Origin of the sequence: Pelagibius sp. 7325, from assembly GCF_037652055.1 — a bacterium.
In the GTDB taxonomy this organism is placed as follows: Bacteria; Pseudomonadota; Alphaproteobacteria; order Kiloniellales; family Kiloniellaceae; genus Pelagibius.
On the sequence record NZ_JBBKAH010000011.1, the window covers coordinates 1 to 115,087 of the forward strand.

Annotated in this window: 102 protein-coding genes (1 of these 102 cut by a window edge); 51 read left to right on the forward strand and 51 right to left on the reverse strand. The window is 66.6% G+C overall.

From position 1 onward, the window contains the following. Positions 1-332 precede the first annotated feature (332 nt). Positions 333-1,313 carry an NAD-dependent epimerase/dehydratase family protein gene (locus WDC82_RS20025; protein WP_340119168.1) on the reverse strand — a complete coding sequence of 327 codons (981 nt, stop codon included), beginning with the start codon at positions 1,311-1,313 and terminating at the stop codon, positions 333-335. Positions 1,314-1,894: 581 nt separating this feature from the next. Between WDC82_RS20025 and WDC82_RS20030 the strand changes: the two genes are divergently transcribed. The 6 genes from WDC82_RS20030 to WDC82_RS20055 all read left to right on the forward strand — a co-directional run bounded on the left by WDC82_RS20030 (position 1,895) and on the right by WDC82_RS20055 (position 6,816). Beyond that, positions 1,895-2,248 carry a transcription termination/antitermination NusG family protein gene (locus WDC82_RS20030; RefSeq protein WP_340119169.1) on the forward strand — a complete coding sequence of 118 codons (354 nt, stop codon included), beginning with the start codon at positions 1,895-1,897 and terminating at the stop codon, positions 2,246-2,248. A gap of 144 nt (positions 2,249-2,392) precedes the next feature. After that, entirely contained in the window at positions 2,393-3,433 is a 1,041-nt protein-coding gene (gene pseB, locus WDC82_RS20035) for a UDP-N-acetylglucosamine 4,6-dehydratase (inverting) (RefSeq protein WP_340119170.1), read from the forward strand. Then, complete coding sequence (gene pseC, locus WDC82_RS20040) at positions 3,421-4,659, forward strand: UDP-4-amino-4,6-dideoxy-N-acetyl-beta-L-altrosamine transaminase (protein WP_340119171.1); 1,239 nt, start codon at positions 3,421-3,423, stop codon at positions 4,657-4,659. Before pseB ends, pseC begins: the two co-directional genes overlap by 13 nt. A gap of 23 nt (positions 4,660-4,682) precedes the next feature. Further along, positions 4,683-4,895: a hypothetical protein gene (locus WDC82_RS20045; protein WP_340119172.1), complete on the forward strand. Its 213-nt coding sequence runs from the start codon at positions 4,683-4,685 to the stop codon at positions 4,893-4,895. Between the two features lie 42 nt (positions 4,896-4,937). After that, entirely contained in the window at positions 4,938-5,477 is a 540-nt protein-coding gene (locus WDC82_RS20050; protein WP_340119474.1) for a methyltransferase domain-containing protein, read from the forward strand. A 28-nt stretch (positions 5,478-5,505) separates the two neighbouring features. Continuing rightward, the gene (locus WDC82_RS20055) at positions 5,506-6,816 is read left to right on the forward strand and encodes a 3-deoxy-D-manno-octulosonic acid transferase (protein ID WP_340119173.1); all 1,311 of its coding nucleotides are present in this window, start codon (positions 5,506-5,508) and stop codon (positions 6,814-6,816) included. A 94-nt stretch (positions 6,817-6,910) separates the two neighbouring features. Here WDC82_RS20055 and WDC82_RS20060 read toward each other — a convergent pair whose 3' ends face one another. Further along, complete coding sequence (locus WDC82_RS20060; RefSeq protein WP_340119174.1) at positions 6,911-7,591, reverse strand: FCD domain-containing protein; 681 nt, start codon at positions 7,589-7,591, stop codon at positions 6,911-6,913. Positions 7,592-7,837: 246 nt separating this feature from the next. Between WDC82_RS20060 and WDC82_RS20065 the strand changes: the two genes are divergently transcribed. The 5 genes from WDC82_RS20065 (at position 7,838) to WDC82_RS20085 (ending at position 12,045) form a co-directional block, all read left to right on the forward strand. Further along, complete coding sequence (locus WDC82_RS20065) at positions 7,838-8,842, forward strand: ABC transporter substrate-binding protein (protein WP_340119175.1); 1,005 nt, start codon at positions 7,838-7,840, stop codon at positions 8,840-8,842. A gap of 149 nt (positions 8,843-8,991) precedes the next feature. Continuing rightward, entirely contained in the window at positions 8,992-9,753 is a 762-nt protein-coding gene (locus WDC82_RS20070) for an ABC transporter permease (RefSeq protein WP_340119176.1), read from the forward strand. A 5-nt stretch (positions 9,754-9,758) separates the two neighbouring features. Then, positions 9,759-10,553 carry an ABC transporter ATP-binding protein gene (locus WDC82_RS20075; RefSeq protein WP_340119177.1) on the forward strand — a complete coding sequence of 265 codons (795 nt, stop codon included), beginning with the start codon at positions 9,759-9,761 and terminating at the stop codon, positions 10,551-10,553. 3 nt (positions 10,554-10,556) lie between these two features. Further along, positions 10,557-11,324: an ABC transporter permease subunit gene (locus WDC82_RS20080; protein ID WP_340119178.1), complete on the forward strand. Its 768-nt coding sequence runs from the start codon at positions 10,557-10,559 to the stop codon at positions 11,322-11,324. A gap of 34 nt (positions 11,325-11,358) precedes the next feature. Then, complete coding sequence (locus WDC82_RS20085) at positions 11,359-12,045, forward strand: fumarylacetoacetate hydrolase family protein (protein WP_340119179.1); 687 nt, start codon at positions 11,359-11,361, stop codon at positions 12,043-12,045. A gap of 71 nt (positions 12,046-12,116) precedes the next feature. On the opposite strand, the gene WDC82_RS20090 is transcribed toward WDC82_RS20085, so the two are convergent. After that, a complete protein-coding gene (locus tag WDC82_RS20090) occupies positions 12,117-12,623 on the reverse strand; it encodes a hypothetical protein (RefSeq protein WP_340119180.1) in 507 nt (168 codons plus the stop codon). Positions 12,624-12,892: 269 nt separating this feature from the next. Here WDC82_RS20090 and WDC82_RS20095 point away from each other — a divergent pair, with 269 nt between their 5' ends. Further along, a complete protein-coding gene (locus WDC82_RS20095; protein ID WP_340119181.1) occupies positions 12,893-14,773 on the forward strand; it encodes an adenylate/guanylate cyclase domain-containing protein in 1,881 nt (626 codons plus the stop codon). A 7-nt stretch (positions 14,774-14,780) separates the two neighbouring features. On the opposite strand, the gene WDC82_RS20100 is transcribed toward WDC82_RS20095, so the two are convergent. From WDC82_RS20100 to WDC82_RS20180, 17 genes are all read right to left on the reverse strand, one after another. Continuing rightward, complete coding sequence (locus tag WDC82_RS20100; RefSeq protein WP_340119182.1) at positions 14,781-16,496, reverse strand: dihydroxy-acid dehydratase; 1,716 nt, start codon at positions 16,494-16,496, stop codon at positions 14,781-14,783. A 34-nt stretch (positions 16,497-16,530) separates the two neighbouring features. Further along, positions 16,531-17,526: a tRNA dihydrouridine(20/20a) synthase DusA gene (dusA, locus tag WDC82_RS20105; RefSeq protein ID WP_340119183.1), complete on the reverse strand. Its 996-nt coding sequence runs from the start codon at positions 17,524-17,526 to the stop codon at positions 16,531-16,533. Between the two features lie 189 nt (positions 17,527-17,715). Further along, entirely contained in the window at positions 17,716-18,702 is a 987-nt protein-coding gene (locus WDC82_RS20110) for a peptidase C39 family protein (protein ID WP_340119184.1), read from the reverse strand. Next, a complete protein-coding gene (locus tag WDC82_RS20115; RefSeq protein WP_340119185.1) occupies positions 18,699-19,706 on the reverse strand; it encodes a succinylglutamate desuccinylase/aspartoacylase family protein in 1,008 nt (335 codons plus the stop codon). Before WDC82_RS20115 ends, WDC82_RS20110 begins: the two co-directional genes overlap by 4 nt. 12 nt (positions 19,707-19,718) lie before the next feature. Continuing rightward, positions 19,719-20,777, reverse strand: a complete 1,059-nt coding sequence (locus WDC82_RS20120; RefSeq protein WP_340119186.1) for an ABC transporter ATP-binding protein — start codon at positions 20,775-20,777, stop codon at positions 19,719-19,721. After that, positions 20,774-21,838 (reverse strand): ABC transporter ATP-binding protein, encoded by a 1,065-nt coding sequence (locus tag WDC82_RS20125; RefSeq protein ID WP_340119187.1) that lies wholly within the window; start codon positions 21,836-21,838, stop codon positions 20,774-20,776. Before WDC82_RS20125 ends, WDC82_RS20120 begins: the two co-directional genes overlap by 4 nt. Continuing rightward, positions 21,835-22,701 (reverse strand): ABC transporter permease, encoded by an 867-nt coding sequence (locus WDC82_RS20130; protein ID WP_340119188.1) that lies wholly within the window; start codon positions 22,699-22,701, stop codon positions 21,835-21,837. Before WDC82_RS20130 ends, WDC82_RS20125 begins: the two co-directional genes overlap by 4 nt. Continuing rightward, a complete protein-coding gene (locus tag WDC82_RS20135; protein WP_340119189.1) occupies positions 22,698-23,639 on the reverse strand; it encodes an ABC transporter permease in 942 nt (313 codons plus the stop codon). Before WDC82_RS20135 ends, WDC82_RS20130 begins: the two co-directional genes overlap by 4 nt. A gap of 58 nt (positions 23,640-23,697) precedes the next feature. Beyond that, a complete protein-coding gene (locus tag WDC82_RS20140; protein ID WP_340119190.1) occupies positions 23,698-25,302 on the reverse strand; it encodes an ABC transporter substrate-binding protein in 1,605 nt (534 codons plus the stop codon). A 154-nt stretch (positions 25,303-25,456) separates the two neighbouring features. Next, a complete protein-coding gene (locus WDC82_RS20145; RefSeq protein ID WP_340119191.1) occupies positions 25,457-26,359 on the reverse strand; it encodes a LysR substrate-binding domain-containing protein in 903 nt (300 codons plus the stop codon). Between the two features lie 62 nt (positions 26,360-26,421). Next, the gene (locus WDC82_RS20150; RefSeq protein ID WP_340119192.1) at positions 26,422-27,276 is read right to left on the reverse strand and encodes an alpha/beta hydrolase; all 855 of its coding nucleotides are present in this window, start codon (positions 27,274-27,276) and stop codon (positions 26,422-26,424) included. Next, a complete protein-coding gene (locus WDC82_RS20155; RefSeq protein WP_340119193.1) occupies positions 27,276-28,118 on the reverse strand; it encodes a TauD/TfdA family dioxygenase in 843 nt (280 codons plus the stop codon). Before WDC82_RS20155 ends, WDC82_RS20150 begins: the two co-directional genes overlap by 1 nt. A gap of 35 nt (positions 28,119-28,153) precedes the next feature. Next, positions 28,154-28,927: a class II aldolase/adducin family protein gene (locus WDC82_RS20160; RefSeq protein WP_340119194.1), complete on the reverse strand. Its 774-nt coding sequence runs from the start codon at positions 28,925-28,927 to the stop codon at positions 28,154-28,156. Then, complete coding sequence (locus WDC82_RS20165; RefSeq protein ID WP_340119195.1) at positions 28,927-29,682, reverse strand: ABC transporter permease; 756 nt, start codon at positions 29,680-29,682, stop codon at positions 28,927-28,929. The genes WDC82_RS20160 and WDC82_RS20165 overlap by 1 nt, the downstream gene beginning before the upstream one ends. Further along, entirely contained in the window at positions 29,679-30,446 is a 768-nt protein-coding gene (locus WDC82_RS20170) for an ABC transporter permease (RefSeq protein ID WP_340119196.1), read from the reverse strand. Before WDC82_RS20170 ends, WDC82_RS20165 begins: the two co-directional genes overlap by 4 nt. Then, positions 30,443-31,282 (reverse strand): ABC transporter ATP-binding protein, encoded by an 840-nt coding sequence (locus WDC82_RS20175; protein ID WP_340119197.1) that lies wholly within the window; start codon positions 31,280-31,282, stop codon positions 30,443-30,445. The genes WDC82_RS20170 and WDC82_RS20175 overlap by 4 nt, the downstream gene beginning before the upstream one ends. A 60-nt stretch (positions 31,283-31,342) precedes the next feature. Next, positions 31,343-32,383, reverse strand: a complete 1,041-nt coding sequence (locus WDC82_RS20180) for an ABC transporter substrate-binding protein (RefSeq protein ID WP_340119198.1) — start codon at positions 32,381-32,383, stop codon at positions 31,343-31,345. 410 nt (positions 32,384-32,793) lie between these two features. Here WDC82_RS20180 and WDC82_RS20185 point away from each other — a divergent pair, with 410 nt between their 5' ends. The 6 genes from WDC82_RS20185 to WDC82_RS20210 all read left to right on the forward strand — a co-directional run bounded on the left by WDC82_RS20185 (position 32,794) and on the right by WDC82_RS20210 (position 38,460). Beyond that, entirely contained in the window at positions 32,794-33,381 is a 588-nt protein-coding gene (locus tag WDC82_RS20185; RefSeq protein WP_340119199.1) for an HD domain-containing protein, read from the forward strand. A 108-nt stretch (positions 33,382-33,489) separates the two neighbouring features. Next, the gene (locus WDC82_RS20190; RefSeq protein WP_340119200.1) at positions 33,490-34,179 is read left to right on the forward strand and encodes a GntR family transcriptional regulator; all 690 of its coding nucleotides are present in this window, start codon (positions 33,490-33,492) and stop codon (positions 34,177-34,179) included. A gap of 131 nt (positions 34,180-34,310) precedes the next feature. Then, positions 34,311-35,111 (forward strand): SDR family oxidoreductase, encoded by an 801-nt coding sequence (locus tag WDC82_RS20195; RefSeq protein WP_340119201.1) that lies wholly within the window; start codon positions 34,311-34,313, stop codon positions 35,109-35,111. Continuing rightward, complete coding sequence (locus tag WDC82_RS20200) at positions 35,108-36,283, forward strand: pyridoxal phosphate-dependent aminotransferase (protein ID WP_340119202.1); 1,176 nt, start codon at positions 35,108-35,110, stop codon at positions 36,281-36,283. Before WDC82_RS20195 ends, WDC82_RS20200 begins: the two co-directional genes overlap by 4 nt. A 12-nt stretch (positions 36,284-36,295) precedes the next feature. Further along, entirely contained in the window at positions 36,296-37,177 is an 882-nt protein-coding gene (locus WDC82_RS20205; protein WP_340119203.1) for an alpha/beta hydrolase, read from the forward strand. A gap of 8 nt (positions 37,178-37,185) precedes the next feature. After that, positions 37,186-38,460, forward strand: a complete 1,275-nt coding sequence (locus WDC82_RS20210; RefSeq protein ID WP_340119204.1) for a M20 family metallo-hydrolase — start codon at positions 37,186-37,188, stop codon at positions 38,458-38,460. Between the two features lie 30 nt (positions 38,461-38,490). On the opposite strand, the gene WDC82_RS20215 is transcribed toward WDC82_RS20210, so the two are convergent. From WDC82_RS20215 to urtA, 7 genes are all read right to left on the reverse strand, one after another. After that, entirely contained in the window at positions 38,491-38,832 is a 342-nt protein-coding gene (locus WDC82_RS20215; RefSeq protein ID WP_340119205.1) for a zinc ribbon domain-containing protein, read from the reverse strand. 19 nt (positions 38,833-38,851) lie between these two features. Further along, a complete protein-coding gene (gene fmdA, locus WDC82_RS20220) occupies positions 38,852-40,120 on the reverse strand; it encodes a formamidase (RefSeq protein ID WP_340119206.1) in 1,269 nt (422 codons plus the stop codon). 43 nt (positions 40,121-40,163) lie between these two features. Next, positions 40,164-40,853: an urea ABC transporter ATP-binding subunit UrtE gene (urtE, locus tag WDC82_RS20225; RefSeq protein ID WP_340119207.1), complete on the reverse strand. Its 690-nt coding sequence runs from the start codon at positions 40,851-40,853 to the stop codon at positions 40,164-40,166. A gap of 20 nt (positions 40,854-40,873) precedes the next feature. Beyond that, a complete protein-coding gene (gene urtD / locus WDC82_RS20230; protein WP_340119208.1) occupies positions 40,874-41,632 on the reverse strand; it encodes an urea ABC transporter ATP-binding protein UrtD in 759 nt (252 codons plus the stop codon). Positions 41,633-41,654: 22 nt separating this feature from the next. After that, positions 41,655-42,779: an urea ABC transporter permease subunit UrtC gene (gene urtC / locus WDC82_RS20235; RefSeq protein WP_340119209.1), complete on the reverse strand. Its 1,125-nt coding sequence runs from the start codon at positions 42,777-42,779 to the stop codon at positions 41,655-41,657. Positions 42,780-42,791: 12 nt separating this feature from the next. Further along, positions 42,792-43,718: an urea ABC transporter permease subunit UrtB gene (gene urtB, locus WDC82_RS20240; protein WP_340119210.1), complete on the reverse strand. Its 927-nt coding sequence runs from the start codon at positions 43,716-43,718 to the stop codon at positions 42,792-42,794. 140 nt (positions 43,719-43,858) lie between these two features. Further along, positions 43,859-45,142 carry an urea ABC transporter substrate-binding protein gene (gene urtA / locus WDC82_RS20245; RefSeq protein ID WP_340119211.1) on the reverse strand — a complete coding sequence of 428 codons (1,284 nt, stop codon included), beginning with the start codon at positions 45,140-45,142 and terminating at the stop codon, positions 43,859-43,861. A 392-nt stretch (positions 45,143-45,534) separates the two neighbouring features. Here urtA and WDC82_RS20250 point away from each other — a divergent pair, with 392 nt between their 5' ends. Both WDC82_RS20250 and WDC82_RS20255 read left to right on the forward strand, forming a co-directional pair. Further along, positions 45,535-48,924 carry an ATP-binding protein gene (locus tag WDC82_RS20250; protein ID WP_340119212.1) on the forward strand — a complete coding sequence of 1,130 codons (3,390 nt, stop codon included), beginning with the start codon at positions 45,535-45,537 and terminating at the stop codon, positions 48,922-48,924. Further along, positions 48,911-49,846, forward strand: coding sequence for a DNA-binding response regulator (locus tag WDC82_RS20255; RefSeq protein ID WP_340119213.1), 936 nt, complete (start codon positions 48,911-48,913; stop codon positions 49,844-49,846). The genes WDC82_RS20250 and WDC82_RS20255 overlap by 14 nt, the downstream gene beginning before the upstream one ends. 27 nt (positions 49,847-49,873) lie before the next feature. Here the strand turns inward: WDC82_RS20255 and WDC82_RS20260 are convergent, their stop codons facing one another. Beyond that, positions 49,874-50,782, reverse strand: coding sequence for a LysR family transcriptional regulator (locus WDC82_RS20260; RefSeq protein WP_340119214.1), 909 nt, complete (start codon positions 50,780-50,782; stop codon positions 49,874-49,876). Positions 50,783-50,918: 136 nt separating this feature from the next. On the opposite strand from WDC82_RS20260, the gene atzF reads away from it, so the two are divergent. The 5 genes from atzF to WDC82_RS20285 are packed head-to-tail and all read left to right on the forward strand — an operon-like array spanning position 50,919 to position 57,994. Then, positions 50,919-52,757 (forward strand): allophanate hydrolase, encoded by a 1,839-nt coding sequence (gene atzF, locus WDC82_RS20265; RefSeq protein ID WP_340119215.1) that lies wholly within the window; start codon positions 50,919-50,921, stop codon positions 52,755-52,757. Beyond that, positions 52,744-54,360: an ABC transporter substrate-binding protein gene (locus WDC82_RS20270; RefSeq protein WP_340119216.1), complete on the forward strand. Its 1,617-nt coding sequence runs from the start codon at positions 52,744-52,746 to the stop codon at positions 54,358-54,360. The genes atzF and WDC82_RS20270 overlap by 14 nt, the downstream gene beginning before the upstream one ends. A 12-nt stretch (positions 54,361-54,372) precedes the next feature. Further along, a complete protein-coding gene (locus WDC82_RS20275) occupies positions 54,373-55,395 on the forward strand; it encodes an ABC transporter permease (RefSeq protein WP_340119218.1) in 1,023 nt (340 codons plus the stop codon). A 4-nt stretch (positions 55,396-55,399) separates the two neighbouring features. Further along, positions 55,400-56,254, forward strand: coding sequence for an ABC transporter permease (locus WDC82_RS20280; RefSeq protein ID WP_340119219.1), 855 nt, complete (start codon positions 55,400-55,402; stop codon positions 56,252-56,254). Positions 56,255-56,263: 9 nt separating this feature from the next. Next, complete coding sequence (locus tag WDC82_RS20285; protein WP_340119220.1) at positions 56,264-57,994, forward strand: ABC transporter ATP-binding protein; 1,731 nt, start codon at positions 56,264-56,266, stop codon at positions 57,992-57,994. 1 nt (position 57,995) lies between these two features. Here WDC82_RS20285 and WDC82_RS20290 read toward each other — a convergent pair whose 3' ends face one another. Both WDC82_RS20290 and WDC82_RS20295 read right to left on the reverse strand, forming a co-directional pair. Next, complete coding sequence (locus WDC82_RS20290) at positions 57,996-59,588, reverse strand: gamma-glutamyltransferase family protein (RefSeq protein WP_340119221.1); 1,593 nt, start codon at positions 59,586-59,588, stop codon at positions 57,996-57,998. A 55-nt stretch (positions 59,589-59,643) separates the two neighbouring features. Further along, entirely contained in the window at positions 59,644-60,903 is a 1,260-nt protein-coding gene (locus WDC82_RS20295) for an amidohydrolase/deacetylase family metallohydrolase (protein ID WP_340119222.1), read from the reverse strand. A gap of 264 nt (positions 60,904-61,167) precedes the next feature. Here WDC82_RS20295 and WDC82_RS20300 point away from each other — a divergent pair, with 264 nt between their 5' ends. Genes WDC82_RS20300 through WDC82_RS20320 form a run of 5 tightly spaced genes read left to right on the forward strand, consistent with a single transcriptional unit; the run spans position 61,168 to position 67,241 of the window. Then, positions 61,168-63,537: a xanthine dehydrogenase family protein molybdopterin-binding subunit gene (locus WDC82_RS20300; protein WP_340119224.1), complete on the forward strand. Its 2,370-nt coding sequence runs from the start codon at positions 61,168-61,170 to the stop codon at positions 63,535-63,537. After that, a complete protein-coding gene (locus WDC82_RS20305) occupies positions 63,534-64,358 on the forward strand; it encodes an FAD binding domain-containing protein (RefSeq protein WP_340119226.1) in 825 nt (274 codons plus the stop codon). The genes WDC82_RS20300 and WDC82_RS20305 overlap by 4 nt, the downstream gene beginning before the upstream one ends. Further along, positions 64,355-65,530 (forward strand): 2Fe-2S iron-sulfur cluster-binding protein, encoded by a 1,176-nt coding sequence (locus WDC82_RS20310; protein WP_340119227.1) that lies wholly within the window; start codon positions 64,355-64,357, stop codon positions 65,528-65,530. The genes WDC82_RS20305 and WDC82_RS20310 overlap by 4 nt, the downstream gene beginning before the upstream one ends. A 48-nt stretch (positions 65,531-65,578) precedes the next feature. Next, complete coding sequence (locus WDC82_RS20315; protein WP_340119228.1) at positions 65,579-66,082, forward strand: MarR family transcriptional regulator; 504 nt, start codon at positions 65,579-65,581, stop codon at positions 66,080-66,082. Positions 66,083-66,092: 10 nt separating this feature from the next. Then, a complete protein-coding gene (locus WDC82_RS20320; RefSeq protein ID WP_340119229.1) occupies positions 66,093-67,241 on the forward strand; it encodes a DUF1116 domain-containing protein in 1,149 nt (382 codons plus the stop codon). Positions 67,242-67,247: 6 nt separating this feature from the next. Here the strand turns inward: WDC82_RS20320 and WDC82_RS20325 are convergent, their stop codons facing one another. Continuing rightward, positions 67,248-67,586 (reverse strand): Rieske (2Fe-2S) protein, encoded by a 339-nt coding sequence (locus WDC82_RS20325; protein WP_340119230.1) that lies wholly within the window; start codon positions 67,584-67,586, stop codon positions 67,248-67,250. Between the two features lie 32 nt (positions 67,587-67,618). Here WDC82_RS20325 and WDC82_RS20330 point away from each other — a divergent pair, with 32 nt between their 5' ends. Continuing rightward, a complete protein-coding gene (locus tag WDC82_RS20330) occupies positions 67,619-68,389 on the forward strand; it encodes a phosphoribosyltransferase (protein ID WP_340119231.1) in 771 nt (256 codons plus the stop codon). Here WDC82_RS20330 and WDC82_RS20335 read toward each other — a convergent pair. The 11 genes from WDC82_RS20335 to WDC82_RS20385 all read right to left on the reverse strand — a co-directional run bounded on the left by WDC82_RS20335 (position 68,374) and on the right by WDC82_RS20385 (position 82,163). Further along, complete coding sequence (locus WDC82_RS20335) at positions 68,374-69,090, reverse strand: ABC transporter ATP-binding protein (RefSeq protein WP_340119232.1); 717 nt, start codon at positions 69,088-69,090, stop codon at positions 68,374-68,376. The two genes, WDC82_RS20330 and WDC82_RS20335, sit on opposite strands and share 16 nt — an antisense overlap. Further along, positions 69,083-69,841, reverse strand: a complete 759-nt coding sequence (locus WDC82_RS20340) for an ABC transporter ATP-binding protein (RefSeq protein WP_340119233.1) — start codon at positions 69,839-69,841, stop codon at positions 69,083-69,085. The genes WDC82_RS20335 and WDC82_RS20340 overlap by 8 nt, the downstream gene beginning before the upstream one ends. Then, positions 69,838-70,812 (reverse strand): branched-chain amino acid ABC transporter permease, encoded by a 975-nt coding sequence (locus WDC82_RS20345; protein WP_340119234.1) that lies wholly within the window; start codon positions 70,810-70,812, stop codon positions 69,838-69,840. Before WDC82_RS20345 ends, WDC82_RS20340 begins: the two co-directional genes overlap by 4 nt. Further along, positions 70,812-71,672 (reverse strand): branched-chain amino acid ABC transporter permease, encoded by an 861-nt coding sequence (locus WDC82_RS20350; protein WP_340119235.1) that lies wholly within the window; start codon positions 71,670-71,672, stop codon positions 70,812-70,814. The genes WDC82_RS20345 and WDC82_RS20350 overlap by 1 nt, the downstream gene beginning before the upstream one ends. Before the next feature lie 102 nt (positions 71,673-71,774). Continuing rightward, a complete protein-coding gene (locus tag WDC82_RS20355; protein ID WP_340119236.1) occupies positions 71,775-72,989 on the reverse strand; it encodes an amino acid ABC transporter substrate-binding protein in 1,215 nt (404 codons plus the stop codon). A gap of 267 nt (positions 72,990-73,256) precedes the next feature. Then, on the reverse strand, positions 73,257-74,501 hold the full coding sequence (locus WDC82_RS20360; protein WP_340119237.1) for an amidase: 1,245 nt from the start codon (positions 74,499-74,501) through the stop codon (positions 73,257-73,259). Further along, the gene (gene hpxZ, locus WDC82_RS20365) at positions 74,498-74,881 is read right to left on the reverse strand and encodes an oxalurate catabolism protein HpxZ (RefSeq protein ID WP_340119238.1); all 384 of its coding nucleotides are present in this window, start codon (positions 74,879-74,881) and stop codon (positions 74,498-74,500) included. Before hpxZ ends, WDC82_RS20360 begins: the two co-directional genes overlap by 4 nt. A gap of 410 nt (positions 74,882-75,291) precedes the next feature. Further along, a complete protein-coding gene (locus WDC82_RS20370; RefSeq protein ID WP_340119239.1) occupies positions 75,292-77,631 on the reverse strand; it encodes a Tex family protein in 2,340 nt (779 codons plus the stop codon). Positions 77,632-77,777: 146 nt separating this feature from the next. After that, a complete protein-coding gene (locus WDC82_RS20375) occupies positions 77,778-78,146 on the reverse strand; it encodes an MmcQ/YjbR family DNA-binding protein (RefSeq protein ID WP_340119240.1) in 369 nt (122 codons plus the stop codon). A 25-nt stretch (positions 78,147-78,171) separates the two neighbouring features. Further along, positions 78,172-79,725: a trimethylamine methyltransferase family protein gene (locus WDC82_RS20380; protein WP_340119241.1), complete on the reverse strand. Its 1,554-nt coding sequence runs from the start codon at positions 79,723-79,725 to the stop codon at positions 78,172-78,174. Next, positions 79,722-82,163 (reverse strand): FAD-dependent oxidoreductase, encoded by a 2,442-nt coding sequence (locus tag WDC82_RS20385; protein ID WP_340119242.1) that lies wholly within the window; start codon positions 82,161-82,163, stop codon positions 79,722-79,724. Before WDC82_RS20385 ends, WDC82_RS20380 begins: the two co-directional genes overlap by 4 nt. A 139-nt stretch (positions 82,164-82,302) precedes the next feature. Between WDC82_RS20385 and WDC82_RS20390 the strand changes: the two genes are divergently transcribed. The 6 genes from WDC82_RS20390 (at position 82,303) to WDC82_RS20415 (ending at position 88,956) form a co-directional block, all read left to right on the forward strand. Next, positions 82,303-83,157, forward strand: coding sequence for a LysR family transcriptional regulator (locus WDC82_RS20390; RefSeq protein WP_340119243.1), 855 nt, complete (start codon positions 82,303-82,305; stop codon positions 83,155-83,157). Between the two features lie 187 nt (positions 83,158-83,344). Continuing rightward, positions 83,345-83,863, forward strand: coding sequence for a sigma-70 family RNA polymerase sigma factor (locus WDC82_RS20395; RefSeq protein WP_340119244.1), 519 nt, complete (start codon positions 83,345-83,347; stop codon positions 83,861-83,863). Positions 83,864-83,952: 89 nt separating this feature from the next. Next, the gene (locus WDC82_RS20400; RefSeq protein ID WP_340119245.1) at positions 83,953-84,948 is read left to right on the forward strand and encodes a FecR domain-containing protein; all 996 of its coding nucleotides are present in this window, start codon (positions 83,953-83,955) and stop codon (positions 84,946-84,948) included. Positions 84,949-85,080: 132 nt separating this feature from the next. Then, positions 85,081-87,630: a TonB-dependent receptor gene (locus tag WDC82_RS20405; RefSeq protein ID WP_340119246.1), complete on the forward strand. Its 2,550-nt coding sequence runs from the start codon at positions 85,081-85,083 to the stop codon at positions 87,628-87,630. 10 nt (positions 87,631-87,640) lie between these two features. Continuing rightward, positions 87,641-88,774, forward strand: coding sequence for a PepSY domain-containing protein (locus WDC82_RS20410; RefSeq protein WP_340119247.1), 1,134 nt, complete (start codon positions 87,641-87,643; stop codon positions 88,772-88,774). After that, entirely contained in the window at positions 88,771-88,956 is a 186-nt protein-coding gene (locus WDC82_RS20415) for a hypothetical protein (RefSeq protein ID WP_340119248.1), read from the forward strand. The genes WDC82_RS20410 and WDC82_RS20415 overlap by 4 nt, the downstream gene beginning before the upstream one ends. A 28-nt stretch (positions 88,957-88,984) precedes the next feature. Here WDC82_RS20415 and WDC82_RS20420 read toward each other — a convergent pair whose 3' ends face one another. Further along, a complete protein-coding gene (locus WDC82_RS20420) occupies positions 88,985-89,962 on the reverse strand; it encodes a LysR family transcriptional regulator (protein ID WP_340119249.1) in 978 nt (325 codons plus the stop codon). A gap of 265 nt (positions 89,963-90,227) precedes the next feature. Between WDC82_RS20420 and chvE the strand changes: the two genes are divergently transcribed. The 3 genes from chvE to mmsB all read left to right on the forward strand — a co-directional run bounded on the left by chvE (position 90,228) and on the right by mmsB (position 94,184). Beyond that, positions 90,228-91,310, forward strand: a complete 1,083-nt coding sequence (gene chvE / locus WDC82_RS20425) for a multiple monosaccharide ABC transporter substrate-binding protein (RefSeq protein WP_340119250.1) — start codon at positions 90,228-90,230, stop codon at positions 91,308-91,310. 91 nt (positions 91,311-91,401) lie between these two features. Continuing rightward, positions 91,402-92,982 (forward strand): multiple monosaccharide ABC transporter ATP-binding protein, encoded by a 1,581-nt coding sequence (gene mmsA, locus WDC82_RS20430; protein ID WP_340119251.1) that lies wholly within the window; start codon positions 91,402-91,404, stop codon positions 92,980-92,982. Then, positions 92,979-94,184, forward strand: coding sequence for a multiple monosaccharide ABC transporter permease (gene mmsB, locus WDC82_RS20435; protein ID WP_340119252.1), 1,206 nt, complete (start codon positions 92,979-92,981; stop codon positions 94,182-94,184). Before mmsA ends, mmsB begins: the two co-directional genes overlap by 4 nt. A 56-nt stretch (positions 94,185-94,240) precedes the next feature. Here mmsB and WDC82_RS20440 read toward each other — a convergent pair whose 3' ends face one another. Then, positions 94,241-94,459 (reverse strand): hypothetical protein, encoded by a 219-nt coding sequence (locus WDC82_RS20440; protein ID WP_340119253.1) that lies wholly within the window; start codon positions 94,457-94,459, stop codon positions 94,241-94,243. A 158-nt stretch (positions 94,460-94,617) separates the two neighbouring features. Next, a complete protein-coding gene (locus WDC82_RS20445) occupies positions 94,618-96,600 on the reverse strand; it encodes a methyl-accepting chemotaxis protein (RefSeq protein ID WP_340119254.1) in 1,983 nt (660 codons plus the stop codon). A 281-nt stretch (positions 96,601-96,881) separates the two neighbouring features. On the opposite strand from WDC82_RS20445, the gene WDC82_RS20450 reads away from it, so the two are divergent. The 5 genes from WDC82_RS20450 (at position 96,882) to WDC82_RS20470 (ending at position 102,290) form a co-directional block, all read left to right on the forward strand. Then, positions 96,882-97,916, forward strand: coding sequence for an ABC transporter substrate-binding protein (locus WDC82_RS20450; protein ID WP_340119255.1), 1,035 nt, complete (start codon positions 96,882-96,884; stop codon positions 97,914-97,916). 40 nt (positions 97,917-97,956) lie between these two features. Beyond that, a complete protein-coding gene (locus WDC82_RS20455; protein WP_340119256.1) occupies positions 97,957-98,745 on the forward strand; it encodes an ABC transporter ATP-binding protein in 789 nt (262 codons plus the stop codon). Next, on the forward strand, positions 98,742-99,503 hold the full coding sequence (locus WDC82_RS20460) for an ABC transporter permease (RefSeq protein WP_340119257.1): 762 nt from the start codon (positions 98,742-98,744) through the stop codon (positions 99,501-99,503). The genes WDC82_RS20455 and WDC82_RS20460 overlap by 4 nt, the downstream gene beginning before the upstream one ends. A 140-nt stretch (positions 99,504-99,643) precedes the next feature. Beyond that, the gene (gene panC / locus WDC82_RS20465; protein ID WP_340119258.1) at positions 99,644-100,531 is read left to right on the forward strand and encodes a pantoate--beta-alanine ligase; all 888 of its coding nucleotides are present in this window, start codon (positions 99,644-99,646) and stop codon (positions 100,529-100,531) included. Positions 100,532-100,592: 61 nt separating this feature from the next. Continuing rightward, positions 100,593-102,290, forward strand: a complete 1,698-nt coding sequence (locus WDC82_RS20470; protein WP_340119259.1) for a Na/Pi cotransporter family protein — start codon at positions 100,593-100,595, stop codon at positions 102,288-102,290. Positions 102,291-102,296: 6 nt separating this feature from the next. On the opposite strand, the gene WDC82_RS20475 is transcribed toward WDC82_RS20470, so the two are convergent. After that, entirely contained in the window at positions 102,297-103,901 is a 1,605-nt protein-coding gene (locus tag WDC82_RS20475; protein WP_340119260.1) for an MBL fold metallo-hydrolase, read from the reverse strand. Between the two features lie 79 nt (positions 103,902-103,980). Next, entirely contained in the window at positions 103,981-106,185 is a 2,205-nt protein-coding gene (locus tag WDC82_RS20480; RefSeq protein ID WP_340119261.1) for a C45 family autoproteolytic acyltransferase/hydolase, read from the reverse strand. A gap of 201 nt (positions 106,186-106,386) precedes the next feature. Between WDC82_RS20480 and WDC82_RS20485 the strand changes: the two genes are divergently transcribed. Next, entirely contained in the window at positions 106,387-106,629 is a 243-nt protein-coding gene (locus WDC82_RS20485; RefSeq protein WP_340119262.1) for a DUF465 domain-containing protein, read from the forward strand. A gap of 12 nt (positions 106,630-106,641) precedes the next feature. Here WDC82_RS20485 and WDC82_RS20490 read toward each other — a convergent pair whose 3' ends face one another. The 3 genes from WDC82_RS20490 to WDC82_RS20500 all read right to left on the reverse strand — a co-directional run bounded on the left by WDC82_RS20490 (position 106,642) and on the right by WDC82_RS20500 (position 109,624). Then, positions 106,642-107,262, reverse strand: coding sequence for a PAS domain-containing protein (locus WDC82_RS20490; protein WP_340119475.1), 621 nt, complete (start codon positions 107,260-107,262; stop codon positions 106,642-106,644). Positions 107,263-107,358: 96 nt separating this feature from the next. Beyond that, on the reverse strand, positions 107,359-108,405 hold the full coding sequence (locus tag WDC82_RS20495) for a zinc-dependent alcohol dehydrogenase family protein (protein ID WP_340119263.1): 1,047 nt from the start codon (positions 108,403-108,405) through the stop codon (positions 107,359-107,361). A gap of 34 nt (positions 108,406-108,439) precedes the next feature. Beyond that, positions 108,440-109,624 carry a mandelate racemase/muconate lactonizing enzyme family protein gene (locus WDC82_RS20500; protein ID WP_340119264.1) on the reverse strand — a complete coding sequence of 395 codons (1,185 nt, stop codon included), beginning with the start codon at positions 109,622-109,624 and terminating at the stop codon, positions 108,440-108,442. A 189-nt stretch (positions 109,625-109,813) separates the two neighbouring features. Here WDC82_RS20500 and WDC82_RS20505 point away from each other — a divergent pair, with 189 nt between their 5' ends. Beyond that, positions 109,814-110,737: an NAD(P)-dependent oxidoreductase gene (locus WDC82_RS20505; RefSeq protein WP_340119265.1), complete on the forward strand. Its 924-nt coding sequence runs from the start codon at positions 109,814-109,816 to the stop codon at positions 110,735-110,737. A 26-nt stretch (positions 110,738-110,763) separates the two neighbouring features. Here the strand turns inward: WDC82_RS20505 and WDC82_RS20510 are convergent, their stop codons facing one another. After that, positions 110,764-112,326: an alkaline phosphatase family protein gene (locus WDC82_RS20510; protein WP_340119266.1), complete on the reverse strand. Its 1,563-nt coding sequence runs from the start codon at positions 112,324-112,326 to the stop codon at positions 110,764-110,766. Positions 112,327-112,536: 210 nt separating this feature from the next. Here WDC82_RS20510 and WDC82_RS20515 point away from each other — a divergent pair, with 210 nt between their 5' ends. From WDC82_RS20515 to WDC82_RS20530, 4 genes are all read left to right on the forward strand, one after another. Next, positions 112,537-113,124, forward strand: coding sequence for a hydrolase (locus WDC82_RS20515; protein WP_340119267.1), 588 nt, complete (start codon positions 112,537-112,539; stop codon positions 113,122-113,124). Positions 113,125-113,255: 131 nt separating this feature from the next. Beyond that, positions 113,256-113,783: a PAS domain-containing protein gene (locus WDC82_RS20520; protein ID WP_340119268.1), complete on the forward strand. Its 528-nt coding sequence runs from the start codon at positions 113,256-113,258 to the stop codon at positions 113,781-113,783. Between the two features lie 260 nt (positions 113,784-114,043). Further along, on the forward strand, positions 114,044-114,478 hold the full coding sequence (locus WDC82_RS20525; RefSeq protein WP_340119269.1) for a PAS domain-containing protein: 435 nt from the start codon (positions 114,044-114,046) through the stop codon (positions 114,476-114,478). 91 nt (positions 114,479-114,569) lie between these two features. Continuing rightward, a protein-coding gene (locus WDC82_RS20530; protein ID WP_340119476.1) for a glycosyltransferase crosses the window boundary here: on the forward strand, positions 114,570-115,087 show its 5' end (the start). 652 nt of this gene lie beyond the right edge of the window; 518 of the gene's 1,170 nt are visible here — the first part of the coding sequence; it begins with the start codon at positions 114,570-114,572; the stop codon falls past the right edge of the window.

The following is a 115,087-nucleotide window of genomic DNA, read 5'->3' on the forward strand; positions in this document are numbered from 1 at the left end:
GGGCTCGATCCGCGCGTAGGCCTCGCGCAGAATGTAAACCGATTGCGCTTCCAGTGCGTCCAGGTGGTCCATAACGGCGACGGTCCTATGCTTGGAAAAAAGAAAAGCAGCCAAAATGCTGCACGTGCGAAATGAACTAAGGGCATTCCCGGGGTCAATCAAGGAACATACCTGTGACAGACCAAATCGCGCCAGGGACGGCGGTTCCCAGGCCCAGGCGGCGGGTGGCCATAAAACATTTCACTTCTGGTTAATGCAAATTATTTTTATTATACAAGAAGCATTTGTGAATTATAGGCCAGGACACCGACTCTGACGCCGGCAGAGGCCGGCTACGCCCCGTGATAGTCGCGGTACCACTCCACGAAGCGCGGGATCCCCTCCTCGATGGAGACCCTCGGCTCAAAGCCGAAATCGCGCTGGGCCGGTCCGATATCGGCGTAGGTTTCCTTCACGTCACCCGGCTGCATCTCGGCATACTCGCGGATCGCCTGCTTGCCGCAGGCCTGCTCGATCAACTCGACAAAGCGCAGCAGCGGCTCGGAGCGGTGGTTGCCGATGTTGTAAACCTTGTGGGGCGGGGTCTCGCCGTCGCGCCGCGGCGGACGTTCGACCACTGCCAGCACCCCGGCGACGATGTCGTCGATGTAGGTAAAGTCACGCCGCATGTCGCCGTGATTGAAGATCTGGATCGGCTGGCCTTCGAAGATCGCCTTGGTAAAGATGTAGGCCGACATGTCCGGCCGTCCCCACGGCCCGTAGACGGTAAAGAAGCGCAGGCCCGTACTCGGCAGATCGTAGAGGTGGGCATAGCAGTAAGTCATCAGCTCGTCGGTCCGCTTGGTGGCGGCATAGAGCGAGACCGGGCTGTCGACCCGCTGGTCGACGGAGAACGGCAGCTCCTTGTTGCCGCCGTAGACCGAGGATGAGGAAGCATAGACGAAGTGGCGCAGTTTGGGCAGCCGGCGCGCCAGCTCCATCATGCAGAGGTGCCCCATCACATTGCTCTCGACGTAGGCAAAGGGGTTCTCGAGGGAATAGCGCACGCCGGCCTGGGCCGCCAGATGGACGATCTCGGTCACGTCGGGGAACTCGCCCGCCAGCGCCAGGATCGACTCGCGGTCCTGCACGTCGAGACGGCGGAAGGAAAAGCCGTTGTGAACCTGGAGCGAATCCAGCCGGGCCTGCTTCAGGCGCGGATCGTAGTAGTCATTCAGATTGTCGACGCCGACCACCGGGACACCGCGCTCGATAAGCCGGGCGGCAACGGTTGAGCCGATGAACCCGGCAGCGCCGGTAACCAGAACGCTCATCGTCTGTTTCTCCTCAAACCCTGTTCCGTCTCAAAGGCAAAAACGGTGAACGGCGGCACCCGTGACAGCATCGGACGCGCGGCCCTGACCGGCGCGGCGCAAGCCGCCGCGGCTGGCCGAGGGAACCGCGTCCAGTGACAATGCTCTTCGGCAGATTGCGGCAAGGCCACGCCCGCGAGACTCCTCCCCTGCGCGGCCCTCGCGCCGCGTCGCTTCCCCTTATAGCCTCGCCGCGCCGACGGCAAGAGCGGACGGCGGCAAGGCGCCGCATTGAGCCACTATAAACCATCCAAATCAATGAATTATCGCCACGCTCGCCGCCCTCGACTGCGGCATTGAGGTGGTGGCGGTGTACGACGCGGGAAGCAACCGGCAGCGGATCGCCGGGGTACGCGTCGTCCGCGACGCCGCGGAGATCGCCGCCGCCGAAGCAGTGATCATCACCGACGTAAAGGACCCCCAGGCCAGCTACGACCGCATGGTCGGGCTGCACGGCGAGGACAAGATTCTGTTCCCCAGCCTGCTGCGTCTGTCGACCCGGCGGCCGCAGGCCGCGGCGGGCCGGCATCGGGGACGGCGCAATGAAACGCTGGTACGTCGCTCAGACCCAGACGCAGGCCGAGGACCGTGCCCGCTTCAACCTGGAGCGCCAGGGCTTCACCACCTATCTGCCGCGCTACCGCCGCGAGCGCAGCCATGCCAGGCGTCGCGAGACGGTGCGGGCGCTGCTGTTTCCAGGCTACATCTTCGTGGAATTCGCCCTCGAAAGCGCGCCCTGGCGCTCGATCAACGGCACCTTCGGCATCAGCCACCTGGTCTGCCAGGGGCTGTTCGAGCGCATGGCCGACTGCGACCGGGTGGTCGTGCTGCTCGACCTGCTGGGCCGCGCGGTGCGCGTCCAGGCGCCGCTGAAGGCCGTTTCCACAACCGGTTGATCGGTTGGATTCTGACGGGCAGCCGCAATTTGATCGGTTTTGGTCTGGGGGCCGGATTCACCGGACTTCGGTAGCGTGGTAAATTTCACCCTCAAGGCGCGCCGTTAATACTATTTGTTAAGGATTTCCTCAGATAACTGGGGAATGGCAGACGCACCCGTGACTTCCTTTTCAAATGGCAAAGACGTCGATCTGAACGGCAAGTCCGTTCTGGTGACCGGCGGCACCGGCTCGTTCGGCAAGAAGTTCGTCCAGACAGTCCTGGAACGCTACAAGCCGCGCCGGCTCATCATCTTCTCGCGCGACGAGCTGAAGCAGTACGAGATGGCGATCGACCTCTCGCCGGATCGCTTTCCGGTACTGCGCTACTTCATCGGCGACGTGCGCGACGCCGAGCGCCTGGACATGGCGCTGCGCGACGTCGACGTGGTGGTCCACGCCGCCGCCCTGAAGCAGGTGCCGGCGGCCGAATACAATCCCTTCGAGTGCATCCAGACCAACGTCATCGGGGCGGAAAACGTGGTGCGCGCGTCGCTGCGCAACCGCGTGAAGACGGTCATTGCGCTGTCGACCGACAAGGCGGCCAATCCGATCAATCTCTACGGCGCCAGCAAGCTGGCATCCGACAAGATCTTCGTAGCCGCAAACAACCTCAGCGGCCATGGCGGAACCTCGTTCTCGGTGGTGCGCTACGGCAACGTCATGGGATCGCGCGGCAGCGTGATCCCGTTCTTCCGCAAGCTGATCGACGAGGGCGCCGACAGCCTGCCGATTACCGACACGGAGATGACCCGCTTCTGGATCACCCTTCAGCAGGGCGTGGACTTCGTGCTGTCCAGCCTGGCGCTGACGCAGGGCGGCGAGCTCTTCGTGCCGAAGATTCCCAGCATGAAGATGACCGAGCTGGCATTCCACATGGCGCCGGACCTGCCGCATCGCGTCGTCGGCATCCGGCCAGGCGAAAAGATCCACGAGGTGCTGATCACCGAGGACGATGCGCGCAACACGCTGGATATCGGCGACCGCTACATCGTCTATCCCGAATTCAGCCAGCACGGAAAGCTCTCCCGGCAGCGCAGCAATGCCAAGCCGGTGCCCGCCGGCTTCCGCTTTGCCAGCAACATCAACGATGACTGGTTGAGCGGCGACCGCCTGGCCACCATGATCGCAGAATGCGCAAAATAGCGCCCTCCGAAGCGCCGTTCCTGCCTTATGGGCGGCAGCATATCGAGGAAGACGACATCGCCGCCGTGGCGGCGGTACTGCGGGGAGAGTGGCTGACCACCGGTCCAGCCGTCGCGGCCTTCGAGCAAGCGCTCTCAGCCGTCACGGAAGCCAAACACGCCGTCGCCTGCGCCAACGGCACCGCGGCGCTGCACCTCGCGGCGCTCGCCCTCGAACTCGAGCCCGGCGACCGCGTCGTCGTGCCGAGCGTCACCTTTCTGGCCACCGCCAACGCCGTGCGCCTGGCCGGCGGCGAGGTGGTCTTCGCCGACTGCGACCCGGATAGCGGGCTGATGGAAGCCGCCCAGCTGGCCGAGGCGCTGGAACGCGCCGCCGCCGGGTCCAGCGGTCCGGTGAAGGCGGTGTTTCCGGTCCACCTGACCGGCCAGTGCGCCGACCTGCCGGCGCTCCACGCGCTCGCCGCGCAGCACGGCCTCGCCCTGGTCGACGACGCCGCCCACGCCATCGCCAGCCGCTACCGTACCGCCGACGGCAACAGCCGGCCCATCGGCGACGGGCGACTGATGGCCATGACCACCTTCTCGTTCCATCCGGTGAAGACCATCGCCATGGGCGAAGGCGGTGCTATCACCACCAACGATGACGGCCTCGCGGTGAAGCTGCAGCGCCTGCGCGCGCACGGCATGGTGCGCGACGCCGGTGAGATGCAGAACAGGGCGCTCGCCTTCGACACCGACGGCAGCGTCAATCCCTGGTACTACGAGATGCCAGAGATCGGCCTCAACTACCGCATCACCGACATCCAGTGCGCCCTCGGCCTCAGCCAGATGAAGAAGCTCGACCGCTTCGTGGCGCGCCGACGCGCCCTGGCCGACCGCTACGACCGCCAACTGGCATCCCTGGCGCCGCTGGCGCGCCCGATCGCCCGCTCCGGCGCCTGCGAGGCGGCCTGGCACATCTATCCGGTGCTGGTGGACTTCGCCGCCGCGGACATCAGCCGTGCCCGCGTCATGGCGGCCCTCAGAGCCGCCGGCATCGGCAGCCAGGTGCACTACATTCCGGTCCATCTGCAACCCTACTACCGCCGCCGCTACGGCGACCTCCATCTGCCGGGGGCGGAGCGCTACTACGCGCGCACGCTCTCTCTGCCGCTCTTCGCCGGCATGGCGGAAGACGACGTGGACCGGGCCGTCGATGCGCTGGCCGACGCGCTCGGCCGGGGCTGACGGCGCGACGATGCGCAGCAGCCATGACGAGCAGCCTCACCTTCCGCACTGACGCGGCCTGCGGCATCGGATTCGGTCATCTGCGGCGCTGCATTACCCTGGCGAAGATCGCCGCGGACCGCGGCCACAAGGTAACCTTCTTCCTCTCTGAGGCCAGCGACAGCACCGCAACGCCCCTGGTGGCAAGCATCGCCCGAGTCGCGCGGATCGCCGGCGGCGGCCATCCGGCGGCATAGGCCGCAGCCCTCGCCCGCACGGCAGCGGCGCCCTGCGACGTGATGATCGCCGACGTCGCCCATGGCCAGGTGGCAATCGACTTCGCCAGCGAAGACGAGATCGCGCTTGCCCGTCCCTTCGTGCTGCACGACGAGGGCCGCTACAAAATGTGGTTCGCCCACAAGGGTTCGGCCTATACTCTGGGTCACGCGGAGTCGGAAGACGGCGTCCACTGGCAGCGCGACGACAGCTTCGCGGGCCTGGCGCTCTCGCCCGGCACCTGGGACGGCGACATGGTGGAATACGCCGCCGTCGCCAGTCACGACGGCCGCTATTTCATGTTCGCCGATCGCGGCGCACAGCTCTACGGCGTCGAGATCAACGACGAGATGGTGGCGGTGGCCAGCGAGCGCGCAAAGGAACTGGGCATGGCGGTGGAGATCGCAGCCGGGCACAACCGCGCGCTGCCGTTCCCCGACGGCAGCGATCACTTCCGCGGCTGCCTGGCAGACGTCTTCGGCACCGTCGAGATCGCCGAGATCAGCGAGAACTACCCCCGCCTCAATCTTGGATTCTACGTCGCAAAATGCTGCAAGGCTTAGGCAGAAGCCAGCATGCCGAGGCGGCGCGATGAGCGGACCGGGCCGGCTCTGCGCCGTCACGGCCTTCGGCGGCTACGCGCTGCTCGGCCGGCTGGGCGCCCCCCTGGTGCGGCGCTATCTGCGCAGGCGCCTGGCACGCGGCAAGGAAGATCCCCTGCGCTTCGGCGAGCGTCTGGGCGAGACGAGCGTTGCGCGCCCGCCCGGCCCGCTGATCTGGATCCACGGCGCCAGCGTCGGCGAGACGCAATCCGCCCTGCCGCTTATCGAGCGGCTGCGGCGCGACCGGCCTGGCTTCGCCATCCTGGTGACCAGCGGCACCGTGACCTCTGCCGAGCTGCTGGCCGAGCGGCTGCCAGCGGGCGTCATCCATCAGTACGTGCCGGTCGACCTGCCCGGTGCCGTCGCCGCCTTCCTCGATCACTGGCGGCCGGAGATCGGTCTCTTCGTCGATTCCGAGTTCTGGCCGAACCTGCTGCGCGGCGCCGCCGCACACGGCACGCGGCTGGTGCTGGTGAACGGCCGTGTCTCCGCCGGCTCCTACGACGGCTGGCGCCGGATCCGGCCCATAATCAGGGACCTGCTGGGATGCTTCGCCCTTGTCCTCGCGCGCACCCCGGAAGACCGCGAGCGCCTGCTCGGACTCGGTGCGCGCGAGGTCGCCTGCCCGGGCGATCTGAAGGCGGCGGCACCGCCGCTGCGTGCCGATGCCGGCGAGCTGGCACGGCTCGAAGCCCTGCTTGGCAATCGCCAGCGCTGGCTGGCAGCCTCGACCCACGCCGGCGAGGAGAAAATGATCGGCGCCACGCATCGCGCCCTGAAGCCGCGCATGCCGGGCCTCGTCACGCTGCTGGTGCCACGCCATCCGAACCGCGGCGCGGCGATCCGCGGCGACCTGGAAGCCCTCGGTCTCGCCGTCGCGCAGCGCAGCCGCGGTGAACCCATCGCGGCGGAAACCGACGTCTACCTGGCCGACACCCTCGGCGAGCTGGGGCTGTGGTACCGCTTGGTGGAGATCGCTTTCGTCGGCAACTCTCTGATCGCCGGCGGCGGTCATAACCTGTTGGAGCCGGCCAAGCTGGACTGTGCCGTCCTGGCGGGACCGCACACCGCCAACTTCGAGCGCCTGACGGCGGAGATGACCGCCGCCGGCGCCCTGCGCACGGTCGGCGGGCCGGCCGCCCTGACCGACGCCGTGGCGGAGCTCCTGAGCGACCCGGCGGAGCGCCATGCGATGGTTGAGGCCGCGCGCCGCTATGCCCAGGGGCAGGCCGGCTCAATGGAACGCACCATGGCGGCGCTGGCGCCGCTGTTGCGGGAGGCCGCCGGCGCCAGTTCCTGAATCGACACGCCAAACGCCCGCTGCGGCGGCCCGGCCTCGCGAAGGTCCGGCCGCTTTTTTCATGTCTGCTGCCGGGAGAAGCCGGCGGCCGCCTCTATTCCGCGGCCGCCCTCGGCGCCAGCAGGTTGCCCTCTACGTGGGAGAGATGGCGCAGCATGGCCTGGCTAGCGCCGTCCATGTCGCGCTCCTCGATGGCGCGCACCAGGGCCTCGTGTTCGACGAAACTGTGGTGGTCTGCCGGAGGCCTGTCGACCTTGTCGCGCAAACGGCCCCAGACCACCGCGCGGCGCACCGCGTTCAGGGTGTCGAAGAGAGCCAGCAGCACGGTATTATGCGCCGCTTCCGCGACCGCGCGGTGCAGACGGTTGTCGCTGTTCTCATACTGGCGCCAGGTCTGAGCCTGGCGCGAGGCGATCATACACTGCTTCAGCTCGGCGATGTCGCCGGCGGTGGCGTTCAGCGCCGCCTCGCGGGCGATCTGCGGCTCGATCAGCAGACGCGCCTGCATCACCTCGCGCGGATTGGTCAGCGCGGCGATGGCGGCGACGTCGGAGTATTCCTTGGTCGGCCGCGCGCCGATGAAGGTACCCTTGCCGACGTGGCGCCACAGCTCGCCGTTGCTCTCCATGACAGCCAACGCCTTGCGCAGCTCGCCGCGCGAAACGCCGAGGATGTCGCAGAGCTCGCGCTCCGGCGGAAGACGGGAATTGCTGGGCAGATCGTGCTGCGCCAGATAGGCGCGCAGTTGCGTTAGAGCACCCTGTCCCTGATCCATACCGACTCCGTCATTCGAATGCGGGCCTTGTCCCCCCCTGGGCCGCCTGACGCGTCCCATTGAATGGGACCGGGCAGCGCCGGGGCACACTAAGATGAGCCTATATCGCAGTCAATTACGCCTGACCAATATAAATCAATTGCGCAACCAATCAAGAATTGGTTAGGGTTTGGTCATCAGCAATAAGGCCTGCCTCCCGCCGCCGAACGCGGCGCGGCTCAACGTGCAGGCCAGGGAGGAATGAACATGCAGCGAATCAAGTCCGTATTCAGGCGTTCCGTTGCGGCCGCCGCCGTGGCCGCCCTGATGGCCGGCGCGGCCTTCGTGGCCCCCCCGGCCCAGGCGGCGGAGAAAGTGCGCGTCGCACTCGGCGATGTGGTTTCCGTCGAGACCCTGGCCTTCCTCATTGCCCTCGAACGCGCCAAGGACCGAGGCGTCGACTACGAAATGACCTCCTTCGCCAAGGAGGAACTGGCCATCCAGTCGATCGTCAACGGCCAGGCCGACCTCGGCGTCGGCACTCCCTATTCGGTCATCCAGAAAGCCAAGGTGCCGCTGAAGGTCGTCTTCCAGATGTCCCGCCTGGTGTTCTTCCCGGTGGCGTCCAACGAGTACAAAAACTGGGATGACCTCAACGGTGAGCCCTTCACCTTCCACGCCCGCGGCACCGGCACCGAGGCCATCGGCAACATCATCGCCAAGCGGGAAGGCATCGAGTTCGGCCAGCGCAGCTACGTGCCGGGCTCGGAGAACCGCATCATCGCGATGATGAAGGGCCAGATCAACGCGACCATCGTCGACCTCTCCAACAAGAACAAGCTGATGGAGATGGCCGGCGACAAGTTCCACGTCCTGCCGGGCGTCTCCGAAGTGCCCAGCGACGAGCTGGTCTTCGCCAACCAGAACTGGATCGACGAGCGCCCTGAGGCGGTCAACGTGGTCGTCGAGGAGATGCTGAAGCTGTGGAATGAGATGAGCCAGAATCCGGGGATCATCGAGGAGGAGCGCGCCAAGCGTAACCTGCTTGCCGACCAGCCGAAGGAGATCCTGGCCGAGGTGGTGCCCTTCTACACCGAAGGCGTGAAGGAAGGGCTGTTCAGCCCGACCGGTGGCGGCATGGCCGCGGCCAAGGCCGATTTCGAGTTCTATACCGAGGCCGGCCAGATGGAAGGCCCGGCGGACAGCCTGAGCGTCGAAGAATACTGGAACCTTGAGCCGCTGAACGCGGCCAAGAAAAAGCTCGGCCTGTAAAAGGGCGGAGAACTTCCTTGCAAACGTCAAACTCATCCCCGGCCCTGAGGGCGGGCCGCCAGGCAACGCCTGGTCCCGCCCGCCCTGTCCCGCAGGCAGGGCCGGCGCTTTCTTCTCGCCGGCCGGCCGAAGACCGCCCGCCCTTCCTGTTGCAGCTGCTCAGCCATCCGCTGTTCCTGCGCCTCGCCTCGGTCGTCATCGTGGTCGGCGGCTGGGAGTATGCCGGCCGCGTGCCGATCAGCCCCGCCTTCCCGACCTTCCTGGAGACCATGGACGCCCTGTTCGGCATGCTGGCCGACGGCACCCTGCCGCTGGCCTTCTGGATCACCCTGCAGCCGCTCGCCATCGGCCTGGTCGCCTCGGTCTTCATCGGCGTCGCCTTCGGCGTCACCATGGGGCTCAACCGTCTCGCCGAATGGCTGGGCGCGCCGCTCTTCATCATCGCGCAGTCGGCGCCCCTGGCCGCCCTCATCCCCATTCTCACCTTCGCCTACGGCATCGGCCTCACCTCCAAGGTGATGACCGTCTGCATCATGGCGATGCCGGTGATCGTGCTGAATTCGCTGAACGCCGTGCGCCACACCCCGGCCTCGCTGGTGGAAATGGGCCGCTGCTTCCAGGGCACGCGCTGGCAAGTCGTCTGGAAGATCGTGCTGCCCGCCGCCGCGCCGGTGATCTTCGCCGGCCTGCGCCTGGGCTGCGCCGCCGGCTTCATCGGCGTCATCCTGGCCGAGCTGCTGATCACCCCGACCGGCATCGGCGACATCATCACCTACAACCAGTCGATCGCCGAGTACGCCAAGATGTACGCCGCGATCTTCTCCATCATCGTCTTCTCCGTGCTGTTCATCGAAGTGCTGGAACGCCTGGAGGTGACCCTGTTCCGTCCCGAGAAGCGAGCCGCCCGATGAACGCCATGTCAGCATCCGCTATCGATACCGAACCGCGCGCCATCGTCGAGGTGGAGGGCGTCAGCAAGATCTACCCCGGCGGCACCGAGGCGCTGAACAACATCAGCCTCGATTTTCCGGAAGGCCAGCTGACCACGCTGCTCGGCCCCTCCGGCTGCGGCAAGACCACGCTGCTGAAGATCATCGCCGGCCTCATTCCGGCGACCACCGGCGCGGTCAAGGTCGACGGCCGCACCGTCACCGGGCCGGGCCCGGAGCGCGCTTTCGTGTTCCAGGACTTCGCGCTGATGCCCTGGGCCACGGTGCTGCGCAACGTCGCCTTCGGCCTGGAGCTGCGCGGCGTCGCCCGCTCCGAGCGCGAGGCGGTCGCCGAGCAGTACATCGGCCAGGTCGGCCTCAAGGGATTCGAGAAGGCCTATCCGCACGAGCTTTCCGGCGGCATGCGACAGCGCGTCGGCCTCGCCCGCGCGCTGACCGTCAACGCCAAGGTGCTGCTGATGGATGAGCCCTTCTCGGCGGTCGATGAGCAGACCCGGCGCAAGTTTCAGGAGGACCTGCTGGAGCTGGTGGCGCGGGAGCGCAAGACCTTCATCTTCGTCACCCACTCGATCGAGGAGGCGGTCTACGTCTCCGACCGCATCGTCCTGCTGTCGCGCCGGCCCAGCCGCGTCTCGCAGATCGTCGAGCCCAATATCCCGCGTCACGCCGATCCGGAGGACATCCGCCGCGACCCCGTCTACCTCGACACCGTCGAGGAGATCTGGCAGGGCCTGAAGAAGTACCTGGACGAGGGTGTCTGAGCCATGACCCTCAACGTCTTCGGCGGCAAGATCCGCGTTCCGATGTTCTGCTCGCTCATCATCTGGGCGGTGCTGTGGGAGATCGTCGGGCGCACCGGCGCCAGCTTCATCATCCCGCCTCTGTCGGCGATCTTCGAGCGGATCGTGGAGATCGTGCCGACGGCGAGCTTCGCCGACGCGCTGCTGATCACCGGCAAGGCCTTCCTGCTGGGCAACCTCATCGCCGTCGCTTTCGGCGTGCCGCTGGGCGTGCTGATGGGCCGCTCGATCATCGCCGACCGCATTTTTCTGCCCTGGGTGAACCTCTTTCTCTCGGCGCCGCTGACCGCCCTGGTGCCGGTCATCATGGTGATCTTCGGCCTGGGCGAGACCACCATCGTGATGACCGTGGTCCTGTTTGCCGTGTGGATCATCGTGCTGGACGCGCGCGCCGGCGTGCGCGGCATCTCCCCCTCGCTGGTCGAGATGGCCCAGGTCTTCGGCGCCAGCCGCTGGCAGGCGTTCAGCAGGATCTATATCTTCGCGGCGCTGCCGGAGATCCTCTCCGGCGTGCGCCTGGGCATGATCCGCGCGGTCAAGGGCGTCGTCATTGGCCAGCTGCTGGTTTCCATCATCGGCTTCGGGCGGCTGTTCGAACTCTACTCCTCGCGCTTCCTGATGGAGCACTTCTGGGCGTTGCTGTTCGTGCTTTTCGCCTTCGCCTTCACCCTCAACGAAGTGCTTGCCTGGCTTGAACGAAAGGTCGACTACTATGCCGCCGCCCGACACTAGTACACTGCAGTCCCCTTCTGGAGATAGGAAGACGATGAGTTTCGTTATTACACCGCCAAAACCCGCCGTCATTCCGGTGCGCGGAAGCGATAGTCTGTTCCCGGTCCACCGCATCTACTGCGTCGGGCGCAACTATGCCGCCCACACCATCGAGATGGGCGGCGACCCCGACCGCGAGGAGCCCTTCTTCTTCCAGAAGAACCCGGACAACCTGGTGACCGGCGGCGGCGACTTCCCCTATCCGGCACGCTCGAACGACGTGCACCACGAGATCGAGATGGCGGTGGCGCTGTCGAAGGGCGGCAAGGACATTCCACTGGACAAGGCGATGGATCATGTCTGGGGCTACGGTGTCGCGCTCGACATGACACGCCGCGACCTGCAGGGCGAGGCCAAGAAGGCCGGACGGCCGTGGGAAGTCGGCAAGGCCTTCGAGCATTCCGCCCCCTGCAGCGACCTGGTCCCGGCCAGCGAGATCGGCCACCCGTCGAAGGGTGCCGTGTGGCTGAAGGTGAACGGCGAGACCCGCCAGGAAGGCGACCTCGGCCAGATGATCTGGAAGGTGCCGGAGATGATCTCCTACCTCTCCGGCCTGTTCGAACTGGCGCCCGGCGACGTCATCCTCTCCGGCACCCCCTCGGGCGTCGCCGCGGTGAAGAAGGGCGACGTGCTGCACGGCCACATCGAGGGCGTCGGCGAGCTGCATACCAAGGTCGTCTGAGCGCCCTGCGCCATTCTCACACGCCCCCGGGATCGCGACGATAGACGTGGCGGTTCCGGGGGCTTTGCGTTTCAGCGCGGCGCCGGTACCGGTGAGATGTCACCGGTTAGGACGTAACGCCGCTCGGTCTTGCTCGGAAATCCAATGGTCAGGGAGCCCGTCCCGCGCTGGGCCGCGAACCGGCCGGTGCCGCCGGCCAGCTCCCAGAGGCCGCTGTTAGCGACTCTCGACGTGCCCTCGTTCCCCTCGACAAAGAACGCGCGCAGGTGCCAGCGGAAATAGGCGATGTCGCCTGCTACCGTCGTGGCGACGATATAACCGCTGGCCTCGCCGCCGACGCCGACGGTGATGTCGTGCATGCCGTACTCGGCAACCTCTGCGCCTTCAAACACGTCATCCCCTGCCGCCGTACCTTCGCGCAGCAGCAATGTGAGGAAATGTTGCCTGTCGTTCTGAAAATTGAGGGAGATGTCCTCCGTTGTGGTCAGCACAACGTCCAGGGTCACCGGCTCTGCGCCCGCTCCGGTGGCACCGGAAGACAGAACCAAGCCCAGCATGATCGATCGTAGCAGCCGCACCAACCTGCTCCTTTCCCTCTCCGGAGGGCTCACGGACTCGGGGCCGACAGGAAGGCTAACCATCCTCTTTGCCTTCCGTCAATGCAACGCCGCACCACCGGGCAAGTCCGCCGCTCCTGCTTTGAATCCCGGCTCGCCTCGTCACCCGGACGCCGCAGCTGCGACCGCCGGGCTTCAGGTCCGGCAGCGCCTGGGCCGGCCGATAGCCCTCTTCCTTCATGGATTTCTCCGCCGATGACCTATAGTCTGTGCGGCGAGGGGGACAAGCATTGGAGCGGCGTCTTACCACCATCCTCTCTATCGATGTCGTCGGCTACAGCCGGCTGATGGGGGAAGACGAGGCCGGCACCCTGGCCGCGCTGAAGATGCTCCGCCGCGATCTCATAAACCCAAAGGCACGGCAGTACCACGGCCGCACCGTGAAGCTGATGGGCGACGGCGCGCTGATGGAGTTCACCAGCGTCATCGACGCGGTTTGCTTCGCCACCGAGCTGCAGATGGCCCGCCGCCAGACGGAGGAGCCACCGCCCCACCCGCAGGTCCAGTTCCGTATCGGCGTCAACATCGGCGACATCATCGTCGAGGACGACGACATCTACGGCGACGGGGTCAACCTGGCGGCGCGCCTGGAGGCGATCTGCGAGGCCGGTGGCGTCTGCCTGTCGGGCAACGTCTACAACCAGGTAAAGGGCAAGCTGAACCTGACTTTCGAGAAACTGGGCGAGCGGCAGCTCAAGAACATCGCCGAGCCGGTCACGGTCTATCAGATCGCGCTGGACGACAAGGCCGCGACCCTGGTCACGCCGCTGGCCGGGTCTGCGACGGCACCTCGGCGCGGCCACCGTGTGGCGCTCACCGCTGCTGCTGCGGCGGCACTTCTCGCAGTCGCGGGCCTGGCCTGGTGGCAGCCCTGGGTCCCGGGAGAGGAGCCGGCATCGATTGACCGGATGGCCCTGCCCCTGCCCGACAAACCGTCGATCGCCGTCCTCCCCTTCGACAACCTTTCCGGGGACCCGGAGCAGGAATACTTCGCCGACGGCATGACCGAGGACCTCATCACAGACCTCTCGAAGATCTCCGGGCTCTTCGTCATCGCCCGCAACTCCTCCTTCGCCTACAAGGGTAAAACCGTCACAGTGCGCGAGGTCGCCGAGGATCTCGGCGTGCGCTACGTGTTGGAGGGCAGCGTGCGACGCGCGGGTGACCAGGTGCGCATCAACACCCAACTCATCGACGCGACGACCAGCGGCCACATCTGGGCGGAGCGCTACGACCGCAAGCTCGAGAACATCTTCGCCGTGCAGGACGCGATCCTGGAAAAGATTGTCCAGGCGCTCGAGCTGCATCTGACCGACAAGGAACAGGCGCAGCGTGCCGGGGGAGCGGAGACGGCCAATCTAGAGGCCTACGACCTGGTGCTGAGAGCGCGCAAACTTCTGACCCGCTTCGACAGAGCCGCGACGCTCGAGGCGCGCGACCTGCTGCAGCGCGCCATCAGGTTGGATCCCACCTACGCCGAGGCTCACAGTCTGCTGGGATTCCACTTCTTCGACGAATGGCGTGTCTGGGGCGAGGCGCCCAGCCAAAACCTGGCCCGCGCCGAGGAACTGGCGGCGGAGGCCGTTCAGCTGAACCCCGGGGACCCGGCCCCGCACGTTCTCCTGGCCATGGTCCACCAGTGGCGGAGCGAGTTCACGGCGGCCGAGACGGAGATCGACAAGGCGCTTTCTCTGGAACCGCGGGAGGCCATCACCCTGAGCAACGTCGGCTCCGTGCTGGTCTACGCGGGCCGCGGCGAGGAGGCCGTGACTGCTATCACGCAGGCGATCCGCCTCGATCCATTCCACCCGCCGACCTACCTGGAATGGCTCGGCAACGCCTACTGGCTGCGCGGCGATGATGAGCTCTGCGTGGAGGTAGCGGAGCGCGGCGTCGCTCTCGATCCCGACTATGTCTCGCTGCACGTGGTCCTGGCTGTGTGTTACAGCGCCCTGAGGAGGCAAGAGGAAGCCGCGGCAGCCGCCGCCGAGATCCAGCGGATCAATCCGCGCTTTACCCTGCAGGCCTACGCCGCCTACGTGCCCTACTCGGACGAAGCCGTGGAGCAGCGCCGCGTCGAACTGCTCCGTGCCGCAGGCGTACCGGAGTGACCGGGCATCAGCCGCGCAGCATATCCAGGTCGCAGCCGTCTTCGGCCTGCAGCACGTGGTCGCGCCACAGCCGGCGCCAGCCGCGCTCGGCGCCGACGCCGGGCGGCGGACTGAAGGCCGCACGGCGTTGCGCCAGTTCTTCCTCGCCGACCAGCAGGTCGAGGCGGCGGTCCTGCACCGAGAGGCGGATGCGGTCGCCGTCACGCACCAGGCCGAGCGGGCTGCCCAGCGCCGCCTCCGGCGAGACATGCAGGACAATGGTACCGAAGGCGGTGCCGCTCATGCGGGCATCGGAGATGCGCACCATGTCCTTCACCCCCGCACGCGCGAGCTTCGCCGGGATCGGCAGGTAGCCGGCCTCCGGCATGCCGCTGGCCAGCGGTCCGGCGTTCTGCAGCACCAGGAAGTCGTCGGGCGTGACGTCGAGATCGGGATCGTCGATGCGCCGCGAGAGGTCCTCCAGGGAGGTGAAGACCACGGCCCGTCCCTCGCGCTCGAAAAGTTCGGGGGTCGCCGCCGCGCGCTTGAGAATGGCGCCCTTGGGGGCGAGGCTGCCGCTCAAGGCCACCAGGCCGCCCTGGGGCGAGATGGGGTCGTCCGGCAAGCGCACCACCCGGGTATCGACCCAGGGATCGGCCGCGTCGATCACCGCGCCCAGGGTCTTGCCCGTCACCGTCGGCACGTCGAGGTTCAAGTGGTCGCGCAAGGCACGCAGCACCGCGGGGGCGCCGCCGGCGGCATGCAGATCCTCCATGTAGTGGGCGCCGGTCGGCTTCAGGTCGACCAGCACCGGCGTCTCGTCGCTCAGCCGGTTCAGCAGGTCCATGTCCAGGCTGTAGCCGAGGCGCCCGAAGATCGCGGCGAGATGCACCACGGCGTTGGTCGAGCCGCTGATCGCCAGCAGCACGCGCAAGGCGTTCTCCACCGCCGCCTCGGTGATGATTTTGTCGAAAGTGAGCGCGCCGGCGTCTTCGCTCGTCGCCAGCGCCGCCGCGCGCAGGCCGCTCGCCTCGGCCTGGCGCAGGCGGTCGGCGTGGACCGCCGGCACCGCGGCGCCGCCCGGCAGCATGAGGCCCAGGGCCTCGCAGAGGATCGCCATGGTGCTGGCGGTGCCCATGACCGCGCAGGTCCCTTGCGTGGTCGCAAGGTTGCCCTCGATCTCGGTGATTTCCTTCTCGTCCAGCTTGCCGGCGCGATACTGTGCCCAGAAGCGCCGGCAGTCGGTGCAGGCGCCCAGCCGCTCGCCGTGGTAGCGCCCGGTCGACATCGGACCGGTCGCCAGCACGATGGCCGGCTTGCCCGCCGAGATGGCACCCATCACCAAGGCCGGCAGGGTCTTGTCGCAGCCGCCGACCAGCACCACCGCGTCCATCGGCTGGGCGCGGATCATCTCCTCCACGTCCATGGCCATGAGGTTGCGGTAGAGCAGGCTGGTCGGATTGAGGAAGACCTCGCCGAGCGAGGTCACCGGAAAGTCGAGCGGCAGGGCGCCGCCCGCCAGCGCGCCGCGCTTCACGGCTTCGACCAGTTGCGGCACGCCGCGGTGGCAGTTGTTGAAGCCGCTGGCGGTCCAGGTGATGCCGACGATGGGGCGGCCCAGCATCGCGTCGGAGTAGCCCATGGAGCGCGCGAAGGAACGGCGCAGGTAGGCGGCGAAGTCGGGATCGCCATAGTGGGTGAGGCCGTTCAGCAGCCCGCGTTTCTTGTCGTTGTTCTCGGCCACTCAGTCCTCCCGCGTCGCTTTCTTGTTCAGCGCGTCACGCCGCGCGCTGCTTTTCCTGCGTCTGCCGCCAGCAGGCAAGCGCCTGCTCGATCACATCCGGCCCGGCGCCGGGCTTGTGCGCCTCCTCGGCGAGGTGGCGGCGCCAGGCGCGCGCGCCGGGCAGGCCGTTGAAGAGGCCCAGCATGTGGCGCGTGATCGACTTCAGCGGCACGCCTTGTATCAGTTGCCGCTCCACGTAGGGCAGGAAGTCGGCGACGATCTGCTCGCGAGTCTTCGGTTGCACGTCCTCGCCGAAGATCAGGCGATCGGCTTCGGCCATGACGTAGGGCGTCTGGTAGGCGGCACGGCCGACCATGACGCCGTCGACCTGCTGCAGGTGCGCCTGCGCGTCGTCCAGGGTCAGCACGCCGCCGTTAAGGATGATCTCAAGGTCCGGGAAGTCACGCTTCAGCGCGTAGACCACGTCGTAGCGCAGCGGCGGCACCTCGCGATTCTCCTTCGGGGAGAGCCCGCTGAGCCAGGCCTTGCGCGCGTGGATGGTGAAGGAGCGGCAGCCGGCGGCGGCGATCTTCTCGACGAAAGCGACGAGCGCCTCGTAGGAGTCCACCTCGTCGACGCCGATACGGGTTTTCACGGTGACGGGAACATCGACCGCGCCGATCATCGCGGCGACGCAGTCAGCCACCAGGGCCGGCTCGGTCATCAGACAGGCGCCGAAGCGGCCGCGCTGCACCCGGTCGCTGGGGCAGCCGAGATTGAGGTTCACTTCGTCGTAGCCGCGCTGTGCACCCTCGCGCGCCGCAAAGGCAAGATCCGCCGGCTCCGAGCCGCCGAGCTGCAGCGCCACCGGATGCTCCAGGGGATCGAAAGCGAGAAAGCGGTCGCGGTCGCCGTGGATAATGGCCCCGGTGGTCACCATCTCGGTGTAGAGCAGCGTGCGCCGCGAGAGGGTCCGCAGGAAGGCCCGCTCGTGGCGGTCGGTCCAGTCCATCATCGGGGCGACGGAGAGTATTCGGCTTAAGCCATTCATTTAATTATAGAATTTTATTCGGGCGCTCACCGCGCCACGTTATCCCGCTTCTCCCGGTGATATCAAGTCCTCGTCTGCGCGGCGCCCCAAACCAACGCTGGAACACAAGACAAGCCAGCCAGCGCCGCGACCGGACGCTCTTCAATCCCACCGTTTGCAGCAGTCTCCGGACGACGATCTGGTGCGGCCCTACATCAGAACAATGGCCGCGCGGTAGGGCGGATTGCCATAACTGCCCATGGTCCAGAGATCCTGCGCCGCGATGGGCAGGCAGTCGCAGTCTGCGGCCACCTCGCCGTCTTCGACCTCCATCCAAGGGTCATTGACCAGGAAGACATCGCCGTCGACCGCGTGCAGCAGCACCCAGTGCGGAGCGGAGTGATCGTGAGTGTGGCACTGGTCGACCAGCAGCATCACCTGCCCGCCGCCGGTCACGGCGTCGCGCAGCTCCTCCATGCGGAAAGCCCGGGGAACCACTTTCAGTGCCTCTCGCGCCGCCGCCTTGAACTCGCCCTGTACGAAGCGCATGAGTTCCTGATTTTCCGGCGTGTTGGCGCGGTCCAGCAGCACCGGATTCTCGGTATCGATGTAAAGCGTGACGTCGTCGATGCGTCGCGCCGCCGACAGCGCCAGGCCGTAGGGATCGCAGCCGCCGGGTCCGGCGAGGCCGATCACCGTGGTCGCTTCTCGCCACAGGGCGATCTCCTGGTGACGGGTGACGTCGCGGTGCAGTGCCATGGCCAGCGAAACCGGCCCGCAGGTGAAGCCCGTGGTCTGCGTGAAGACGCCGACGCGCGGATCGCAGGGAATGGGCGTGCCGAGCCAGCGCTGGGCATAACCGCGCCCGGTCGGCGTCAGGCCGAAGGCGGCATTGGAACCAGCAAGATCGTCGGCAGCGCGGATCGCCAGCACACCCTGGTCCTGCGCCGATTGCACGAAGGCCTCGGCGAGCATCGCCGAAGCGGTGCCGTCGGCCTCCCAGGCGGTCAGACGCATGACACCGGCGCTGCGCCGGCGTCGGCCGGCAACGATGCCAAGCAAACGCCCGCCGGCATCGCGGGCGGCCAGCGCGAGGACCGCGGCGCCGCCGGGCCGCGGGGCGGCGATGGCCGGCGGTCCGGCAAAGGGCAGCGCCAGGGGTTCGATACGGAGCGATGGGGCGGAAAGCGCGCTCATGACGGCACCTCGATCGCCAGATGGGCAAGGCAGTCGCCCTTTTGTACCAGCCCAGGGTGGCGCAGGCACATCACAATACCGTCGCGCGAGAACCGCTGATCGTGAGGCGGATCGGCAATGTCCTCCAGGCCCCAGACGGCGCCGCAGAGGTCGCCTCCCACGACGGAGTCACCCAGGTCGACCGCCGGCTCGAAAATGCCGCTGCGCATCGCATAGACGTAGCAGTCGCGCCCACTGACCTCCACCGTGCGCGCCGGGGATTCGCCAGGCAGCGCGTCTTCCGGCCGGGCCTCGATCATGTTCCACTGTGCCATCAGACGGCGCACGCCCCGCTCGACGAGCGCGACGCCCTCGCGGGAGACCGTGCCGCGCCCGCCGAACTCGCCACCCAGCGAGACCACCTTCTGCCGGTTGGCTTCGGCGGTGCTGAGACGCGGGTCGGGGCTGTATCCCCAAATCTGGATGTTGGGCGCGCCGTAAGCCCGGGCGGCGGCCAGGGCTGCCGCATCGAGGGCGTCATCACCGCTGCGCCGCAGCGAGACGAAAGGCAGGTAGGCCAGCGACGAGCCGCCGGCATGGGCGTCATGATAGAAGTCGGCCATCGGCAGCAGCACCGTGCTGACGTAGTGCGCGATGGCCGCGGTCGGTCCGGCGAAGGGCTCGCCCGGGTAGGCGCGGTTCAGGTTGCCGCCGTCCTCCGGCGAGGTGCGCAGCCCGGCGCGCACGGCCGGCGCGTTCAGTGCCGGCAAAATAATGAGGCGGCCGCGCAGGGCCGCTGGATCGATCCAGCGCAGCAGGCGGCGGAAGGCGACCGGCCCTTCATACTCGTCGCCGTGGGTACCGCCGGTCAGCAGCAGGGTCGGCCCCGGCGCGCCGTTCACCACGGCGAGCGGAATGGTGAGATTCCCGTAGGCCGAGCGGTGGACCGAGTAAGGCAGCCAGAGATCGCCGGTCTGCTTGCCCGGCCGGTCATAGTCGACCGAGGCCCAGATCGAGGTGCTCAAGTTCTCTCCTCTTCAGGTAACAGTTGCTGCGCGCGCGGCGGCGGCACGGCGGTAGAGCCTGAGCACGCTTTCGGTGCGCGCGGCCGTGTCGGCGCGCTGCGGCGGCACCGGCGGCAGCGTTCGGAAATGATGACAGGCTACGGCGTGGTCACCCTCGCCGCCGAGCACCGGCTCCGCCGTGCCGCAGAGCGCGGTGGCATGGGGGCAGCGGGTATGAAAGCGACATCCCGAAGGCGGATCGAGCGGGCTCGGCACCTCACCCTGCAGAACCGCACGGCCCCGCGCGCGCCCACCTTCACGCACGGGGCGTGGCTCCGGCGCGGCGGCCATCAGCGCGCGGGTGTAGGGATGGCGCGGCGCGGCAAAGACCTGATCCACAGGCCCGATCTCGACGATACGCCCCAGGTACATCACCGCGACCCTGTGACTGATATGATGTACCAGGTTGAGATCGTGCGAAATGAACAGATAGCCGATACCCGTGCGCTGCTGAATGTCACGCAGCAGGTTCGTGATCTGCGCCTGCACCGAAACGTCCAGCGCCGAAACCGCTTCATCACAGACGATGAGCTTCGGTTCCGCCGCCAGCGCCCGGGCGATGGCGATTCGCTGGCGCTGTCCGCCGGAGAACTCGTGGGGATAGCGCTCGGCGGCGTCCTCCGGCAAACCGACCAGGGCCAGCAGCGTGCGGGCCCGCGCAGCGGTTTCGCGCCGCGTCACCAGGCAGTGCAGCACCGCCGGTTCGGCGACGATGGCACCCACCGTCATCTGCGGATTCAGCGACCCGAAAGGGTCCTGGAAGACGATCTGCATCTGCCGCGCGCGGGCGCGGCCCGCCGCGACGGGTCGTCCCCCGAAAGCGATACTGCCGCTGCTGGGTTGCAGCAGACCGACGATCATGCGCCCCACCGTCGACTTGCCGCAGCCGCTCTCGCCCACCAGCGACAGCGTCTCGCCCGGCGCGATGGCGAACGATACACCGTCGACGGCGCGCAGGGTCTCCCGGCGCCACGGAAGCCCGCTGCCAATGGGAAAATCGCGGACGAGGTTCTCCACCGTCAGCAGCGTCATGTACTTTTCTCCAGGGTTTCCAGGAGCGGACTGAACCAGCAGGCCGTGTGATGCCCCGGACGCACTTCGGCCACGGGCGGGCGTTCGACGCGGCAGCGCGCTGCCGCGAAAGGACAGCGCGGATGGAAATGGCAGCCGGGCGGCAGCGCGCGCAGGTCGGGGATGCTGCCCTCGATCGGCAACAGCGCCTCGGCGCGTTCGCCTTTCGACGGCATGGAGCCCAGCAAGCCCACGGTATAGGGGTGCTCCGGCCCGTTGAACAGCGCCTCGGCCGTCGCGCTTTCTACTGGGCGCCCGGCATAGAGGACCTGCACCCGGTCAGCCATCTCGGCCACCACGCCCAGATCATGGGTGATGATGAGGATGGCGGTGCCGCTCTCCCGCGCCAGGCCGCGCAGCAGGTCCAGGATCTGCGCCTGTACCGTCACGTCCAGGGCCGTCGTCGGTTCGTCGGCGATCAGCAGGCTGGGACGCAGCACCAGCGACATGGCGATCATCGCGCGCTGGCGCATGCCGCCGGAAAGCTCGTGCGGATAGGCCGCCGCGCGCCGCTCCGGCGCCGGAATGCCGGTCTGGCGCAGCATGTCGACGGCACGCGCCCAGGCCGCCTTGCGCGACACCTTCTCGTGCAGGCGGATTGCCTCCACGATCTGTGCGCCGACGCTGCGCACCGGGTTCAGCGCGGTGGCTGGCTCCTGGAAGATCATCGACATCTCGCGCCCGCGCAGGCGCTGCCAGTCGCGCGGTGCCAGGGAGCGCAGATCGCGCCCGGCGAACTGCATACGCTCCGCCGTCACCGTGGCGATGCTGGGCAGCAGTCCCATGAGGGCCAGCGACAGCACGCTCTTGCCCGAGCCGGACTCGCCGACGATGGCGAGCGTTTCGCCTGGATGCAGGTCAAGGTTCACGCCGTCGACCGCCTGCATTGCCCCCGCATCGGTCTGGAAGCGTACCGAAAGGCCGCGCACCTGCAACAACGCCTGCGCCCTCTCCGTCTGCGGCAGGGTGCCTGCCGTCTGGCGGGGGCTGCGCAGAATCTTTCCGGTTGCCGCCGCGCTCACCCGAACCTCTTGTCGGCAGCATCGCGGAAGGCATCGCCCAAGAGGTTGAAACTCAGCACGATGCAGAAGATCAGCGCCGACGCGGCGGTCGAAACGTGCGGCGCAAAGAACAGGAAGCTGCGCCCCTCCGCCGCGATGCTGCCCAGCTCTGCCGTCGGCGGCTGCAAGCCGAGGCCGAGAAAGCCGAGCGAAGCGGCGAGCAGCACCGCGTCGCCGAAGGCAAGCGTCACGTAGACCAGGATCGGCGCAGCGCAGTTGGCCAGTAGATAGCGCGTCATGAGGATGCGGTCCGGCAGGCCGATGACGCGGCCGCCGTCCATGTATTCCTGCGCCATGACCGAGGCAGCGGCGCCACGCGCGATGCGCGCGATCCCCGGCATCACCGACAGGCCGATGGCGAGAATGAGGCTGTTGAGGCCCGGCCCCAGCACGGCGGCCAGCGAGAGGCCGAAGAGGATCGAGGGAAACGACAGGAAGACGTCGATGAGGCGCATTAGCGGCCCGTCGAGCCGCCGGTAGAAGGCGGCAAGGATGCCGATGCTGCCGCCCAGCGCCGCGCCGACCGCAACCCCGCTGAGGCCGAGCAGGAGGGTGGTCCGGGTGCCGTACAGGAGGCGTGTCAGCAGGTCGCGCCCCTGGGTGTCGGTGCCCAGCAGCCAGTCGCCGCCGGGTGGCCTGAGGCGCAGGCGCAGTGTCGTCTCGTAGGGGTCGAAGGGCGAGAACAGCGGCACCAGGATGGCCGCCAGCGTAATCAGCAGCAGGAAGCCGGCGGCCAGCGCGACCACCGGGTTGGCAAGCAGACGGCGCAGGGTGCGGCTGCGTGCGCGGCGCAGTGGCAGAGCGGTCGGCGCGGCCCCGGTCATGCGCTGCGCCTGACGCGCGGGTCGAGCACGCCGTACAGCAGGTCGACGACGATGTTCACCACGATGAAGGCCGTCGCGAGAAACAGGATCGCGCCCTGCGCCAGCGGATAGTCGCTGGAAACGATGGCGCCCACGGCGAGCCGCCCGACGCCCGGCCACGAAAAGATCGTCTCGGTGACCACCGCCCCGCCCATCAGGGTGCCGACCTGCAGGCCCAGCAAGGTGACGATGGGCAGCCAGGCGGTGCGCATGGCGTGGTCGGCGACGACACGCAGCTCGGAGGCACCCTTGGCCCGCGCGGTGCGCACGTAGTCCGCGCTGAGGGTGTCGGCCAGCGCGGTGCGGGTCATCCGCGCCGTCGGACCGATGAGGATAAGTCCCAGGGCGGTGGCGGGAAGAATGATGTGGCTGAGACCCTCGGCGGTCCACAGCGGCCCGCCGCGGCCCTGGATCGGGAAGAACCGGGTGGCGGCAGCGAACTGAATCATCAGCAGGCCGACCCAGAAAACCGGCACCGACACGCCGGCGACGGAAAGCGCCATAACCGCGCGGTCCATCAGGCCGCCGCGCCGCGTCGCGGCGAAGGCGCCGAGCAGCAGACCGGAAGGCACGGCCCAGGCCATGCTGGCGAGCATCAGTTCCAGCGTCGGCACTGCGGCACGCAGAAGTTCCGCCGCCACCGACGCGTTGTTGATAACCGAGCGCCCGAGATCGCCGACGGCGACGCGCTGCAGATAGAGCCAGAACTGGAAGGCCAGCGGCTGGTCGAGGCCGAGGTGGCGGCGGATCGCTTCGATCTCGGCCTCAGTGCCGGTCGGCCCGGCGATGACCGCCGCCGGGTCGGCCGGCAGCACCTGCAGCATCATAAAGCCGATCCAGAGCACGCCGACGAGCACCAGGAAAGAGGTCATCAGGCGATGCAGCAGACGTCCGATCACCGTTTCGATGTCCTCTGTTTCCTGGCGCCGGCCCTGGGCTCTCTCCGGAGGGAGAGAGTTACTTCAGTTCCAGCGTGAGCCCGTTGTTGAAGCCGGCGCCGCTGATGCCATGCGGCTGGAAGGGCTTCAGGCGCGCTCCAGCCACCACCACAAGGCTCTCGTTCACCAGCGGCTTCCACAGCAGCGCATCGTGCACCACCTTGCCAGCCTCTGCATAGGCGGCATGGCGGGCGTCGCCGTTGGTCGCTTTGTTGCCGTCCTCGATCAGTTTGTCGGTGGTGGGGTCCTCCCACATCATGCGGTTGGGTGACGGCACGTTGGCCGACAGAAAGTAGAGGTTCAGCGCGTCACCGGCGTTCAGGTAGGGATAATCCATCTGGTAGAGATCATATGTCTGCTCGCGCAGCTTGCCCCAGATGGCGGTGTTGTCGTAGAGCTCAAGAGCCAGGTCGACGCCGATCTTGCGCAGGTCGCTCTGCACCGCTTCCGCCGCCTCGCGCGACGACGAGTTGTTGAAGCCGTAGAGGGTAAGCGTCAACTTCTCGCCGCCCTTTTCCAGCACGCCGTCGGCACCCTTCGCCCAGCCGGCTTCCGCCAGCAGCGCGGCGGCCCTTTCGGGGTCATAGCCGAAGGGCGACTGGTCGATCTCCGGGTTGTAGTCCAACGCCTTCTGCGAGTAGTAGGCGGTCGCCGGTTCGGCGGTGCCGAAGAAAATGGCATCGGCGATGGCGCTCTGGTCGATGGCGAGGCTGACTGCCTCGCGCACCTTGCGGTCCTGCATGTTGGGGCGCGTGATCTTCATGCCGAGGTAGTGGGTGCGGAAGCTGGCCTCGGGCCGCAGCAGCGCGGTCGTGGGATCGGCCTCGAACTGCGCCAGGCTCCACGACGGCACCGAGTAGGAGGCATCGACCTCGCCGGCGGTGATGGAGGCGGCCAGCGTCGCCTCCTCCGGCACGATCTTCCAGATCACCGTCTCGGCCTTCGCCGGGCCCTGGTTCGACATGAACTCGGGGCCCCAGGTGTAGCCTTCGTGGCGGCGCAGCACGACGCTCTCGCGCGGCTGCCAGCTTTCGAAGCAGTAGGGGCCGGTGCCGTTGAAGGCCGTCACGCCGAAGTCCTCGCCCAGCGCCTCGGCCTGCTCCGGGTCGATCATGACGAAATTGAACTGCGCCATCTGGTAGAGCAGCGCCGAGTTCGGCTCCTGCAACTTATAGACCACGGTGAAGTCGTCCGCCGCGGTGATGCTGTCGACGTTGCCGGCCTTCCAGGTGCTCACATTCGGCGCATCCGGCTTCAGCCAGCGGTCCATGGTGCCCACCACGTCCTTGGCGGTGAATTTCCTGCCATCGCAATAAGTGACGTCGTCGCGCAGGTGGAAGGTATAGGTGAGGCCGTCGTCGCTGAGCTCCCAGCTCTTGGCGAGGCCCGGGTGCAGGGTCTGCAGGTCATAGCCCAAGGTGACCAGGGTATCGCCAACCATGTAGAGCACCTCGGCGGCGGCAAGCGCGGAGGAGCGGTGCGGGTCGTAGCGGTCGCCGTCGGAGGAGCGGCCGAGGGTGATGGTGCCGCCATCGGCCGCCGAGCCGGCCGCCGGGGCAAGGCCTGCGGCGGCGCCGAGGGCGAGACCCAGGCAGAGGGAAAGAGAAAGCGGGGATTTGCGCATCATGAAGCTCCTGTCTGGACGGGGCCCTCTGGCGGGGACCGGAAGCGCTTCCCATTCCTCCAACTCATGGCGAAGGCGGCTGGGAATTATCCTGTGACGGTAAGACGCGGGGAGCAATGCGACAAAACGATGAATTTCGCTGATATCATTCCATTCAGGAATGACCTGCCTCCGCCCCGCCGGGCTGTGCCTCCTCCAGGATCCAGGCCCGGAACAGTTGCAGCGCCGGCAGACTGCGTTTCCGTTCAGGATAGACGAGGTAGTAGGACTCGGCGCTCTTCATGCCGCGCGGGAATGGCGCCTCCAGCAGGCCCGCAGCCAGTTCCTCGGCGACCATGAAGCGGGGTACGAGGCCGACGCCGGCGCCGGCGATGGCCGCGCGGATGATCATGTCAAACTGCTCGAAGCGGCTGCCGCGGTAGGCGTTGACGCCGCTGGCGCCGCCCGCCTCCAGCCAGTGCTGCCAGGCGCGTGGCCGCGCCCGGTGGTGCAGCAAGGGGACGGCGGAGAGCGCCTCCAGGGTCGGCATGGCCAGGAAACCGGGGGCGCAGACCGGGATCACCTCCTCGCTCAGCAGGCGCTCCGACGGCCCGCCGGGCCAGGGCGACGCCGCGTAGAGGATGGCGGCGTCGATATTTTCCTGGGTCAGGTCGAATGGCCACTGCCGCGCCATAACGTTCAGCGCGACCTGCGGATAGGCCTCGGTGAAGCGACCGATGCGCGGCAGCAGCCAGCGGTTGCCGAAGCTCGGCAGGGTCGCGATGTTCAGGATCGACCCGCCGCTGCGGAAGGCGAGCGTCTCCATTGTCGCCTCCTCCATGATCTCCAGCGCCTCGCGGATGCGCGCCAGGTAGTGCTGGCCCGCCTCGGTCAGCACGATGCGCTGGCGCACGCGCTCGAACAGCGGCGTGCCGAGGAAGTCCTCCAAGCTGGCGACCCGCTTGCTGACGGCGCTCTGGCTGAGGTTCAGTTCCTCGGCGGCGCGGGTGAAGCTGCCGTGGCGGGCCGAGGCCTCGAAGACGGTGAGTGCGGGCAGCGAAGGCAGGACACGGCGCATCGGAAAGTCCCGGGCAGAAGATCAGGCGGCAGCGATTCCACGGCAACGGCCGCAGGCCCAGCCTATCGCAAATTCTTCAGCCAGCGCGTCAGAAGTTCGGCGGTCGCTTGCGGCGCCTCCAGAAAGGGCATGTGGCCGATGCCGGACATGAGCACCAGTTCGGCGCCCTTCACCTGTGCCGCCATGTGGCGGGCCATGGGCGTCAGCACGATGCGATCCGCCGCGCCCTGCAGAATGAGGAACGGCAGATCGAGCGCCTGCAGCAGGGCGTCGCCGTCCAGTGGCCGGGCGTTCATCCAGCGCAGAGCCTCCGGTGCCGCGCCACGCGCTGTCTCCAGCAGGACTTCCAGGGCTTCAGGCTCCGGCGGCACCGCGAAGAACAGGGGCACCAGGGCATTGAGGGTTGCCGCGATGCGCGCCGGATCGCCCGAGGCGATCGCCTCCGCCATGCCCATCACCTGCGGCGCCAGGAAACCGTCGCCGTCCTGCGTCGAGGCGCCAATGAGGCAGATTCCCGCCAGATCGTCCGCCCCGAAGAAGCGCAGATAGTCCACCACCACGCGCCCCGCATAGGACCAGCCGACCAGCACCGTCGGGCGGGGCGGCAACGCATCCACTACCGCGCGCAGGTCTTCCGCCCAGTGGCGGTCGGTCTGGTAGGCGGCCGCCGCTCGCGGCCGGTCGGAATGCCCGTGGCCGCGCAGATCATAGGAATACACCGCGAGACCCGCATTTCGCGCCGCAATCGGCAGGCTGCCCCAGACCCGGTGGTCCTGGCCATAGCCGTGTATGAACACCAGGTTCACCGGCCCGTCGTTATCCGCTGGCCCGCCCCAGGCCTGCGCCGCCAGGGTGACGCCGTCGGCGGAGACAACGGTGAAGTGCCGCCTGGGCGCCAATGTTCCGGTAGCGGACATCAAGCCGGCCGGTCGGTACCCTTGATGGTGGCGCGGTGCATGACGCGGGTGTAGGCCTTGTCGTCGTAGGGCGTCGCCTTATGCATGGTGGAGCGGTTGTCCCAGATCACCACGTCGCCGACCCGCCACTTGTGGCGGTAGACGAAGTCGTCGGAAACGGCGTGCGCGTTCAGCCGATCGAGCAGCGCCTTGCCTTCCGCCACTGGCAGGCCGCAGATCTCCTTCACGATGTCCTCGCCGACGAAGAGCGACTTGCGCCTCGTCTCCGGGTGGGTGCGCACGACAGGGTGCACCACGTCCGGCGTCTTCGCCTTCTGCTCCTCGGACAGCGGCTCGCGGTCACCAAAGGCCTTGGCGTAATAGCCGGAGTAGGAGTGCACGGCCTTGAGATCCGCAATTTTCGCTTTGGTCTCAGGATCCAGCGCGTCGTAGGCGGCGTACATCGAGGCGAACAGCGTGTCGGCGCCTTCCGGCGGCACCTCGCGCGAGTAGAGCACCGACCCGAAGCAGGGAACCTCGTAGTAGGACCAGTCGGAGTGCCAGTTCCAGCCTTCCTTATGGTTGCCGATCGGCTTGCCGTCGACCGCCTTGTTGGACAGCACATAGAGCTCGGGATAGGGCGTCGTCAGGAACTGCTTAAGGACATGAACCTGAAGGTCGCCGAATCGCTTGGCGAAGGCGACATGCTCGCCCTCGGTCAGTTCCTGGCCGCGGATCAGCACCAGACAGTGATCGTTCAGGGCCTGGCGGATGGCGGCGAAGCGTTCGTTGTCCAGCGGCTCGGAGAGGTCCACTCCGGTCACTTCGACGCCCAACACGGGGCCGAGCGGCTGCAGTTCCATAACGCAATGACTCCTTTAAGCGGTGGATCTGAAAATCAATCCCGATAGCTCGGGTCGAGATCATCGAGCAGGCGCAGGAAGCCTGGCCACTCACGGCTGCCCGGCCAGCGTATATCGCCCTGCAACTCGGTGAATTGGCGTGCCGTGTGCTCGCAGACCTCGTGCGGCGGCAGGTGCAGGCTCTCGCCGCGCACCGCCGCGGCTGCCTGCGCGGCGAGCTGGATGCGCGCCGCACGCTCGAAGTAGTAAACCAGCATGAAGGCCTCGGGAATCGTCTGGCCGATGGTCATGACGCCATGATTGCGCAGCAGCAGCACCCGGTGCGGACCGAGGCTCTCCTGCAGACGTGCCTGCTCGTCGAGATCCAGCACTACGCCCTCATAGTCGTGCACGCCGACCCGGTTATAGAAGTGCATGGCGAACTGGCTGAGCGGCAACAAGCCGGACTTGAGCGCCGAAACCGCCGTTGCCGCATCCGAATGGGTGTGCAGCACGCAGCGCGCGTCGGCGCGGGCCTTGTGCACTGCCGCATGGATGACGAAGCCGGCGCGGTTGACCTCGTAGTTGCTGGGCTCCACCTGGTTGCCGTCCAGGTCGATCTTCACCAGCGACGACGCGGTGATCTCGCGGAAGAACAGGCCGAAGGGGTTGATGAGGAAATGCTCCTCGGCGCCCGGCACCCGCGCGGAGATGTGGTTGTAGATCAGGTCGTCCATGCCGAAGTGGGCGACCAGGCGGTAGCAGGCCGCCAGCTGAACGCGCAGCTCGGCCTCGGTCTGGGGATATTCAGGAGCGCGACTTGCGTTCATCACTTCCACCACACGATCTTGCGGTCGACCCACACCAGGACGAGATAGAGGATCATGCTGGCCACAGAGGAAACCGCGATGGCCGCCCAGACCTGCAGAAAGTTCACCTGCTGGGTCGCCTGGAAGATGATCCAGCCGATGCCGCGATAGGCCCCCAGCATCTCGCTCACAATGGCGATGATCATGGCCCGCACGATGCCGACGCGCATGCCGTTGACCAGCGACGGCATGGCCGCCGGCAGGCGCAGAGTCCACATGATACGCAGGGGTCCCGCGCCGAAGCTGCGCAGGAGGTTTATCGCCTCCTCCTCGGGCCGCTTCAACCCCTGCAGGGCATTCAACAGGATGACGAAGGAAACCGCGATCACCACCATGGCGATCTTGGAGGCCGGGCCGATGCCGAGCCAGATAAGAGCCAGCGGCGTGTAAGCCACGACCGGCACGCAATTGATCGCCACCAGCACCGGCATCAGCGCCGCCTCCAGCGGCGGCACCAGCACCAACAGCATGGCAAGAACCAGGCCGATGGCGATGCCGAGGGCAAAGCCGGTCAGCGCCTCGTTGAGAGTTGCCAGCACCGCCTTCTGCAGCACCGGCCAGGTGTCGATCACCCCGGCGGCAATGGCCGAGGGTGACGGCAGCACGAAAACCTGCACATCGAAGTACCAGACCACGGTTTCCCAGAGGCCGAGCAGCAAGACGAGGCTGATCGCCAGCGGCAGGACGTGGTGCCAGATCATCTCGGCATTCTTCATGCGTCGCTCCGCCACCAGACAACCCGCCGCTCGATGACGGCAACCACGGCGTAGAGCGAGGCGCCTAGGAGGCCGCAGGTGATGATGAGGGCCCAGAGACGCGGCACCGATTCGGTGTACATCGCCTGGATCAGCATGACACCCAGGCCAACGGTATCGCCGAACCACTCGCCGACGATGGCACCGATGAGCGAGAGCGAGATGCCGAGGCGCAGCGCCACCGCGATGGTCGGCAGCGCCGCCGGGAAGCGCAGCTTCCAGAAGATCTGCGCCGCACTGGCACCGAAGGCGCGCATCAACTGGATTTTCTGCGGGTCGACCGCCAGCATGCCGCTGTGGGTGTTCACGGTGACCGGGAAGAAGGTGAGATAGAAGGCGATGACGACCTTGGACAGGATGGTGTTGCCGAACCAGATGATGATGAGGGCACCGAAGGCGACCACCGGAATGGTTTGCGACACGACAAACAGAGGGAACAGCGCGCGCTCCAGCGGACGAACTAGGGCGAAGGCGACGCCGCAGAGGATGCCGAAGGAGGCGCCGGTGACGAAGCCGAGAGTGGTCTCGGTGAAGGTTCGCAGTACGCTGCGGGCCAGAAAAGGGCCCACCTTCCACGCCTCCTGCAGCACCACGCTGAGCGGCGGAAAGATGTGGGCGGAGATGTTGGCGCCGCGGGCGACCGCCTCCCACAGCACGGCCATCGCGACGATGGTGCCGAGCGGCAGGGCGACGGCGCGCCAGGGCCCGCGCGCTGCGGCGTTCATCGTGGCGGCTCGGCGGCGGCGAAGGTCTTCATGCTCTCTTCCTCGACCGCATCGAGGAGCCGCCGCTTCACCGCGATGAAAGCCTGCGAGGTCACCACCGACGCTTCGCGCGGGCGCGGCAGCTCGATGGTCTCCTGGCATTTGATGGTTCCGGGGCGCGCGCTCATCACCAGCACCTTGTCGCCTAGGAAGATTGCCTCGTCCAGATCGTGAGTAATAAAGAGGACCGTGCGCTTGTAACGCTGCCAGATGTCGAGCAGCCAGCGCTGCATCATCGCGCGAGTCAGGGCGTCCAGAGCGCCGAAGGGCTCGTCCAGCAGGATGAGGTCGCGCTCGAAAAGGAAGGTGCGCATGAGAGCGACGCGCTGTCGCATGCCGCCGGAAAGCTGGTGCGGATAGTGCTTCTCGAAACCCGAGAGACCGAAGTCCGGCAACATGCCTAGCGCCTTCTCGCGTGCCTCCTTTTTCGGCACGCCTTCGATCTCCAGCGCCAGGATGGCGTTGTCGACGACATTGCGCCACGGGAACAGCAGATCGCGTTGCGGCATGAAGGAGACCTTGCCGAGCAGCTCACCGTCCTGCTGCGGCACCCCGTTCATGACGATGGATCCATTGGCATCGGCGGGCAGGAGCCCGCCGATCATATTGAAGAGAGTCGACTTGCCGCAGCCGGAGGGACCGATGAGGGTGATGAATTCGCCCGGCTCAATCTGGAGGTCGACGTTGGCGACGGCCGTCACCTGGGACGGGCCGTCACCGAAACGCTTCCAGACATTCACCAGCTTGAGAAGAGGAATCGCGTGCGATCCCCGGGGGGCCGGGTCGGACGATGACATTACCGGTCGGTTCTCCGCTGCGGAAAGCTTGCTCACGTCAAATCACTTCAGACTGGCGTACTACGGCATCTTGATGTCGTCAGGAGCGGCCTTGAGGAAGCTGTCGTCGAAGGCCGCCTTGACGTCGACCGGTTTGGAGAACACACCGGCGCTCATCAGGATGTCCTGCTGCTTCTGCAGGGCGTCGTACTGGATTTCGAACAGCATCGAAGTACCGTCAGGCGTCATCACCTCGTCGATCATCTTGATCATCGCTTCCTGGTGACCGCGCTCGAGGGAAGGATCGGCCTCCAGAATGATGTCGACCGCCTCGTCCTGATGCTGCAGGGCATACTGCCAGCCCTTCAGCGTGGCGTTGAGGAAGTTCTGCACCAGCTCCGGCTTCTCCTTGATCATCTGCTCGGTGGTGACCAGGGTGTCGCGCTGGACGGTGATGCCGAAGTCATCAGGCTGGAACAGGCGCAGGTTCGTAATGCCCTTCTCCAACAGCGTCTGGTACTCGTTGTAGAGGGTGGCCACGGCGACATCGACATCCTTCTCGATGAAGGGGTTCATCGAGACCGACTGCGGCACCATCTCGTAGTCGCCTTCCTTGAGGCCGGCGGTTGCCAGCATCGCGCGCAAGGTATGCTGCGAACCCGAGAACCAGGAGGAAATGGTGCGGCCCTTGAAGTCCTCCAGCTTCTCGATGCCGGAGTCGTCGTAGGTGACGAAGGTGTAGGGTGTCTTCAGGTGAGCAACGCCGATGGCGACCAGCGGCAGACCCTTGTCACGCGCCGCCAGGTGGCTCTCCACGCCACCGGTCAGGCCGAAGGTGTCGGCGCCGGAGGCAACCAGAGAGTCGGCATTGAGGTTCGGGCCGCCTGGATTGATGGTGAGGTCGAGGCCGACTTCCTCGTAGAAGCCCTTGGCCTTGGCCACGTAGAACCCGGCGAACTGCGCCTGGGTCAGCCACTTCAGCCGCAGACTGACCGTTTCCAGGGCTTGCGCCTGGTTGCCCATGCCCAGAAGGATGGCAGAGCCCATTACTGCGGCGCAGACCCCGGCGAGGAACCGTCGCCGCCCCGCCGCTTTCCGGCTCTGCTGTCGGAAGGAATCCATATTTTTAGCCTCCTTGTTGTCGCTGCAGGCGCACGTCGCCCCTCGCCTCTTTCAGCAAGGGCCATGCCAGAGCGGCAACAGCAGCAGGGGCGGCGCGGCCGGACATGCTCCGCCCCGCCGGCAAAGCCTCCGAAGGGGCTGAATTCCGCCGTTTGCGGGAAACGCGGCTGGGAGAAGCCGAACGGGCCGGCGAGAGGCGTGCAAAGATACAAGGCGCGGTTCACGTGTACACAAATGCTAGTTTTTGTGCACATTGACTGCACGGCTGCCCAAAATTCGGACGTTCGGCGGTCATGCATCGGCCCACCATGTTCGGCAAGCGGCCTGAGACCGGGTTTTCAGCAATTGGAATGGACTTTGCGAAGGGCTTTGGATACACAAACGCCAAAAGCTGCATCTCAGAGGAAACAATGAGCGACGCGCCGCAGGACGACTTGCCGGAACGGGCTTCCTACCGCTCGATCCTGGAAAGCGGGCCACAGGATTACGTCATTCAGGGCCGCTACCTGAAGCAGCACCATGCCGGCATTGCCGATCTCTACCTCGGCTTCCTGAAATCCTTGGAAAGCCCGCACCTCGGCTTTCCGGTCGACCGCTTCGAGCATTCCCTGCAAACCGCGACGCGCGCGCTGCGCGACGGCCGCGACGACGAATACGTCTTCGTCGCCCTGTTCCACGATGTCGGCGACGCGCTGGCCCCCGCCAACCATCCGGAAGCCGGCGCCGCCCTGCTGCGCCCTTACATCGGCGACGACATGTATTGGCTGGTGCGCAACCACGGCGTCTTCCAGGGCTACTACTACTATCACTTCCTCGGCCGCGACCGGGACCTGCGCGAACGGTACCGCGGCCATCCGATGTTCGAGAAGACGGCGGAGTTCTGCGAGAAGTACGACCAGGCCGCCTTCGACAAGGACTATGAATCGGCGCCGCTCAGCGCCTTCGAGCCGCTGGTGCGCCGCATCCTGTCGCAGCCGCCGCGTTTTGTTTTCGAATGATATGCCAAGGGCTTGCCGCTTGAGCGTCAAGGCCTCTTTGCCCCGCGGCAGACTAGCCTGCCATGAAGATCTTCCATTGAACCCCTGCACCCAGACAGAACGAGTCCGATGAAGCTGAAACTGGAAACGTCGCAGAACGAGACCCGGGCAGAAGCCCTGCGCCGAACCCTGGAACAGGAGATCCTCAGCGGCAAGCTGCGCCCGGGCGACCGCCTGGACGAGGTCGAACTCGCCGAACGCTTCGGCGTCTCGCGCACACCGGTGCGCCAGGCCCTGCACGCCCTGTCGGCCGGCGGGCTCCTGGACATCAAGACCCGCCAGGGGGCCTGCGTCTCCTCGTTGTCCATCGCCATGCTGCTGGAGATGTTCCAGATGATGGCCGAGTTAGAAGGCCTCTGCGCCAGCTTCGCCGCTCGGCGCGCGCGTCCCGAGCAGAGGCGCCAACTGAAGGAGATCCACGAGCGCCTGGTGAAGACCTTCGAGGAAGACGATCCCGAGCGCTTCTATGAGGTGAACCGGGAGTTCCATGAAGCGGTCTACGCCGCGGCAAACTCGGAATTCATCGCTGATCAGACGCTCGCCCTGCGCAACCGCGTCTCGCCCTATCGGCGCTACGTGACTTTCCAGCCCGGCCGCATGGCGGCGACCTTGGGCGAGCATGCCGAGGTGCTGGAGGCGATTCTCGCGGCCAACCCCAGCGCCGCGCAGCAGGCTATGCGCAGTCACGTGAACCTGCTGGGCGACAATCTCACCGACTTCATCGCCTCCATTCCCGCCCAAACGCTGAAGGCCGGCTGATCCCGCCGGCGCCGTTCGGACGCAGCGCCGGGAAACAACCGCGGCGACGGAATACTGGTTGACGGGTTGGTTTGATGTATGCACGTTTTGTGTTCTTGTATTCATAACTCAAGTAGAGGGTGAGGCGTAGCATGGATCTGGGTTTGCAGGGGAAGCGGGTTCTCATTACCGGCGCATCGAAGGGAATCGGGGAAGCCGCGGCCTGGTCCTTCGCGAAGGAGGGCTGTGCCCTGCACCTCGCCGCGCGCTCCAGCGAGGCGCTGGAACGTCTGAAGAGCGAGATCGCCGCCGACGCCGGCGTCGAGGTCACGATCTACCCGATGGATCTCTCCACCGACGCGCAGATGTGCGCCCTGGCGGAAGCCGCCGGCGACATCGACGTGCTGGTCAACAACGCCGGCAACATTCCCTCCGGGCCGATCGACGTGGTGGACGACGAGGCCTGGCGCCAGGGCTTCAACCTGAAAGTATTCGGCTACGTCTCGCTGACCCGCGCGGTCTACGCCAGGATGCAGGCACGGCGCGACGGCGTCATCATCAACGACATCGGGAATTCCGGCGAGAACTGGGACGCCAACTACATCGCCGGCTCCACCGGCAACGCGGCTCTCATGGCCTTCACCCGCGCGCTGGGCGGCGTCAGCCTGGACTACGGCGTGCGCGTGGTCGGCGTGAACCCCGGACCGGTGGAGACCGACCGAATGGTGCGCCTGATGAAGCGCCGCGCCGTCGACATGTTCGGTGACGAGGGCCGCTGGCGCGAGCTGTTCGAGCGCTATCCCGCCGGCCGTCCAGCCACCGCCGAGGAGGTCGCCGATCTGATGGTCTTCCTCGCCTCGCCGAAGGCCGGCTACATCAGCGGCACCATCGTCACCATCGACGGCGGCATCGCCGCGCGCGGCTCCATCATCAAGGAAGGCGGCCGCAAGTGAGCACCGTCGCTGCCATGCCCACAGGCTCCAAAGCCACCGCCAGCGACCTGGAAGCCAAGAACGCCTACTTCGACCGACTGTTCAACGACGCCGATCTGAAATGGCTGGGCCAGAACACCAACCACGTGCCGCTGCACCCCAAGGTGCGCGAGGCCCTGCATGCCGCCGTCGACGACGAGGGCTTTCACGGCTACGCGCCGCCGGCAGGCCTGGAGGCGCTGCGCCAGGCCATCGTCGACGACCTGAATATTCCGGGCGCCCGCGCGGTGGTGACCGACGGCGCGGTCTCCGCGCTGGCCATGGCGGTGCGCGCCTTCTGCGGGCCGGGCCGCAACATGGTGACCACCGATCCGGGCTGGAAGTGGCCGCTGCTCTTCGCGCGCCAAGCCGGCGCGGAGGTGACGGAAATTCCGATCTGGGGCGCCGAGCACGCCTTCCGCCTGTCGCCCGAGCGTCTCGCCGCTGCGGTCGACGAAACGACCTCGGTCATCTACCTGGTCGATCCGAACAACCCGCTCGGCATTTGCTACACGGCCGGGGAGATTGCCGCCTTTTGCGCTATCGCGCGGAAGGCCGGCGCCGTGCTCATCCACGACAGCACCTACCGCGACTTCGCCGAAGGGCACACCCCTGCCACCGGGCTCTATCCCGAAGGGGCACTGACCGTGGTCAGCTTCTCCAAGTGGCTGGGCCTCGCCGGCCTGCGCATCGGCGCGCTGGTGGCGCAGCCGGAACTGCTCGAACAGGCCGCCGCCTGGTCGCAGGCGCCGCTTGGCGCCAACGTCATCGCGCAGAAAGCGGCACTTGCCGGTCTTTCGGTAAAGGCCGAATGGATGGCCGCCGTGCAGGCGTTGCAGCGCGAGAACCAGGCCCGCATCAAGGCCGCCGTCGACAAGCTGCCGGGATTCACCCTGCCTGTCTATCCCTCGCACGGCAATTTCCTGGTGGTCGAATGCGCCGAGGCGGGCATCCGCCCGGAGGCGCTGGTGGCGGAGTACGGCAGCCGTGGCATTATGATCCGCCAGGGCAGCTACCATACGCCGCGCTTCGGCGACCGATTCATCAAGGTCAGCACCACGGTTCCCGCCGCCTGGATGGAGGCGTTCTGCGCACTGTTGCCGGAGCTGGCGGAGCGTGCCCGCCAGCGCAACGAAGTCCCGGCCCTCTTCTAAGGAGTTCGATGCATGGCCTACGCGGTGGCAAAGGACGGCACCCGCCTCTACGTGGAGGAAGCCGGCGCCGGCACGCCGATCGTCTTCGTTCACGAGTTCGGCGGGAACTACGACGCGTGGGAACCGCAGATGACTTTCTTCGCGCGGCGCCACCGCTGCGTCACTTTTGCGGCGCGCGGCTATCCGCCCTCGGACATTCCTGCGGACGTCGAAGCCTACTCCCAGGCCATTGCCGTGAGCGATATCCTGGCGGTCATGGATCACCTGAAGATCGGCCAGGCGCACGTCGTCGGCCTTTCCATGGGCGGCTTCGCAACCCTGCACCTGGGACTGACGGCGCCCGAGCGCGCCTTCTCGCTCACCATCGCCGGGGCCGGCTACGGTGCCGAGAAGCAATTCGAGGACTATTTCAAAGGCGTATCCCTGGACGTCGCGAAGAACTTCGAAACCCAGACCGCCAGGGTCTTCGCCGAGACCTATGCCTCCGGCGCCAGCCGGGTTCAGTTCCAGAACAAGGATCCGCGCGGCTGGCGCGCCTTCGCCGACCGTCTCGCCACCCACTCCGACATCGGTGCGGCCAACACCATGCGCGGCGTCCAGGCGCGGCGCCCCTCACTCTATGATCTGGAGAAAGAGATCGCCGCCATGACGGTGCCCGCGCTGGTCATGGTCGGCGACGAGGACGACCACTGCCTGCAGCCCGGCCTGTTCTTGAAGAAGACCCTCCCGGCCGCCGGTCTCGCCATCCTACCGAAGACCGGTCACACCCTGAACCTGGAGGAGCCGGAACTGTTCAACACCCTGCTGCGCGAGTTCATCGCCATGGTCGAGGCCGGGCGCTGGCTGCCGCGCGACCCGCGGGCCAATCCGGCTGAAGTGATGAAAACCAAATAAGGTCCGGTATGACGGCACTCTCCGAACGGGCTCTCAAGGTCGCCGAAGCGGTGAGCCAGGAACGGCTCTGGCAGCGTCACGAAGACCTTGCCCGCTTCGGCGCCACCGCCAAGGGCGGCGTGAATCGTCAAGCACTCTCGGCCGAAGAGACTGAAGCGCGCCGCTATCTGCTGGACGTCGCCGCCGCGCGCGGCTTCGAGGCCTTCACCGATGCCGCCGGCAACTTCTTCCTGCGTCTTCCCGGCGCCGATCCCGGTCTGCCGCCGGTGATGACCGGCTCCCACATCGATTCGCAGCCGACCGGTGGGCGCTTCGACGGCATCTTCGGCGTGCTGGCCGGCCTCGAAGTGCTAGAGGCCATACGCGATGTCGGCTGGACGCCGCCGCGCAGCATCGACGTGGTCGGCTGGATGAACGAGGAAGGCTCACGCTATGCGCCGGGCATGATGGGCTCGGAAACCTTCACCGGCGTGCGTGACCTCGATGAGATCCTGACCATCCGCGACAAGAACGGCATCCGCGTGTGTGATGCGCTGAAGGCCGTGAACGACGCGCTGCCGCCGCTGCCGGAACGACCGCTGCGACGCGCCCTCGCCGCCTATGTCGAAGCGCACATAGAGCAGGGCCCGGTGCTGGAGCAGCGCAACATCGAGATCGGCCGCGTCACCGGCATCCAGGGCAAGCAGACCTACCGCGTCACCGTCATCGGCGAGGAAGCCCACGCCGGCACAAAGCCGATGGCGGAGCGGCGCGACGCCCTCATCGCCGCCCTGTCAATGGTGCAGACTCTGCACAAGCTGTGCAGCGCGACCGATCCGGCGGTGATGTTTACCGTCGGCCGTTTCGAAGTCGCACCCAATGCGCCCTCGGTGGTGCCCGCCCGCGTCGACTTTTCAATCGACCTGCGTCATCCCGACACGGATCTCATGCGCCGCCTTGGCGGGCAGTTCGCGACGATCTGCGCCGAAGCCGCTGGTCCATGCACGGTCGAACTGGCGCCGCTGGTCGACACCCCGTCAATGACTTTCGATAGTGGAATCGGTGCGCGCATCACCGCCGCCGCCGGGGCGCTCGGCCACAGCGTCATGGACCTACCCTCCGCGGCGGGGCACGACGCACGGCACCTGGCCGGCCATGCCCCGTCGGGCATGATTTTCATCCCCTGCCGCGGCGGCATCAGCCACCATGAATCCGAGTGGTCGGAGCCGGCCCAGGTGGCGGCGGGCGCCCGCGTATTGGCAGCGGTGCTCGCCGACCTGGCGAACGGCGTCGCCGCCCCGTGACCGCGCCAGCCGCCACAAGGCGGCCCGCCGTCAGTGGGAGATCATCCAGGGCCGCTTCGAGGGGAAGGTCTTGGCGCCACCCGTCGTTTTCGATGTCCGCTGCTTAGGGCTGCCGCAGCATGAACAACCGGGGCCGTGACCGTGCGTCCGCGCCGCGGCAGAGGACAATTGCGGAGCGTGGCGGCTGCGCTCGTTGGTCTCGAAGGCCTGCCGCCTTGCACCGTCCATGACCGCAAGGCGCGGGGCGGAGAGCAGCGCGCGGGGCGCCGCAACTCCGCAGGCGGGGCAATCGCAGGGCGCGCCGTAGCGGTCCATCGGGACCAGGGCCTCGAAAGGCCCGCAGTCGGCGCAGAGATAGTCGTAAAGCGGCATGACCCTGCCCTCCCCTTTGCTATTTCAGGTCCGGTGCCAGCGGCACGTCGATGGAGCCGTCGAGATACCGCGTTGGCCCTTCGTTGCCCGGCATGATGTCGAATTCGAAGACATCGGTCGGCAGCCACAGCGTCGCGCAGGCGTTGGGGATGTCGACCACCCCGGAGATGTGGCCCTGGCAGGGCGCGGTGCCGAGAATGGCGTAGGCCTGAGCGCCGGAGTAGCCGAACTTCTTCAGGTACTCGATGGCGTTGAGGCAGGCTTGGCGGTAGGCGATGTGGACGTCCAGGTAGTGCTGCTTGCCGCCCTCGTCCACCGAGATGCCCTCGAAGATCAGGTAGTCGTCGTACTTCGGCGTGATCGGCGAGGGACGGAAAATCGGGTTCTTGATGCCGTACTTGGCCATGCCGCCCTTCAGCAGCGAGACCTTCAGGTGCACCCAGCCGGCCATCTCGATGGCGCCGCAGAAGGTGATCTCGCCATCGCCCTGGCTAAAGTGAAGATCGCCCATGGAAAGGCCGGCACCGTCGACATAGACCGGGAAGTAGACCTTGGATCCGCGCGACAGGTCCTTGATGTCGCAGTTGCCGCCGTGCTCGCGCGGCGGCACGGTGCGCGCGCCCTCGGCGGCGGCCTTGTCGCGCGCCTCGCCGGTGAGCGTCCCCATGTGGGCGGTGTCGGCGTAGGGCAGCGTCGCCAGCGCCGGGACGCGGTCCGGATCGGTGTCGAACAGGGCCTTCTCGCGGGTGTTCCAGGTGTTCAGGAGATCGTGCGACGGCAGGCAGCCGATGAGGCCCGGGTGGATGAGGCCCGCATAGCGCACGCCCGGCACGTGGCGCGACTTGGTGAACATGCCCTCGATGTCCCAGATCGACTTCTGCGCCTCCGGGAAGTGGTCGGTCAGGAAGCCGCCGCCGTTCTGCTTGGAAAAGAAGCCGTTGAAGCCCCAAAGCGAGTCCTGCTTGGCGCCGATGTCGAGGATCTCGACCACCAGCAGGTCGCCGGGCTCGGCACCCTTGACGCCGACCGGGCCGCTGAGGAAGTGCACCTGGCTGAGGTCGACATCGCGCACGTCGGCCGCGTCGTCATCATTAGCGATCTGCCCGCCGGTCCAGTCGTAGGTTTCGATGACGAAGTCGTCGCCCGGCTTCACCCAGCAGGCCATCGGGATGTCCGGGTGCCAGCGGTTGTGCACCTTCTCATTCTCGTAGGGCGAGGTCGTGAGATCGACCTCGATCAGGGTGTTGGAGCGCGCGGCACTCTTGCTGGGAACCAGTGTATCGGGCATGGCTGCATCCTCTCTTATTGGGTTGCGTTCGGAAGCTTCCGTGCTAGACGGACAGGAAGCGGGCGACCTTGGCCTCGTCGACGCCGGCGCGCGGCGCCTCGTGGACGATGCGGCCGTTTTCCAGCACCAGGACGCGGTCGGCGACGTCGAGGGCGAAACTCAGAACCTGCTCGGAAACCACGATAGACAGGCCGCGTTCGTCGCGGATGCGCCGCAGGGTGCGCGCCATCTCGCGGATGATCGAGGGCTGAATGCCCTCGGTCGGCTCGTCGAGCAGCAGCACCTTGGGCTTGGAGGCCAGCGCGCGGGCGATGGCGAGCTGCTGCTGCTGGCCGCCGGAGAGGTTGCCGCCGCGCCGGCTCTTCATCTCCAGCAACACAGGAAACAGCTCGTAGATGTCGCCCGGCACCTTGCGCTCGCCGGTCACCGTCAGGCCGGTTTCGACGTTCTCCTCCACCGTCATGGTCGAGAAGATCATGCGCCCCTGGGGCACGTAGGCGACGCCCCTGGCCACGCGCTGATGGCTCTTCAGCCCGGTGATCTCCGACTCGCCGATGCGAATGGCGCCCTGGGACGAGGGCACCAGGCCGATCAGCGACTTCATCAGTGTGGTTTTTCCCATGCCGTTGCGGCCCATGACCGCGACGATCTCGTTGGGCTGTACTTCGAAGTCGAGGCCATGAAGCACCTCCGACTCGCCGTAGGCGACATGCAGATCGGAAACCGCCAGCATCGTCATTTCCCCGCTTTCGCTCAGTGACCGAGATAGACTTCGACGACCTTGGGATCGGCCTTGACCGTCGCCATGGAACCTTCCGAGAGGATGCGCCCCTGGTGCAGCACCGTAACCTTGTGAGCGATGTCCTCCACGAAGCCCATATCGTGCTCGATGACGATGACCGAACGGTCCTGGATGATCCGCTGCAGCAGCTCGGCGGTCTTCTTGCGCTCGGCCACCGACATGCCGGCGACCGGCTCGTCCAGCATCAGCAGCTCAGGGTCCTGAATCAGCAGCATGCCGATCTCCAGCCATTGCTTCTGGCCGTGGCTGAGGACCGCTGCGCGCTCGTCGAGCTGGTTCTCAAGGAAGATCATCTGGGCGATCTCCTCGACCCGCTCGATCACCCGGGCGTCGCGCTTGAAGGCCAGCGCGCCGACCACGGTGCGGCCCTTGGGATAGGAGAGCTCCAGGTTCTCGAAGACCGTCAGGTCCTCGTAGATCGAGGGGTTCTGAAACTTGCGTCCGATTCCAGCGTGGACGATCTCGTGCTCGCGTAGGCGGGTCAGTTCCGTGCCCTTGAACTTGATCGAACCGTCACTCGCCCTGGTGCGTCCGCAGATGAGGTCGAGAACCGTCGTCTTGCCGGCGCCGTTGGGACCGATGATGACGCGAATCTCGTTCTCGTCCACGTAGAAGGAAAGGTCGTCGACCGCCTTGAAACCGTCAAAGGACACGGTGAGACCCTCGACCGCGAGGAGGAAGTCGGTGACGCTGCCGGTAACGCTGTTCATCTGCCGTTTCTCCTGGGGGGCGCTATTCAGCGGGCGTGTTCTGGGGCGCGGGCTTGGCCACCCCTTCCCGCAGGGCCGGTATTCGGCGCAGCAGCGGTTCGACATAGGTCACGTAGAGCCCGGCGAGACCGTTCGGGAAAGCCAGCACCACGCCGATGAAGAGCGCGCCCATGGCGAAGAGCCAGAGCTCTGGGAAGCTCTCCGAGAAGGTCGTCTTGGCCCAGTTCACCAGCAGCGTTCCGTAGACCGCGCCAAGGATGGAAAGACGCCCGCCGACAGCGCAGAAGATCACCATCTCGATGGAGGGCACGATGCCGACAAAGCTGGGCGACATGAAGCCCACCTGCAGGGTGAACATGGCCCCGCCGACCGCCGCCATGGCGGCGCCGAGGCAGAACACGAAAATCTTGAAGTTGGAGACGTCGTAGCCCGAGAAGCGAACCCGGTCCTCCTGGTCGCGGATGGCGACCAGCAAGCGACCGGCCTTGGAGCGGCGCACGAACTGCGCGGCGAAGAGGCAGGCGAACAGCAGTACGCCGTTCACGTAGTAGAGGATGAACTTCGCCTCGTCGGTACGGATATCCCAGCCCAGGAGGGTGCGCAGGTCGGTAATGCCGTTGACGCCGCCGGTGTAGCCCTGCTGCCCGATGATGAGGATGGTGAGGATGGCGGCGACCGCCTGGGTAATGATCGCGAAGTAGACGCCGCCGACCCGCCGCTTGAACATCGCGACACCGACAATGAAGGCAAAGATCGACGGGACCAGAATGACAGCGACGATGGTGAAGGTTAGGCTGTGAAAGGGTTCCCACCACCACGGCAAGGCCGTGATCTGGTTCCAGTCCATGAAGTCCGGGATGCCGGGCGTCGACTGGATCGCCGTCGCCTCCGGCGTCGAGGCCTCCAGCTTCAGGAACATCGCCATGCAGTACCCCCCGAGACCGAAGAATACCCCCTGTCCGAGGCTGAGGATGCCGCCGGCACCCCAGCAGAGCACCAGGCCGATGGCGACGAAGGCATAGGTCAGGTACTTGCCCACCAGGTTAAGACGGAAGGTATCGAGGACGACAGGGAGGACGATCAGAATGAGCACCGCCAGAATGATGAAGCCGATGATCTCTCTGCGGTTCATGAAGGTCGTGCGCATGGACGGGGTTCCTCAGCGACGGATCTTGAGGGCGAAGAGGCCTTGCGGGCGCAACATCAGGATGCCGACGACGGTCAGCAGCGTGAGCACCTTGGCCATGGAGCCGGAGAGGAAGAACTCCATGACGGACTGTGCCTGGCTAATGGAGAGCGCCGAGGCGATGGTGCCCAGCAGACTGGCGGCGCCGCCGAAGACAACGACCAGGAAGGTGTCGACGATGTAGAGCTGGCCGGCGGTCGGGCCGGTGGAGCCGATCATGGTGAAGGCGGCTCCGGCGACCCCGGCGACACCGCAACCGATGCCGAAGGTCAGACGGTCGGTGCGCTCCGTATCGATGCCGACGGCACCGGCCATGGAGCGGTTCTGCATCACGGCGCGCACCTGCTTGCCCCAGGTCGAGCGGAACATCATGAGGTAGACGCCGCCGGCGATCAGCATGGCCAGCGCCATGACGACGATCCCGTTGATCGGCACCTCGATCATATCGGTCAGCGGCAGCGAGCCCATCATCCAGTCGGGCAACTGCACGCCGACCTCGCGGGCGCCGAAGACCGAGCGGTAGAGCTGCTGGAGAATGAGGCTGAGGCCCCAGGTGGCCAGAAGGGTATCGAGCGGGCGACGGTAGAGATGGCGGATGAGGCCCCATTCGACCAGCATCCCCAGGGCCCCGGCGGCGATGAAGGCCAGGACGATGGAGACGAAGAAGGAGATCGCGAAGAGGCCCGGCAAGTAGGCGGAGAAGAGGTTCGAGCAGAGATAGGTGACGTAGGCGCCGAGGATCATGAACTCGCCGTGGGCCATGTTGATGACGCCCATCTGGCCGAAGATGATCGCCAGGCCGAGAGCCATCAGCACGAAGACGGAAAAGAGAATCAGCCCGGCAAAGCCTTGCATCGCGAAGATCGCGCCCAGTTCGCTCATGGAATAGCCGTCGAACATGCATCAGCACCTTTCTAAGGACTGCTCTTAAGGGACCGCTCGGTAATCCCCCGCGCGGGGAGCCGGTTCGGAAGGGAAGGTGGCGGGCGGCGGGGTGCCTACGGGGAGAAGGCAGGACCCCACCGCCTCACGCCCGGCGCCTATTGGTAGCCCTCAGGGAAGGGATCGGGCTCCATCAACTCCGCGGTTTCGAACACCACCTCGTACTGGCCGTCGGCCTTGGCGTGGCCGATGCGGGTCTTCGACCAGAGGTGATGGTTCTCGTGCACGCGCACGTAGCCTTCCGGCGCCGTCGTCAGTTCGATGCCGGGGCTCGCCGCGCGCACCTTATCGACGTCGAAGGAGCCGGCCTTCTCGACCGCCGCCTTCCACAGCCAGGGGCCGAGATAGGCGGCCTGGGTGACGTCGCCGATCACCATGTCGTCGCCCCACATCTTCTTGAACTCGGCAACGAAGGTCTCGTTGTTGGCGTTGTTGAGGCTCTGGAAATACTTCATCGAGGCATAGGCGCCCTCGATGTTCTCGCCGCCGATGCCGCGGATCTCATCCTCGGTGACGGAGATGGTCAGCAGCAGCGGCTTTTCCTTGGTCATGTCGACGCCGGCAGCCTTCAGCTGCTTGTAGAAGGCGACGTTGGAGCCGCCGACCACGATGGCGTAGATGACGTCAGGCTTCCTGAGCTTGATCTTGTTGATCACGGAGTTGAACTGGGTGTGGCCCAGCGGGTAGTACTCCTCGCCGACCACCTGGAGGCCAAGCTTCTCGATGTGCTTGCGGGCGATCTTGTTGGAGGTGCGCGGCCAGATGTAGTCGGAGCCGAGCAGGTAGAAGCTCTTGGCGCCCTTCTCCCTGACCACCCAGTCGATGCCGGCGAGAATCTGTTGGGTTGCCTCCTGGCCGGTGTAGATGACGTTCGGCGATTCCTCGAGGCCCTCGTAGAAGGTGGGGTAGTAGAGGAAGCCATTGTACTGCTCGAAGACCGGCAGCACCGCCTTGCGCGAGGCTGAGGTCCAGCAGCCCATGACCGAGGCGACCTTGTCGTTGACCAGCAGCTTGCGGGCCTTCTCGGCAAAGGTCGGCCAGTCCGAGGCACCGTCTTCCTGGATGTACTCGATCTTGCGGCCCAGCACGCCGCCCATGGCGTTGATCTGTTCGATGGCCAACTTTTCCGCCTGCACGGAGCCGGTCTCGGAGATCGCCATGGTGCCGGTGATGGAGTGCAGGATGCCGATGGTCACGGTGTCGTCGGTGACGGCCAGGCCGGTGGTGTTGACCTCGGCGGTCGGGTAGTCGGCGGCCTTGAGCGCCTTGGGCAGGAAAAGTGCCGCCGTCAGGGCCGAGGCGCCCAGCAGGACCCCACGGCGCGATACGGAAAATCCGCCGCTCGCGGTCTTTCCATCCCCCTTCTTTCCATCCCTGGTCATGATGCCTCCTTCGCGTGTTCTGCGTTGATCGGTGTTCGTGTCGGGTCGGGCGCCGCCCTCGACAGGCCCCCACTCAACGCGATTGGGGTCCGTACAGGGACGCGTCCATGGCCGAAACGCTAGGGGCGATTGTGCGCTGCACAAATACGTCAAAAGACGTATGGGCCTGGGCTCAATAGCGGTTACACTGCCTGAAACAGGGAGCTTCGGCGCCAAGCAAAAGCCAGCTAACAAACTGGTATAAAAAACTTTCCTGACTTAGAAGCCTCGTCACAGAGGCCGGTCGGGCGACAGCGCGAGGCCCCTGACGGGGGATCCGACCTGGACAACGAGCAACCGCAGCCTTTCGCGGCTGCAATACGGCTGCGCGGGACAGGGATGGCGTAACGGCGATGGCACAGGGACGGGCGATAGCGCGGGTCCGCCGGCAGTACAACCAGTGGGTCGCCGACGAGACGCTGGAGGATTACGCGTTGCGTTTCACCGCGCGACGCGCCCGCCGCTGGTCGCACGCCCGCGTCGCCAACACGGCGCTCGGCTCGATTTCCTTCCTGGCGCTGGAGGCGATCGGCGGGGCGATCACCGTCAGTTACGGTTTCGACAACGCCGTTCTGGCGATTCTTGTGGTCGCCGTCCTCATCTTCGCCACCAGCCTGCCGATCAGCTACTACGCGGCCAAGTACGGCGTCGACATCGACCTGCTGACCCGCGGCGCCGGCTTCGGCTACATCGGCTCGACCATCACCTCGCTGATCTACGCTTCCTTCACCTTCATCTTCTTCGCCCTTGAAGCGGCGATCATGTCCTTCGCACTGGAGCTGTGCTTCGGTATCCCGCTGGAACTCGGCTATCTGCTGAATGCCCTGGTCGTCATCCCGCTGGTCACCCACGGCATCACCAAGATCAGCCGCTTCCAGCTGTGGACGCAGCCCTTGTGGATCGTGCTGCACATCCTGCCTTTCGCCTTCCTGCTGATCGCCGGCGGCCTGCAGCCGGAACGCTGGATGGAGTTCCAGGGCCGCTTCCAGAGCGCGCCGGGCGCCGACCTCCTGATGTTCGGCGCCGCCGCGTCGGTCGCCCTCTCGCTGATGGCGCAGATCGGCGAGCAGGTCGACTTCCTGCGCTTCCTGCCGCGCGACCGCCGCGGCGGTGCGCGTTCGGGGGGAAGCCGGCGCGCCTGGTGGATAGCCCTGATCCTCGCGGGTCCCGGGTGGATCGTGCTCGGCGCCCTCAAGATGCTGGCGGGCTCCTACCTGGCCGTCATGCTGATCGACAGCGGCGTCGCGCCAGGCATCGCCATCGAGCCGACCCACATGTATCTCGGCAGCTTCAGCCGTGTCATCGCCTCACCGGAGGGCGCCCTGGCGCTAACCGGCCTGTTCGTCATCATCTCGCAACTGAAGATTAACGTCACCAACGCCTACGCCGGCTCCATCGCGTGGTCGAACTTCTTCGCGCGGCTGACACACAGCCATCCCGGCCGCGTGGTCTGGCTGGCCTTCAACGTGGTCATAGCGCTTCTGCTGATGGAATTCGGCGTGTTCCATGCCCTGGAGCAGACCCTCGGGCTCTACGCCAACGTCGCCGTCGCCTGGATCGGCGCCCTGACCGCCGACCTCGTGGTCAACAAGCCGCTGGGCCTCAGCCCACGCCACATCGAGTTCAAGCGCGCACACCTCTACGACATCAATCCGGTCGGCGTCGGCGCCATGCTGATCGCCTCTACACTCTCGATCGCCGCGTACACCGGCCTCTTCGGCGAGCTGGCGCGTGCCTTCGCTCCCTTTATCGCGCTGATCACCGCCTTCGTTTCGGCCGTTGCCATCGCCGTGGCGACACGCGGGCGCTATTACCTGGCGCGCGCCAACGAAACCTGGCAGCCGGAAGAGATCAGCGCGCAGGAGACCATCCGCTGCTGCATCTGCGAGCATGACTTCGAGCCCGAGGACATGACGCGCTGTCCGGTCTACGCCGGGCCAATTTGCTCGCTGTGCTGCTCCCTCGACGTGCGCTGCTTCGATGCCTGCAAGTCGCGCTCGCGCATCGCCGAACAGGCGGCCGATATCGTTGATCGCCTGCTGCCGGCCGCCATAGCGCGCCGCCTGAAGTCACGGCTCGGCCACTTCGGCGTGCTCATGTTGCTGATGGGTGCCGCCATCGGCCTGGCGCTGCTGCTGGTCTATCACCAGACGGCGGTCGGCGATCCCGACCTGCGGGTCATGGTCGCCAAGGCCTTCTGGGCGGCCTACGGAATGCTGATGATCATGGCGGGCGTCACCGTGTGGCTGTTCGTGCTGGCCGACGAAAGCCGACGCGTCGCCCAAGAGGAGTCGACCCGGCAGACCAACCTGCTGCTCCGCGAGGTCCGCGCCCACGAACGGACCGACGCCGAACTTCAGCGCGCCAAGGAAGCCGCCGAGGCCGCCAACCAGGCCAAGAGCCGCTATGTCGTCGGCATCAGCCACGAGCTGCGCACGCCCCTGAACGCCATGCTGGGCTACGCGCAGCTGTTGGACGGCGACCCGGCGATCCCCAAGCGGCGGCGCGAGGCGGTGCGCATCATCCGCCACAGCGGCGAGCACCTGGCCGGGCTCATCGAAGGCCTGCTGGATATCTCCAAGATCGAGGCCGGCCGGCTGGACCTCAACCGCGACGAAGTGTTTCTGCCTGACTTCCTCAATCAGCTGATCGGCATCTTCCGCATGCAGGCGGAGGCCAAGGGGCTGCACTTCAACGTCATCGTCGCCGAGGGCCTGCCGCGCGTCGTGCGCACCGACGAAAAACGGCTGCGCCAGATTCTCGTCAACCTGCTGTCCAACGCGGTGAAGTGCACCGAGCGCGGCAGTGTCACCCTCAGCGTCGCGTTCCGCAGCGAGGTCGCGCACTTCGTCATCGAAGACACCGGCTGGGGCATCGAGCCCGAGAACCTGGAGCGCATCTTCATGCCGTTTGAGCGCATTGCACCACCGGGCCGCCCGCCCGTGCCGGGCACGGGTCTCGGCCTCACCATCACCAAGCTGCTGATCGAGATCCTGGGCGGCGAGATCACTGTCGTGAGTGAGATTGGAAAGGGCAGCCGCTTCGCGGTCCGCATCATGTTGCCGAGTTCCGCCGCCGGTGTCATCGCCACCGACGCCATCCGCCGCGTGCACGGCTATCGCGGACGGCGCCGAACGGTGCTGGCGGTCGATGACAATCCGGACCACCTGCGCCTGATCGAGGACACCTTGGCGCCGCTGGGGTTCTTGCTGCACTTCGCCGAGAACGCCGAAACCGCGATGGCCGTCGCGCGCGAGGCTGTGCCTGACCTCTTCCTGCTGGACGTCTCCATGCCGGGGACCGACGGCTGGACGTTGGCCCAACAGCTGCGCGGGGAGTTCGGCCCCCAGCCGCCCATCGTCATGATCTCCGCCAACGCCGGCGACGAGAAGCGGCGCGGTCCCAGCGGCCTGCACCATGACGAATTCATCGCCAAGCCGATCAATCTGCAGGACCTGTTGAGCCGGCTGGAGCGGCTGTTGAAGCTGGAGTGGATCTATGCCCCGGAGGGAACCGAGTCCTTGGGAAGCCCAGGCACGCCGCTGTCGCGCGATCAGATTACGCGCCTGCGCGAACTGGCGCAGCTCGGCTACGTGCGCGGCCTCAACGAAGCGCTGGAGGAGATCGGCCGTGACAATCCCGAGGTGGCCGGCCAGCTGTCTGAAATGTCGGCGCTGATCCGCGCCTTCGACCTGCCGCGCCTGCAGACCGTCTTGGAGGAGCTCGAAGATGCGCCTAGCTGACCGTGACCGCGACCACGACCGCGACATCGCCCTGGTGGTCGACGATTCACCGGAAACGCTGAGCTTCATGACCGACGCTCTGGAGGAATCCGGCATCTCGGTGCTGGTCGCGCGCGACGCCGGTACGGCACTGACCCTGCTGGGCCGGGTGACGCCCGACGTCATCCTGCTGGATGCCGTCATGCCCGGTCTCAACGGCTTCGAGACCTGCCGCCGCCTGAAGCAGGACCACCGGCTGTCGCAGATCCCCGTCATTTTCATGACGGGCTTGAGCGATACCGAGAACGTGGTGAAGGGTCTGCGCGCCGGTGGCGTCGACTACCTGACGAAACCGATCGCGCCCGACGAACTGCTGGCGCGAGTAGGCGTTCACATCGCCAACGCACGCATCACCCAAAGCGCGCGCGACGCGCTGGACGTTACCGGACGCTCGGTCATCGCGGTAGCCAGCGACGGCAGCGTGGTCTGGAGCACGCCGCACGCCGCCGCGCTGCTCGGTCCTGCCGGCGGCGCGCGCGACGGCGACGTAGTGCTGGATCCGGCCATGCGGCAATGGATGGTGGCTTGCGCCGAGCGGGCGCTCTCCGCCGTGCAGCCCCGGCGCTTCGAACGGCCGGCCCGCGGCGCCGTGGAGCTCAGCTATCTCGGTCGCCACGGCCTGGGCGAACTGTTGTTCCGGGTCAGCGACGGTGCCGCCGCCTCCCCGGCCCAGCGGCTGCAGACCCGGCTGCAGCTCACCGCCCGCGAGGCCGAGGTGCTCAACTGGCTGGCACAGGGCAAGTCGAACCGCGACATCGGCGCCATCCTCTCGCTCAGCCCGCGTACGGTGAACAAGCACCTGGAGCAGATCTACGTGAAGCTGGAAGTGGAAAACCGGACCGCGGCCGCCGTGCTGGCGATCCGCACCATCGAGGGCGCATAAAGCCGGAGACCGGCCCCATAAACGCCCTCACTCGCAATCGAAGCGCCGGACGAAACTCTCAAGCATCTGGTGGGCAAAGCGGGCCGCGGCTACCGGAAGGGTGCGTCCGCGCAGTTGACCGAAGTAGAGCACCCCCGGCGGCACGTCGCGCACGTCGACCGGGCAGCTGACCACCTCCGCGCGCTGACCGTTTGCCGGCAGGCCGATGGGAATCTGAAAAGAGACAAGATTCTCCGACGCGGCGTGATAACGCAGGAACTCGAAACTGTCCGACTCCACGACCGGGTCCAGGTCCAAGGACGTGCGGCGGACCGCCAGCTCCAGCAGGTGGCGCACGCCATAGGCCGCCGCCGGCAGAGCAATGGGAAAACTGAGGCAGTCTCGCAGCCGTAGCGATGCTGCGCCGGCCAGCGGATGATCATGGGCCATCACCGCGTGGACCGGCTGGCGGATGGTCAGCAGGTTCTGGAACTCGCTGAAGCGCACCGGCTCGAAAACCAGCGCGAGGTCGGCCGTGAGGTCGATCAGGGCCTGCTCGGCGGCGGTGCGGTCGCGCAGCAGCACGCTGAAGGTCACCGCCCGATGGACGCTCCGGTAGGTGGAAATCTGCTCGGGCAGGAAATAGGGCAGCAAAGCCTGGCTGCAGGCGATGGCGACATGGCCACGCCGCGCGCCCGAGAGATCGGCGATCTGGCTCTTCACCCGTTCGATGTCGCTGAGCTGAGAACGGATGTGGTGGATCAGCACCTCGCCGGCCGCCGACAGGCGCACCCCGCGCGCGAAGCGCTCGAAGATCGGCACCCCCAATTCTTCTTCCATCGCCAGGATGCGCCGGTTCAGCGCCGTCGATGTGATGTTCAAGGTCTCCGCCGCCTTGCGGATGGAACCCGCTTTGGCGACGGCATCGATATAGCGCAGGGGCAGCAGGTGCCTCATGGGAGCGGCTCCCTCGCCGGTGCAGAATGGCGCCCATGGTGCTGCAATTTTTGCAGCGGTCTGAGCTTAAACTAGCAGTATTCCGACACACTGCCAACTGCTCTAGTGGGGCCAAGCTTCTCCCTAGAGCCGGAAAATGTTGAAAAACCAAGCTTTTCATATCCCTGCCCTGCACGAGGCCTACGCTGGCGGAACGAGCCCGGTTGCCGTGATTGCCGAAGCCTACCGGCGGCTGGAAGCGGTCAACGATCCGGGAATTTTCCTGCATCTCGTGGATCGCGAGGCCGCCCTGGCCGAGGCCGCCGCCCTGGGGGCCTTCGATCCCTTGGCCAAACCGCTGTGGGGCATCCCCTTCGCCGTGAAAGACAATATCGACCTGGCCGGCAGCCCGACCACGGCCGCCTGCCCGGACTACGCCTACCAGGCCGCAGAGGACGCCTTCGTCGTCGCAGCGCTGCGCCGAGCCGGGGCCATCGCCATCGGCAAGACCAACCTGGACCAGTTTGCCACCGGCCTGGTCGGTCTGCGCACGCCTTACCCGGCACCGCTGAACGCCCTGGACCCGACGATCGTACCGGGTGGATCCAGCGCCGGATCCGCGGTGGCCGTCGCACAAGGCATCGTCAGTTTCTCCCTGGGCACCGACACAGCGGGTTCCGGGCGTGTGCCGGCCGCTCTCAACGGCATCGTCGGCCTGAAGCCGAGCCTGGGCGCGCTTTCCAACAGCGGCGCGGTGCCAGCCTGCCGCACCCTCGACACCATTTCCATCTTCGCCCTGACCGTCGACGACGCCTTTCGGGCCTTCCGCTGCGCGGCGATCTACGACCCGGCCGATGCCTATGCACGACCGTTCACGGCCCCCCAAATCGCCTCGCTGTCGCCGCGCCTCACCATCGGCGTGCCCGACGCAAGGACGCGGCGTTTCTTCGGCGACGAGGTGCAGTCCGCCTCGTTCGCCGCCGCCGTCGAGGATCTCGCTGCCTTGGGTGGTGAGATCGCCGAACTGGATTTCACGCCCTTCTACGAGGTCGCGCAGATGCTCTACGAGGGCGCCTGGCTGGCCGAGCGCTTCACCGTCATCGAGGAACTTCTGCACCACAGCCCGGAGGTGATTCATCCGGTGACTCGCCGCGTTATCGAGCCGGGCGGCAACCTCTCAGCGGCCGATGCCTTCCGCGGCTTCTACCGGCTGCAGGAACTGAAGCGGCAGGTCGCGCCGCTGCTGGCCGGCGTCAACCTCCTCGCCGTGCCGACCATCCCCACCTTCTACCGGGTCGACGAGCTCGCCGCCGATCCCCTGGGGCCGAACGCGCGTCTCGGCACCTACACAAACTTCGTGAATCTCTTGGATCTCTGCGCCCTGGCGGTTCCGGTCAGGCCGCGCACCGACGGTCGGCCCGGCAGTATCACCTTGCTGGCTCCGGCGGGGCAGGATGGCACCGTCGCCGCACTCGGCCGGGCGCTGCAGTCGCGGACTGCCGCCCCTCTCGGAGCCACCGGCTGGTCCCTGCCCCCGTTGCCGCCCGAAGCGGCTGGACCGACAGATGACGACATCGCCATTGCTGTCGTCGGCGCCCACATGTCGGGCCTGCCATTGAATCACGAGTTGACCCGCCTGGGCGCGCGCTTTCTGCGACGTGCGCGCACCGCGCCCTGCTATCGGCTGTTCAGCCTGCCTGGCGGGACCGTCGCGCGGCCGGGGCTGCTGCGCGGCACCGCGGGATCATCCATCGACTTGGAAGTCTGGGCGCTGCCCCGGGCGCGCTTCGGCGACTTCATGCAAGGCATCCCGAGCCCGCTCGGCATCGGCACTCTGAAGTTGGAGGACGGCCAGGAGGTGAAGGGCTTCCTTTGCGAAGCCTGCGCCACCGACGGGGCCGATGACGTAACCGATTTCGGCGGCTGGCGCGCCTTTCTCGATGCGCAAACCACCTCGCAACAGCGTAACAAGGAGAGCGATCATGCAGCGACGTGACTTTCTGAAAACCATGGGGGTCGCGACCGGCGCCTCCATCCTGCCATTCCTGCGTCACCTGCCGGCCGAAGCCGCCGGCGGCAGCGACACCCTGGTGGTGGTCGTCGGCGACGGCATCAACAGTCTGGACCTGCATCGCCAGGGAACCAACCGGCCCAGCTACCAGGTCTCGATCAACATCTATGACCGCCTGGTCCGCTTCGGCGTGAAGACGCTGGAGGACGGTACGCTGTCCTACGATTCAACAAAGATTGAGCCGGAAGCCGCGGAGTCCTGGTCGGTGTCCGAGGACGGCAAGTCAATCACGTTCAAAATCAGCCCCATGGCGAAGTTCTGGGACGGCACGCCGATGACCGCCCACGACGTGAAATGGTCCTTCGACCGCGCCGTCACCCTGGGCGGCTTCCCCGGCGTACAGATGAAGGCCGGTTCGATGAGCTCGCCCGACCAGTTCGTGGTGGTCGATGATATGACCTTCCGCGTTGACCTGCCGATACCCTCCAAGCTGGCCCTGCCGGATCTGGCGGTGCCTGTGCCGCTGATCATCAATTCCAAGGTCGCCAAGCAGCACGCCACCGAAAGCGATCCCTGGGCCACCGAGTATCTGCATCAGACGCCCGCCGGTTCCGGCGCCTACAAGCTGGCGCGCTGGGATGCCGGTCAGCAGTTCATCTACGAGCGCAATGACGACTGGGCGTTGGGGCCAAAGCCGGGTATCAAGCGCGTCATCGTGCGCGAGGTGCCCTCAGCCGCGAATCGTCGTGCCCTCACCGAGCGCGGCGACGCCGATCTCTACATGGACGTACCCGCCAAGGATGCCAAGGAACTGCGTGAGGGCGGCAAGGTCGCCGTCGCCGGCGCGCCGATCGACAACTGCCTGCATGTGCTGGGCCTCAACGTCGCGCACAAGCCCTTCGACAACCTGAAAGTCCGCCAGGCAATCGCCTACGCTTTGCCCTATGAGGAAATCATGGCGGCTGCCGCCTACGGCCGCGGCAAGGCGATGTTCGGCGGCAGCGAGGCGACGCCATCATCGACCGAGTGGCCGCAGCCCTTTCCCTACCAGCGCGACAGCGATAAGGCGGAGTCTCTGCTGGCCGAGGCAGGCTTCGCCGGAGGCTTCGAGACGACGCTGTCCTACAACCTGGGCCTTGCCGACTGGCAGGAACCGACCGCCCTGCTGATCCAGGAAGCGCTCGGCAAGATCGGCATCAAAGTCACCCTGGACAAGATTCCGGGAGCCAACTGGCGCACCGCGGCCCTGGTGGAAAAGCGCCTGCCGATGCATCTGGAGAACTTCGGCGGCTGGCTGAACTATCCCGACTACTACTTCTTCTGGGCCTACAAGAAAGGCCACCTCTTCAACTCGTCCAACTATGAAAATCCGGAAATCGAAGCCCTTGTCGACGAAACGCTTCATATGCCGGTGGAAGATCCGAACTATGCCGAGAATGTGAAGCGGATGATCTCCATCGCCTTCACCGACGTTCCGCGCATCCCCCTCTACCAGCCCTACCTTGACGCGGCGATGCAGAAGAACGTCACCGGCTACGCCGCGTGGTTCCACCGGCAGCTCGACTGCCGATCCATCGGCAAGGCCTGAGACGCCCACGCCATGCGGACCAAAACCATACAGATCGGCCAGCGCCTCTTGCAGGCCCTGCCGTCTGTACTCGGCATCGTCATCATCTCCTTCGTGCTGACCCGGGCGCTGCCCGGCGACCCGGCGGTCTACTTCGCCGGCATGATGGCGGATGAGCAGTCGATCGCCGAGGTTCGCAAGGCTCTGGGGCTGGACCGCAGCTGGATCGAGCAGTTCTTCATCTACACCGGTAACCTGCTGAGCGGCAATCTCGGGATGTCGCTCAGCACCGGCCGCCCGGTTCTGGTGGAGCTGCTCACCCGCTTGCCAGCCTCCCTGGAACTCACCTTCGCCGGGCTGGGTCTGGCAATCCTCGTCGCAGTGCCGCTGGGCGTGCTGGCGGCGACGCGCCCCGGCAGCTGGATCGACCATCTCTGCCGCCTGCTGGTGACGGCTGGGGTGTCACTGCCGACATTCTTCACCGGGCTTTTTCTTATGTATCTCTTCTACTACCTGTTGGGCTGGGCGCCCTCGCCGCTCGGACGCATTGATTTTCTCTCTATTCCGCCGCCGCATGTAAGTGGACTGTTCCTGGTCGACAGCCTCTTGGATGGCGATCTGGAGACATTCTGGGCCAGCCTGAAGCAATTGATTCTGCCGGCTGCGACCCTTGGTCTCTTCGCTCTCGCGCCCATTGCACGCATGACCCGCGCGGCCATGTTGAACGCGCTGTCCAGCGACTATGTGCGCACGGCGCGCGCCAACGGCCTGGCGCGCTCGACCGTCCTCGGCACCTATGCCTTCCGCAACGCCGCGCTGCCTGTCCTCACCACCCTCGGCATGGTGTTCTCCTTCCTGCTGGGCGCCAACGTGCTGGTCGAGAAAGTGTTCTCCTGGCCCGGCATCGGCTCCTTTGCGATTGAGGCACTGGTTGCCTCCGACTACGCCGCAGTCCAGGGCTTCGTCCTCGCCATGGCACTGCTCTTCGTGGTCGTGAACCTGACCATCGACGTGCTGCTTACGGTGATCGACCCCCGCGTGGCGTTGGAGGCCTGAGAACATGACCGTCATGACCCTTTCGCTGCGACACTTCGGCTATGTCATGGGAGAGAACCCCGTGACCGCCGGCGCCTTCGCGCTCTTTGCCATCATCGTCCTGCTGGCGCTGTTCGGGCCCTGGCTGGCGCCCTACGATCCTCTGGCAACCAACGCAGTAAACGCGCTACAGCCGCCTTCCCTCGCGCATCCATTCGGGACCGATCATCTGGGACGCGATGTACTGAGCCGAGTCATCGTCGCTACCCGCCTGGATCTCGGCATTGCCGTCTCCGCCGTCGCGCTTTCCTTTTTCATCGGCAGCGCCCTCGGCTGCGCCGCCGGCTTCTGGGGTGGTTGGACCGACCGCGTCGTCGGGCGGGTCACCGACACCATCATGGCCTTCCCTCTCTTTGTCCTCGCCATGGGTGTGGTCGCCGCACTGGGAAACTCGGTCGAAAACATCATCTACGCAACCGCGGTCATCAACCTGCCCTTCTATGCCCGCGTCGCCCGATCAGAAACCTCCTTGCGGCGAAACGCCGGATTTGTCCAGGCCGCGCGCCTCTGCGGCAATTCCGACCTGCGCATCCTGGCAACGCAGATCTTTCCCAACATCCTGCCGCCGATGATGGTTCAGATCTCTCTCAACATGGGCTGGGCAATCCTCAACGCAGCCGGGCTTTCCTTCATCGGTCTCGGTGTGCGGCCGCCGGACGCGGAGTGGGGCATTATGGTCGCCGAAGGCGCTACCTACGTGATCTCCGGCGAGTGGTGGCTGGCGCTCTTTCCTGGCGGGGCGCTGATGCTCGCGGTGTTCTGTTTCAATCTGCTTGGCGACGGGCTGCGTGATCTGGTCGATCCGCTGCGACGCACCTGAGGAGTCGGCATGACCGCCCATCCCATCCTTTCGGTCGACGGCCTTTCGGTCGACTTCCGCACTCGCAACGGCACGGTGAAGGCGCTCGACGCGGTATCTCTCAGTGTCGCAAAGGGTGAGGTTCTGGGCATCGTCGGCGAAAGCGGCTCCGGCAAGTCCGTAACCGCTTACACGGTGATTGGCCTGCTCGACACCGCCGGCAAGCCGGTTGCCGGCAGCGCCAGCTATGACGGCATGGACCTTCTAGGCGCGCGTGAACGCGACCTCAGCGACCTGCGGGGGCGCGAGATCTCGATGATCTTTCAGAATCCCCGGGCCGCGCTCAATCCGATTCGCCCGGTCGGCAAGCAGATCGAGGACGTGCTGCTGCGCCACAATCAGGCAACCCGCCAGGACGCACGCCAGAAAGCGATCGGAATGTTGGAGAAGGTGAAGATACTGGAGCCGGAGCAGCGTTACTGGTCCTATCCGTTCGAGCTGTCCGGCGGCATGTGCCAGCGCGTCATGATCGCCATCGCTCTCGCGTGCAACCCGCGGCTGCTCATCGCCGACGAGCCGACCACCGGCCTGGACGTGACGACACAGAAAGCCACCATGAACCTGATACGCGATCTGACCCGGGCGCGCGGCATGGCGGTGGTGCTGATTACGCATGACCTCGGCATGGCCGCCGCTTACTGCGATCGCATCGTTGTCATGCAGAAGGGCAAAATCGTCGAGGCCGCACCGGTCGCCGAACTGTTTAAGCGCCCGCAGCATCCCTACACGAAAAAGCTGATCGCCGCTTCGCCCGGACCCGACTCGCAGCTCTATGAGCTGACAGCTATGCCCGATGAATTGCAAAGCACGGCTGGCGCAGCAGCAAGACCGAACGGACAAGGTGGAAAGCCCGCCACGCCCGCATCCAACGAAGTCCTACTGGAGGTGAAAGGTCTGGTAAAGACCTATCCCCGGCGCAACGGTGCCGCCGCCGGCTGGCCCTGGAGCAAGGCGAGGAAGGGTGCCGATGATTTCATCGCAGTCGACGGCATTTCCTTCTCACTGGGGCACGGCGAAAGCCTGGGGCTGGTGGGCGAATCCGGCTGTGGCAAGTCGACCACTTCCAGCATCGTGACACGGCTGCTCGACCCGACCGCTGGACAGGTCATCCTCGCGGGCGAGGACATTACCGTCCACAAGGCCGCGCGCTTCGCCCGCATGCCGCAGCGGACCAGGATTCAGATGGTCTTCCAGGATCCGACGGAGAGCCTCAATCCGCGCTTCTCCGCCGCCGATTCCATTGCGGACCCGCTGAAACGCCTGAAAGGCATGAAGGGCGCCAAGCCGATCGCCGCCAAGGTCGCCGAATTAGCGGACATGGTCGGCCTGCCGCAGCATCTGCTGACCCGCTTTCCGCACCAGCTGTCGGGCGGTCAGAAGGCCCGCGTCGGGATTGCCCGCGCCATTGCCGTCGAGCCCTTGCTGCTGGTGCTCGACGAGCCGACATCCGCCCTCGACGTCTCGGTACAGGCGGTGGTCCTGCAGTTGCTCGATCGATTGAAGCGCGAACTGGGGATGAGTTACATCTTCGTCTCGCACGACCTCAATGTTGTCCGCCTGTTGTGCGAGCGCGTGATCGTCATGAACAAGGGGCGCATCGTCGAGAGCGGCACGGCCGAGGCGGTGCTGAAGAATCCGCAGGATCCCTATACCCGGCGACTGATTGCCGCCATCCCGCACTTCGAGCCGGCCAAGATGTAGCTCAGCGCGCCGCCACCGCCCCGTCACTGCGCGGGTCACTGGCACCTTCCAGCAGTCCGTCGGGGTGGCTGACGACGGCGCCGGCATGCCCCATCATCTCACTGAAGGCGGCCGCCACTTCGACGTCGTGCCCAGCCTCGCGCAGGCGCTCTATCACCTCGGGTGACAGGTTTTCCTCGATCTTCAGATTGGTCGTCGCCGCCCCCCAGGTCCGCCCCAAAAGCCAGCGCGGCGCCGTCACCGCCGCCTGCAGGTCCATGCCGTGCAGCACATGACGTGCAAAGACCATCGCCTGGGTCTGCGGCTGGCCCTCGCCGCCCATAGTGCCGTAGGCCATCAGCCGCCCGTCGCTGAGTTGGGCCATGGCCGGCTGGATCGTATGGAAAGGCAGCCGGCCCGGCTCCAGCGCATTGATGTGCGCCGAGTCGAGGCTGAAGCTGGTGCCGCGGTTCTGCCAGGTGATGCCGCTGCCGGGCAGCACGACACCGGAGCCGAATTCCCAGTAGACGCTCTGGATGAAGCTGACGCAGAGCCCGTCCTTATCGGCGGCACCCAGCCAGACGGTATCGCCCTGCTGCGATTGTCGCGGCCACGGTGAGGCGCCCGCCAAGGAAACGTCTTTCGCCAGGCGCGCCAGGCTTTCCGGTGCCAGGAAGTCCGCTGCCGGACGCGTCATGTAGGCGGGATCGGTGATGTAGCGGTCGCGCACGACAAAGGCCACCTTGGTGCATTCGACAAGGCGGTGGACGAAGTCGAAGCCGTCCGCCTCCGACGCCTGCAAGCGCCCGTAAAGCGCAAGAAGCAGCAACGAGGCAAGCCCCTGGGTCGGTGGCGGCATGTTGAAGACCTGGTGGCCACCGACACCGGTAGCGAGCGGTTCGACCTCTTCGGCGCGATGCGCCTCCAGGTCACCGAGGCGCAGCGGCGAGCCTGCGTCCTCCAGCTCGCGCGCGAGGCCGCGGGCGAGTTCGCCGCGGTAGAAATCGTCGAGGCCCGCCGACGCCAGATGATCGAGCGTGTCCGCCACGCGGGGCTGCAGCAGCCGGCTGGCCAGCGCCTTCGGTTCGCCGCCATCAAGATAGGTCTCGGGAAAACCGGGCACAGGTGCCAACTCCGCGAGCTTGGCCAGACTGTTCGCCCGCAGCGTGCCGCTGACGGCGACTCCCTCGCGGGCATGGCGGATAGCGCTTTCCAGCAGGCGTGTCAGCGGCAGCCGGCCGCCGAAGCGTTCGCGGCTGAAGCGCTGCGCCAGGTTCCACCCGTCCACCGTTCCGGCCACGGTGAGCGCGGCCAGCGGGCCGCGCGCGGGTATCGCCGCACAGCCCTGCTCACGGTACCAGTCCTGCGAGGCCAGTTTCGCCGCCCGGCCACAAGCCTGGATCCCTGTTACCGGCCCGCCGCGGCGGCCAATCAGCCAGAAACCGTCACCGCCCAGCCCGTTCATGTGGGGATAGACGACGGCAATGGTGGAGGCGGCGGCGAGCATCGCTTCGATGGCATTGCCGCCGTCGCGCAGCACCTCCAGGCCCGCCTGCGCGGCCAGATGATGCGGCGCGGTGACCATACCGCCGTAGCTGCGCGTCGTCTGTAACATCGCCTGCTCCTACCCCAGTGACGCTGCCGCCGCAAGCCGCGGCAGCAGAGAGTGATCAGGCGGCGATGGCATCGGGGATGAAGGGGGAGTCGGCATGGATCACCTCCCCGCCGCGCAAACAAAGGACCGGTCGCACCAGATGCTCGCTGATCACCTCGACGCCGCTGTTGTCGGAAAGCTTGAAGCGCCCCGTTTCGATCTTCAAGACGCTGATGTCGGCGTCGCGGCCGGGCTGCAGGCTGCCGATCTCGTCTTCCATGCGGATCATTTTGGCGGGATTCGCCGTGACCATGGCGACCACCTGCTCAAGCGGGACGCCGAGGTACAGAAGTTCGGTCATGGCAATGGTGAGATTGAAGGGCGCCACGCCGAAGAAAGGATTGGCGCTGCGCGCCTCGTTGGTGCCGTGGTTGATGGGGACCTGCACGTTATAGCCATGCATGTCCGCACCCAGGGTATAGGGAACGATGCCGGCATCCAGCACCTTCCTGGCGACGTCGAAGCTGAAGTGCGAGCCGTGGCCTACGTCGACCAGCAGGCCGCGCTGATGCACGGCCTCCAGCAGTATCGGGTGGATTTCGCCGGTGCCGGACACGAAGCCGCCGGGATGGCGGGTGAAGGGGTGAGCAAGGATGTCACCTTCCTCCATGATGGGCAGCAGTTCGCGGATCAACTCGTCGGCATCGGGGATCGGCGCGGAATCGGCGGTCGGCCAGAGCTGACCCAGGTGAATGTAGAGCGGCAGGCCCGTGGCACGCGAGATATCCTTGCCGATGCGGATGACGTCCAGGCCCCAGCGCGATTGGCCGCCGATCTCGGCATGGGCCTTGATACCCTTGACGATGTCGAGATTCTCCTGTGCCACGCGGGTGGTGTGCTCTGCATTGACGCCGATCGGGCCGTAGAGATCAGGATAGAGATGACCCTCCAGGCCACCGACCAGATAGCAGGAGATGAAGCACAGGGTCCGCGTGCGCGCGGGCCCGCTGACGTAGTGGCGGAAACCGCCCAGGGTCATGCAGCTGGGGCCACCCTGATCGATCAGCGTGGTGACGCCCGAGCGCACACCTACCAAGTCGGGCGCCAGGCCGAACTTGCCGGTCACGTATTGATAGACATGGGCATGGGTATCGATCATGCCGGGGATCACCAGCTGGCCTGCGGCGTCGATGCGGCTGGCTGCCGCGGCGGCGGAAAGGTCCGGTGCGACGGCGGCAATCTTGCCGTCCTTCACGGCGACATCGAAACGGCCGTTGCGCCCCATCGCCGGATCGATCAGCGTTCCCTTTTCGATGATCGTATCGAACTGCCCCATGCCTGCCACCCGGTGCTCTCCCTCGTCTGCTGCGTGCCTGCCAACCGCCTCTCGGAAACCCGCTGTTCAGGCCCGTTCGCGGGTCGGCAGGAAAACAGTTGTAACGCCGACCATTGCGGTTACACTCATTCAAAATGCTGTGGCTTGGACAGGGCCTTGTCAAGCTGAAACGGCAGCCGGAATAGCGCATTCCCACGCCATTTCGGAGAGTGAGCGAGGTAACAGGGAATTGACGACAAAGGACCGGATTCCGAGGCTCCGCCGGTGACGCATGCACCCGCAGACAGCCCGCCGAAAAGAGGCGTCGGCGCCCGCCTGGCGCGGCGCGAGGACGACCGCTACCTGCGCGGGCGCGGCCGTTTCATCGCCGACATCCGGCTACCGGGCATGCTCGACATGGCCTTCGTGCGCAGCCCCCATGCCCACGCACGCCTGCTTTCGGTAACCAAGCCCGAAGGGGCCGGCGAACAGGTCTTCACCGCCGCCGACCTGACCGGCGTCTCCGGCATCCGCGCCGATTCCGGCCTGCCGGGATTTCGCAGTTCGGTGCAGCCAATTCTTGCGGTCGACAAGGTCCGCCACGTCGGCGAGCCACTGGCGGTCTGCCTCGCGGAAACCCGTGCAGCGGCGGAGGATCTGGCGGAACTGGTCGAGGCCGAGTTCGAGGAACTGCCGGCGGTGCACGACATGCTGCGTGCTCGCGACCCCCAAATGCCGTTGCTGCACGAACATTGGGACGAGAACGTTTTCCTGGAGACGGCGGTGGACACCGGCTTCGACCAGGCCGCGGCAAAGGCCGCTGTGACGGTGAAGCGCAGCCTGCGCACCGCGCGCCAGTGCATGGCACCGATCGAAGGGCGCGGCGTGGTGGCCGTGTGGGACCGTAACCTCGAACAATTGACGGTCCATTCCGCCACCCAGATGCCGCACATCGTGCGCACGGGCCTCGCCGGCTGCCTCGGCCTCGACCACGGCCAGGTCCGCGTCGTCGCGCCCGACGTCGGCGGTGGCTTCGGCTACAAGGGCATCCTGCTGGCCGAGGAAGTCTGCGCCGGCTGGCTGGCGATGAAGCTGGACCGCCCGGTACGCTGGATCGAGGACCGCCGCGAGCACCTGACCGTCGGCGCCAACTGTCGCGAACACGCCTACGAGATCACCGCCTACGCGGCGGCCGACGGCGAGCTGCTCGCGATCGACTGCGAGGCCATCGTGGATTCCGGCGCCTATTCCAGCTACCCCTTTTCCGCTTGCCTGGAGGCCGCGCAGGTTGCCAGCATCCTGCCCGGCCCCTACCGCATGCAGGGCTACCGCTGCCGCACCTGGTCGGTCGCCACCAACAAACCGCCGATCCTGCCGTTCCGCGGCGTCGCGCGCACCGGCGTGTGCTTTGCTCTCGAACTGATTCTGGACGCGGTGGCGCGCGAACTGAAGATGGCGCCGGAGGCTATCCGCAGGCGCAACCTGGTGACGCCCGAGGAGATGCCCTTCAGCAACATCACGAAGAAGGACTTCGACAGCGGCGATTACCCGGAAGCCCTGCGCCGCGCGGTAGAAGCGATCGACGTCGCCGGCTTTCGCGAACGGCAGCAGCGCGAGCAGAGCGGACGCAAGCGCCTGGGCCTCGGCCTTTCCATCTTCTGCGAGCAGGGCGCCCACGGTACCTCGGTCTATCACGGCTGGGGCATTCCCATGGTGCCGGGCTTCGAGCAGGCGACCGCGCGGCTGACACCCGACGGCGGGCTGGAGCTGCGGGTCGGCGTACAGAGCCACGGCCAGAGCCTGGAAACCACCCTGGCGCAGATTGCCTACGAAGAGACCGGCATCGACCCGGCGAAGGTGAAGCTGGTACACGGTGACACCGCCTACACACCCTATTCCACCGGTACCTGGGGCTCGCGCTGCATCGTCATGGCCGGCGGCGCGGTGGCCGCCGCCAGCGCGACTCTCGCCGGACGCATTAAGACCATCGCCGGCCACCTGCTACAGGCCGATCCGGAATCCGTGGTGCTGGCGGACGGCGAAGCCCGCGCCGGCGGCAGTGCGGTCAGCATCGAGGAAGTCGCGCGCACCTGGTACCTGAAGCCGCAGCTGCTGCCGGACGACGTGGATCCGCGCGGCCTGGAGGCAACTGAAGGCTACAAGACGGTGAAGGACACCGGCACCTTCTCTTACGCCTGCCACGCCGTTACCGTCAGCGTCGACCTCGACCTCGGCCACATCGAACTGCTGGACTACGTGATCGTCGAGGACGCCGGCACCATGATTAACCCCATGGTGGTGGACGGCCAGGTTCTGGGCGGTGCGGCCCAGGGGATCGGTACCGCCCTCTACGAAGAGATGCCGTTCGACAGCGCCGGACAGCCTCTCGCCTCGACCCTGGCCGACTACCACCTGCCGGTCGCAGCGGACATCCCGGCGATCCGTATCCTGCACATGGAAACCCCCTCGCCACTCAGCCGCTTCGGCCAGAAGGGCATCGGCGAGAGCGGCGCCATCGGTCCGCCCGCCGCTATCGCCAATGCAGTGAACGATGCCCTGGCCCCGCTGGGTATCGAGGTCACCGAAGTGCCGTTGACGCCCGAACGCGTGCTGCGGGCGATCCATGCTGGCGATGTCAAGGAAGCGCAGGCATGAAGCCGGCCCCCTTTGACTACGCTGTTGCTGGCGACCTCAGCGACGTCACAAGTCAGCTCGCACAAGCCGCCGGGGATACCAAGCCGGTCGCCGGCAACCAGTCACTGGGCCCGATGATGAACCTGCGGCTTGCCCGACCGGGCCGGCTGATCGACATCACCAGCCTGGCGCCGCTGCGTGCCGTCGAAGACACGCCGGACTTTGTCCGTCTTGGCGCAGCCATCACCCATGCAGAGATCGAGGACGGCGAGGTGGCGGACCCGACAAGCGGCTGGCTGCGCGCCGCCGCTGCCGGCATCGCTTACCGCGCGGTGCGCAACCGCGGGACGCTGGGCGGCAGCTTGTGCCACGCGGATCCGGCCGCCGACTGGGTGATCGTGATGACCGGGCTCTGCGCCACCGCCCTTGTCGCGGGTCCAGAGGGAGAAAGGCGGCTGGCGCTGGAAGATTTCATCACCGGGCCCTTCAAGACAGCCCTGCACGCAGGTGAGATCCTTACCGCGGTGGAGGTGCCGCGCCCGGGCGCCGGCGCACGCTGGGGCTACTGGAAGTTCGCACCACAGGTCGGCGAGTTCGCTAAGGCCTCTGCCACTGTGCTGATCGACGAGGCACGCGGACGGCTGCGCTGTGCCATCGGCGCACTGGGCCGCCGGCCGCTGATCCTCGACAGCGCCCAATCCCTGATCGACGGCAGCCTGGCCCCGGCTGAGGCGCTGCGCGCAGCCCTGCCCGACCGCGCGAGCGAATCGCTCGCACTGCACGCCGCGGCACTGCAGCGAGCGCTCGATCTGGCCCTCGAAACGGAGACTCCGCCGGGATGACCACGACGCATGTCAGCTTGACCGTCAATGGGCGCCCGGTCGGCGCCGCCGCCGAGCCGCGCCGTCACTTGGCCGACTTCCTGCGCGAAGATCTGCTGCTGACCGGCACGCACATCGGTTGCGAGCAAGGCGTCTGCGGGGCCTGCACCCTCTTCGTCGACGGGCGGCCGATCCGATCCTGCATCACCCCCGCGGTGGCCTGCCAGAACACAGAGGTACGTACCGTCGAGGGTTTTGATGACGACGCGCTGATGCAGCGTCTCCGCGCCGCCTTCACCCGCCACCACGGCTTGCAATGCGGCTTCTGCACGCCGGGCATGCTGGCGACCGCCTACGATATCGTACGGCGCCTGCCCGACGCCGACGCGGCGCGCATCCGCCGTGAACTGTCGGGCAACCTCTGCCGCTGCACGGGCTATGCCGGCATCGTCGCCGCGATCGAAGACGTGCTGGCGAACGAACCGCCAGCGCCTGCGGTCGTGCCGCTGCCCCGCCGAACTCGGCAGCCGGACAATGCCGCCCTCCAGCAGCATCGGTACACCGTTGCGTCGGACCGCGAGGCGGCACCGGTACAGGCAAGTTCGCGCGACACGCTGGAAGCCCTTGCCCAGGCTGGCGGCCCAGCGGGCGGAGTCATCTTGAAGCGAAGCCTGCATCTTGACGCGCCGGCAGAGTCGGTCTGGCGGGTGCTGAGCGACGTGCCAGCGGTGGTCTCCTGCATCCCGGGCGCCAGCCTGGAAGGCACGCCCCAGGGCGAGCTGCTGCAGGGCCGCTGCATCGTCGCGGCCGGACCGATGCGCGCGACCTTCCGTGGCTCCGCGCTGCTGAGGCTCGATCCCCGCCAGCACAGCGGGCGCCTTGCCGGCCAGGGCCGCGACCGCCTCACCCGTTCGGAACTGACCGGCACTCTCGACTTCAGGCTAGCCGAGGTCGCGCAAGGCGGCGCTCAACTGGATTTGTCGATGGTCTACCGCTTGAAGGGGCCATTGGCCCAGTTCGGCCGACCGGCCCTGGTCGAGGAAATCGCAGACCAGTTGCTGGCGGAGGTGACGACCAACATCGCCCAGAAAGCCAAGGGAGCGGCCGTCACATCGGGTGCGCCGCTCTCCGCCTTAGATCTGGTCGCAAAAGCGTTGACTCGGCTATTCAGTAGGCTGCTGCGCTTGCGCTAGAATGGCGACCGACATCCTATGGACAGCCCCGAGTCGAGAAATCGATCAATGATGAAAACCAAAGCGATTGACCACAACGACCCGGCGGCGCCCTGGCGCAAGGATCCGCTGCAGCGGCGCCCCGGATTCCTGATCCGCCGGCTGCACCAGATTCATACCGCCCTCTTCGCCGAGGAGTGCGGCGAGGAGAAGGTCACCCCGATCATGTACTCGGTGCTGTCCTCCCTGGCCCAGAGCGGGCCGGTGGATCAGACCACGCTGGCCAACGCCGTGGCGATCGACAAAACCAACATGACCGATATCCTGGACCGCCTGAAGAAGCGCGGCCTGGTGCGCCGCCGGGTGGCACCGAAAGACCGCCGTGTGCGGCTGGCGGCGCTGACCGATGAAGGCCGCGACCTGCTGGACCGCATCGATGAAAAAGCACACCGCGCCCACCTGCGCACCATCGAGGATCTTTCGCCTGCCGACCAGCAGCGCCTGATGGACTTGATGAGCCAGGTTATCGATGCCAAGGAGGCGACGCTGCCGCGCAAGGAATCAGTATCGTGAGCTGCCGCGCATGAAACCGCGCGGGTCCGCGACGCAACGCTCCTTCGAACAGCTGCTCGCCGTGCAGCCGGTCCTGAGCCGTATCGCGCCGCTCGCTGACCTGGTACCGAACCTGCCGGCGCGCACCCTGCTTCACGCTGGACCGCCCTTCGCTGCCCTTGGGGACCTGCCAAAGCCATTGGCCAACAGCGTGGCGGCCGCCGCTCTGCTGGAAGGCTGGATCGAAGATGCCGCGCAGGTCGGCGCAGCGCTCGCCGCCGGCGATATCCGGCTGTCACCTGCTCAGGACTTCGGTCTCGTGACGCCGCTGGCCTTTGTCGCCGGGCCCAGCGTCTTCTGTCTGGAGGTCGCGGACGCCGAAGCACCGGACCGCCACAAGCTGTCGCCGCTGAACGATGGGCCGCTGCCGGATGCGCTACGCCTCGGGACCGGCCGCGCTGCCGGTATCGCCCTCGTGCGCGGTCTGATCGACGGCATCGGCGCGGACCTTGCCGCACATCTGCGCGCGCCACTGCCGCTGCTACCGCTGCTGGCCAAGGGCCTTGCCGGCGGCGACGATCTGCATGGGCGTCTCGACTCCGCCCAGGCGGAGGTCCTCACCTTTTTCGACGGCCCGCTGCAACGGGCGACGGCGGACTATCTCGCCAGGACCAATCAGTTCGTACTCAACGTCGTGATGGCGGCCGCCGCGCTGATGCTCGCCGCCGGCGCCGGCGTCGCGGAAAGCAGAATGGTGGTGGCCTGCGGCGGCAACGGCCGCGCTATCGGCTACAAGCTGGCGGGCAACCCTGACCACTGGATTACTCTGCCGGCGACCCGTCCCATCGGCCCGCGCCTACCCGGCCACACGCACGCGATACCCTTGCCGGCCATCGGTGACAGTGCCGTGATCGACGCTTTGGGGCTCGGCGCCGCCTGCCTACGCTTCGCTCCGGCCCTGGCGGAGAGCGTGAAATCGCACATCGACTCCGCCTACATGACCGAGGCGGCCCATGACGCCTTCATCGGGCCGCATCCGGCGTTGCCGCTGCCCGGACTGAAAGTCGGCCTGGACCTCACGCGCCCGCGGACCTGCCTCGGCATCATGCTCGGCATGGTAGGGGAAGAAGGCAGCGAGGGCCTGGTCGGACGCGGCGTCGCGCCCTGGCCACAATCATAGTTCGGGCTATTCCAACGAGACCAGCGGAGCGGGAAGCAGCACCTTGCCCTTGTCGATCTTCACAGCAAAACGCTTCAGCGGAGGTAACACCCAACCCCGCCCGCAACTTCCGTCGTCGAGAGAGAAACGCGCTTGGTGCCGTGGGCACTGCAGCCAGCCGTCATCCAGCCGACCCTCGGCGAGGCGCGCGAACTGGTGCGGACAGAATCCTTGGAAAGCCACGACGCTGTCGCCACGGCGCACCAGCAGAACAAGCTGCCTCCCGATTTCGACCTCACCCATGCCGGGCGCCGGCAAGTCGTCGAGCGCCGCCACCACCTGCCAACCGTCCTGCACCGCCGTCATCCCGCGTTCACTCCCGAAACCCTGGCGAAATCATGCCTGAATCCCCCTCCGAACGCACCGAGTCCGACGGCGACTTCACAAAGCCGACCACGGCCTTCTGGCAGGAGATCCTGCCGCGGGACCATGCGGTGGGCCAAGCGAGCGCACCCTATCGCTTCGGTTTTCCTGCCCGGCTGCCGGACGGCCGCATCCTGGAACTGCCGCTGCGCCGGCTTCCGACGGAAGATCGCACCGGCGTCGCCCGCGCCGTCGCTTCGTTGATCGCGAACCAAGCAAGCTTTGCGGTCTGTGAGACGCTGTCCGGGTTCATGGCCGTGGAGGCCCGTGCCGCCGGTGCCGAGGTGATCGTCGGCATGCCGACCCTGGGGCTGGTCTTCGCGCCCCGGGTAGCGGAAATGCTCGGCCAACCCAACTACCTTCCGCTCGGCTACTCGCGCAAGTTCTGGTATCGCGACGAACTCTCCGAGCCGGTTCATTCGATCACCAGCCCCGGCCGTGCCAAGTCGGTGTTCATCGACCCCAACATGCTGCCCCGCCTCGCAGGACGCCGTGTCGTGGTGGTCGATGACGCGGTTTCCAGCGGCACGACACTGATCTCCGTCATCACCCTGCTTGAGCGCCTCGATTGCACGCTGGCGGGCATCGTCGTCGCCATGCGCCAGGGCAACAGCTGGCGCGAAAGACTGAGCGAACGCTCGGCGGAACTCCCCCGCCTGGTGCGCGGCGCCTTCGACTCACCGATTTTCGAGCGCGTCGAGGGCGGCTGGCAACCCATCGAGGCCACCGCCTATAGTCCCATGTAGGCTTCGCGAATCCTCGGGTCGTCGCCCAGCTTCTCCGTGGTGCCCGCCATGGCGATGCGGCCGATCTCGATGACGTAGGCATGGCGCGCCACCTCGAAGGCGGTCATCACGTCCTGCTCGACCAGCAGAATGGTCAGGCCGGTGCGGTTGATCTCCAAAAGCGCCTCGCTCAGCCGCTCCACCAGGCGCGGGGCGAGGCCGAGTGACAGCTCGTCGATCATCAGCAGCCGCGGCCTGGACATGATGCCCCGTGCGATGGCGCACATCTGCTGCTCGCCGCCGGACATGGTCGTGGCGTCCTGCGACTGCCGCTCCTTGAGGATCGGAAACAGGTCGAAGACGAAATCGAGGTCGCGCTGGATACCGTCGCGGTCGCGACGCAGGTACGCGCCCAACAGCAGGTTGTCACGCACCGAAAGCCCCTTGAAGAGACGACGGCCTTCCGGCACGTGGACGACGCCTTGTGCCAGCACCGCGTCGGCGCTGAGGCCACCGATCTCCTTGCCAGCAAACTTGACCCCACCGGAGATGGGCTTGATGAGGCCCGATATGGTGCGCAGCAGGGTCGTCTTGCCAGCTCCGTTGGAGCCCACGATACAGGCAAGCTCGCCCTCCTCCACGACCAGGGAAATGTCCCAAAGGACCTGGACGTCGCCGTAGCCGGATTGCAGGCCGGTAATCTCGAGCAGAGGCTCAGACATGCAGACCTTCCTTGCGCATGCGGGCGGCGAACTTGGCGCCGAGATAGGCTTCCACCACGCGCTCATCCTCCAAAACCGCGCGCGGCGCTCCCTCGGCGATGAGCTCGCCGTGATGCAGCACCAGAATGCGCTCGGAAATGGAGAGCACCACCTTCATCAAGTGCTCGATCAGGAGGATCGTGACGCCGCGTTCGGCGATCTTGCGGATGAGGGTCAGGGCACCATCGATCTCGGCCGTGTTGAGGCCGGCGTTGACCTCGTCCAGCAGCAGGACTTTCGGCTTCATGGCGAGACTCTTGGCCAGCTCCAAACGCTTGCGGCCCGGTAGCGTGAGCGACGACGCCGGGCTATCGGCCAGTCGGTCGAGCCCGACGAAGGCGAGTTCGCGGCGCGCCTCCGCCTCAGCCTCGCGTCTGCTGCCGAGTTCCCCACCGAACAGCGCGCCGGCGGCGACGTTTTCCATAACCGACATCTCGGGGAAAGGCTGGACGATCTGGAATGTTCGGGCGAGACCGCGGCGGGCGGCCTGAAAGGCCTTCTGCCGCGTGACCTCCTCGCCTGCAAAGAACACCTTCCCCTCGGTCAAGGGCAGCACGCCGGTAATGAGATTCACCAGCGTCGTCTTGCCGGCACCGTTCGGACCGATGAGGGCAACGATCTGCCCCTCTTTCAGTCCGAAGCTGACATCGTTCACGGCTTTGATACCACCGAAGGCCTTACTGACCTTCTCCAGGCGCAGGATCTCGCTCATGTCGCTGTCTTCCTTTCCCGCTGGGCATCAACGGCACGGCGGAACAGGCGGCGATAGCTGATCTTCAGCAATCCGCCTGGCAGGAAGAAAATGAGGAACACAATAATGCCGCCCAGGATAGCCCGATTCCACTGCAGGAAGTTGGCCCAGAAGAACTCCTCCAGCAGCACGAAAGCGCCGGCCCCCAGCACCGGACCGAGCGCGGTTCCCGGCCCACCAAGCAGCACCATCACCGGCACCTTGATCGTCAACAGGATAGAGAAGCTGTCGGTTGGATCGATGTAGCCGACCCAAGAAGCATAGACGGCACCCACGGCGCCGCAGAACAGCGCGGACAGTGTATAGGCCGCAATCTTGTAGCGCGTGGTATCGACACCGACCATGTCGGCGGCATCCTCGTTCTGGTGGATGCAGCGCAGTCCGAAGCCGAGTCGCCCGTGCTCGACCAGAAGCGTCACCACGAAGACGGTCATCATGATGGCCAGCATGATGTAAAGGACCAGCGACGCGACCTCGGTAGGCGCGCCGCGCAGCAGCGGCACGTTGAGACCGTCGCCCCCGCCGGTCATGCCGCCCCAAGAGGAGACGACAAGCCGTGTCAGCTCGACGATGGCGATGGAGCCAATGGCAAAGTAGTGACCCTTGAGGCGCAGGATGATGGCCCCTAGGGCTGCCGCGAAGAGCGCGACGAAAAGTGTCGCCAGCATCCAGGCCAGCACCAGTGGCACGCCGCTGCGCTGCGCGATGGCACCGACGTAGCAGCCGATGCCGAAGAAAGCGGCCGTGGAGAAGGACGGATAGCCGGTAAGGCCGCCGATGAAGTTCCACGACAGCGCCATGGCGGTGAACATGGCGATGGAAATGGCAATACGGACCGCGTAGGCATCGTCCAGCAAGGGTGTAAATGCAAGGCAGGCGACCCATAGGGCCAGCAGGATGAAGCCTAGTCTGCCGCTTCTTATCAGGGACATCATTCGTACCCCTTCACGCCGACCAAGCCCGTTGGGCGCACGACCAGCAGAATCAGCATCAGCAGGAAACCGACGGTAATGGCGTGTTGCGGCCCCAGGATATAGCCGGCGAAGCTCTCGATGATGCCCAGTGCCAGCCCGCCGACCAGGGCGCCCGGCACGCTGCCCAAGCCGCCAATGACGCAGATCACGAAAGCCTTGCCCAGAAAGGTGCCGGTCAGGTTGGTGGTCACCGGAAAGACCATGGCGAAGACCGCGCCGGCGGCGCCGGCCATGAGGGCACCGATACCGAAGGTGATAGCATAGATCCGATTGACCCGGATGCCCATCAGCGCGGCAGCCTGGCGGTCCATGCGCACCGCGACGATGGCGCGGCCGATGGAGGAGCCGCGCATGACGAGATAGAGCAAGGCGGTCAGCAGCAGCGCGAGCCCCATGCCGATGAGGCGGTCCCCCGGCATCACCACACCGGCGATATCGACGCTACCGATATCCAGGGTCACGCGGCGCGGGGTCGCTGTGAAGAACACGGTCATCAGATTGTAGAGAATCATGTCGAGACCGAAGGTCAGTGTCAGCGTCGTCAGCACCGGTGCCGTCACCACCTTGTTGATGAATACGTACTGAACCACGAACCCGAGCGCATAGAGCAGCAGCGCGACGGCCGGCAGGGTGATGACGGGGTGCAGACCCAGGTAGAACCAGGCGAAGTAGGTGAGATAGCCGCCGAGAATGATGAACGACCCGTGAAGCATGTTGATCACGTTCAGCACGCCCCATACCAGCGAGAAGCCGACGGCGATGCAGGCATAGAGCGCCCCGAGCACGATGCCGTTCGCCAGAATCTGAGAGATATCCATGCGCTGCCTTCCCCTTGTTCCCCACTGCCGCCTGCGGACGACGGCCCGACGGGGCGACGGCCCGCGCCGCCACCCCGGTGGGGCCGCCGCCGGCTGCGCCGGTCAGTCGATCAGCTTGAGCTCGCTATTGGCGATCGCGGCGGGATAGAGCACCTTGATGTCCTCACCCACCACCTGGATGATCGGCATCTCGCGCCCCTGGTTCATGCCGTTGTCCCCGAAGTCAATCGGACCGTAGAAGGTCTGCAGGTCGGTGGCGGCCAGCGCGTCGCGGACAGCCTGCTTGTCGGTCGAGCCGGCGCGCTGCACAGCGTCGACCAGCACGTCGGCGGCCGCCGCGCAGGAGGCGTGGACATAGTCGGGATCGGATTTGAACGCTGCGACGAAGTCCTCGTAGAAAGCTGCGGTGGAGTCCCAGGCACCGGCGGTGTTGGTATAGGCCGTTGCGTGGTGCCACCAGGTGGAACTGGAGACGCCGTCGGCCAGGTCGCCAAGGCCTTCGGTGAACTCACGGTAGGCCGGGCCAGTCACCATGGTGATGATCGGTGCCTTGACGCCCAGGTCGGCCATCTGCTTGCGGCCCAGGATCAGATCCTGGGTATAGCCGGTCATGTAGACCCAGTCCGGCTCGGCCGCCTTGATGGCCGAGATTGCGGCGGAATGGTCCATGGTCCCGACGGCATAGAGCTCGTTGTAGACAACGTCCAGGCCACCGCTTGCGGCAGAGTCCGCCAGAGCCGTCGCCATGGACTTGGGGAAGACATCGTCGCGCCCGTAGACCGCAACCTTCTTTACCGACGGCATCTTCTCCTTGAAGTAGGCCACCATGGATTCCGTCATGCCGGTATTGGGTGCCAGGGTACCGAAGAGATACTTGAAGCCCTGGTCGTAAACTGAAACCGACGAGGCAACGCAGGCCAGCATCGGCACCTGATAGCGCTCAGCCACCGCGGCGATAATTTTCGTGTGGCCCGAACCGAAGGGGGCCATCAGAACGTCAACACCGTCGTCGGTGATCAGCTTTTCCGCCAGCTGGCCGGCGCGCTTGCCGTCAGTCTGGTAGTCGTACTCGACGAATTCGACCTTCATCTTCTTGCCGGCGACCTCGATGCCACCCTTGGCATTGATCTTGTCGAGCCAAAGGCTCCAGACCGCCTGCTGCTTCTTGCCTTCATCGGCAAGGCCGCCGGTCAGCGCCAGAGGCGCGCCGATGCGCAGAACGCCGTCCTCGGCCCAGGCCGAGGATGCGGATACCGCCGCCGCAACTCCCAGTGCGGCAAATCCGGCGGCTGTGACTTTCCAGTATCTCGTGAACATGATGCCACCCCATTTTCGATTTTGTTTCGCCATGGCGGGCAGCCTGTTCCCCTATCCCCGGCCGACCAAAACCGCGGCGCTTGCGTGCCGCGCGGCTACCGAATGGACAGACCTACCCAGCCTTCCGTGTAGCAAGGCTTGTGCCAAAAGACGTAACCCCAACCATTATATGTACTACCACCTACGGGAACGAAGCGATGGAGCCAACTTTGGCTAATCTCTGTGCGGCTTAAAGGGCAGACTGATCGAAGTTTGTGCAGCAGCGGCTTACATGACCGCGTAGGGCAGCATCATGCAGAGCTCCAGGCGGGAGGCTATGTCCAGCAGGGTCCGGTCGGAGCCGGCCGACCCAAGCAGCGAGAGGCCCACCGGCGCGCCGGCGATCTGACCGGCCGGAATTGTCAGCTGGGGCAGGCCGCCGAGACCGGCAGGACAGAGTAGCTGCAAGGCCGCAGCGCGATAGGCTTCTAGGGTCGGCGCATCCGCATCCCGCCGTGGCGCCGGGCCCGGGCAAGTCGGCAGGATCACCACAGCGTCGTCACCCAGCAGGCCGCACAGGCGTTGCCGCACCACTTCGCGCCGTGCTTGGGCGGCAACATCCTCCTCCCTGGTAATGCGGCTCGCGGCCGCGAAGCGCTCGGACACACCCGGGCCAAAGACCGGCGTGTTGGCGGTGATCCATTCACCGTGAACCCGCCAGGCTTCGGCGGCCTGGCAGACGCGGAAAACCTCGCGCCAGTCGGCAAGAGAAGAGTCGGCCAGTTGCAGGGGCTCGGCCGGCCCCAGTATCTCGGCCAGACGGTCGACCGCCGGACGCAGAGCGGCACGGGTTGAGGCATCGGCGAGCGCCCAGGCATCTTCGGCATAGAACAAGCGCGGGCGCGGTATCGCAGGCGGCGCGGCGGAATCCAGCACTTCGGCAACCGCGGCCATCACCCAGGTGTTGACGGCGAACCAGCCGACCACGTCGAAGCTGGGTGCCAAGGGGACCATGCCCTCCACGGGCACACGGCCGTGCGTCGTGCGCAGGCCGTAGAGACCGCAGAAAGAGCCCGGCACCCTGACCGAGCCCCCCGTATCACTGCCCAGGGCGAAGGTGACGGACCCGGCGGCCGTCGCGGCGGCCGATCCCGAAGAAGAGCCGCCCGGCAGGCGGTCCGGCGCCGCCGGATTGCGTGGCGTTCCGTAGTGGCTGTTGGCCCCCATGAGGCTGTACGCCAGTTCGTCGGTGTGGGTTTTACCCCTGAGCAGGGCGCCGGCCTTGAGACAGGCGGCGACCGCAGCCGCATGGCCGCTGGCCGCTTTCTGAGTCGCCGCCCAATCCGGATTGCCGCAGCCGGTGCGGCGGCCGGCCACATCGAAGATGTCCTTGGCGCCGAAGGTCAGCCCCGCGAGGGGACCTTCGGTCGCACCTTCCAGGTCGAAGGCCTCGACGAAGGCGCCGGCCTGGTCCGACAGCGCGCCTCCGGGGCCGCCCCGCAGCTTTCGCAGGAGGCTTTTGACCGGTGTCATGGCTGCGTCACGCCGGCACTGACGTGCGCGGCCACGATACGCCAGCCTTCCGGCAGGCGCGCCCAAGTCTGGCTGACCCGACCTTCCGCCCCCGACTTGTGACGGCGATATTCTGCATTTGCCGTCGCGAAGTCGCGGCCAAAGGTGGTGACCACCTGTCGAGTGAGCGAGCGATCCAGGTCACCGGAAGGGCGTTCCGCGCGGAAGGACCGGATCGCGTCGATGCCGTAGAGGTTCTCCCCCAGGCCATACCGCAGCACGAACCCACTTTCCCAGAAGAAGTCGTTAAGCGCCGGCAGGTCGTTCGTCACCAGAGCTCTCTCATAAGCTTCAAAGCACGCGGTGACTTCCGCCAGGGTTTCGGGATTGTTGATCTCCATGTTCTCTCCGATCGGCGGCACCAGAATGACTCGCGCGTCCGGCTATCCAAGGAGAGACGGAACCCCTCCGGGTGACCGCCGGACTCATTCCATGCGCTTCCGCAAAGTGCGTGCCATCCATATGGCAGGAGCATTTATTCGTAATGCCAACTATTTAAGCAATGTTCGTTAGTACGCTGCCGACCGTTCTGTTGACAGTGTTTTGGGCAGCCGCAGATCCGGTCTGCCGGAATGAAGAGCAGAGTGCCGCAGGGGCCGATGATCGCGGGATGGGCGGCCGCGCGCGGCAAAGCCTTCGCTGGAGAGGCCAACAAAGAAGCCCTGGAGTCTATCGGGAAAACAATCACGCAGGTGGAAGCGACACTCCGCCGGCGCTCCCGCTGCTTCGCTTCCGCGCGCACGCCAGCGAGCTACTTCCGCGGCGCGATGCCCGCCTTGCTGAGCGCCGCCGCCATGGCATTGTCGGGAACCGTGGCGCCCCCACCCTTAGGCTTGTCCGTCATGTGTTGGCGGTCGCGCTGTGACAATGGCCGGTCGCCGGATTTCATGCCCTTGCCCGGTGCGCGCCCGCCGGCCTCGTCGCTGAGGCGCATGGTTAGGGAGATGCGCTTGCGCGTCAAATCGATCTCCACCACCTTGACCTTCACGATGTCGCCGGGCTTCACGACTTCGCGAGGATCCTTCACGAAGCGGTCGGCCAGGGCGGAGACATGCACCAGCCCGTCCTGGTGGACGCCGATGTCGACGAAGGCGCCGAAGTTGGCCACGTTCGTCACCACGCCTTCCAGCAGCATGCCAGGCGTGAGGTCTTTCATTTCCTCGACGCCGTCCTTGAAGGTCGCCGCCTTGAAACCCGGTCGCGGGTCACGGCCGGGTTTTTCCAGCTCTTTCAGGATATCGGCCACTGTCGGCACGCCCACCTGCTCGTCGGCGAATTGCTCGGGTCTGAGGTCGCGCAGCACGCCGGTATCGCCAATCACCGCCCGGATGTCCGACTTCAGGTGAGCGAGGATGCGCCGCACCACGGGATAGCTTTCCGGATGGACGGCCGAAGAATCCAGCGGGTCGTCACCGTCCCGGATACGCAGGAAACCGGCGCATTGCTCAAAGGCTTTGGGACCGAGGCGCGGCACCTTCATCAGATCCCGGCGCGACAGGAACGGACCGTGTTGGTCGCGATGACCGACGACGTTCTCGGCAAGCCCCTCGTTGAGACCCGACACCCGTTCCAGCAGCTTGGCCGAGGCCAGGTTCACATCGACACCGACCGCATTCACACAGTCCTCCACCACGCCGTCGAGCGCCCGGGACAGCTGATGCTGATTGACGTCGTGCTGGTACTGGCCGACGCCGATCGACTTCGGGTCGATCTTGACCAACTCAGCCAGCGGGTCCTGCAGCCGCCGCGCGATCGAGACTGCGCCGCGCAGTGTGACGTCCAGCGACGGCAGTTCCCGGGAGGCGTACTCCGAGGCCGAATAGACCGATGCGCCGGCTTCGGAAACGACGATCTTGATCAGCTTCAGTTGCGGATGCAGGCGGATCAATTCGGTGGCCAGCCGGTCGGTCTCACGCGAGGCCGTGCCGTTGCCGATGGCGATCAGCTCGACATCGTGGCGCGCCGCCAGCGCGACCAGCGTAGCGATGGAGTCGTCCCAACGTCGCCGAGGCTCGTGCGGGAAGATCGTCGCGGTTTCCAGCACCTTGCCGGTGGCGGCAAGCACGGCGACCTTCACACCGGTCCGAAAGCCCGGATCGAGACCGATGGTGGCCCGGCCGCCGGCGGGCGCCGCCATGAGGATGTCCTTCAGGTTCGCGGCGAAGACGCGCACCGCCTCGGTCTCCGCCTGCTGACGCAGCTGCATCATCAGCTCGATGTCGATGTGCACGCGCAGCTTCACGCGCCAGGTCCAGCGCACGACGTCCCGCAGCCAGGCGTCCGCCGGCCGGCCGCTGTCGACGATTCCGAAGCGCGCCGCGATCTGCCTTTCGCAAGGGCCCAGCTGCTTTCCCTGCGGCTCGTCTTCCAGTGTCAGGGCAAGCGACAGCACCTCCTCGTTGCGGCCCCGCAGCATTGCGAGGGCACGGTGCGACGGCACCTTCGCGATCGGCTCCGACGCATCGAAGTAATCGGAAAACTTCGCGCCCACCTCTGCCTTGCCCTCCACCAGCTTGGAGGTGAGGCGGCCGTGACTCCAGACATAGTCGCGCAGTGCACCGACCAGATCGGCGTCCTCGGCAAAGCGTTCCATCAGGATCTGCATGGCGCCGTCCAGCGCGGCCTTTGCGTCGGCAACGCCGTTTTCCGTATTGACGAAGGCCAGCGCCTCCTCTTCCGGAACGCGCAGCGGATCGCTGAGAAGCAGATCGGCAAGAGGTTCCAGCCCTGCCTCGCGGGCGATTTGCGCCTTCGTGCGGCGCTTGGGCTTGAACGGCAGATAGAGATCCTCCAGGCGCGCCTTGGACTCGGCGGCGTCGATCTGCTCGCGCAGCGCCGGCGTCAGCTTGCCTTGCTCATCGATGCTCTTGAGGATCGCACCGCGACGATCTTCCAGCTCGCGCAGGTACTTGAGGCGCTCGTCGAGCGTGCGCAACTGGGTGTCGTCGAGCCCGCCGGTCGCCTCTTTGCGGTAGCGCGCGACGAAGGGCACCGTCGATCCGCCGTCGAACAGGTCGACGGCGGCGGCGACCTGCGCCTCGCGCACATTCAATTCCTGCGCGATACGCGCGGCGATGGAGAGAGTCGGCAATGGAGCACCTTCTCGGCAGCGAAAAGCGGTGGCTCTTCTAGCTTGGGTCCGGCCGGCCGGGCAAGGTCAAAGAAAGCTTGAATTTGCCCGCGTCTCCTATAGCCGCGGCGTAAGAGGACGGACTCCATAGGACCGGCCGGAGCCGTTCAACCCTGGTTCAGGCCCAGTTCCTTCTGCAGCTTCTTCGTGAGGCCCAGAGAAACCAAGCGGTGGGACTCCTGGAAATACTCGCGCAGCGCCTCATCGTCGAGGCCAGGTGCTTCGTAGTGCTGGATCCACTTCATGCCCCGCGAGGCCAGGTAGGGCGCGGGGCGGAGACCCGGCTGATCCTTCAGGATATCGTAGGACAGCGGCGAGACCTTGAAAGTGAAGCGTGGTTGCCCGTCGTCGCCGTCCCAGCCGCCGATAGCGAAGACCTTGCCGCCGACCTTCCAGACGTCGGAGCCGCCCCATTGCACCACATGGCTGGTGGCCGGCAGAGCGGCGCAGAAGGCGTTAAATTCCTCGTATGTCATGCCGCGAAGAATAAGCGGCGCTCCGTCAGAAATAAATCTTGAAGGCGGCGCGCACCGCCGCGTCGATCGCCGGGTCGATGTGGGGCGCCTGCGACTCCGACAGGATGCGCTGTTTTCGGGCAATGGCCTGTTGCAGCAGGTCGGGCTTGCCGGCCTCTTCCCAACCCTTGGGGCTCGTGCGGTCGGCAACCGCTGGATAGATGTACTCGCTCTGCATGAGTCCCAGGGTCTGCGAGTGGCCCAGATAGTGGCCGGGTCCTTCCAGGCAGACCGAGCGCATGGACTCCAGGCTGACGCTGTCCTCGGTCACCTCAATGCCGCGCACGCAGCGCAGCACCTGGCCCAGCAGGTCGTCGCCCAGCACCAGGGATTCCATGCAGAAGCCGAGCAGAGAGGCATGCATGCCAACGGCCTCGTAGACCATGTTGAGACCGCTCAAGCCCGCCATGACGTTGGAGATCGCCTGCTCCCAGCCCGCCTGCATATCCGGCAGCTTGGAATCGGCGATGCCGGCGGCCGCGCCGCCCGGCAGGCCGTAGAACTGATGCATCTGCGCACAGCCGGCGGTGAGCAGCGCCTGCTCGCCGGAGCCGCCGGACATGGCGCCGGTCCTCAAGTCCGAGACGAAGGGCCAGGTGCCGAAGATCGCCGGGTGGCCGGGCGCGATGGCGTTCACGTAGACCACGCCGGCCAGGCATTCGGCCACCGCCTGCACGATGGCGAGCGCGAGCGGCGCCGGCGCGGTGGCACCCGCCTGCCCCGCCGAAAGCAGCAGCATCGGCATGCCGGCGCGGATACACGCCTCCATGGTGATGCAGCTCTCCGTCGCGAACTTCATCGGCGGCACGACGAAGCAGTTGGAATTGGACACGAAGGGCCGCGCGCGCCAGGCTTCTTCGCCGCCGGCGATCATGTGGATAAGGTCAAAGCAGCCAGCGACGTGCGTCGGGTCGGAAAAGCTGGTGCCGACGTGCTTGGCCGTGCCCGAACAACAGGCATAGAGAGTGTTGATGTCCATCTCGTAGTTGTCGGCGATGTCGCGGCAGACCATCGCGCGCTGGAAGAAGTGGACGTTGTCAAGGGCGTGGGTGATGCGCGCGGCGTCGTAAAGGTCCCTAGCCGTCGACTCGCGGTACTCGCGCTTCTCGACATCGACCACGTGGACCGCCGCGCCGGCAGTACCGAAGTGTACGCGCGCACCGGAAAGATCGAGATCATAGCGCGGGTCGCGGCCATGCAGCGTGATGTTGCGCGCGGCAATGGCCAGCATGTCCTCGACCAGGGCGCGCGGGAAACGCAGGCGGCCGTCGTCGCCCTCGATGGCACCGGCCTCGGTCATGATCCGCACGCCGGAAGGCGGCGCGTCGGCGAGCCCGATCTGCTCCAACGCATCGAGGGCGGCCTCGTGGATACGCATGACACCCGCTTCGGTCAGCGGCCTGTACTGGCCGCCGGGCAGTCCCGCCCGCACCGGGCGCAGGTCCTGCGCCAGCGGCGCCGAGCGCAGCGCCTGCCGCGCGGCGCGGCCGCCGGCGCGGCGGCTGGCCCGTCCCTCGTTGGACACTTCCGTGGCACTCATGACTTGAGCCTTTCATTGCGGGGGTCCCACAGCGGGCCCTCCGGCTGCACAATGGCGGCGTAGCGCGCGCCGAAAATCTCGACCTCGAGGGGCGTGCCCGGCTCCGCGAGGTCGCGGCGCGCGACGCCCAAAGCAATGGACTTGCCGATGCGGTGGCCCCAGGCGCCGGAGGTGGTCTCGCCCACCACTTCACCGTCGTGCCACAAGGTCGACATGTAAGGCGCATCAAACCCGTCCGCCTCGACCAGCAGGCTGACGAAGCGCTTCGTCGGCCCCTGCTGGCGTTCCGACAGCAGCGCCGCCTTGCCGATGAAATCCGGCTTGTCCCACTTCACGAAGCGGTCGAGCCCCGCCTGCAGCATCGTGTAGTCGGTGGAGAGATCGCCCTTCCAGGCGCGGTAGCCCTTCTCGATGCGCAGGCTGTTGAGGGCGAACATGCCGAACGGCTTCAGACCGTGCGGCTGGCCCGCCTCGACGATCCCCGCGTGGATCTCCGGCATATCGTCGACGGCAGCATGGATTTCCCAACCCAGTTCGCCGGCAAAGGAGACACGGATGAGCCGCACCGGCTTGTCCGCGATCGCCGTCGTTTGGTGGGTCAGCCAGGGCAAGGCGAGATCGGCGTCGCAGACAGCCGCGAGAATTGCCCGTGAACTCGGGCCGCTGAGAATCAGCGTGTCGTAGGCCTCGGTCTCGTCGACGAGCGAGAGGCCCTTGGGCAGACGCTTTTTCAGCAGTTCGTAGTCGTGTCCCTGGGCGGCAGCGGCGGTAATGAGGGTGAGCCGATCCTCGGCGTGGCGCACCAGCGACATCTCGGTGACGACGCGCCCGGCCTTGTCGGCGAAATAACCCAGGCCGATGCGCCCGGGCTTCGGCACCGCGCCGGTGATCTGCCGCGAGAGCCAGTCCGCAGCGCCGGGCCCTTCGAGATTGAAACGGGAGAAGCCCGGCAGGTCGAGCAGCCCTGCGGCGTCGCGCACGGCGAGGCATTCCTCGTGCACCGCGTCGAACCAGGGCCCCTCGCGGCGGAAGGTCTGGGTGCCTTCCTCGCTGGTGTCGTCGCCCGGCCGCGCGAACCAATTGGCGCGCTCCCAGCCGTTGTAGGCGCCGAACTGCGCGCCTGCCGCCTTCATGCGCTCGTGAAGCGGCGACAGCTTCCTGTCGCGCCCCGCCGGCCAGGCGTGGTGCGGAAAATGAATGGCGTATTCGTGGCCGTAGATCTCCATGCCCTTGGCGACGCAGTAGTCCTGGTCGCAGAAGGCGGTGAAGCGGCGCGGGTCGCAGGACCACATGTCCCACTCGGTCTCGCCCTCGGTCACCCACTCGGCCAGCACCTTGCCGGCGCCGCCGCCCTGGCAGATGCCGAAGGTGAAGACGCAGGCCTCGAAGGCGTTGGGCACGCCGGGCATCGGCCCGATCAGCGGGTTGCCGTCGGGCGCGTAGGGGATCGGCCCGTTGATGATCTTGGAAAGCCCGGCGGTCCCGAGGATCGGCACCCGCGCCATGGCATCGTTCACGTACCATTCCAGGCGGTCGAGATCATCGGGGAACAGCTGGAAGGAGAAATCCTCCGGCATGGGATCGTCGGCGCTGGCCCAGTGCGCCCGGCAGTTGCGCTCGTAGGGGCCGAGGTTCATGCCGTGCTTTTCCTGGCGCAGGTAGTAGGAACTGTCGACGTCGCGCAGCAGCGGCAGTTTGTGGCCGACCTCGGCACTCCAGGCGGCCAGTTCCGGAATGGTGTCGAACAGCAGGTACTGGTGGCTCATCACCATCATCGGCACGTCGCGGCCAAACCATTTGCCGACCTCCCGGGCGTAGTAGCCGGCGGCGTTCACCACGATCTCACAGCGGATCTCGCCCTTGGGCGTCGCGATCACCCATTCGTCCGCGTCGCGTCGCGCACCGGTCGCCGGGCAGAAGCGCAGGATGGTCGCGCCGAGGTCCCGCGCACCCTTGGCCAAAGCCTGCGTGAGCTGTGCCGGGTCGATGTCGCCGTCATAAGGGTCGTAGAGCGCGCCGGTCAGGGCGTGGGTCTCGGCGAAGGGATAGCGCGCGCGAATCTCGTCCGGCGACAGGATATCGAGGTCCATCCCCTGGTAGCGGCCCATGCCGACCACGCGCTTGAACTCCCGCAGGCGCTCGGCGGTGTGGCCGAGGCGCAGCGAACCGGTCACGTGGTAGTTCATCGGGTAGTCGACCGCTTCGGCGAGCCCGCGGTAGAGCGTCGCCGAATAGCGCTGCATGTTCATGATCGACCAGGACGACGAGAAAGTTGGCACGTTGCCCGCCGCGTGCCAGGTCGAGCCCGCCGTCAACTCGTTCTTCTCCAGCAGGACGCAGTCTGTCCAGCCGGCCTTGGCCAGGTGATAGAGCGCGGAGACGCCGACGACCCCACCGCCGATGATCACGACCCGCGCGTGGCCCGGAATCTCAGTCAAACCAACGCCCCCTGCCTCAAAGCCCTAGAGTTTCCAGGAGTATCCGGCGGCTTTGCCGCGGCTTCAATTCGGCGCTTTCAGGTTTATTGATCGGAAAATTCGATTAGATTGGTCGAAATGGCCTGTTAAGGGCGACCCCATGCAGATCGAGCTTCTGGACACCTTCCTCGACCTCGTCGAGACCAACAGTTTCAACCGAACCGCCGAGCGCCTGGGCCTTACCCAGTCGACGGTGTCGAGCCGGGTGAAGGCGCTGGAGACGGCCCTCGGCAAGCCCCTCTTCACCCGCAGCCGGGCAGGCACCCGGCCGACCGCCGCCGGGCTGCGGCTGGTCGACCACGCCCGCGCCATGCGGCGGGAGTGGAACCAAGCGCGCCGCGGGGTGAAGCGCGGCAGCGACTTCACCCAGTCGCTGCGCATCGGCATCCAGAACGACCTCGCCGCCAGCCACATCGGCGACTGGGTGGCGGAGTTCCGCCGGGCGCTGCCGCGGACGGCCTTCTACATCGAGCTGGACTATTCGGCGCAGATGAGCGCCGACGTGCTGGCCGGCGAGTTGGATCTCGCGCTGCTGTTCACCCCCCGGCACATGCCCGATCTGCTCTACGAAACCGTCGGCGAGGTCACCTATCGCCTGATCAGCAGCGAGGCGCCGCGCCGTGCCGACTTGGCGCCGGAGCGCCACATCCGCGCCAACTACTCGCCCGCTTTCGCCAAGGCACAGCAGGAACTGCTGCCGGATTTCCCGGATTCAGCCGTCGCCAGCGGGCAGAACGCGGCGGTCTGCGGCCTCATCGCCGCGCTGGGCGGGTCGGCCTTCGTCCTGGAAGAGTCGGCCCTCGACCTTGCCGCCGCGGGCCAGTTCCACCTCGTCGAAGATGTTCCGCCGATCGCCCAGAGGGTCTACCTCGCCGTCCACCTGCGCCAACGCCACGCCCACGCGCAGAGGAAGCTGCTGGCCATCGTGCGGCAATACTTCTCAAAGCCACGCTAGGCCTCGGCCTCTCGATTCGACGCGAGCCGGCGAGTTCCAACGGGGCCAAGGCCAGGCTACGTCGGGGCGCATTGTCCGGTTGTGCAGACCCGGCCCAGCCGCTAGAACTAATTAAGAATCATTCTCATTCAAGGGCGGCAGAGGTGGCCGGGCCGCCCGGAAATCACGCGCCGGGGGATCACGCAAGGTGGGGCAGAACGAGAGCGCGCTCGCGGCCTTCGCCGCCAACCGGGCGGCGCTGGTGGACTATGCGGCGCGCATCGTGGGCAGCCGGGAAGGCGCCGAGGATGTGGTACAGGAAGCCTGGCTGCGCCTCGACGGGGCCGCGGTGCAGCCGATCGACCACCCCCTCGCCTATCTTTACCGCATCGTGCGCAATCTCGCCTTCGACCTGGCCCGCCGCCGCAGCTTCGAGCGCCAGCACTTCCCCGGCGAGTTCCAGGCCGAAGAGCTCTCCGTGCCGCGCCCGACGCCGGAGGACGAAGCCCTGCACCGCGAGGAACTGGCGATCGTCGTTGAGGCCCTGGCCGAGCTGCCCGCGCGCACCCGCCGCGCCGTCGAGATGCATCGCTTCCAGGGCCTGACGCTGAAGGAGATCGCCGCGGCGCTCGGCATCTCCGTCGCCCTCGCCCACAGCCTGGTCTACGACGGGCTCGATCACTGCCGATCGCGTCTGCGCCGCGGCGCCCGGCTCCGGAATCCCTGATCGGCTGCCGGATCCGGGTTATCTCTGAACTTTGCCGCCGCTCACCCGTCCTATGACAAAAGCCGCCCGCCAACACCGCAAGAGCCCGCATGCCCCTACCCCCCGGCATACCTAGCGACGATCCCGACAAGGCGGCGCTTCACTGGCTGATCGCCCTGGAGGACCGCGAAGGCGGGCCGGAAGCCGACAGCCGGCGCGCGGCCTTCGAGGGCTGGCTCGCGGCCAGCCCGGCGCATCGCGCCGCCTGGGAGGAGGCTCACAAGGTCTGGCACCTGCTGGGCGACGCGGCACCCTCGGACGGCTCGCGGCCGCGCCAAACTACGCGCTCTGCCCGGGCGCGGCATTCCCAGTTGCAGCGTCCCCGGCGGCGGCTCGCCCTTGCCACGGCGGCAGCGGCACTGGCGGCCTGCCTGCTGGCCCTCGTGCTGCCGGTTGTCACGCTGCAGCTCGAAGCCGACGTGGTGACGGCAGTGGGCGAAACCCGCGACATCATCCTGACCGACGGCAGCCGCCTGCACCTCGGCGCCGACAGCGCGGTGACGATCGACTACAGCGCAGCAGCGCGGCGCATCAGCCTGCTGGCCGGCACGATCTTCGTCGAGGTCGAGCCGGATCCGGCGCGCCGTTTCACCGTTGCCGCGGGCAATCTGGAGAGTTCGGCCCTCGGCACCGCCTACGAGGTGCGCCGCCTGGACAGCGGCACCCTGGTCGCGGTCGCCCACGGCAGCGTCGCGGCCGAGGACAGTCCAGCCCGGTTGGCGGAACGTCTGGAGGCCGGCGACTGGCTGCATGTCGCCCGCGACGGCACCACCGCGCGGCGCGGCACCTCGGCGCCGGCCGAAATCGCCGCCTGGCGCGACGGGCGCCTGGCCGTGAAGGACTGGCCGCTTGGCGATGTGGTGGCGGCGCTGCGCCACCACTTCCACGGCGCCATCATCGTCCTGGGGGACCCCGTGGCCGCACAGCGTGTTACCGGCGTCTATGACCTCGCCAATCCCGAGGCGGCCCTGCGCGCCGCCGTCTACCCCGCGGGCGCCCAGGTCCGGGCGGTCACACCCTGGCTGCTGGTCGTCTCACCCAGCTAAGCGCTCCGGCGGAGCCTTCACCGGCCGATTCTTTTTCTGAAACCCCGGCGTCCCCATCCGTCTAGCCATCAGAAAAGCAAATGCGTCGCAATCGCATTTATCTGCAGGCATGCAATCAAAAAGGGGCATGAGATGGGGACCGTTACCACCACAAGGCGCGGCAACGCGGCCTCGGCGTCATTGCTGCGGCGGCTTGCCGCCGGCACGGCGCTGGGCCTGATCTTCGCCGGCGGCCCGGCGGCCGCGGGCCAGGCCGAGATGAACAGCCTGGCCGGGGCCGCACGCGCCGCGGCCGCGCCCGCCGCCCGGAGCAGTCAGATCGCCCAGAGCGACCGGAGCGGCCAGATCGCCCAGAGCGGCGACCTGCGCGCCTTCGACATTTCCGCCCAGCCGCTGGCCGATGCCCTCACCGCCTTCGGCCGCCAGGCCGGCCTGCAGGTGACGCTGGACGCCGGCATCGTCGAAGGACTGGCCGCGCCGGCCTTGGCCGGCACCATGGCGCCGGAAGAAGCGCTGAGACGGCTGCTCAGCGGCAGCGGCATTACCTGGCACTTCCCCGACGACAAGACGGTGGCGTTGGAGAAAGTCGCCGCGGACAACGGCACCGTGGTGCTGGATCCGCTGCAGATCGAGGCGACCGCCCCCGCCCCCGCGACCGCGACCATCGGCACCCTGCCGGAGGTCTACGCCGGCGGGCAGGTGGCGCGCGGCGGCAACGTCGGCGTGCTGGGCAACCAGGACATCATGGACACGCCCTTCAGCATCACCAGCTACACCGAGCAGACCATCCGCACCCAGCAGGCCGAGACGATTGCCGATGTGGTCGAGAACGACCCCGGCGTGCGCAGCGGCTATGGCTTCGGCAATTTCCAGGAGGTTTTCGTCATCCGCGGTTTCCCGCTGAGTGGCGAAGACATCGCGATCGACGGCCTTTACGGCAACGCGCCGCGCGAAATCGTCGCGATGGAGATGTTCGAGCGCGTCGAGGTGTTCAAGGGCGCCAACGCCTTCCTGAACGGTGCCGCACCCGGCAGCTCGGGCGTCGGCGGCGCGATCAATCTGGTACCCAAACGCGCAGGCGACGATCCGCTGACTCGCGTGACCGGCAGCTATGCGCAAGACACCCGCTTTGGCGGCCACGTCGATTTCTCCCGCCGCTTCGGCCGCGACGACATGTTCGGGCTGCGCGTCAACGCGGCGATCCGCGACGGCGAGACGGCGATCGACAATGAGGAGCGCTATACGCACCTAGGCTCCGTCGCCTTCGATTTCCGCGGTGACGATACGCGGGCCACCCTCGATATCGGCAGCCAGCGCCACCGGATCGACCAGGGACGCCCGGTGGTCTTCGTCGAGGCGGCATCCGTGCCCGATGCGCCGGATGCGAGCGATAACTACGCACGCTCCTTCAGCTACAGCGAGATGACCGACACCTTCGTTCAGGCGAAGATCGAGCACGACATCCTGGACAATCTGACGGCTTACGCCGCCGTCGGCCTGCGCTACATGGAAGAGGAAGGCGACTTTTCCTCCGTCACCGTGACCGACAGCGACACCGGCGACGGCACCTCCGGCCGCCTCTACGTGCCGCGCGAGGACACCAACAAGAGCGGCCAGCTCGGCCTGCGTGGCGAGGTCGAGACCGGCCCGGTCCTGCATCGCTTCAACGTCGGCCTCTCCGCCCTGCGCACCACCAACAACAACGCCTACATCTTCGGCGCCGACTCGGCGACCAACCTCTACGATCCGGTCGACGCACCGCTGCCGGCGACACTGTTCGCCGCCGGCGACCTCGGCAACCCGCCGAAGGTGAGCCAAGCGACGTTGCAGAGCGTCTTCGCCTCCGACACTCTGGCCTTCTTCGACGAGCGTGTTCTGCTCACCCTCGGCCTGCGCGGCCAGAAGGTCCTGGTCGACGAGTTCGACCGCACGAGCGGCGACAAGACGGCCGCCTACGACGAGTCCGCCGTCACACCGGTCGTCGGCATCGTGGTGAAGCCGACCCCCGAGCTGTCGCTCTACGCCAACCGCATCGAGGGCCTGGCCCAGGGCCCCTCGGCGCCGGCTGCCGCGGTCAATGCCGGCGAAATTTTCCCGCCCTTCAAGTCGACCCAGTACGAGGTGGGCGCGAAACTGGACCTCGGCGCCTTCGGCGTCGGCCTCGCATTCTACCAGCTCACCCAGCCCAGCGGCATCACCGACCCGGCAACCAACCTGTTCGACGTGGACGGCGAGCAGCGCAACCGCGGCATCGAGCTGACGGTCTTCGGCGAGCCGGTGGAAGGTCTGCGCCTGCTGGGCGGCGCCACGCTGAACGACGCGATCCTGACCGATACCGAGGAAGGCACCAACGACGGCAACGATGCCGTCGGCGTGCCGCGCTACCAGGCCAATCTCGGTGTCGAGTGGGACCTGCCCTTCCTGGACCGCGCCACCGTCTCCGGCCGCGTGGTGCACACCGGCACCCAGTTCCTCGATGAAGCCAACAGCCTGAAGGTGCCGAGCTGGACGCGCTTCGACCTCGGCGCGCGGCTGACGCGCAAGATCGGCAAGCAGGACGTCGCCTTCATCCTGAACGTCGAAAACGTCGCCGACCTCGACTACTGGGCCTCGGCCCAGGGCGGCTACCTGACCCAGGGCCAGCCGCTGACGGCGAAGTTCTCGGTCTCGATGGATTTCTGAGGGCGGCACCATGGGCAGCGGCACCATCAAGGCCTGGGCCTTCGTGCACAAGTGGACGAGCCTGGTCTGCACGGTCTTCATGCTGCTGTTGTGCCTGACCGGGCTGCCGCTGATCTTCCACGACGAGATCGATACGCTCACCGAGGGCGAAGCGGCGCTGCCGGGCGACGGCCATGCCGGTCCGCTACAAAGCCTCGACGACGCCGTCGCCGCGGCCGTCGCCCTCTATCCCGGCGAACAGCCGCTTTACATGAGCTTTGACGAGGACCGTCCGGTGGTGAACGTCACCACCGGTCCGAGCGTCAAGGCGACGCGCGAAGAGATGCACCTGACCGCCATCGACCTGCGCACCGCCGAGGTGGTCGGACCGCTGGTCGAGGAAGGCTTCATGCATGTCATGCTGCGCCTTCACGTGGATCTCTTCGCCGGCCTGCCCGGCGAACTCTTCCTCGGGTCCATGGGCTTCCTGCTGTTCCTCTCCCTCGTCTCCGGCGTGGTTGTCTATGCCCCATTCATGCGCCGCCTCAGCTTCGGCACCCTGCGCGACAGCCGCGGCCCCCGCGCGCGCTGGCTCGACTGGCACAACCTGGTGGGCATCGTCACGCTCATGTGGCTATCGGCGGTCGGGCTCACCGGTGTCATCAACACCCTGAGCACACCGCTGGTCATGATTTGGCGCGCGGACCAGCTGGCCGAGATCACCGCCGGAAGCGGCGCTGGACTGCCGCGTCACTACGTGGGTGTTCAGGCCGCCGTCGACACGGCCCTGACAGCCGCGGCCGGCACACGCCCACAGTTCGTCGCCTTTCCCGGCGTCACGTTCAGCAGCGACGGCGACTATGCGGTCTGGCTGCACGGCGCGACGCCGGCGACCGAGCGGCTGCTGACCCCCGCGTTCGTCGATGCCGAAACCGCCAGCCTCACGGCCATGCGCTCGATGCCGTGGTACATGACGATGCTGAAGCTGTCGCAGCCGCTGCACTTCGGCGATTACGGAGGGCTGCCGCTGAAGCTGCTTTGGGCGCTGCTTGATATCGCCGCCATCGTCATCCTGGGCAGCGGGCTCTACCTCTGGCTGGCCCGCCGCAAGCCGGCAGCGCGCCGCCACGCGGACGGAAACTCACAGCCGGCCCTCTCCCGGTGACCCGGCGCCGCGTCCTGCCGCTGCGGCGCGTGTTCGGCGTGCCGCTGGCCATTGCCTTCGTCACCCTTGCCGGACTGGTGGCCGCCCTGCTGGGCGACGGACTGCTGAACGCGCTGTCGTGGACCGGGCTTACGGTTCCCCTGGCGGTGATCCTCTGGGCCTGGCTGTACCGGCGCCAGTAGGTGGCCCGACAGGCGGCAGAGCAACAGTCTAGGGTGCGACGGTCGAAGACGCGACAAAGCCGCGGCCGGTCTCTATCAGGGCACAGATCGTCTCGTAGAACAGCCGCGCCGTCGGCGACAGATGGCGGTCGGCCCGGGCGATGAGAGCATAGGGCGGAATCTCGATGCGCTCGTCCAGGTCGAGTGCTGTCACCGCCTGGCTCATGCCGCCTTCGGCCACCAACAGCCGCGCGGCCTCCACAGCGACCGGCGCGATGGCGTCGGAGCGCCAGATCATCGACAGCAGCACCAGGAAAGAGGTTGAGATCAGCGAGATGCGTGGCAGCGCCAGCCCGTGGCTGGCAAAGCTGTATTCCATGGCGCGGCGCAGCGGCGTGCCGGGCGGCTGCATCACCCACTCGTAGTCGATCAGCGAGGACAGCGGCAGGCGGCGCTCACGCGCCAGCGGATGCCCGGCGCGCACCAGCAGGCTGACCACCTCGGGCTGCACCGGCCGGATGTCGAAATCGGCGATGTCCATGTGTACCGGCACGCGGCCGATGACGAAGTCGAGCTGACCTTCCAGCAGGCGCGGCACCAGCATGTCGGAAGTGCCGACCTCGACATGGGCCTCGATCGTCGGATGCGCCGACTTCAGGCGCTGCAGCGCGGGCACCACCAGGTTGATGGCCGGCGCGGTCACCGCGCCGATGTAGGCGGTGCCGGCCTTGCCGGCGCTGATCTCCACCACGTCGCGCCCGGCCTCCGACAGCTCGGTGAGGATGCGGCGCGCCCGCTCGGCCAGCGCAAGGCCGGTCTCCGAGAGTTCCACACCCTTGGGCCCGCGCACGCAGACCGGCGCGCCGAGCAGGCGTTCCATCTCCGCCAGCATGCGCGAGGCCGCCGGCTGGGCCATGTTGAGGGCCCGCGCGGCGGCGGAGATCTGTCCGGTATTGGCCAGCGCCAAGGCGAGCCGCAGGTGGGGCAGTTTCAGGCGGCGGGCGATGCGCTCGGCGGGGTCGGACAAGGGCTTGGTTTCCTTCCGCAAACTCCCCGCGCCGGCGCACCCGGTCCGGGGACTATAATATACCATAAAAGTCATAGGAAACTGCGAAAAGATGATTTGATTGGTATGCGATTAACCCCCACCCTGCGGTTGTCGGGCCGCGTCCATTGCGCCCGGCTCCTCGCGGTCGCCTTCGGGTCTCAATCCCGGCGATGCGGCTGCGACAACGAAATACAAAAGGCCCTGCCAAGATCAGGGCCGACAGGGCAAGGAAGGAATGCACTCAATGAAACGGATCACATCCGTCCTGGCGTCGCTCGCCATCGTCGCGGCGGCGGCAACGGCCACCCTGGGCTCCGGCCCGGCCCTCGCGCAGGACAAGGGCACCATCGGCATTGCCATGCCGACGAAGTCCTCCGCACGCTGGATCTCCGACGGCAACTCCATGGTCAAGCAGTTCGAGGCGGCGGGCTACGAGACAGACCTGCAGTACGCCGAGGACGACATCCCCAACCAGCTGGCGCAGATCGAGAACATGATCGTGAAGGGCGTCGACGTGCTGGTGATCGCCGCCATCGACGGCACCACCCTCTCCAACGCGCTGCAGCAGGCCGCCGACAGCGGCATCAAGGTCATCGCCTACGACCGCCTGATCCGCGAGAGCCCGAACGTCGACTACTACGCGACCTTCGACAACTTCAAGGTCGGCGTGCAACAGGCAACCTCCATCGTCAAGGCGCTGGGGCTGCCTGACGCGTCCGGGCCGTTCAACATCGAGCTGTTCGGCGGCTCGCCCGACGACAACAACGCCTATTTCTTTTACAACGGCGCCATGAGCGTGCTGCAGCCGCTGATCGATGAAGGCAAGCTGGTGGTACGCTCCGGCCAAATGGGCATGGACACCGTCGGCACCCTGCGCTGGGACGGCGCCGTCGCCCAGGCACGCATGGACAACCTGCTGTCGGCCTACTACAGCGACGCCAGGGTCGACGCGGTGCTGTCGCCCTACGACGGTCTCTCGATCGGCATCCTCTCCTCGCTGAAGGGCGTCGGCTACGGCTCGGCGAACCAGCCGATGCCGGTGGTCTCCGGCCAGGATGCCGAGGTCCCCTCGGTGAAGTCGATCCTCGCCGGCGAGCAGCACTCCACCATCTTCAAGGACACCCGCGAGCTGGCGCGTGTCACCGTCGGCATGGTCGACGCCCTGCTGCAGGGCGGCAAGCCGGAGATCAACGACACCTCCACCTATGACAACGGCGTCAAGGTGGTGCCTTCCTATCTGCTGGAGCCCGTCGCCGTAGACGAGACCAACTGGGAAAAGGTCCTGATCGATTCCGGCTACTACACCATCGACCAGATCAAGTCTTAAGCGTTAAAGTCCTGGCGTAAGGCGGCCCGTCCCTCTCCTCCCGGGGGACGGGCCCGCCGATCTGCCGCAGCCAAAGACCGGAACGGATCCCATGGACAGCATTCTGGAGATGCGCGGGATCACCAAGACCTTCCCAGGGGTCAGGGCGCTCGACAACGTGAGCCTGAAGGTGACGCGCGGCGAGATCCACGCCCTGGTCGGCGAAAACGGTGCCGGCAAGTCGACCCTCATGAAGGTGCTCAGCGGCGTCTATCCGCACGGCTCCTACGACGGCGACATCCTTTACGACGGCGAGGTCCAGCGCTTCCGCGGCATCGCCGACAGTGAAGCCGCCGGCATCATCATCATCCACCAGGAGCTGGCGCTGGTGCCGCTGCTGTCGATCGCCGAGAACATCTTCCTTGGCAACGAGGTGCAGCGCTACGGGACCATCGACTGGCCGGCGACTTACGCACGCGCCGACGAACTGCTGCGCAAGGTCGGCCTGAAGGAACCGTCTTCCACCCTGGTCACCAACATCGGCGTCGGCAAGCAACAACTGGTCGAGATCGCCAAGGCGCTGTCCAAACGGGTGAAGCTGCTGATCCTCGACGAGCCGACCGCCAGCCTGCAGGAGAACGACAGCCAGAAGCTGCTGGATCTGCTGCTTGAGTTCAAGGCGCAGGGGATCACCTCGATCCTCATCTCCCACAAGCTGAACGAGGTCAGCCGCGTCGCCGATTCGATCACCGTGCTGCGCGACGGCGCAGCGGTCTCCACCCTGGACTGCCGCCCCGGACGCAGCGCCGGCGAGCGCATCGACGAGGCGCGCATCATCAAGGACATGGTCGGCCGCGACATGGCGCACCGCTATCCCGAACGCAGGCCGCGCATCGGCGCGGTGCTGTTGGAGGTGAAGGGCTGGACCGCCCACCATCCGCAGCACCCGGAGCGCCGGGTGGTCAAGGACGTCGACTTAACGGTGCGGCGCGGCGAGGTGGTTGGCATCGCTGGCCTCATGGGTGCCGGGCGCACCGAGCTGGCGATGAGCCTCTTCGGGCGCAGCTACGGCCAGAACATCTCCGGCAGCGTGGCCATGAACGGCGAGGTGGTCGACGTCTCCACCGTCGGACGCACCATCCGGGCCGGCATCGCTTACGTGACCGAGGATCGCAAGGCGCTTGGCCTGGTGCTCGACGAGCCGGTGGCCAAGAACGTCACCCTGTCGAACCTGGAGGGCGTCTCCGCGCGCGGCGTCATCGACGAGAGCGAGGAGCGCCGCGTCGCGCTGGAGTTCCGCGACAAGCTGAAGATCCGCACCCCCAGCGTGTTTCAGAAGGTCGGCAACCTCTCCGGCGGCAACCAGCAGAAAGTGGTGCTGTCCAAGGCGCTGTTCGCCGGACCTCAGGTTCTGATCCTCGACGAGCCGACGCGCGGCATCGACGTCGGCGCCAAGTTCGAAATCTACACCATCATCAATCAACTGGCCGCGGAAGGAAAAGGCGTCGTCATGATATCTTCGGAGATGCCGGAGCTGCTCGGCATGTGCGACCGCATCTACGTGATGAACGAGGGCGCCTTCGTCGGCGAGCTCGCTGCGGCCGAGGCCAGCCAGGAGAAGATCATGTCGATGATCGTCAGGGGTCACCAGGGGAGGCGACAAGCGTCGCTTCAGGAAGGCGCGCCGGCATGACCACGGTTTCCAGCGAAGTTGCCGAGGGCGGACGCAGCCGTACCTCGGTAGGCGACTACCTGAAGCACCACATCCGCGACTACGGCATGTTGGTTGCCCTGGTGGTCATCATGGGGTTCTTCCAGATCTGGACCGACGGCGTGCTGATGAAGCCGCTGAACCTCACCAACCTGTTCCTGCAGAACAGCTACATCATCATCATGGCGCTGGGCATGCTGCTGGTCATCGTCTGCGGCCACATCGATCTCAGCGTCGGCTCGGTGGTCGGCTTCATCGGCGCGCTCGCAGCGGTCATGATGGTCAGCTACGACCTGCCGGTCCTCGTCGCCGTGCCCGCCTGCCTGATCACCGGCGCCCTCATCGGGGCCGCCCAGGGCTACTGGATCGCCTATTGGAAGATCCCCTCCTTCGTCGTCACCCTTGCCGGCATGCTGGTGTTCCGCGGGCTGACCCTGGCGCTGCTCGAGGGCCAGTCGATCGGGCCCTTCCCCAAGTCATTCCAGGCGCTCTCCTCCGGCTTCATTCCCGACCCCTTCGGCCTCGACTTCCGTCTGCTCTCGCTGCTGCTCGGTATCGCGGTGGGTGCCGGGATGATCGTCTTCGGGCTGCGCGCCAGAGCCAAGCAGGCGCGCTTCTCCCACGTCGAGGAGCCGCTGGGTTTCTTTCTCGCCAAGAACGGCATAATCGCCGCGGCGATCGTCTACATCACCTACCTGCTGGCGACCTACAACGGCCTGCCCAACGTGCTGATCACCATGGCGGTGCTGATCGCCGGCTATTCCTTCTTCACCACCAAGTCGGTGCCGGGCCGCCGCATCTACGCCATCGGCGGCAACGAGAAGGCGGCCAAGCTGTCGGGCATCAAGACCGAGCGCCTGACCTTCCTGACCTTCGCCAACATGGGCATGCTGGCGGCACTGGCCGGACTCATCTTCGCCGCCCGCCTCAATACGGCAACGCCCAAGGCCGGCGTCGCCTTCGAGCTTGACGTCATCGCCGCCGTCTTCATCGGCGGCGCCTCGATGTCCGGCGGCGTCGGCCGGATCATGGGCGCGGTCATCGGCGCTTTCATCATGGGCGTGATGAACAACGGCATGTCGATCATGGGTGTCGGCATCGACTGGCAACAGGTGATCAAGGGCCTGGTGCTGCTGGCCGCCGTGATCTTCGACGTCTACAACAAGTCGAAGGGCGACAGCTGAGCGCCATCCAGCTCACCGGACCTGTGAATCAAATGAACGATCGAGCCCCTTGCGGATCAGAAAACCGCCTTGGTGGCGGCATCGATCAGCGCGGCGGCGCCGAAGGCGAGCAACGAGACCTCAAGCACGGCGGAGAGCTGGGCCGCCATGTCGCCCCGCAGCAACAGCGGCACGGGTTCGTGCCGAAAGGCGTAGTGCAGGTAGCGCAGCAGCAGTAAGGCAGCCGCAAGGAAAGCAAAGCCGACGGCAATCTCGGTGTAATAGGACCCGAACATCTCTTCGACCCCTAAGAAACGGGTTAGCCCGGCCAAGCGGGCAACGTCGGCGCAAGCATGTGATCCGACGATGGCCCTTAGGCAAGAGGATTCAATTCAGAGATGCCTTGCAAAAATTCGATGGCCGGCCGAAGGGCCGGCGCCGGCGGCGGGCGCCGCTACGACGCCCGCACCTTGGCCAGGAAGTTGCGCATCTCGGCCTGCAATTCTTCGGTCTGGGCGTTGAGCGCCCCGGCCGCCGCGGCGACCTGGCCGACCCCGGCGCTGGATGCCGCGGCGTCGCTGCGCACCTGTTCGATGCCGCCGGAGACGAGCTCGGTTCCGCTGGCCGTTTCCTGGGCGTTGCGGGCGATTTCCTGGGTCGCCGCCGACTGCTCCTCGACCGCCGAAGCGATCGAGGCAGTTACCTCGCCGATCTGCTGGATCCGCTTGGCGACCGAGGCGATCGCGTCGGCCGCCCCGCCGGTGGCCGCCTGCATGGCGGCGATCTGGCCCGAGATATCCTCCGTCGCCTTGCCGGTCTGGGTCGCCAGGGTCTTCACCTCACTGGCCACGACCGCGAAGCCCTTGCCGGCTTCGCCCGCCCGCGCCGCCTCGATGGTCGCGTTCAAGGCCAGCAGGTTGGTCTGCTCAGCGATGTCCTGGATCAGCTTCACCACGTCGCCGATTTTCTCGGCAGCCTCGGTCATGCCCTTCACGGTGCCGTCGGTGGCCGCGGCCTCTTCCACGGCCTGACGCGAGACCTCGTTGGCACGGGTCACCTGGCCGGAGATCTCGGCGATGGAGGCACTCAGTTCCTCGGCCGCCGAAGCAACGGTCTGCACGCTGCTGCTGGCGCCCTGGCAGGTGCTTTTCACCTCCGCCGTGCGCTGATCGGTGCGCTGGGCGATGACCGCCAGTTCCTGCGCGGTCCGCTCCATCGCGCCGGCGCTGGTCGAGACCTGCCCGGCGATGCGGCCGACCGAGGCCTCGAAGCCGTCGGCGAGTTCGTTGAGAGCCCGCTTCTTTTCTTCCGTCGCGCGCTTCTCGGCAGCGCGCTGCTCTTCCTCCAGGCGAAGCTTCTCGATGGCATTGTCCTTGAAGACCTGCACCGCCTCGGCCATGGCACCCAGTTCGTCGCGGCGCTGGCGGCCCGGAATCTCCACCGCCGTGTCACCCCCGGCCAGACGTCGCATGACCTCGGTAATGCGCTGCACAGGCTTGGCGATGGAGCCATTCATCACCCAGGCGATCACCAGCGAAGCGGCGAGCGCCACCAGGCCGATGGCAATGGAAAGAGTGCGGCCATCGGCCAGCTTGGAATCGATGGCGGTGCGGTCGAAAGCGATAGCAGCGACGCCGATCACCTGGCCGCTGAAGTCCTCGATCGGGGTCAGCAGGGTGGCATGAGCGATGCCGTCGATATCGATGCGCGGCATGATGGTTGGTTTGGCCGCCGCGGCGGCGGCACGCAGCGCCGCATCGTCGAAGGCGACGCCCTGAGGGAAGGTGGTCGCGAAGGCCTCGATACCCTCCTCGCGCAGCACGTAAAGGGCGGCGAAGGCGGATGCGCGCTCGGTGAAGCCATCGAAGAAGGCCTGGCCGAAGGAAAGCCCGAATTCGACCGAGCCGATCTGCTGGCCGTTGTGGTGCACCGGCACCACCCCGCGCATGCCGAGGCCGGCCACGCCGCGCTCCAGGCCCGAAATCGGCTGGCCGGTCCTGTTCACCTCGACCACCGTGAAGCGGAAAGAGGAGAGATCGTCGCCGAACTTCTCCGGCTTGTGCACGCGCAGGAAAGAGGTCGCGGGGGCCAGGTGGAACTGGAACTGCCGGGCGCCGTGCTCCTTGTCCATCTTCTCGTACTGCGGCACGAAATAGGAGGCCAGGCGGTCACGATCACGCGCGGCGAAGGCCTCCTGCACGGCGGTGGTCTCCGCCACGGTGGTGGCCATGGAGAGGGCGCGCTTGGCCTCGGCATCGATCGCGTCGACCAGTTGGGCCCGCAAGCCGCTCAGCTTTTGCTCGAAGGCCTGCTCGCTCATACCGCCGGCCACCCACATGTTGGCCGTCGTCGTGACCGCGACCGCGAGCAGCGCCGTCAGCGCCAGGGCCAGGGCCAGCCGCGGCCCGATTTTTCCCATCCCGAACATGCGGAACATCGACACTTCTCCATAACCCCTTGCGATTTCCGACAAGCTATACATTGTAAGTTTAGCATGTGTTAATTCGGCTCAGGGTTGAGGCGGACGAGCCTGGCCAAGCTGGCGCCACTCTGGCTATTCCACGCGCAAGCTGCACAGTTTATGTTCTGATTTGCCCGCCGTCCGGCGGGCCAAGAGGCCGGGAACGACCCCGCCGCGGCATTGTCGCGGTGGCACGGGGATTGCTCACTGGACGGGCTAGAGGCTTGACCGCACCGGAACTGGGAGAACATCAAAACATGCCTTCGCTGACGACCTTGCGCACCGCCGCACTCGCCGCCGTCCTGGCGCTCGCCGCTTTGCAGGCCCCCACCCAGGCCCTGGCCGAGACCGACATCAGGTTCACCCTGGATTGGAAGTACCAGGGGCCGACCGCGGCCTTCCTGGTCGCCGCCGACAAGGGTTTCTACGCCGAGGAGGGCCTCGACGTGACGATTGACAGCGGCAACGGCTCGGCCGGCGCGGTGACCCGCGTGGCCAGCGGCGCCTACCAGATGGGCTTTGCCGACATCAATGCCCTGGTCGACTTCAACGTGCAGAACCCTGGCCAGTCGGTGAAGGCCGTGATGATGGCTTACGACGCGGCGCCCTTTTCCATCTTCACCCTGAAGAAGAACAACATCGAGAAGGTCGAGGACCTGGCCGGGCGCAAGCTGGGGGCGCCGGTGTTCGACGCCTCTTACAAGCTGTTCCCCGCCTTCGCCCACGAGACCGGCATCGACGACAAGTCGGTCGAGCGGGTGAACATGGACCCCGCCTTGCGCGAGACCATGCTGGTCCAGGGCCAGGTCGACTTCATCTCCGGGCACTTCTTCTCGTCCATGCTGGACCTCAAGTCCAAGGGCGTTAAGGAGGAGGACATCACGTACTTCCTCTATGCCGACTACGGCATGGACTTCTACGGCAACGCGGTGATCGCCTCTGGCAGCTTCATCGCCGAGCATCCCGACGCCATCGCCGGCTTCCTGCGCGCCACCCTGCGCGGCTGGAAGGACATCATCGCCGACCCTGAAGGCGCCATCGAGATCGTGGCCAAGTTCGATCCGCTAATCGACAAGGCGCTGGAGCTGGAACGCCTGCAGTTGGCGCTCAAGGTCAACGTCCTGACGCCCCACGTGCAGCAGAACGGCATCGGCGACGTCGAGCAAGCGCGCCTGACCAATTCCATCGCCCAGCTCGCCCTGGCCTACGGCCTGAAGGAGACGCCGGAGGCCGCGGCGATCTGGACCTCCGAGTTCCTGCCGCCCGCCGAGGAGCGGAAGCTGTCGCAGTGATCCTTTTCTCGTTCGGTATCCCTGCCCGGCGGCCACAGCCGTGACCGCCTTCATCGAGCTGGACCACGTCACCATGAGCTATGGGGACGCGGGCAGCGCCGTGCCGGCGGTGGCCGACGCCACCCTGACGATCGGCCGTGGCGAGTTCGTCGCTTTGGTCGGCCCCTCCGGCTGCGGCAAGTCCTCGCTGCTCAAGATCGTCTCCGGACTCGCCAGGGCCAACAGCGGCGTCGCGCGGATCGACGGCCGGGCGATTGCTGGTTCGCAGGCCTCGGTCGGCATGGCGTTCCAGAACGCCACCCTGCTGCCCTGGCGGACCACGCTGGAGAACGTGCTGCTGCCACTGGAGGTCAGCCGCGACCACCGCGCGAGCTTCCGGCGCAAGAAGGCCGAGCACGTCGCGGCGGCGCGCCAGCTCTTGCAGGTCGTGGGTCTGGAGGGCTACGAGAACCATGCGCCCTACGAGCTGTCCGGCGGCATGCAGCAGCGGGCCTCGCTGTGCCGGGCTCTCATCCACGGCCCCGAACTGCTGCTGCTCGACGAACCTTTCGCCGCCCTCGACGCCTTCACCCGCGAGGAGCTGTGGGAGGTCTTGCAGCAGCTCTGGCTGCAGCAGAAGTTCACCGTGATTCTCGTGACCCACGATCTCCGCGAGGCGGTCTACCTCGCCGACCGGGTCTACGTCATGAGCAAACGCCCGGGCCGCATCGTCTACGAGCGCCCCGTCGCTCTCGCGCGGCCGCGCACGCTGGAGTCCACCTTCGACGAAGACTTCGTTGCCTTGGTGCATGCCCTGCGCGACCATATCGGGGAGGTGCGCGCGGCATGATCTCATCCGTCAAGCTGGCGCCCTGGCTGGCGACCATCGGCCTCTTTGTGGTCTGGGAGGGCGCCTGCCGCCTCTTCGCCATCCCCGAGTTCGTGTTGCCGGCGCCCAGCCAGGCGGTGGCAGCGCTCATCGAGTACTGGCCGGCGATCTGGCAGAACGCCTTCTATACCTTCTGGGTGACGCTTGTCGGCTTCGCCCTCGCGGTCGCATTCGGCCTCGCCCTGGGCATCGTCACCGGCGCCTCCGCGTTGGTCTATGCGGCAGTCTACCCGCTGCTGGTCGGCTTCAACAGTATCCCCAAGGTCGCCATCGTGCCGGTGCTGGTGGTCTGGTTCGGCATCGGGACCGTGCCGGCGGTGCTCACCGCCTTCACCATCTCGTTCTTTCCCATCGTGGTGAACGTGGCGACCGGCCTTGCCACCCTGGAGCCCGAACTGCGCGACGTGCTGCGCGCGCTCGGCGCCCGAAAGTTGGACATCCTGCTGAAGGTCGGCGTGCCGCGCTCGATGCCCTACTTCTTCGCATCGCTGAAGGTGGCGGTGACTCTGGCCTTTGTCGGCACGGTGATCTCCGAGACCGTGGCGGGCAACGCCGGCATGGGCCACTTGATGCTGACCGCCGCCTCCAGCTTCCGCGTGCCGCTGGTCTTCGCCGGCCTGCTGGTGATTGCCGCGATGGGGGTGGGCATGTACGCCTTGTTCGCGGTCGTCGAACGGCGGGTCGTCGGCTGGGCCTTCCGCGGCGCGCAAGGCGGCTGAGTCCGTCACCGCCGGCACCGCCGGCCTGAACAGCGTACCGGTCAAGATCGTCGATTTCCGCCCCTTTAGCCTCACCGCTTGCGGCGGCGGCGGCAAGGTGCTTCAAATCCCGCCGGCATCTATCGCTTGGGAGAGAGAGGGTGACCCTCGCGCAAGACCGCGAAAGCTACGGCGGCATGGCGGTGGTCCGCCGCGTTGCCAACCTGCGTCAACAGGTTGCCGGCTGGCGGCGCGCCGGCGAGCGGGTCGGCGTGGTGCCGACGATGGGTGCCTTGCACGCCGGCCACATGTCGCTGGTCGAGGCGGCGCGGCGCGACTGCGCGCGGGTGATCGCCACCATTTTCGTGAACCCCAAGCAGTTCAACCGGCCCGACGACCTCACCGGCTACCCGCGCGACGAGGCGGGCGATGCCGACAAGCTGGCGGCGGCCGGGGTCGACGTGCTGTTCGCCCCGCCGGTGGAGGAGGTCTACCCGCCGGGCTTCCAGACCAGGGTCTCGGTGCCGGAGTTGTCCAACTGCCTCTGCGGCCTGACCCGCCCCGGCCATATGGACGGCGTCGCCACCGTCGTTACCAAGCTGTTCCTGATGACCGGTGCCGAGCGTGCCTACTTCGGCGAAAAGGATTTCCAGCAGCTGCTCATCGTGAAGCGCCTGGCCCGCGACCTCGATGTCCCGGTCGAGGTCGTGCCGGTGGAAACCGTGCGCGACGGCGACGGCCTGGCGCTGTCGTCGCGCAACGCCCTCCTCACACCGTCGCAGCGCGCCGAGGCGCCGGTGATCTACCGCACCCTCACCGCCATGGCCGCAAAGCTGGCGGCGGCGGACAGCGACGCCGCAGCGGTACTCGGCTGGGGTCGGAGCGAACTGCTGGCCGCCGGCATCGAGAAGCTCGACTACCTGGAACTGCGCGCGGCGGACGACCTTCAGGAACTGCCCCGCCCCGACCGACCGGCGCGCCTCTTCGTCGCCGGCTGGATGGGCGGCGTCCGCCTGATCGACAACGTCGCGGTGCCGCTCGGCCGCTAGGCCTGCGGTGCCGCCGCGCGCGATCCTTGCGGCGCCGGGCGTCCGGGCGTAGGTCTCTCCCATGGAATCGATCCTCAACGCCGCCGGCGGCCTCGGCATCTTCCTGCTGGCGATGACCATGATGACCGCGGGCCTCAAGGTCTTCGGCGGCGATCGCCTGAAGCGCCACCTGGAGCAATGGACCTCCACGCCGCTGCGCGGGGTCGCCACCGGCGCGCTGGTGACCGCCCTGGTGCAGTCGTCCAGCGCCGTCACCGTGGCCACCATCGGCTTCGTCAACGCCGGGATCCTGTCGCTCGGCCACGCCCTCGGCGTCATCTTCGGCGCCAATCTCGGCACCACCATGACCGGCTGGCTGGTCAGCGTCACCGGCTTCGGTTTCAGGATCGAGGCTGTCGCGCTGCCGATCATCGCGCTGGGCGTCGGCCTGCGGGTCGCCATGCAGAACAAGCGCCTGCGCGGCCTCGGCGAGGCCTTAACCGGCTTCGGCCTGTTCTTCCTCGGCCTGGCGATCCTCAAGGAGGCCTTCTCCGAGGTATCGGCCACCTTCGGCACCGCCACCCTGGCGGCAGCCGGCACCGGCGCCACCGGCGTCGCGCTCTTCGCCGTCATCGGCCTAGTGGCGACAATCCTTACCCAGTCGTCCAGTGCGGCTGTCGCTCTGATCCTCACCGCGGCCAGCCAGTCGGCGCTCGGCCTCGGCGCCGCCGCAGCGGCCATTATCGGCGCCAATCTGGGCACCACCTCGACCGCCGCCCTCGCGGTGATCGGCGCCACCCCCAATGCCAAGCGCGTCGCCGCCGGCCACATCCTGTTCAACCTGCTGACCGGTCTGGTCGCGCTGGCCATCCTGCCGGCGCTCTTATGGGCGACGCGGGAGCTCGGCGAGTTGCTCGGTCTGTCCAACCAGCCGGCCATCGTGCTCGCTCTCTTCCATACAGTGTTCAACGTCACTGGTGTGGTGCTGTTGCTGCCCTTCATCAGACCCCTCACCGCCTTCCTACAACGCCGCTTCACCACCGCCGAGGAAAGCATGAGCCGGCCGCGCCATCTCGATCGCACCGTCGCGGCGACGCCTGCCTTCGCCGTGCCGGCGCTGGAGCAGGAACTGCGCCACATGCAGGATCTCGTGTGCGGCACCGGCCTGGCTGCTGTCGCCGGGCAGCAAGACCGAAGCGCGGCAATCGAACGCCGTGCCGTCGCCATCTACCAGCTCGGCCAGGCAGCAGCCGCCTTCGCCGTCGAGGTGCGCATGGAGGACATGACCCGGGAGGATGCCGAGGCCCTGGTCCGCCTGCTGCGCATCGCGCGCTACCTGGAAGAAGCGACCAACCTGCTGCCGCAGCTGCATGCCACCGGCCTGGACGGCCACCGCCTCACGTCCGAGATGACCAAGGCGAGCGTTCTCGACCTGCTGGCGGCAGCGCAGACCTGCCTGACGGTCTGCGGGGAGAACACGGACGATCCGCAGTGGCGCGGTCGGTTGGAAAGCGCGCGCGATCGCTTCGAGACACTTTACCAAGACGCCAAGGCGGCGGTGCTGCGCGCGGCGGCCACACACCTGCTCTCCATCGACCACACCGACAGCCTGCTCGATGCCATGAGCAGCACGCGCCGCATGATCGAGCAGACGGTGAAGGCCACTCTGATGCTGCTGGAAGAAGTCGAAAGTCGGCGCGGCCTGAACGCGCCCCGGGCGACAGCCAGACCCGATCTGACAGCGGACAGCGCGAAGGGTGGGCCGCCACCGGCCGGCTGAGCCGGCCTAGCGCTTTTCGCTGTCGTCGTCTTCAAGGGCACGCATCACTCGCCGCAGGATCACGCCGCGCGCCTTGTCGTCCGCCGCACCTTCGAGCTTCGCCCGCAGATCGAGGGAAAACTCGGCGAGGTCGTTGTGCCAGTCGCGCCCGCGCAGGGATTCCTGCCCCAGGCGGTGCGGCACCGGGCGGAACTGCAGCTTGCTTTCGCCGGCCAGCAGGTCGACGACATCGTCGAGCTGCGGGATGATGATGCGTTCTCCGGGAACACCGCTCTCCTGCAGGCCGGCGCGCATGGCCTCCAGCGCTTCTTCCTCGCCGTGGGTCAGGAAGATCGCCGACTTCACCGGCAGACGCGCGCGCACCCAGGACAGCAGTTGATCGCCGTCGGCGTGACCGGAATAGACGTCGATCTGCCGGATCGCCGCGTTGACCCGCACGTCCTCGCCCTGGATCTTCACCGCTGAGACGCCGCGCTGCAGCAGCGAGCCCAGCGTGCCGGGCGCCTGGTAGCCGACCAGCAGGACGGTGGCATTGTTGCGCCACAGATTTTGCTTCAGGTGATGGCGGATGCGCCCGGCGTCGCACATGCCGCTGCCGGCCATGATGATGGCGCCGCCGGTAAAGCGCGCGATGACCTTGCTTTCCGCCACCGATTCGGTGAAGCGGATGTTGGGCCGGCGGAACAGGTCCGGCACTTTCGCGGTGTCCTCCAGCATATCGGCGTTCTTCAAAAACACCTTGGTCGCCTTGATGGCGAGCGGCGAATCGAGGAACACCGGCACCTTGGGCAGCTCACCCCTGTCGAACAGGACCGAGAGGTCGAGCAGCAGTTCCTGCGTGCGCTCGACGGCGAAGACCGGGATCAGCAGGTTGCCGCCTCGCTGCAGCGCCGTCTTTACCTCGTGAGCGAGGATCTGGCGCCGCTTCTCGGGCGAGACGTCGCCGCGCTTCCTGCCACCGTAGGTCGATTCGCAGCAGACGAAGTCGAAATTGTCCGGCGCATCGGGATCGGGATGGAACAGCTTGTGCTCGGGACCGATGTCGCCGGAGAACAGCAGGCGCAGGACGCGGGGGCTGCGCTGGCCGGTCGCGATTTCCACCTCGATGGAGGCGGCCCCGAGGATATGCCCGGCGTTCCAGAAGCGTGCCCGCACGCCGTCGCCGACCTCACGCCAGCTTTCATAGGCGACGTTGGAGAAGGCCTGCAGTGCCGTGTCGACGTCGTCGCGGGTATACATCGGCTCGACCGCCGGGCGGCCGCGCTGCACGTTGCGGCGGTTCAGCCGCTCGACCTCGGTCTCCTGGATGTAGGCGCTGTCGGGCAGCATGTAGGACAGCAGGTCGAAACTGCCCTCGGTGGCGAAGATCGTTCCCTTGAAGCCCTGCTTCACCAGCTTGGGGAGGAGACCTGAGTGGTCGATGTGGGCATGCGTCAGAAGGACGAAGTCGATCTTGGCCGGGTCGAAGGGAAAGGCGCCGTAGTTCAGCTCCTTCAGGGTCTTGGAGCCCTGGAACATGCCGCAGTCGACGAGAAACTGGCAGCGCTCGGTCTGCATCCAGTAGCAGGAGCCGGTGACCGTGCCGGCCGCCCCGCAGAAACTCAACAGCATGTGGCAATCCTGAAACGCGAAGCTACCCGCATCTGGCTTAGCCCCATCGCGCCCCTAAGTCAAAGCATGGCGGCAGCGCTCATTCGGCGGTGACGAAGTTGGGCTCCGGCAATTCGACGGTGGCGCCTCCTTCGGCCTTCACCGTCTCGGCCAAGACGATCCACTTCCTGAGGTCGAAGTGTGCCGGTTTGGCACCGAAGCAGTCCTGCTTCACCTTTGCGAAGAGTTCCAGCGCGGCGTCCAGGCGTTCGGCGCGGCCTTCCCACTCCAGGGTCCGGAAACGCATGTCATCGGTAACCGCCGACAGCAGGGCTACCAGCGCGCCCTCGTAGGGATGCATCAGCGGCATCACCCGCGGCACCGACACCGGCCAGTCGGCGGGGATCGCCGGCGCGTCCTGCTGCCAGGCCCAGATCGCCCGCAGCAGGCGCCAGTCGGCCTCGGCCGCCACGTAGTCGCCGACGGCATGGTGAAGGCGCGCGCGCATGTAGTGGTAGGGCACCTCGACCAGGCGGTCCATCGCCGCCAGCTCGATCGCCGAGGTCAGCAGGTGGATGGCGCCGGCCAGCGCCTCCTGGTGCTCCGCGGCGGTGGTGCGCCGGCGCAGCAGGTCGCCCTGGGCATCACGCGGTCGAGACAGAGCCAGCCGCGCCCAGAGATAGCGCCCCAGGGACTCCTCCCAATGGCGCCGGCCCTCCTTCTCGTAATGAGCGACGCGACGCAGACCGCGATCAGCGATCGGATTGAGCTCGAAGCCCTGCCAGTCGACCTGCCAACCAATGTAGCTGCTGTGCGGGCTGGGCAGGCGGTCGCCGGTGGTCATCCACACCTCGTCGCGCCACGGCCGTCGCTTGGGATCGGCGCGCACGATGCTGCCGAGCTGGCCGTAGACCTTGCGCGGCACGCGGCCGTAGGCGCGTTCGGCCGCCAGCGCGTCCGGCGGCGCTGGCAGGGCGGTGCGGATTCTCTCCAGCATGCCGTCGCGGCTGGACGACAGCCAGTCGATCGCCCAGTCGACGTCGATACGCTGATGGCCCGCGTCGGCCTTCAGCGCGGCGGAGATCGACTCGAAGCGCGCGTGGGTCTCCAGCCACTTGCCGAAGGTCGGCGTGAAGTGATTGTCCTCCGCGCCGAAGTGCCGCTCTGCCATATCGGGATGCAGGAAATGGTTGGTTTGAGCCACGGCTTCGCCCGCGTGCACGGTAACGCGCACGCGCTCGCCGTTTACCTCGATGCGCCGCGCCGCGCCGGTCTTGGCGTCGGAGACGAAGAAGGTCCAGGCGGCAAAGTGGCGCGTCGACTTGGCAATGTCGACCGCGTCGTCGACGCTGGCCGCCTCGCGCAGCATGCGCTGCTGCACGAAGGGCGCGATGTCGCCGTGGTCGAACAGGAAGCCGCTCTCGACCTCCGTGGTCGACATCTGGTGGAGGGCGACGGCGAGGCCGACATCGTTGAGGCCGCTGATGCCTCCGGGATAGATGAGGCCGGCGGTGCCGAAGGCGGCGTACCTGTGCCAGGCAGGATTTTCCTCGGTCTCGTCGATGAGCGAGAGCACCGGCGCGTTGTTCCAGTTGTAGAGATCGGCATCGAGATTGCGCGCGTGCAGGTGCAGGCCGTCGGCGGCGAGGTCCGCCGGTACGGCAAAGCCGGTACAGGCGAAGTCCATGCGGGTGTTGGTGCCGGCCAGGGCCTGCAGTGCGGCGCCGACCTCCTGCTGCCTGGCGGGATCGTCCTTGGCCGCTTCCAGGTAGTTCCTGGTTTCCGCGTCGCTGAGGCGAGAGGCGACCAGGGCCAGCACGCCCGGGGCCTTGCGCGCGCGCAGGCCCGGGATGGTGAAGGCATGCAGCGTCCCGTCGACGACGTTTCCGACCTCGATGGCGATGATGGCGTCGCGCACCTCCAGGTCGGAGAACTGGGGAGCGCCGGCACCGGCCCGGTAGCCCTCGCCGAGCGCCTTCACGGCGTCGCGGAACTCGTTGCTGCAGTGCTCCAGAACGCGGTCGCTGTAGGCACGGTAGAGCGCCGCGGCAATCTTGCTGAAGGTCTTGCTCTCCAGGTTCACGCCGCGCGCGATGGTGGCGACGATTTCCGGGAACGCGCCGGCCTCCATCTCGCGCGCCAGCAGCCGGCCATGGTCGTAGGCAATGTCGGCAAAACGGCCGCGCTGCTTCAGCACGAAGAAGGGCTGGCCGGCGACGGTCAGGCGCCGGAGGCTGCTCTGCGCCCGCCCCTCTCCCGGCGCCAAGGTGTGTACCTTGTCGAGGCCCTTGATCTCCTGCGCCATGCTGCCCTCCCCTGCTTGCGGCTGCAGCATAGCAAAGAGCCCGATGGGCCGCCTTGGCGCAGTGGGGGAAGTCACAATTCGCTCGCCCCGGCGCCGATTTGACGTCGATCAATGCCCGTCCCGGCAAAAGCGGGTCTGCTCGGCCACTATCCGCGTCCGAGTCCCCCTACTGACTTTGCCAACCAGAAAGAGCGTTGCCCGATGACCCATGTCCCCCACGAGTTGCACGACGAGTTTCCCGAGGCCGGCGAGGCCCTGCATCGGCTGAAGATCGAGAATGCCCACTTCGCCAAGCTGGCCGACGAATACCACGAGGTTAATCGGGAGATTCACCGGATCGAGGCCGACGTGGAAGCCGCCTCCGATGAGCGCGCCGAGGCGCTGAAGAAGCGCCGCCTGGTCTTGAAGGACGAGATCGCCGGGATCCTGCGCGCCGCCGTCTGACCCGATGCCTCTCTAGCAGACGGCGGCCCGGTCGGCCGCCAGTTCTGCCGGCTCGGCCGGCTGCAGCAGTTCCGCCTCCCCCGGCGTCGTGGTGAAGAACTGTCCCGCCAGCACCATGTCCACCTGGCCGTCGCCGTTACGCGACAACGGCAGGTGCAGGCGCTTGGTCCAATGGAATTCCTTGTCGACCCAGCGGAAGTGACCTTCCGAATAAACCGGCACGGTGCGGTTCACCACCATGCCGTAGAGCCGACGGGTGAAAGTCAGGGTGGCACCACTGGTCAGCCGGTCGACGCTCCAGCCGGTGTAGTCGAAACCGTGAGCGGCGACGATCGCGGTGCCGACGACCCGGTAGCGGATCTCGCGGCCGCCGGCGCCTACCTCCGCGAGGATGAGGTTCTTCAGCAGGCCCGGCATGTCGGCCGGCTCGAAGGCCGCCCGTGGCATCGCCGTCAAGGCGTCACTGCGCGTCAGCCAGTAGTCGTAGAGAGACCGCAGCTGCGGATGCGCAATCCGTCGGCGAAAAGATGGCTCGGTCGATTCAGGTCGATCCAGCAGGCTGCATCCTCCAAAGGGGTACGGCAGGCAGTGCCTATCGCGGCGGCCTGCGACCGCTGGGCCCAGCCCGACAATTGTAAAGGCCGGCCAAAGGCTTTGTCAGGAATTCATTGCGTAACTTTATGGCGTTCAGCAAGGGATAAAACTCGCGTTAAGCGCGCCGCGGGCCGCCTAGAAGCGGTCGATCACCGTGAAGCCCAGGGTATCGAAACGCCCCATTGAAGCCAGGACGCCGCCCGCATCCTCGAGGGCAACCGTCCGAGTCACCAGGCGGCCGGGATCCAGTCGCCCGGCAGCGACCAGGCGAAGCATCCCTGCGAAGTGATGCGCCGGCATCCCTTTGCTGCCATAGATCTCAAGCTCTCCACCGATCACGTCGTCGATCGGCACCTGAAGCTTGCCCCCCGCCTGTCCTGAGGTCATGCCGATCTGCAGGTGCCGGCCGCGCTTTGCCAGACTGCGGACGGCGTTTTCGCAGGTCTGCTGGATACCCAGGGCATCGACCGAGACCTGTGCCCCGCCGCCGGTCAGTTCCCGCACGGCCGACACCGGATCGTCGACTTCTGAGGCGTTGACGGTGGCTACCGCCCCCAGTTCCCTGGCGAGATCCAGCTTCTCCACGCCAATGTCGACCGCGATGACCTGGGCGCCCAGGCAGTTGGCGATTTCGACGACCGACAGCCCGATACCGCCGCAGCCGTAGACCACGATCCATTCCCCGGCACCTAAGTGCACCCTGTCGGTCAGGCCGTGGAATGCGGTCATGAAGCGACACCCCATACCGGCGCCGGCCAAAAAGCTGACCTCCTCGGGCAGGACGACGAGATTCAGGTCGGCCTTGTCGACGGCGACATATTCCGCGAAACCACCCCAGGAGCGGAAACCCGGCATGACCGGACTGTCGCAGAGGTGAGAAAGGCCGCCATGGCACCGGGGACAGCTGCCGTCACCGCCGCTGAAGGGGACGATGACACGCTGGCCCGGGACGAAGCGGCTCACCTCCGGCCCGATGGCTTCGACGACACCGCACATCTCGTGCCCCAGAACATGCGGAAGCCTGAGGAAACCGGGCCAGTGCTCGGCCCAGGCATGCCAGTCGCTGCGGCATATACCATTTGCCGCCACTTTGATGACGGCGCCCGCCCTGGATGGGTCGGGCGTGGGGACGTCCCTCACAACAAGGGGGGCATTGTAGGATTCGAGGACCGCAGCCTTCATTGCGCGACAAACTCCAGCAGGAGAACTTCCTGAATCATTGCGGCCTGTCGCTCATCTCGAGATGCAGTGCCTCGCCTTCGTAGGGATGGGCGCGCGCTACTTCTTCGTCGATCTCGACGCCGAGGCCAGGGGCGTCGGGGGGAATCACATAGCCTGCTTCCCAACGGATCGGGCTTTTCAGAAGCTCCGCATGGAATCCGCCCCAGGTCTTGATGGACTCCAGGATCAGGAAGTTTGGGCTGCAGGTGCTGATCTGAATGTTCGCCGCCCCGACAACAGGGCCACAGTAGAGATGCGGTGCGATCTGGGCATAGTGGGTCTCCGCCATACCGGCGATCTTCTTGGCCTCCAGGATTCCGCCGACCCGACCCAGGTTCATTTGCAGAATGGCCGCGGCCCGCGACTGCAGAAGCGCCGCGAACTCGTACTTCGTGGTGAGGCGCTCGCCGCTGGCCACCGGGATCGACGTCGCCCGGGCGACCTGCCCCATGGCGCCCGGCATCTCCGGCGGCGTCGGCTCTTCGAACCACAAGGGATCGTAGGGCTCGATGCGGCGCGCCAGCCTGATCGCCCCCGCCGGAGTCATCTGTCCGTGGGTGCCAAACAGCAGATCGCAGGCGGAGCCCACGGCTTCCCGCAGGCGCTTCATGAACAACTCGCTGCAATCCAGCGCCGCGAGCGACAGCTGCCGCGGGTCGAATGCGCTATAGGGCCCGGCGGGATCGAATTTTACGGCGGTGAACCCCAGTGCCAGGTATTCGCTGGCGCGCTGCGCCGCCAGATCGGGATCGCTGTAGACGCGGTCACCTTCGCCAGGCTCGGGATAGAGATAGGTGTAGCTGCGCAGCCGATCATGCACCTTGCCGCCCAGCAGGTCGTAAACGGGCCGACCCAGTTCCTTCCCGATGATGTCCCAGCAGGCCATCTCGATGCCGCTCAGTACTGCCAGCAGGGAGGTATCCGGTCGCTGGGTGTAGCCGCTACTGTAAATGCGGCGCCACAGCTGTTCGATCCGGAAGGGGTCAGCGCCGATCACCATCCGCTCGCAGACATCCGCGATCATGCGCTCGACGACCCGAGGGTGGAACGGAACCGAGTAGATTTCGCCGACACCCTCAACGCCGCCATCGGTCGTCAGCTTCACAAACACCCAGTAACGCCCGCCGAAGTGCGGCGGCGGTGTGCCGACGACAAAGACCTCGAAGCTGCTCACCTTCATGGACGGGCCCCTCAACGCTCGCTGGCCCCGACGGCGGTGCCAGGGAGATGGAAGGTCAATCGATTACGCGACCGCAGGACAATTCCCGTCAAGACGGGAAATTGAATGCGACCCGCAGAAAGCCGCTGGACAGCGCCAAGCGCAGAGCTTCTCCTGGCGCAGGGAGACACAGGAAGTGGAGAGACCGGCATGAGAATCGCATTCGTAGGCCTTGGCAATGTGGGCTTCCCGCTGGCGCAGAACCTGCTGCGAGCCGGCCATGAGATGACGGTCTTCGATCTTGACGCAAGTCGTGCAGCGCCCCTGGTCGGGCAGGGGGCGATCCTGGCGCCGTCTCTTCCTGCCGCCGCCGCAGGCGCGGAGGTTGCCATAACCTCGCTGCCAAATCCGGCAGCGGTGGCCGCCGTTGTGCCCGGCGACCAGGGCCTGCTCTCTGCGCTTTCGGCGGGTAGCCTCTGGATCGAGATGAGCACCACCGATGCCGAGGACATGCGGCGCTACGCGGCAGAGGCGGCAAAGCGAGACATCGACGCGCTGGAAGCGCCGGTCACCGGCGGCGTAAACCGCGCCTGGACCGGCGAGATATCTATCCTGGTGGGGGGAGACGAAGGAGTCTTTGCACGCTACCGGCCCCTGCTCGCGGCGATGGGTGGCGAGATCGAGCACATGGGACCGATCGGCGCCGCTTCTATCGTGAAGGTGATCACCAACGTGCTGGCCTTCGCCCACCTCTGGGCCAGCGGCGAGGCCTTGATGCTGGCCAAGCGGGCCGGCGTCGACCTCGCCAAGGCCTATCACGGCATCCGTATCTCGTCGGGCAATTCCTTCGCCCATGAAACGGAGGGGCAACTGGTCCTCAATGGGTCCTACAACTGCGCCTTCACCATGGCTCTGGCGATGAAGGACTACAACCTAGCCCTGACCCTTGCGCGCGATACCGGGACGCCGCTGCCGATGGCAGAACTGGTGCATGAGATTTTCACCAAAGCCAGCGACACCTATGGCGAACAGGCATGGTCGACAATGGCGGTGAAACTGCTGGAAGACCAACTGGAAGAGCCGCTCCGGGCGCCGGGCTTCCCCGCAGTGCTGCCGGGCACCGGCGACCGCTAGCCGGCTCTGCACTCCGGCAGAATGATTCAATCCGGTCCCGAAAGGCTCTGGTTCGCGCGGGCGTCGTAGGGGCCGCCGGGGGTCAGCGACAGGCCGGTGAGCCGGCGGTCCAGATGGCGGCTGCGCCAGGCCAGCAGCTTCTCGGCCATCTCCACCCGCACGGCCAAGTGCGCCGGATCGCCGGCCAGGTTGTGCAATTCGGCCGGATCTTCCTCAAGGTCGAACAGCAGGGGCGGTAGCCCGGCGAAGTGGACGTACTTATAGCGCTCGCCCCGGATGGCCGCGAGAGAGCAGTCGTCGAGATCGACGCCCAGCGCGCGTTGCGGCACGCCCGACGCCACCTCGCGGAAATCGAACTCCCAATGCGCCTCGCGGCGCCAGTCCGCCGGCCGTTCGCCGCGGAGAAAGGGCGTCAGCGCGCGCCCGTCGGCCGGGCCATCACGCCGCGCGCCGGCCGCTTCCAGGATGGTCGGCATCACGTCAACCGCCTCGGTGAAGGCCGTGACCTTGCCGCCAAAGCCTTCCGGGAGGCGCGGGTCGCGGATGACGAGTGGGACGTGGTAGGCCTGATCGAAATAGCCAAACTTGCCCAGCGTCCAGTGGTCGCCCATCATCTCGCCGTGGTCCGAGGTCAACGCGATGACGGTATTGTCCCAGGTGCCGGCCGCCTTCAGCCCTTCGACGAGGCGGCCGATCTGGCGGTCGACCTCCGAAATCATGCCCCAGTAGGTGGCGCGCACGCGACGGAAGGCTTCTTCCGGCCAGTCGGCCACCCGGCGCTCACCGTCGGCAAGGAGGCAGAAAGAGGACCCCTTGGTCGTGTCCAGCCAGTAACGCAGGTAGGGATGCTGCGTTGCCTCGGCATCCGTGTCCGCCGCCTTGTTGAAGGCCGGACCGTCGGCCGGGTCATACATCGTGTTGAAGGGCTCCGGCACCACGAAAGGGGGGTGCGGACGCAGAAAGGAGACATGTGCGCACCAGGGCGCGTTCTTCGGCTGGATCGCCAACCAGTCCAGGAAGGCGCCGGTGAGGAAGGCGGTTTCCGTTTCGTCCTGGCTGAAGCGCGGCGGCGCACCGTTCGGCAGCGCTGGGCGCCCGGACTCCGGCCAGAACAATGCCCAGCGACTGTCGTCCGCCGGTACCGCGTGGCCGCGCCCCTGCATCCAGGCGAACCACGCGCCGTTGTCCTCCGGCAGCTTCACGCCGACATCGAACCCTGGCAGCACCTCCTCATAGGTGACGAGGCGCGGATCGTCCGGCGCGGCGGTGCGTGGATCGACCGCCTGGTCGGTGTAGCCGAAGAGGGTCGGCCGGTAGCCCTTGCGGCGCAGCGCCTTGGCGATGTTGTCGTGGCGCGCGTCCAGCGGGGTGCCGTTGCGCAGCACCCGGTGGTTCATCTGGTAGAGGCCGGTATAGAGCGAAGCGCGGCCCGGGGAGCACGGCGCCGCCTGAGAGAAATGGCGCAGAAACGCGACTCCCTCGGCCGCCAGGGCGTCGATCGCCGGCGTGCGCAGCACCGGATGCCCCGCCAGGCCCAGGCAGTCGCCGCGCCACTGGTCGGCGGTAATCAGCAGGATGTTCGGCGTCATGACCCGCAGCGGCTCCCAAGATGAGAAATCACTCGCGCGATTCACCACGCTTCGCGGCGCAAGGCAACTGCAGACGCATGCCCCGGGACAACCGGTGTCCGCCGCCGCCTTCTGCTTGGCCGCCGGCGCCCTCGCCACTTGCCAGGATCGGCAGCGCCGCCTATGCCTTGTCGGAGGACGATCACGGCAAGGCAGACGAGGCGGGGAGGAATGAAGGATTCGACACGAGCCTGGCAGCGCATGCTCTCCGGGCGCCGGCTCGACCTGCTCGACCCCTCGCCGCTCGACATCGAGATCGAGGACATCGCCCACGGCCTTGCTCGCGTCGCCCGCTGGAACGGCCAGACCTCCGGCGACACCGCCTTTTCGGTTGCCCAGCACAGCCTGCTGGTCGACGACATCGTCGCCGGCCTGCGCCCCAGGCTGGGTGCCGCCGGCCATCTCTCCGCCGTCCTCCATGACGCTGCCGAATACGTCATCGGCGATCTCATCACGCCTTTTAAGTCCGCCGTCGGGCCCGGCTACAAAGGACTGGAGCATCGGCTGATGACCGCGATCCGCCTGCGCTTTGGCCTGCCACCGGAAGAATCCGAGGACCTCAAGACGCTCATCAAGCGCGCCGACCGCATCGCCGCCTACCTGGAGGCCACCCAGCTGGCCGGCTTTTCGCCCAGCGAAGCGCGCCGGCTGTTCGGCCATCACAAGCGATTCGACGGCATTACGCTGGCGCCCTGGCCCGCCGCCAAGGCGAAGCACCTTTTCATTGAACGCTACACCGCCCTCGCAAAAGGCTTATAATCAATTCGACAAAGTGCTAACCTTTGCGCGGGGAAGGGCGGGGGCTCTTCTTCCGTTAGTGGTATTATTTTTTAAGTATTTACGTCCGCTGCCTGCCCTGCCCGGGCCGGGCAGCACGGGGGGCGCGAGATATGAATTTTGTCGATTCTCTGGACGAGCCCTTGCTCGCCGAGCTCTACCGATATTGGTCGCAGTGCCGGGGGGAACGCTTTGCGCCGGCACGCAACAATATCGATCCCGTCGATATTCCGCACCTGCTGCCCCATGTCGCCCTTTGCGAAATCGTCAGCGACGGCAATGGGCCGGGGCGGCGCTTCCGCTACCGCCTCGCCGGCACGCAGATCGAGGAACGCTTCGGCTGCACACTGACAAACCGTTACCTGGACGAAGTGAAACACGGCCCTTACCTGGACTACATCGTCGGTCTCTACGAGCGCATCATCGCCGAAAGAATGCCGGTCTACTCGGAAGGCTGCTTCCGCGATGGCGATCAGAACACCCTCTGGGCCAAGCGCCTCATGCTTCCGCTCAGCGAGGACGGCGCCGAGGTGACCATGGTGCTGGCGGGAATCGTCTACGTGACCAGCGATCCGGGCTTCCGCACCACCATTCTGCGCGTTCAGAACGGCTTCCACCCTTCGGGCCCGGAGGCCCGCTGACTCTGGCGGGGACCTGCGCGATACCGCCATGCCCCGCCGCGCAGGCGAGCCGTCACGGCCGGTGGGCCCAAAACTGTCCCAGACGTTGCATTGGTTCCGTTAATGCCATCATGCTATCGAGATGACAGCGCAGCACGAGACCGCCAGTCCAGGCAGCGCCACCCTGCGGAAGACCGGGTCAGGCCATCATGGTGCAGTTGATTGCGGATAGGGATCGAGGCCGTCCGGTCGGGCCGGTCGTGGCGAATGGATTCGCGTTTTTGTCGCCGGTCCTGACAGACGCGCTGGGCTACTGGGAGTCGATCAGGGGCGAAGCGGCCTTTCCGCGCCGCGACGCCATGGCGCCGGAGGAAATCGTAGCCCTTTGGCCCCATCTCCTGATGGTCGATGTCATCGACGGGGGCGCCGACTACTACATTCGCCTTTTCGGCCAGAATCTGGTGAATACCTACGGTGAGCAGACCGGCAGGCGCCACTCCGAAGCCAAGGTGCCTGACGTGATACGCGACCGTTCCAGGCAGCTGTTCGACTTTTGCCGCGAGCACACGGCGCCCGCCTATGCTTACTGGCCCGAATCGCCTTCCGGGCGGCGGCCCTTCATCGACGTCGAGGCGCTCTGCCTGCCGCTGTCCAGCGACGGCGTAACGCTCGACCGGCTGATGTCGCTGAACGTGAACACCCGCCACCCGCGCTAGCCGGCAGGACCCTTGCGCTGCACTAAAAACCTGCCGATAAGGGGCAGCCATTCCGCACCGTCTCCAAGGACCGCGCCCCGCCTTGTCCTCCGTGCCGCTCGCCCTCGCCCTGCTATCGCTGCTGATCTGGGTCTACCTGCTGACCCTGCGCGGCGGTTTCTGGCGCTCCGCCGAACGGCTCGACCAGCCGGCGCCGGCGCGGGACAACGCACCGTCGGTCGCCGCCGTGGTGCCGGCCCGCAACGAAGCCGACGTCATAGGCGATAGCCTCGGCTCCCTGCTGGCGCAGGACTATCCCGGGCGGCTGTCGGTGATCCTGGTCGACGACCACAGCGAGGACGGCACCGCCGCCGTCGCCGAGGCCGCCGCCGCAGCGAGCGGCCAAGCCGGGCGCTTCACCCTGTTGTGCGCCGCGCCGCTGCCCCAGGGCTGGACCGGCAAGCTGTGGGCGCTGCACCAGGGCAGCGAGGCCGCCGCGCCCGACAGCGATTACCTGTGGTTCAGCGATGCCGACATCCGCCAGCCACCCGACGCACTGCGTCGCCTCGTCGCCAAGGCGGAGACAGAGCAGCGCGACCTTGTCTCGCTGATGGTGGCGCTCAGTTGCAG

Coding starts and splice junctions, on each gene's coding strand:
- WDC82_RS20025 (WP_340119168.1), bottom strand. CDS start 1,313: ATGAGCGTTCTGGTTACCGGCGCTGCCGGGTTCATCGGCTCAACCGTT.
- WDC82_RS20030 (WP_340119169.1), top strand. CDS start 1,895: ATGAAACGCTGGTACGTCGCTCAGACCCAGACGCAGGCCGAGGACCGT.
- pseB (WP_340119170.1), top strand. CDS start 2,393: ATGGCAGACGCACCCGTGACTTCCTTTTCAAATGGCAAAGACGTCGAT.
- pseC (WP_340119171.1), top strand. CDS start 3,421: ATGCGCAAAATAGCGCCCTCCGAAGCGCCGTTCCTGCCTTATGGGCGG.
- WDC82_RS20045 (WP_340119172.1), top strand. CDS start 4,683: ATGACGAGCAGCCTCACCTTCCGCACTGACGCGGCCTGCGGCATCGGA.
- WDC82_RS20050 (WP_340119474.1), top strand. CDS start 4,938: ATGATCGCCGACGTCGCCCATGGCCAGGTGGCAATCGACTTCGCCAGC.
- WDC82_RS20055 (WP_340119173.1), top strand. CDS start 5,506: ATGAGCGGACCGGGCCGGCTCTGCGCCGTCACGGCCTTCGGCGGCTAC.
- WDC82_RS20060 (WP_340119174.1), bottom strand. CDS start 7,591: ATGGATCAGGGACAGGGTGCTCTAACGCAACTGCGCGCCTATCTGGCG.
- WDC82_RS20065 (WP_340119175.1), top strand. CDS start 7,838: ATGCAGCGAATCAAGTCCGTATTCAGGCGTTCCGTTGCGGCCGCCGCC.
- WDC82_RS20075 (WP_340119177.1), top strand. CDS start 9,759: ATGTCAGCATCCGCTATCGATACCGAACCGCGCGCCATCGTCGAGGTG.
- WDC82_RS20080 (WP_340119178.1), top strand. CDS start 10,557: ATGACCCTCAACGTCTTCGGCGGCAAGATCCGCGTTCCGATGTTCTGC.
- WDC82_RS20085 (WP_340119179.1), top strand. CDS start 11,359: ATGAGTTTCGTTATTACACCGCCAAAACCCGCCGTCATTCCGGTGCGC.
- dusA (WP_340119183.1), bottom strand. CDS start 17,526: ATGAATGGCTTAAGCCGAATACTCTCCGTCGCCCCGATGATGGACTGG.
- WDC82_RS20110 (WP_340119184.1), bottom strand. CDS start 18,702: ATGAGCGCGCTTTCCGCCCCATCGCTCCGTATCGAACCCCTGGCGCTG.
- WDC82_RS20120 (WP_340119186.1), bottom strand. CDS start 20,777: ATGACGCTGCTGACGGTGGAGAACCTCGTCCGCGATTTTCCCATTGGC.
- WDC82_RS20130 (WP_340119188.1), bottom strand. CDS start 22,701: ATGACCGGGGCCGCGCCGACCGCTCTGCCACTGCGCCGCGCACGCAGC.
- WDC82_RS20140 (WP_340119190.1), bottom strand. CDS start 25,302: ATGCGCAAATCCCCGCTTTCTCTTTCCCTCTGCCTGGGTCTCGCCCTC.
- WDC82_RS20145 (WP_340119191.1), bottom strand. CDS start 26,359: ATGCGCCGTGTCCTGCCTTCGCTGCCCGCACTCACCGTCTTCGAGGCC.
- WDC82_RS20150 (WP_340119192.1), bottom strand. CDS start 27,276: ATGTCCGCTACCGGAACATTGGCGCCCAGGCGGCACTTCACCGTTGTC.
- WDC82_RS20155 (WP_340119193.1), bottom strand. CDS start 28,118: ATGGAACTGCAGCCGCTCGGCCCCGTGTTGGGCGTCGAAGTGACCGGA.
- WDC82_RS20160 (WP_340119194.1), bottom strand. CDS start 28,927: ATGAACGCAAGTCGCGCTCCTGAATATCCCCAGACCGAGGCCGAGCTG.
- WDC82_RS20165 (WP_340119195.1), bottom strand. CDS start 29,682: ATGAAGAATGCCGAGATGATCTGGCACCACGTCCTGCCGCTGGCGATC.
- WDC82_RS20170 (WP_340119196.1), bottom strand. CDS start 30,446: ATGAACGCCGCAGCGCGCGGGCCCTGGCGCGCCGTCGCCCTGCCGCTC.
- WDC82_RS20175 (WP_340119197.1), bottom strand. CDS start 31,282: ATGTCATCGTCCGACCCGGCCCCCCGGGGATCGCACGCGATTCCTCTT.
- WDC82_RS20180 (WP_340119198.1), bottom strand. CDS start 32,383: ATGGATTCCTTCCGACAGCAGAGCCGGAAAGCGGCGGGGCGGCGACGG.
- WDC82_RS20185 (WP_340119199.1), top strand. CDS start 32,794: ATGAGCGACGCGCCGCAGGACGACTTGCCGGAACGGGCTTCCTACCGC.
- WDC82_RS20190 (WP_340119200.1), top strand. CDS start 33,490: ATGAAGCTGAAACTGGAAACGTCGCAGAACGAGACCCGGGCAGAAGCC.
- WDC82_RS20195 (WP_340119201.1), top strand. CDS start 34,311: ATGGATCTGGGTTTGCAGGGGAAGCGGGTTCTCATTACCGGCGCATCG.
- WDC82_RS20205 (WP_340119203.1), top strand. CDS start 36,296: ATGGCCTACGCGGTGGCAAAGGACGGCACCCGCCTCTACGTGGAGGAA.
- WDC82_RS20210 (WP_340119204.1), top strand. CDS start 37,186: ATGACGGCACTCTCCGAACGGGCTCTCAAGGTCGCCGAAGCGGTGAGC.
- WDC82_RS20215 (WP_340119205.1), bottom strand. CDS start 38,832: ATGCCGCTTTACGACTATCTCTGCGCCGACTGCGGGCCTTTCGAGGCC.
- fmdA (WP_340119206.1), bottom strand. CDS start 40,120: ATGCCCGATACACTGGTTCCCAGCAAGAGTGCCGCGCGCTCCAACACC.
- urtE (WP_340119207.1), bottom strand. CDS start 40,853: ATGCTGGCGGTTTCCGATCTGCATGTCGCCTACGGCGAGTCGGAGGTG.
- urtD (WP_340119208.1), bottom strand. CDS start 41,632: ATGAACAGCGTTACCGGCAGCGTCACCGACTTCCTCCTCGCGGTCGAG.
- urtC (WP_340119209.1), bottom strand. CDS start 42,779: ATGCGCACGACCTTCATGAACCGCAGAGAGATCATCGGCTTCATCATT.
- urtB (WP_340119210.1), bottom strand. CDS start 43,718: ATGTTCGACGGCTATTCCATGAGCGAACTGGGCGCGATCTTCGCGATG.
- urtA (WP_340119211.1), bottom strand. CDS start 45,142: ATGACCAGGGATGGAAAGAAGGGGGATGGAAAGACCGCGAGCGGCGGA.
- WDC82_RS20250 (WP_340119212.1), top strand. CDS start 45,535: ATGGCACAGGGACGGGCGATAGCGCGGGTCCGCCGGCAGTACAACCAG.
- WDC82_RS20255 (WP_340119213.1), top strand. CDS start 48,911: ATGCGCCTAGCTGACCGTGACCGCGACCACGACCGCGACATCGCCCTG.
- WDC82_RS20260 (WP_340119214.1), bottom strand. CDS start 50,782: ATGAGGCACCTGCTGCCCCTGCGCTATATCGATGCCGTCGCCAAAGCG.
- atzF (WP_340119215.1), top strand. CDS start 50,919: ATGTTGAAAAACCAAGCTTTTCATATCCCTGCCCTGCACGAGGCCTAC.
- WDC82_RS20270 (WP_340119216.1), top strand. CDS start 52,744: ATGCAGCGACGTGACTTTCTGAAAACCATGGGGGTCGCGACCGGCGCC.
- WDC82_RS20275 (WP_340119218.1), top strand. CDS start 54,373: ATGCGGACCAAAACCATACAGATCGGCCAGCGCCTCTTGCAGGCCCTG.
- WDC82_RS20280 (WP_340119219.1), top strand. CDS start 55,400: ATGACCGTCATGACCCTTTCGCTGCGACACTTCGGCTATGTCATGGGA.
- WDC82_RS20285 (WP_340119220.1), top strand. CDS start 56,264: ATGACCGCCCATCCCATCCTTTCGGTCGACGGCCTTTCGGTCGACTTC.
- WDC82_RS20290 (WP_340119221.1), bottom strand. CDS start 59,588: ATGTTACAGACGACGCGCAGCTACGGCGGTATGGTCACCGCGCCGCAT.
- WDC82_RS20295 (WP_340119222.1), bottom strand. CDS start 60,903: ATGGGGCAGTTCGATACGATCATCGAAAAGGGAACGCTGATCGATCCG.
- WDC82_RS20305 (WP_340119226.1), top strand. CDS start 63,534: ATGAAGCCGGCCCCCTTTGACTACGCTGTTGCTGGCGACCTCAGCGAC.
- WDC82_RS20310 (WP_340119227.1), top strand. CDS start 64,355: ATGACCACGACGCATGTCAGCTTGACCGTCAATGGGCGCCCGGTCGGC.
- WDC82_RS20315 (WP_340119228.1), top strand. CDS start 65,579: ATGATGAAAACCAAAGCGATTGACCACAACGACCCGGCGGCGCCCTGG.
- WDC82_RS20320 (WP_340119229.1), top strand. CDS start 66,093: ATGAAACCGCGCGGGTCCGCGACGCAACGCTCCTTCGAACAGCTGCTC.
- WDC82_RS20325 (WP_340119230.1), bottom strand. CDS start 67,586: ATGACGGCGGTGCAGGACGGTTGGCAGGTGGTGGCGGCGCTCGACGAC.
- WDC82_RS20330 (WP_340119231.1), top strand. CDS start 67,619: ATGCCTGAATCCCCCTCCGAACGCACCGAGTCCGACGGCGACTTCACA.
- WDC82_RS20335 (WP_340119232.1), bottom strand. CDS start 69,090: ATGTCTGAGCCTCTGCTCGAGATTACCGGCCTGCAATCCGGCTACGGC.
- WDC82_RS20340 (WP_340119233.1), bottom strand. CDS start 69,841: ATGAGCGAGATCCTGCGCCTGGAGAAGGTCAGTAAGGCCTTCGGTGGT.
- WDC82_RS20345 (WP_340119234.1), bottom strand. CDS start 70,812: ATGTCCCTGATAAGAAGCGGCAGACTAGGCTTCATCCTGCTGGCCCTA.
- WDC82_RS20350 (WP_340119235.1), bottom strand. CDS start 71,672: ATGGATATCTCTCAGATTCTGGCGAACGGCATCGTGCTCGGGGCGCTC.
- WDC82_RS20355 (WP_340119236.1), bottom strand. CDS start 72,989: ATGTTCACGAGATACTGGAAAGTCACAGCCGCCGGATTTGCCGCACTG.
- WDC82_RS20360 (WP_340119237.1), bottom strand. CDS start 74,501: ATGACACCGGTCAAAAGCCTCCTGCGAAAGCTGCGGGGCGGCCCCGGA.
- hpxZ (WP_340119238.1), bottom strand. CDS start 74,881: ATGGAGATCAACAATCCCGAAACCCTGGCGGAAGTCACCGCGTGCTTT.
- WDC82_RS20375 (WP_340119240.1), bottom strand. CDS start 78,146: ATGACATACGAGGAATTTAACGCCTTCTGCGCCGCTCTGCCGGCCACC.
- WDC82_RS20380 (WP_340119241.1), bottom strand. CDS start 79,725: ATGAGTGCCACGGAAGTGTCCAACGAGGGACGGGCCAGCCGCCGCGCC.
- WDC82_RS20390 (WP_340119243.1), top strand. CDS start 82,303: ATGCAGATCGAGCTTCTGGACACCTTCCTCGACCTCGTCGAGACCAAC.
- WDC82_RS20400 (WP_340119245.1), top strand. CDS start 83,953: ATGCCCCTACCCCCCGGCATACCTAGCGACGATCCCGACAAGGCGGCG.
- WDC82_RS20405 (WP_340119246.1), top strand. CDS start 85,081: ATGGGGACCGTTACCACCACAAGGCGCGGCAACGCGGCCTCGGCGTCA.
- WDC82_RS20410 (WP_340119247.1), top strand. CDS start 87,641: ATGGGCAGCGGCACCATCAAGGCCTGGGCCTTCGTGCACAAGTGGACG.
- chvE (WP_340119250.1), top strand. CDS start 90,228: ATGAAACGGATCACATCCGTCCTGGCGTCGCTCGCCATCGTCGCGGCG.
- mmsA (WP_340119251.1), top strand. CDS start 91,402: ATGGACAGCATTCTGGAGATGCGCGGGATCACCAAGACCTTCCCAGGG.
- mmsB (WP_340119252.1), top strand. CDS start 92,979: ATGACCACGGTTTCCAGCGAAGTTGCCGAGGGCGGACGCAGCCGTACC.
- WDC82_RS20440 (WP_340119253.1), bottom strand. CDS start 94,459: ATGTTCGGGTCCTATTACACCGAGATTGCCGTCGGCTTTGCTTTCCTT.
- WDC82_RS20445 (WP_340119254.1), bottom strand. CDS start 96,600: ATGTTCCGCATGTTCGGGATGGGAAAAATCGGGCCGCGGCTGGCCCTG.
- WDC82_RS20450 (WP_340119255.1), top strand. CDS start 96,882: ATGCCTTCGCTGACGACCTTGCGCACCGCCGCACTCGCCGCCGTCCTG.
- WDC82_RS20460 (WP_340119257.1), top strand. CDS start 98,742: ATGATCTCATCCGTCAAGCTGGCGCCCTGGCTGGCGACCATCGGCCTC.
- WDC82_RS20470 (WP_340119259.1), top strand. CDS start 100,593: ATGGAATCGATCCTCAACGCCGCCGGCGGCCTCGGCATCTTCCTGCTG.
- WDC82_RS20475 (WP_340119260.1), bottom strand. CDS start 103,901: ATGCTGTTGAGTTTCTGCGGGGCGGCCGGCACGGTCACCGGCTCCTGC.
- WDC82_RS20480 (WP_340119261.1), bottom strand. CDS start 106,185: ATGGCGCAGGAGATCAAGGGCCTCGACAAGGTACACACCTTGGCGCCG.
- WDC82_RS20485 (WP_340119262.1), top strand. CDS start 106,387: ATGACCCATGTCCCCCACGAGTTGCACGACGAGTTTCCCGAGGCCGGC.
- WDC82_RS20495 (WP_340119263.1), bottom strand. CDS start 108,405: ATGAAGGCTGCGGTCCTCGAATCCTACAATGCCCCCCTTGTTGTGAGG.
- WDC82_RS20500 (WP_340119264.1), bottom strand. CDS start 109,624: ATGAAGGTGAGCAGCTTCGAGGTCTTTGTCGTCGGCACACCGCCGCCG.
- WDC82_RS20505 (WP_340119265.1), top strand. CDS start 109,814: ATGAGAATCGCATTCGTAGGCCTTGGCAATGTGGGCTTCCCGCTGGCG.
- WDC82_RS20510 (WP_340119266.1), bottom strand. CDS start 112,326: ATGACGCCGAACATCCTGCTGATTACCGCCGACCAGTGGCGCGGCGAC.
- WDC82_RS20515 (WP_340119267.1), top strand. CDS start 112,537: ATGAAGGATTCGACACGAGCCTGGCAGCGCATGCTCTCCGGGCGCCGG.
- WDC82_RS20520 (WP_340119268.1), top strand. CDS start 113,256: ATGAATTTTGTCGATTCTCTGGACGAGCCCTTGCTCGCCGAGCTCTAC.